This window comes from Leifsonia sp. GW821-FHT13C05 (assembly GCF_058806515.1).
The window spans coordinates 165083-278275 of the sequence record NZ_JBXAPT010000005.1; the positions used below are offsets into that span (position 1 = coordinate 165083).

Sequence of the window (113193 nt, forward strand, 5' to 3'; positions counted from 1 at the left end):
GAAGGTGACCGTGACCGCCTCCGGCGACCTCGACCCCCGGTCGGCGTTCTTCGCCGAAGACGACACCGAGAAGCTCGTCTACTGTCCGCGCGGTGCGGAGCGGCGCATCCGGCGGCGGCTGGGCGGCACGGCGACGGTGGTGCAGCTCGGGGACGACGTGCGGATGGCCGACCTGCTCTCCGACCTCGGCGACCGCGACGTGCGGCGGCTCATGGTGGAGGGCGGAGGGACGACGCTGACCCAGTTCCTCGCCGACGACATCGTGGACGAGTTGCAGCTGGCGGTCGCCCCGCTGTTCGTCGGGGACAGGAGGGCGCCGCGGTTCGTGGGCGACGCGCTGTTCCCGTGGACGGGCGAGCGGAGGGCGACGCTGGCCGAGGCGCGCACGATCGGGGATGTGGTGCTGCTGCGGTATGCGCTGTCCGGGCGGTTCGCAGAGGGTGTGGGCGCGGCGGGGACGGGAATGGCGGCGAGCGTGGCGGCGAGGCGGCTCTGATGGCGTCGCGCCCCCGCCCTTCTGGCCCCCGCCGCCCTCGCCGCCCCCGGCTCAGGGCCGCCACCGCGACCGTCCTCTCCGCGGTCACCCTGTTCGTCGCCTCCCTCGCGCCCGGCATCGTCGCATCCTGGTCGACGCTCGCCCTCCTGCGCGTCCCGCTCGACGCGGTCGTCGCGCTCGTGCTGCTCGTATTCCTGCCGTGGGCCGCCGCGCGCCGCGTCGTCGCGATCCTGTTCGCGGTGCTCATCGTGCTCGTCACCCTGGGCGCAGCGCTCGACCGCGCGTTCACCGAGACCGTCGGGCGCACCTTCGACGTGCTCACCGGCTGGCCGGAGCTCGCCGACGGCTATGGCGTGGTCAGCGACTCCACCGGCCCGGTGCTCGCCGTGCTCATCCTCGTGCTGCTCGCCGTGGCCGTGGTCGGCGCGACCGCCGCGGTCGCCGCCTCCCTGCTGCATCTGGCCGCCGTCCTCGGCCACCGCCGGGCGCCCACCATGATCGGCGCATCGGCGGTCACGGCGGGCTGGCTCGCTCTCGCCATCGTCGGGGTGCAGCTCGTGCCCGGCGAGCCGGTTGCCGCGGCGGACGCCGTCACCGTCACCGCAGCGAAGGCCGACCAGGCCGTCGCGGTCGCCCGCGATCAGGCCGCATTCGACCGAGCAGGAGCCGAAGACCCGTATGCGCAGCTGCCCCCGACCGACCTCCTCACCGGGCTGAAGGGCAAAGACGTCATCGTCGCGTTCGTCGAGAGCTACGGCCAGACCGCCGTGCAGGGCTCCTCGTTCTCCCCCGGCGTGGATGCCGTGCTCCGCGACGGGGATGCGCAACTCGCGGCCCACGGATACTCCGAGCGCAGTGCCTTCCTCACCTCTCCGACCTTCGGTGGCGTCAGCTGGCTCGCGCACTCGACCCTGCAGACCGGCCTCTGGATCGACTCGCAGCAGAAGTACGACCAGGTCACCTCCGGTCAGCGGCTCACCCTCAGCGACGCCTTCCGGCGTGTGGGCTGGCGGACCATCAGCGACGTGCCGTCCGACACCAAACCGTGGCCGGTGGGGCGCTCGTTCTACCATTTCGACAGCCAGCTCAACGCGAAGAACGTCGGCTACCGAGGCCCGAAATTCAGTTATGCCAGAGTGCCGGATCAGTACACGCTCTCCTCCTTCCAACAGCACGAGCTCGCGAAGCCGCACGCACCGCTGATGGCCGAGATCGACTTCGTCTCGTCGCACACCCCGTGGACGCCCCTGCCGCATCCCGTGCCCTGGCCGGCGGTCGGAGACGGCTCGATCTTCGACGGGCAGCCGGAGCAGGGTCTGCCTCCGAGCGTCGTCTGGCAGGACCCGGCGCACGTCCAGCAGCTCTACGGGCAGTCGATCCAGTACACGATGGGCTCCCTGTTCTCGTTCCTCACCACGTTCGACGACCCGAACCTGGTGCTCGTCGTGCTCGGCGACCACCAGCCTGCGCGCGTGGTCAGCGGCGCGGACGCGACCCACGATGTCCCGATCAGCATCATCGCCAAAGACCCGGCGGTGATGCAGCGCATCTCCTCCTGGGGCTGGCAGCCCGGGATGCTCCCATCACCCACGGCGCCGGTGTGGCGGATGGATACGTTCCGCGACCGCTTCCTCTCGGCATACGGAGGCTGACGGGGCCGACGCCCGTCGCCCGTCCAGGGTCGGAGCGCTGCCGCGATCCGAGAAGCCCTGCTCATTTCTCGCTCTCCGCAAGCAAGAGTCCGAGCGGGTCTCGGCTGCACGCGTCCAGTGCCTTCTCCCCGATGCTCGCGCTGACGAAAGGGAATGATTTCATGGGGGCGTCGCGAGTGTAGTCGTGCGCCGAATACCCCTGCGGAACAACTCTCCTTTCCACAAGGCACGCGGCGATGATCGTCGCATCGTCGAGGTTCTGGGGATTGCGATGTTGAGCGAAGAAGAGCTGACCGATGGTATCCAGACCGGATCGGGCCGAGCATTCGTCCGCGACACGATTGGCGTCTTCGCTGGTCATGCCCGCTCCTGGGCGGAACTCGTAGCCGCCTCCCGGATTGAACCCCGTGAACTCGACACCCTTGTCGTGCATACAGGTGGAGAACCGGTCCTCCATCTCGGCGAATTCTGCCTCCGTGACGACGCCATCGCTCAACGCGCTTCGCTCGAAGTCCGTCGTGGCTCGTCGGTACGCCGATGCGAAGTCGGACGCCCACGCGCCCGTGAACTCGGGAATCTCGGCAGCTGTCGCGTTCGCTGGTCGGGTAGGCTCGGGCGGCGACTGCGAGCATCCAGCGAGCGCGAGGGTCGTCGCGACAATAGCCAGCGCACGTCCGAAAACAGAGTTCTTCATCGGGAGCCTTCGAGAAGGAGAGCGGGGTGGCCTGCGCCACCCCACCGCCCTCAGTAGTTGTAGTAGTACCAGGTGTTTCCTGTCACGGTCCACGAGACCGACGCGCGCGACCACGATCCCCTGGCGGTGTCGGCTGAGCGGAGACAGGTGACGGAGTTGCACGCGGTCGACCGGTGCAACTTCGAGGGGTGATGGTAGTCCGACCACGTGCGCCCCGAGTTGCCGTAGTCCCAGGTCCCGCCTTCGGGATAGCTCACATAGGCGTTTGCCGGCCCCGCACCGAGCAACGCTCCGGCAGTCAGCGCACCCGCAGCCAGAACGCCGGTCAAAGCCTTATATCGTGCCTTCATTTCTCTATCCAATCCGACCTCATCATCCATGAAATACGTCGTATTTCGATAGATTGATGATTACGTTTCAGTGAAATCGATTCAAGTCGGCCTTAATGAGGACCGGCTGCGCCGAATGAGCTTCACGCCTCAGCCGTGAACCTCCCGCGCATCCATCTCGTGTTCTCCCTGTGGTCCCCATCCGCCCGATCTCCCCGGAAGCAGGTACACCCATGAACGACAGCGGCTCGGCCCTCAGGGTCCTTCGCATCATCAGCGCGATCGCGCTCCTCGTGATCGCCGGAATCCACATCTTCCTTCTCTTCGACGGCGTCGGCGGCCTGCTCGGCGTGCTCTTCGTGCTCAACGGCATCGCGGGCATCGTACTGGCCATCGGGATGCTCGCCCTCCGCGGCCGGTTCCTCGCCATCGCGACGGTGCTGAGCCTGCTGTTCGTCATCGCGAGCCTGGCCTCCCTGCTTCTGGCGCTCACCGTCGGCCTGTTCGGCATCACCGAGTCCTGGAACTTCACCTTGGTGCCGGAGACCGTGATCGTGGAGGCGATCGGCGTGGTGGTGCTCGCGATCACGACCGCCGTCGCCCTGCGAAGTCCGCGGGGCGTGCGGGCGGCGTGACCGCGAGCACCGGCTCCTGCTGCGTGGCGGCTACTTGGGCGTCGTCACCGGCCCGAACATCGCATCCACCTCTGCCAGTTCGAGGTCGGCCGTCGCCTGGATGAGCTTCAGCAGTTCCGGGTCGAGTCCGGGGGCGAACTCCTCGAACCGCTCGGGCGCGATGACGGAGGGGATTCCCGCCGGCGCCTGCTCGCTGGCGTCGAGGTTCGTGCCGTCGTTCGACGGGGACAGCCCCTGGAAGATCCGGCCGGCTTCGGACTGACCGGCGAGGTCGAACGTGTACTGCTTGCTCTGCAGGCCGAGGTCGACGAGCTTCTTCACCTCGGGGAAGCTCTCGGCGTTGGTCTTCGGAATCGGCAGGAGCTTGTTCCAGTCGACCCCGAGCGTCTCCAGCGCCTTGGCGTACGCGTTCTCGTGCGCCTGGTCGCGCACGATCAGGTACGAGATGGTGGACCGCGCCGTCTTGTTGTCCGTCATCTCGTAGATGCGGCACTTCTGCAGCCGCCCGGTGGATTCGAGCATGAGATTGTAGATCAGGTCGAGCACGAGGTTGCCCGAGTTGTAGACGTAGCTCCCGAGCCACGGGTTGCCCGCCGCATCCACCGGCATCGCGCCCTGTGCGCCGACGAGGTAGTGGTGGATGTTGCCTTCGGACAGCGCGATGTTGAGCGGGATCGCTCCCCCGGATCCCGGCTTGTCCACCGTATCGGTCGGCTTGCCCTGGTAGCGCGGCGAACCGTCGAGCAGCCGCGAGATGGTCGTGCCGATCAGTTCGACATGACTGATCTCCTCGGTGCCGATGCCCTGGATGAGGTCGCGGTACGGCTTCGCCGCCGGACCGCGGAAGTTCATCGCCTGGAACAGGTACTGCATCATCGTGCGCATCTCGCCGAACTGGCCGCCGAGCCCCTCCTGCAGGGCGTTGGCCGCCGCCGGATCCGGCTCGTCCTGCGCGATGTCGTTGATCAGATTCTGCACGTGAAAGAACATGAGACCTCCATTGGCCGTCCTGGTGTGGGTGTTTCCCCCGCCGGCGAGCGCCGACGTCTCTCACGCTCCGCGCTGCACGGGGATGCACCACCCCCTTGACGAACTTCCCGTTGTGGAGGTCTGCAGGGACATCCGCCGCCCGGGATGCGGTCCGCTAGGACGTCACCGCGCCATCCAGGTACGCCGTCAGGATGCGGCGGAGGCGCGGTTCGAGGTCGATCAGCGCATGTCCGAGGCGTGGGTCGGAGCGGTAGAGCTCCGCGATCGGCGGGGGCGGCGTGGAGATCTGCCAGAACGTTCCGGCGAGCGACGTGGCGGTGGCGACGAGGTCGATGGCGGCCGGGCGGGTGAGGCCGGGAAGCGTCGCGGTCGCCGCGTCGACGAGCTGGTCGAGGGAGGCGCCTGTCGTGAGCTTGAACGCGCGGACGGCATCGACGGACACGTTGCGTTCCAGGTTCATGGGGGCCTGGGCGAGCAGGTCGCAGAAGGTGCCGCGCTCGGCGAGGGTCGCGGCGAAGGCAGCGGCGACGCCGGACGTCGACGATGCGGCCAGGATGCGCTCACAGACCGCCGGGGTCCACTCGCGCCAGCCGTCGGCGGTGAGGCGCAGGAAGATCTCCTCGCGGGTCTCGAAGTAGCGCAGCATGGCCGATTTGTGCATCCCGACCTCGTCGGCGATGTCGGTGAGGGTGACCTCGCGGATGCCGCGGCGCGTGGCGAGCGCGCGTGCCGCATCCAGGATCGCCTGCTCTCTGGCGGCCTTCGCCTCGGGGGAACGGGCGCGCTGGAACGCGGTGTCTGCTTGCTCGGTCGGCGTCACGGGACGAGTTTAGCGCAACGAGGTTGCATTAGTTAAAGAAACAGTGTTTTATTAACTGCATGACACAGACATGGTTCATCACCGGCTCATCCCGCGGCTTCGGCCGCGCACTCACCGTCGCCGCCCTCGAGGCGGGCGACAGCGTCGCGGCCACGGCCCGCCGCCCCGAACAGCTCGACGACCTCGTCGCCTCGTACGGCGACCGCATCCTCCCGCTGCAGCTCGACGTCACAGACCCCGCCCAGGCCGGGGATGCGCTCGGCGCCGCCCGCGACAGGTTCGGCTCGGTCGACGTCATCGTCAACAACGCCGGCTACGCGAACGTGTCGCCGATCGAGTCGACGGACGACGACGACTTCCGCACCCAGTTCGAGACCAATTTCTGGGGCGTGTACAACGTCTCCAAGGCGGCGATCCCGCTGCTGCGGGCGCAGGGCGGCGGTCTGGTCATCCAGTTCTCGTCCGTCGGCGGCCGCGTCGGCGGCTCCCCCGGCATCGCGTCGTACCAGGCGGCGAAGTTCGCCATCGACGGGTTCAGCCGCGTGCTCCGCGTGGAGACGGCGCCCTTCGGCGTGAAGGTACTCGTCGTGGAGCCGAGCGGCTTCGCAACGGACTGGGCCGGCTCGTCGATGGAGGTCCGCGATGTACCAGAGCAGTACGAGCAGACGGTCGGCGCGATGAACAGGCGGATGCGCCAGAACACGGACGGCCCGGCAGGAGACCCGGCACGCGCCGCAGGGATCCTCGTGGCTGTGGCCAAGCGCAGCAGCATCCCCGAGCACCTCCCGCTCGGCGTGAACGCCACCGAGATGAGCGTCGCCCAGGACCGCCGCCTGCTCGCCGACGACCTCGCCTGGGCGCCGGTCAGCCGCTCGGCCGACTTCGCGGAGCCCTACCCGGCGGAGTTCCCGCCGGACGCCGCCTGAGGCAGGATCTCCGCGAGGAGGCTCTGCACCCGCTGCTTGATCTCGTCCCTGATCGGGCGCACCTCCTCGACGGGGCGCCCGGCGGGGTCGGTGAGCTCCCAGTCCTCGTAGCGCTTGCCGGGGAAGATCGGGCAGGTGTCTCCGCAGCCCATCGTGATCACCACGTCGGAGTCCGCCACCGCATCCGTGGTGAGGATCTTCGGCACCTGGTTCGCGATGTCGATCCCCTCCTCCGCCATCACCTGCACGGCCACGGGGTTCAGGTCGGCTTTGGGCTCCGAGCCTGCGGAGAGCACGTCGACCGCCCCGCCGGACAGTTCCCGCATGAAGCCGGCGGCCATCTGGGAGCGGCCCGCGTTGTGGACGCAGACGAAGAGCACGGTGGGCTTGTCGGACATGGGGTTCCTTTCGGTCGGGAGCGGAGTCTACGCGGCGGCGGTGAACGGCGGCGTCAGCCGACCACGGGATGCAGCGAAACCGCCCGCCCACAACCCGGTTGACTGCATCCGGGGTTGGGGTCACGGTCGGAGCATGACTGCACCGATTACCCCGCGCGGACCCATCAGCGCGCAGCTGCTCGCCGCGCTCTCCGAGCTGGCGGACCGCGACTCCGCCGCGATGACGCGCGCACTCGACCTCGCCACCGAAGCACTCGCGGGCGAGCCGGACCTCCTCACCGACGACGACCTCCAGCTCACCCTGCTGCTCAGCTACGGACTCTCCTATGGCGGCGTCGTCGACACCGACGACCGCTGGGAGTGGCACCCCACCCAGGTGACCATGCGCACCTCCATCGAGGACCTGTTCGAGCGGCAGCTGCGCGAGCGCATCGACCTCGGCGAGCTTCCCGCCGCAGACGCGGAGGCCGTCGCGTCGTACCTGTTCGCCGTCACCGGCGAGGACTCCGGACCCAGCCTGTCCCGCTACCTGGCGAAGAAGGCCACGAAGGAGCAGGCGATCGAGTTCGTCATGCAGCGCTCCATCTACACGCTCAAGGAGGCGGACCCGCACTCCTGGGCGATCCCCCGCCTCACCGGACGGGCGAAGGCCGCACTGGTCGAGGTGCAGTCCGACGAGTACGGCGGAGGCGACCCCGACCGGATGCACTACGCCATCTTCGCGAAGACGGTCCGCGGCGTCGGCCTGGACGACACGTACGGCGCATACATCGACAGCGTGCCGGCCGTGACGCTCGCCTCGTTCACCATGATGTCGATGTTCGGCATCAACCGTCGCCTCCGCGGCGCCATCGCCGGGCACCTGGCCGCGTTCGAGATGACGTCCTCCATTCCCAACAGGATGTACGGCAACGGCTTCCGCCGCCTGGGCTTCGGCGAGGACGTCACCGACTACTTCGACGAGCACGTCGAGGCGGACGCCGTGCACGAGCAGATCGCGGGGCGCGACCTCGCCGGCGGGCTCGCGGAGGAGCATCCGGAGCTGCTGCCGGACATCGTCTTCGGCGCACGCGCGTGCCTCTATGTCGACGGCCTGGTCGGCGCGCACATGATCGAGTGCTGGCAGGCGGGTCGCAGCTCGCTGCGCGACAGGGAGCCGGTGCTCGCGTGACCGCCGCAGAGCGTCAGCCGACCATCGTCGCCTGCACGGACGGCCCGCTGCTCGTGCGCGGCGAGGTGACGATCCTCGGCTCCGACGGCGAGCCCATCCCGCAGCATCGGCGCACGGTGGCGCTGTGCCGCTGCGGGGTGTCGACCATCAAGCCGTACTGCGACGGGACGCACAAGCTGGTCGGCTTCAAGACCGACCCGCAGCTGGAGGGGTGACGCCGGATGCGGGGGTGGCCTGTTCGGCGACCCCCGCATCCCTCACGTCAGCGACCTCAGCGCTTCCGTGGGCGCAGCTTCCTGCTCAGCCGTCCTGCGGTCAACAGCAGTGACCCTCCGGTCAGTGCGAGCAGCGCCAGCCACAGCGGAGCCAGCAGGTCGGAACCGGTGGCCGCGAGGCCGGATCCGGTGCCCGAGCCGGTCGATGCCGCTGGAGGGTCGGTCACCGTCGCACAGGCCACCCCCACGGCGCCACAGGTGCCGGATGCACTGGACGGGTCCCACGGGCCAGTCGGCGTCTCGACGCTGGCGCGGTTCGTGGTGGTCACCGGCGCGATCAGCTTCGCGGTCACCGTGACCGTCGCGGACGCGCCGCGAGCGATCGCGGGGATCGTCCAGCCGAGCACGCCGTCCTTCGCCGTCGCCGCCGGGGAGGTCGAAACCACGCTCAGGCCCTTCGGCATGGTGTCGGTCACGGCGACGTCCTTCGCGTCGAGCTGGCCGTCGTTGGTGACGACGATCGTGTAGACGATGGTGTCGCCGACCGTGGCCGTCGGCCGGTTCGCGCTCTTCTGGATGCTCAGGTGACCGACGTCGAAGCGGTTGGTGACCGTCACGGTCACCGCAGCGCCGTCGGCGATGGTCACGATGCCATCCGCCGGATCGAGCGTCGTGGACGTGGCGAGCCCGGCGTCCGTCTCCTCGATGGAGCAGGATGCCCCGGCGATGAGGTCGTCGATGGTCGCCGTGTATCCATTGGCCGCGTCGAGCACCACTTTCGAGCGCGCGCCGAGGTCGATCGGCGTGGTGACCCCGTCGACCCGGTACGTGCAGGTCACCTCGACGGTGAACGGTCCGTCGCCGAACTGCTTGACGCCGTCACCGATCCGCTTCTTGTCGATGACGAGGGATCCCGTGTCGAAGGTGTTGGTGATGGTCACCTCCGCAGGTGTGCCCGCCGGAACGGTGACGCCCGCTGCCGGTGCGACGGTGACGGCGGACGCGCCGCCCGTCGCCGACTCCACGGTGTCGCAGTGCGCACCCTGGATCAGCCCGCTGACGGTGGCCGTGTATCCGTTGGCCTTGTCGAGCACGACCTTCCCTCCGGCGGGAAGCGGGATGGTGGAGGTCACGCCGTCCTTCACCCAGGTGCAGGTGAGCTGAGCGGTGAACGGACCATCGCCGTAGGTCGCCGCCCCGTCGCCTGTCCGCTTCTTGGTGATGGTGACAGCACCGGCGGAGAACGTGTTGGTCACATTGACGGTGACGACCGGCACCGTGCCGTCCGCCGCGCCGGGGATCACGACGGTCGGGGTATCGACCGTGCTCGCCGTCGCGCCACCGTCCACGGTCTCGACCACGGAGCACTCCGTGCCCGCGGGGAACACGCCCGGCACGGGCAGCGTCTGCCCGCCGAGGATGGAGAGGTCCCCGTCGAAGAGCGTCTGCGCACCGTCGTAGACGCACTGCACGTGGATGGTGAACGGTCCGTCGCCGTAGCCGGCCGCCGCATCCCCGTCGACCGTCTTGGTGACGGCCAGCGTTCCCGCAGCGTAGTGGTTGGTCACCAGCACGGTGTCGCCGCCCACGGCTCCCGCCAGGGTGACGGTCGCGGTGTCGCCCGCCGTCTCCGCGGCGCCGTCGAACGCGATGCCGACGTGGTTGGGGCTCGTCGCCGCGCCGTCGCTGTCGGTCTCCGTGATAGCGCACTTCGCGCCGATCGGGAGGTCGGCGATGGTGCGGGATGCGCCGTCGGCGAGGGTGAACGCCTCGTCTCCGGCGGCCAGCGGGATCGCCGCGCCGAGCGCGCTCGTGCAGGTCAGTGCGAAGGCGAACGGCCCGAACGAGGCGCCCGTCGCCGCGGTGTCGACCTTCTTGGTGACGGTCAGCTGCGTGGTCGCGTAGTCGTTGACGATCGCCACCGACTGCCCGGCCGGCACCGGCTGGCTCGCGTCCGCTGCCGCCGCGATGGTCACGGCCGACGGTGTCACCGTGCGGGTCGACTCCCCGTACGATCCGGGAGCGCCATGCTCGGTCACCGCACAGGATGCGCCGACCGGGATGCCGTCGATGCGCGCGGTGTACGCGTTCGCGTCGCTGAGCGTCACCGTCTTCGCCGCGCCGAGGTCCACGTTCGCGCCGGCGACCGTGCAGGCCACGTCGGCGTCGAAGCTCGTCGGGGCGTACGCCGCGGCTACCCCGGTGACCGACTTCGTGATCTGCAGGGGGCCGCCGGTCAGGATGACGCCCGCCTTGATCGGCTCCTGCGGTCCGGCCGGCTGCGTTCCCGTCGCGTACGTCGGGTAGAAGCCGAACGAGTTCCAGGCCCGCACACCGGTGACAGGGGCATTCACCGGGGCCCGGTGGTCACCGGATGCGGTGGTCGGGATGTTGGTCGTCGAGTACGTGACCTTCACGCCCGCCCCCGCAGGAAGCACCGCGCCAGGGGCGCCGCTGAAGTCGAACACCATCTTGATGCCGGTCACATCCGCCGCGTCGACGGACGAACCGACCGCCGAGGACGGCAGCCACGCGCCCGCCGGGCAGGCGCCGGCACCCGGCGAGATCTCCGTGGCGCACGGCTGGGCCGCTGTGGTGACGAACCAGTCCATCCTGGCTCCCGCGGTGCCGCCGGTCGCCTGGAACGCGACGTCGCCGTTGAACCGCGGAGTGAACACGGAGCCGCGCGGGGACGGGTCGACGACGCCGACGTCACCGGGGTACGGGAACACATCCACCGCCGTCAGGTTCTTCGCAGCGACGTTGCCGCCGTTGACCATCTCGAGTTTCCAGTGGTCGGTGTCGCCGATGGCGCTGACCGCCGCGCACGGGTAGCGATAGAAGCCGTCCGTGTCCGCCGTGCACGGGATCGCCGCGTTGTTGACGTTCTGAGCGATGCCGCTGTCGGAGGCGACGCCCTTGGATGCGGTGAACGAGCCCTGCGAGAGAGTGGTCACGACGTTCGTGGTCGAGCAGGTGTTGGCCGCGAACGACGCACCACGACCGTTTCCGGGGTTGAGCGCCGTGCACGCGGGTGCGGTGAGCGTACGCCCGGTGCTGACGCCGAAGGTGTTGACGGCGGAGCTGGCCGGGGCGAGCCCCGGCTTGATCTGCAGCGCGATGGTGATGCTGTACGTCTCCCCCGGAGCGAGCTGCGAACCGGCCGGCCAGGTGAACCGGATGGTTCCCGTTGCCGGGTCGAAGGCGCGCGTCACCGTGGCGGGGTCGGTCGGCAGCTTTCCGCCGGTCGACGTCGAGTAGATCGGCACGTTGGTCGGGACGAACAGCAACGAGCCGTCCGCGGGAAGCGTGTCGACGACGACGGGATCGGGGAGGAGGCCGGTGCCGGTGTTCTTGAACCGCAGCGTCCAGTTGACCTCCTTGCCCGCAGCCGCCTGGCCGGGGCTGGTCTTCTCCACGGCGATGGCTGCGGTACCCGGGCTCACCGTGAAGGTGGCCGTCGCCTGCGCCCTGGTGGCGTGGACGTCGTTGTACGCGGCGTCGGCGAACACGGTGTTAGACACGGTGCCCGCCACGGTCTCGCCGGGCATGGGGGTCGGCGAGACCGTGGAGGTGACCGGCCCGGACCCGTCGCGCAGCGCGGAGCGCAGGCTGACGTTCACCCGGAGGTTGTCGACGTTGTTGCTGGCGGCGAAGCTGGCGCCGTCCGCCCTGGTGAAGGTGACGCGCACGCCTGTCACGTCCGCCGCTAACACCCCGGACGGGAGTGCGGCGCTGCCGACAGTGGATGCGGTGCCCGCGTGCCAGGTGGCCGTCGAACCCTGGCCGGTCTGCGCATCCACTGTCACCCGGTCGGCGCCGGTGGGAACGGCCAGGATGCTGAAGCTGCTGAATGTGAACGCGTTCCAGAAGGTCGGAGCAGAGTCCTCGATCGTGACCGACTTCGGCGAGAGGGTCCCCGTCGACCGAGCGCGCAGGTTGACCTGGATCGGGTTGACCGGGCTGGCCTGCAGGGTGCTCGCCGGGTTGAAGGTCTTCGCCGTCGTGACCTGGAGGTTGCCGTTGGCGAGCGTCACTCCGGCCGACTGCGTGTCAGCGGCCACGACCGCCGGGTAGACGTCGTCGTGCAGCGTGCCGAACACGGTGTTGTTGAACATCCCGGCGGCAGGGGCGGTGCCGGCCGCGCGGCTGGCCGGGAGCAGCTGACCGGTCAGGGTGACAGTGGCCTTCTGTCCCGGGGCGATGGTGGCGCCGCTGCCGTCCGTGCCCTGCGCGTTCGTGCCGCGCAGCAGCACACTCACGCCCACCACATCGGCGAGCTGTGCGGCGGTGAGCGCGGTGGCCTGCGCGATGGTCTTCGTGTCGGTGCTGAGCGTGCCGTCGGAGGCGCGGTGCAGCAGCGATACGACGCTCTGCGACGTCTGCACGCCGGCGGCGGCGCTCAGGTCGACGGCGATCTTGGTCAGGGCCAGCTTGTCGAACGGGTTCGCCGCTGGATCGTACGGTCCGAAGACGCACGGAGCGGTGGTGGCGGCGTTCGTGCAGTCGACCGGGTCGCTGATCCTGAGCTGCCAGGTGTTGCTCGTCGAGGAGTTCGCGATGGTGGTCGTGTACGTGGTCGACGGGTACGACGCGGCGGGCACATCCAGCTGCGGGATCACGAGCGTGGTCGGGTTGGCCGTCTTGGTCACCTTGGTGGTGAAGGTCGGGTCGATGATCGTCACGTGGTCGTCCGCGGTCCGCTGGAACGGCGCCCCGGTGAACGGGATGCCACCGACGAGCACGCTGTTGTCGACCGCGCCCGGCGAACCGGCCATGTTGTACTCACGGGTGCCGGTGACCCAGTCGGTCGCCGCCCCTCCGCGCACCGTGTTCCGGATGCGGAGGTCCAGGTGCATCGTGCGCGCCGAGGTGCTGGCACCCGGGAATGCACCGGCCGACGCGCTGGCGACGCCGCTTCCGACGCTCGGTGCTGTCGGGTCGCCGGCGGACGCGATGGCCGCTGCGCGGTTCGGGCTCTCGATCACGGTCAGCCGCACACCCTGGGTGCTCGCGCGCTCGGCCGTGCTCAGGGTGTATCCGGGGAAGGTGCCGTCGCAGCTGCTCGCCGACGGGCAGGCCTTGGCCGTGATGTCGTTCCAGTCCGTGCCGTCGAACAGTTCGACCTTCGAGACCTTGTCGTAGCGGATCAGCGGGTCGAACGTCGCGCCGCCGGTCGACGTGGGGGTGATGGCGTCGATCCTCACCAGGTCGAACGCCTGGAAGACGCTGCCGGACACCGGGGAGGGCGTCGCGGAGTCCTGGATCGTCATCGACTGGACGCCCGTCGTCTGGGTGCCCCAGCCGAGGGTGACGCCGGTGGTGGTGCCGGACTGGGCCTGCAGGACCTTGGTGCCGTCCCACGACTTGCTCGCGATCAGCGGGCCCGGGCCGCCGGCGGTCGCCTGCACGTTCGCGGTGGCGCAGTCGACGGCGGGACGGCTGGTGATGGCGGTGCCGCCGTTGACGGTGCCGCTCGCCGTGCTCAGCGCACAGTTCTCGTACGGCGTGGTCGCCGGGTATGCACCGGGGTTCGTCGGCCCGGAGTTGTCGCGCAGCGTTCCGCGGGCGACGAAGACGATGGTGGGGCGCACGTTGGTGGCCTGGCCGAAGCCGTCGGCGTCGGCGAAGGTGAACCGGAGGCCGCGCACGTCGGTGTGCGTGGTCCCGTTCGGGAGCTCGGTGTCGAGCACGGCGGAGTACGTCTTCGCGCTGGAGGTGGCGTCGACGGTGTCGAGGGTCTTCCAGGTCGTTCCGTCGGTCGTGTACTCGACCGTCAGCGTCGAGCCTTCCGGCACGGAGGTCGGGGCGATGGCCGTGGCGTCGAACGCGTTCCAGTACGGAGCGGACGCGGTGTCCTGCGGTTCGGTGACGACGATCGAGGTCGGGCGCACCGAACTCGTGCCGGCAGGAGTCTGCGCGGAGAGCTGCACCAGGCTGGCGCCGCCGGGGATGACCGTCGCGGGGGTGATGGTCTTGTCGAGCGCGAGGTCGACCTCGGGGAAGTACACGTCGAGGTTGGCGGAGGCCGTGTCGCTCGCGCTGCCCGCCGCGTTGCTTCCTGTCACGGTCGCAGCGTTCGGGTATGTCGTGAATCCGGAACCGGCCGGCCCGGCCGCCGTCGTGGTGTTCACCGTGACGGGGAGCTTCGCGGTCGCGCCGGTCGCGATGGAGCCGGTGTATGTCACCGTGAACGCGGAGATGTACTGCCCACCGGACAGCGTCGGTGGCGCCGGCAGGCCGGACGCTTCCGTGAACGACGAGTCGGCAGGGGCCGTGCCGGTGTTGACCGACCACTTCACGACCGCTGCCGTCGCGCCCTCCGGCCACGCAGCGCCGGAGCCGAAGCCGCCGAACACGATCGTGTTCGAGAAGAACGTCCCGCTTCCCGGCTCCTGAATCGACAGCGAGCTCAGACGTCCCGTCGAGGTGTTCTTGGCTGTCAGCGTGGCGGTGGTGGACTGACCGGCTGGCAGCTGCTGGATGCTGAAGCTCTTGTCGGCGGAGACGCTGACGGTCAGCGGCGCCACCACCTGGGAGGCCGTGGCGACCGAGGAGGTCGCGTCGCCTCCCCCGGTGCTGACACTCGCGGTGACCCCGTTGACGCGCGTGCCGCCCGTCACGAGCGGGGAGGCGTCCCTGCGGTTCGCTGCGCGCTGCGCGAACGTGACGTCGACGGAGCCGGAGGCGGCCGGCGTGATCGCCGAGCCGCTGCTCGAACTGAACACGAGCTTCAGGCCGATCACGTCTCCCGCGTTCACGGACGAGGGAAGGACGGCGGTCGTGCCGACAGGACCTGGCACCGTTCCGCCGGCCGTGATCGCCACGACCTGCACCCGGTCGGCGCCGTCGGGGAAGTCCACTGCTCCGAATCCGGCGACGTCGTAGAAGTCGAAGACGCCGCCGACGGCCGTCGGGTCGGCCGGCTCGGCGATGGTCATGGTGGTCGCGCCGATGTTGGAGGCGTTGACAGCGGTGATGGTCGCGGTCGACTGCTCGCCGGGCGTGTACTGGGTGGACGACGGTGTCCAGGTCTTCGACGCGGTCGCTCCGATGACGTCGGGCACGTGCAGGGTGACAGGCGTAGATGCGTTCACCGTCGTCGCGTTGGACGCGGTGAAGCCGGCGGTGTTGGTCAGGACCTGTCCGTCGAACGATTTGGCCAGCGCATCCGGCACCTTCACCTGGATCTGCACGGTGCCCGTCGCGCCCGCCGCCAGTCCGGGGCTCGCCGGGGTGGTGTTGGGGACGGGGTCGTTGAAGACGGCCTTCACCGTGCCGCCCGTGACGGTGACGACCGCGCCTCCGCCGACGACGGTGGGGGTGCCGACGACGGTCAGCGGGGCGGGGACCGGGTCGGTGATCGTGGCGTCCACGCATCCGGTCGTAGTCGACGAGCAGCCGAAGTTGAGCGTGTAGATGAACTGCGTGCCCTGGTCGGCGTCGGCCACCGTGGACGTCTTCGACAGGTTGAGGACGCCCGATCCGAGGTCGTCGGCGTTGGCCGCCGGCGCGCCGATGGCAACGGCCCCGACGAGGGCGATGACGACACCGACCGCGACGGACGCCGGAGCGCGAAGTGTACGACGTGCGGCGTGCCGTCCTGCCGCGCGAGCGGACAGACGGGTGGACAGAATGGAGCGAAGGCGCGTGAGCAAGCGTGTCCCCCAAGAACACAGAAGGGATGGGCACGGCGCCGACGATGTCGGGCGAGATCGTCGGCAACGGAGGCCGAGCCAACCTCAGGAATATCAACCGCCGCGACCGCGCGGGACGGTTTTCACCCCGCGATCACCTTCCGCGAGCGCACAGCGCCCGAACATCCCGCCCGTCCACCCCCGAAGGAGGTGCGAACGCGCGTCAGGCCGAGATGCCGGCGCGCGCGAGCCGCGCGGCCAGCACGCGCGAGAGCAGCGACGCGGCCAGCTGCCCGGCGACCCTCGCCACCAGCGTGACGACGAGGATCGACGGGATCAGGTCGCCCGGCGAGAAGACCGGGAGCGACACGAGGAACAGCACGACACCGGATGCGGCCGCCGCGACCGCCCACCGCCACTCGCCCGGTCGCCGGTCACGCCGGATCCGGTTCAGAAGGCTGACGACGAGGTCGAAGGTCAGGCTTCCTGCCACCAGAGGGACGAGCACGAGGAAGCCGATGGAGCTGAAGGCACCGGTGAGAAGCCCGGCGAAGAACGACACGAACGTCGCAGCGAACGGGAAGCCGAGCATCCGCCTGGCCAGGAACGGCAGCACGCTGTTGACGGCGACCACCAGGGCGTAGAGCGGCGGCGAGAACGCGGCGAGCGGTCCCCCGACCGGGATGAGGGCCAGCAGCACGAGGGCGGTGAGTGCACCCAGCGAAGCCAGCACCAGCAGGATGCGCGTCGACGGCGTCAATCCTCCTCCCTGGGCACGACGAGGTGGCGCTCCAGCGCGATGGCGATCGCCTCGTCGCGGCTGGAGACCCCGAGCTTGCGGTAGATGCTGCGGAGTTGCGTCTTGACGGTGTTCGTCGAGACGACGAGCTGCGCGGCGATGACGGAGATCGTCGGTGTATCGACCAGCGCGCGCAGGACGGCCAGCTCACGTTCGCTCAGCACGCTCTCCCTGTCGATCTCGGGCAGCAGGGAGCGGAACGGCATCCCGTCGAACAGGTGCCCGAAGCCGGCCTCGCCGAAAGCGGAGACGAGGCGCTCGACGTCGCGCGGGGGCAGCAGGGCGACCACGAGTCGCTGACCCGTCCTGTCGAGCAGTGCACCGAGCTGCTCGACGACCGCGCGTGCGCGCATCCTCTCGGAGAACCGCAGCAGTGCTGCCGCTTCGAGCGTGGTGGCGGCGGCAGAGAGGCGCGGGGTGGGCGTCGCGCCCGCCACGTGGCGAAGCTCCTGGAGCGCTGCTCCGTGACGACCGAGCGCGAGCTCCACCCGCGCACGGCCGATGTGGCGTTCGACGCCGGCGCTCAGATCGCGGCGGAGGATCACATCCGCCGCATCCGGGTTGCCGAGGGCGAGCTGGAGGAGGGCGCGCGTCGGCGCGAGTGCGGCCCTGGCGGACGACGAACGACCTTCCGCTGCGCGCATCGCAGCGAAGCCGTCGAGCTCCGCGAGGGCAACGGCGGCGCGGCCGGCGACGAGTTCGGCCATCGCCTCCGTGGTGGCGATGGCGAGCCAGTGTTCGATCGTGCGCCGGTCGTGCACCATCGCGCCCAGCTGCTCGCGCGCCTCAGCTGCATCGAACCGTTCGAGGGCGACGGTCGCCTCGGCGATCCGGTAGAAGGTCCCCGGATACCAGGACCGCTGCATCTCGGTCCATTCGCCGGTCCTCGCGAGTTCGATGTACGCCTCCGACTCGAGCAGGTCGCCCTGCAGAGCACGGATACCGGCCAGCATCGCGAGGTTCCCGAACCCGGGCGAGTACCCCGTCTCGGGCGACTCGGCGAGACCCTTCTCGAAGGTCTCCAGCGCCTCGTCCACCTGACCGGCGTAGTACTGCGTCGTCCCGACGTGGGCGTACACCCTGCTGAGAGCCTGCACCGACCGGCGCTCCGGTTCCGGGAGGCCGTCGAGTGCCGCCACGGCCGCCCGCGCGGGACCGATGCCCATGCCCGGCCGGCCGATCAAGCGGTACGCGGCGCTCTCGCTGGCGAGGATCAGCGCCCGGTCCACCTGGTCGACGTCGCGACGGGATGCGCGGGCCGCCCTGGCGGCGGCGGCGAAGTACCGAAGACCCCTCACCCTGCGGTGCGGGACCACGTTGTAGATGATCCCGGCCAGCATCATCAGCAGGGGCCACTCCCTCAGCGCCGACGCCGGAATACGGTCGATGATGCCGCCGAGCTCCTCGTCGACGCTCATCAGCAGATCGAACCAGTTCTCGCGGACCAGTTCGGACGCCGCCGGGTATGCCCCCGCGGCGATGAGCGCGATCAGTTTCGGCCGCATCGTCCGGTCGACGTGCAGCCGGATGTCGTCGGGGTCCGACGTCTCTTCCGGCGATGGGTCGCGCCCGTCCTGGAACGAGCGCCGCGGATCGGGCGCGCTGAAGGTCACGTGTCAACTCTCGGAGGTTGGTGTTTCCCAGACGAGGCAGGGGCTGGCGTTCCGGCGAGCGGGTAAGGCCGGAATCGCTGCGGTGCCTCATCGGCAACCTAGCACGGGTCGTGGAGGCGCATCCAGCATCCGGAGTCGCGCATGCGGTGTCCGGCATCCGATATCCCGGTGGACACCGTCCCCTACACCGCATCCCCCGCGCAGCGGAACCCGATGTGCGTCGTCGCCGAGTCCTCCGACTCCGGCGAGCGCGCCGCCGGGCGGTAGCGGAGGCAGTAGTCCGGCGAACACAGGTGGGAGCCGCCCTTGAGCACCCGGCGCGGGATGCGGGAGCCGGGTTCCGCGCTGCCGGGGGCGAGGAGGCTGGGGCGGGAGCCTGCGTCGATGGGGGTGGCAGCATCCGGGGGCACATGGCGGGGCGCGTAGTAGTCGGTGGTCCATTCCCAGACGTTGCCCGTCACGTCGTAGAGGCCGTAGCCGTTGGCGGGGAACGTCTGCACCGGGGTGGTTCCTTCGTAGCCGGCCGCGCCCGTGTTGCGGTACGGGAAGCTGCCCTGCCAGCGGTTGACCATCAGCGTGCCGTCCGGGCGCTCGTCGTCGCCCCAGGCGAAGCGGGCGCCGTCGAGGCCGCCGCGGGCGGCGTACTCGAACTCGACCTCGGTCGGCAGGCGGCGGCCGGCCCAGGATGCGTAGGCGGACGCGTCCTCGAAACTCACCTGGACCACCGGATGCGTCGGGCGCTCCGCGAGGGCGTCGAACGATTCGGGACCGAACGGGAACCGCCAGTATGCGCCGGCTCCCCAGCGCCACCACTGCCGCCAGTCGCGCAGGTCCACGGGCCCTGCGGTGGGCGTGAACACCATCCCGCCAGGCACGAGGTCCGCTGGGTCCGCGCCAGGGAAGTCGGCAGGGTCGAGCGGACGCTCCGCCACCGTGACGTACCCGGTGGCGGAGACGAACGCGGCGAACTGCTCGTTCGTCACCGGATGCGCGTCGATGAGGAACGCATCCACCGTCCGGACGTGCACGGGCTGCTCGTCCGGGTAGAACTCGGCGGAGCCCATGCTGAACGAACCGGCGGGGACCGGAACCTGGCTGGTCAGGGGTGCACTCACCCTTGAAGGGTACTCAGTCGCGGGCCATCGCCGCCGCGAAGTGCGCCTCCACATCCACGTATGCGTCGTCGGCGATGTCGAACACCACCTTGTCGATGGTGCCTCCCTCGAACTCGAACCGGGAGCCGGTGTACTGGCTGGACACCGCGTCCCCGCTGTCGTAGCCGATGCAGAGGCCCTCTCCGCAGAGCGAGAAGTGCCCGAGGACCGTGCGGATCTCTTTCTCGCCGACCTTCTGGTCGTCGATGTAGAGCGCCAGCGGGCCGATGCCCTCCCGGTATTCGCCCATCCTCTCCTTGGTGAACTCCACGCCGATGATGTGCTTGCCCGGGCCGGGGACGGGTGCTGAGATGACGTCTTCCGGCGGGATGCCGAGGAAGTTGTACACGTAGTTCACCTGCCCGTCCTTGATGAACAGGGCGTGACCGCCGAAGCGGGAGCCGTGCGCAAAGACGACGCCCTGGCTGTCGGCCGTCAGGTCGAGCTCGGCGAGCACCTTGTACGAGACGCCGTGGGTGTTCGCCGCCGACCGTTCGGGGACCTCGGACGTGCCCGGGTAGTAGGTGTACTGGCCGCTCGGCGGCACAGGCACCTTGAACTCCATGCCGAGGAACGTCTCGTAGTCTTTCGGGTTGCCGATAATCTGCAGATCGTTCAGCGGCAGCACGAGGTTGCGCTTCGCCTCCTCCATCCAGAGCGCCTTCAGCTCCTCCAGCCTGGCCGGGTCGTCTGCGGCGAGGTCGTGCGCCTCCGACCGGTCGACATCGGTGTGGAAGAGCTGCCAGGTGTCGTTCGCGAAACCGCTCATGCCGCTCACCGGCCCGTGCTCGGCGACGGCCTTCCAGCCGTTGTGCCAGATGCCCCGGCTGCCGAGCATCTCGTAGTACTGCGTCTCCTTCGTGGTCGGCCCGTCCGGGTCGGCGTCGAAGGTGTACGTCATCGGCACGCCGTCCAGCGGGCGCTGCTCCACGCCGGCATACGTGTCCGGCATCTCCACGCCGCAGACATCCAGGATGGTCGCGACGATGTCGGTGGAGTGGTGGTACTGATTGCGCACCTCCCCCGCACTCCGGATGCCCGCCGGCCAGTGGATCACCAGCGGGTCGCAGACGCCGCCCTGGTACGTGTACCGCTTGAACATCCGGTACGGGGTGGAGAACGCGACCGCCCATCCCGTCGGGTAGTGGTTGTACGTGTTCGGCGAGCCGAGCTCGTCCACCATCGTCAGATTCTGCTTCTCGTCGTCCGGGTACCCTCCGAAGACCTTGCCTTCGTTCACGGAGCCGTTGGGGCTGCCCTCACCGGATGCGCCGTTGTCCGCGCAGTAGATGATGAGCGTGTTGTCGAGCTGGCCCGACTCCTCCAGGTAGTCGACGATGCGGCCGACCTGGGCGTCCGTGTACTCGGAGAACCCGGCGAAGACCTCGGCCATCCGGGAGAACATCGCCTTCTCCTCGTCGGTGAGCTCCGCCCACGGACGCACCTCGTCCGTCTGGGAGAACGTTCCTGGCGGCATCGGGTTGATGGCGGTCAGCTCCGTGCCCTCCGGCAGCAGCCCGCGCTCGATCATCCGGGGCAGCACCCACTCACGGTATGCCTCGTAGCCGTCGTCGAACGCGCCCTTGTACTTGTCGATGTACTCCTGAGGGGCGTGGTGCGGCGCGTGGTTGGCTCCCGGGCAGAACCACAGATACCAGGGCTTGTCCGGCTCGGTCTGCTTCACATCCCGCAGCATCCTCAGCGCCTGGTCCGCCAGGTCCTTGGACAGGTGATATCCCTGCTCGGGGAGGTACGGCTGGTCGATGTAGTGGTTGTCCTCCGCCAGCGACGGGAACCAGTTGTTCGTCTCGCCGCCGACGAAACCGTAGAAACGGTCGAAGCCTTGCGCGAGCGGCCAGTTCTTCTTCGACGCCCCCGCCGTCCACTCGTCGATCGGCACGTTGTGGTTCTTGCCGACCCAGAACGTGGCCCAGCCGGCGTCCCGCAGCACGTTCGCCATCGTGGCATTGCTCGGCGGGATGTGCGAGTTGTACCCGGGGAACCCCGTGCTCGACTCCGAGATGGTCGCGAACCCGTTGGCGTGGTGGTTGCGGCCGGTCAGCAGCGTCGACCGCGTGGGAGAGCACAGGGCGGTCGTGTGCCACTGGCTGTACGTGAGCCCCCCGGCCGCCAGCCTGTCCATCGTCGGCATCTGGATGCGCCCGCCGTACGGCGACCACGCCGCCTGGCCCGTGTCGTCGAACAGCACGAGGAGGACGTTCGGCGCCCCCTTCGGGGCTTTCGACGGGAGGAAGGCGTCCCAGTCCGCCTCCGAGTCCCGCACATCGAGTTCGATCTTGCCTTGGAATTCTCGCGTCACAGCCGGTTCCCCACGTCTCTGCGTACCCCATCACCACACAGGCGGCGCACCACCGTGTGCGCCCTCGGCGTCGGGAAATGCGCATCCGACGCTGTCGTTCAGACGATTCCGACTTGAACGTAACCCGCGACGCTCCGTCTCGTCTAGGGCCCACGCGTCCCCCTAGACGCGGGCCCCGGCACTGACTAGCCTTCCCTCACAGTCGCGGTGCCGAGACAATCGGAGGGGATCGACATGTCACCACGCCCGCTCGCCGGCCTCACCGGCCGGAACGCGGTGCGCGAGATCGTGTCGGGCGTCACCCTGCTGGCCATCGCCGTCCCGTTGAACATCGGATACGCGCAGATCGCCGGCCTGCCGCCGACGGCCGGCCTGTACGCGCTGGTGCTTCCAGGGATCGTGTGGGCGCTGCTTGTCTCGTCCCGCCAGCTGGTGGCGTCCCCGGATGCGGCTGCCGCTGCCCTCGTCGCCTCGTCGCTCGGCGGCCTCGCCGTCGCGGGCAGCGCCGACTACATCACGCTCGCGCTCGCCCAGGCGCTGATCTGCGGCGTCCTCTTCCTGCTCTGCTCGTTCTTCAAGCTCGGGTTCCTCGCCAACTTCCTGTCCAAGCCCATCCTGATCGGCTTCGTCGGCGGCCTGGCGCTCGACATCCTGGTGTCCCAGGTCGCCAAGATGCTCGGGGTCAAGATCGACTCCGGCGGCGAGTTCACCGACAAACTGGCCGGGCTGGTCACCGGCCTCGGCCACCTCAACGTGTGGTCGCTGCTCATCTCCGTGGGCGCGCTGATCATCCTGCTGGTCGGCCGGGTGCTGGCGCGCGCGGTGCCGTGGGCGCTCGTGGTGCTCGTGGTGGCGACCATCGTGGTGGTCCTGAGCGGTGCGGAGAAGGCGGGCGTCTCCGTGCTCGGCGCCGTCGAGGCCGGGCCGCCGAAACTGACCTGGCCGGTGATCGACTGGTCGCTGTGGCTCGCGCTCATCCCGTCCGCCATCGCGCTGACGATCGTGTCGATGGGCGAGGGGCTGCTCGTCTCCCGCTCATACGGGGAGAAACGCGGCTACCCGACGAAGCCCAACAGGGAGCTGCTCGCCTTCGGCGCAGCCAACCTCGCGGCCGGGGTGTCCGGCGGCTTCTCGGTCGGGTCGTCCACCTCCCGCACGGCCGCGATGGACCAGGCGGGATCGCGGACGCAGCTGCCGACCATCGTCACCGCCATCGGCACGCTCGCGCTGCTGATCTTCGGCACGGCGCTGCTCGAGCACATCCCGTCGCCCGCCATCGGCGCGATCGTCGCCGTCGCCGTGGTGCCGCTGCTCGGGATCGCCGACTTCGCCGCCCTGTGGCGCCAGGACAGGTTCGAGTTCGCCATCGGCGCCGTGTGCTTCCTGGTGACGCTGTTCGTCGGATCCATCGCCGGAATCGTCGTGGCCTTCGTGCTCGCCGTCGTCAACGTGACGCGGCGGGCGGCGAACCCGGCGATCGACACGCTCGCAGCCGACGGGGACCCGCAGAGCTCCCTCCTCGACACCGCGCAGCCCGGCGAGCCGACAGCGCCGGGCGTCGTGGTCGTGCGGCTCGCAGCCCCGCTGTTCTTCGCGAACAGCGTCACCTTCGGGCAGGCGGTGCAGCGCGCGGTGACCTCCGCGGACGGCGTCCGGCACGTCGTGCTCGACCTGGAGGCGGTCACGGACGTGGACGTGACCGGCGCAGAGGGCTTTCGCAGCGTGCACGAGTGGCTGACCGACCGGCACGTCGACCTCGGACTGAGCAGGATGCGCCCCGGCCTCCGCGACCGGATGCAGCGCCTCGGCCTGCTCGACGGCGTCACCGTCTACGACACGAACCGGGATGCGCTCGCCCGGCTGACCGACCCCCGACCGCCGGGGAGCACCAGCCGTGCCGGAGCCTGAGAGACGAAGGAGACCACCATGCCTCAAGTGATCGGAGCGATCCTCCCGCTGGCGATCGGTGTCGCCATCAGCCCCATCCCGATCATCGCGGCGATCCTCATGCTGCTGTCGCCGCGGGCGAGGAGCACGGGCGTCGGCTTCCTCCTCGGCTGGCTCGTCGGCGTGATCGTCGCCGTCACCGTCTTCACCCTGCTCGCCGCCGTGCTGCCGGAGAACGACCCGGATGCGTCGAAGCCGATCGCCGGGACCATCCAGCTCATCCTCGGCATCCTGCTGCTCCTGCTGGCGGTGCGGCAGTGGCGGTCGCGGCCGAAGCACGGAGAGGAGCCTGCCCTGCCGAAGTGGATGAGCGCCATCGACTCGATGACCACCGGCCGCGGTCTCCTGCTCGGCTTCGTCCTCGCCGCCGTCAACCCCAAGAACCTGCTGCTCGCGGCGAGCGCGGGCATCGTCATTGGTTCCGCCGGTCTGTCCGTGGGATCGGAGATCCTCGCCATCGCGGTCTTCACGGTGATCGCCGTCATCTCGGTCGCCGCTCCCGTCATCGCCTACCTCGTGGCCGCCGACCGGATGCGCGGCCCGCTCGACGCACTGCGCGGCTGGCTGGTCCACAACAACGCGACCGTGATGGCCGTCCTGCTGCTCGTCATCGGCGTCTCGGTGATCGGCAAAGGCATCGGAAGCTTCTAGCCGGACCCCATGACGACGCAGAACGGCACGCAGAGACCCCCGCGGAATCCCTGGCTGCTGCCGACCCTGTCCGGCTACCACCGGTCGTGGATCGGCCGCGACGTGCTCGCGGGCCTCTCGGCGGGAGCGGTGGTCGTGCCGCAGGCGATGGCGTACGCCACCATCGCGAACCTCCCCGTGCAGGCCGGGCTGTACACCTGCATCGTTCCGATGATCGTCTACGCGTTGCTCGGCGGCTCCCGGGCGATGAGCGTGTCGACCACCTCCACGATCGCCACGCTCACCGCCACCACGTTCGTGTCGGCCGGGGTCGTCTCCGGCTCGGACGACATCCCGCGCGACCTGGTCACGCTGACGCTGCTGGTCGGCGCGATCCTCGCCGTCGCCCGGCTGCTCCGGCTGGGCTCGCTCGTGGAGATCATCAACAAGCCGACGCTGCTCGGCATCCAGGTGGGCGTCGGTGCGACGGTGGCGCTCGGCCAGCTGCCCAAGCTGCTCGGGGTCTCCCAGACGACGACGGGCAGCGGCTTCATCCGCTCGTTCGTCGCCGTGGTGGAGGCCGTGCCGCACGCCAACCTCGCCACGGTGCTGCTGTCCGTCGGCTCCGTCGCCGTGCTGTTCCTGCTCAAGCGCTTCGCCCCGCGCGTGCCCGGCCCGCTGATCGTGGTGGCGGCGGGCATCCTGCTCAGCGCGTTCGCGGGGCTGCCGGAGGCCGGCGTCGACCGCATCGCCCCGGTGCCCGGCGGTTTCCCGCTGCCGGCCCTCCCCTCGTTCGAGCACATCGTCGCCCTCCTGCCCGGCGCGTTCGCCATCGCGGTGATGGCCTTCCTCGAGACGACGGCGGTCGCCCGCGGCCTCCGCGGCACCGGCGACGGGACGATCGACAACAACCAGGAACTCCTCGCGGACGCGGCGGCCAACCTGGTCGGCGGCATCTTCCAGACCCTCCCGGCGGCGGGCGGCTTCTCGCAGAGCGCGGTCAACCGGGATGCGGGCGCCCGCTCCCAGCTGAGCGCCCTGGTCACGGCGGGCCTGGCCGTGCTGGTCGGGCTGTGGCTCGGACCGGTGGTGAGCCTCCTCCCCCAGGCCACGCTCGCCGCCCTGGTCTTCGTCGCGGTGTTCGGGCTGATCGACATCTCCTCCCTCCGCCGCCTCTGGCGGATCAGCCGCCGCGACTTCGCCGTCGCGATCGTGACGATGGCGGTCGGACTGACCGCCGGGCTCCTGCAGGCAGTGCTGGTGGGAGTGGTGCTGACCCTGATCCTGCTGCTGTCCGCGCTGAACAAGCCGCGCATCCGGGTGGTGGGTGGCGGCGACGCTGGCGGCGAGCTTGTCGTGACCCTGCTCGCGCCGCTGTACACGGCGAGCATGCTGGCGACGGAGCAGGCGGTGCTCGAGGCCGTCGACGCCGCCCCGGGCACCCGCCGCGTCACCGTCGACTGCTCGGTGATGCAAGACGTGTCCGTGACGGTGATCGAAGGCCTCCGCGACCTCGACCGCGAACTCACCGGCCGCGGCATCACCCTCGTCCTGACGGGGTTCGCGCCAGCGGTGCTCGCGATGCTGGAGCGCACAGACTGGTTCCGGATGCTGCGCGAGGCCGGGCGGGCGGGTTAGGCCACGACCTAGGCCACCGCCACCCCCGCGATCTGCGTGTTGAACGGCAGCAGCGGCGTGTGCACCCGGTACCGCTGCACCTCCACGCTTCCGAAGCCGGCCGCGCGCACCGCGTGTTCGAGGTCGCGCTCGCACGAGCATCCTTCGAACGTCCACGCCCACGGCCGACGGAACAGCCGCTGGGCAGCTCGGGTGGGTGTGCCGTCGTCCGCCGCCACGTGCTCCACGAAACGGAAGGTGCCGCCCGGTCGCAGGATGCGCCTGACCTCCGCGAGCACGGCCGCCGGGTCGTGAACGGTGCAGAGCACGAGGGAGGAGATGACGGTGTCCGCGCTGTCGTCGGGGAGGCCGGTCTGTTCCGCCGTGCGTTCGCGCAGGTCGAGGCGCACGTCGTAGCGACCGGCCGCATCCCGCAGCGCCGGGTGCATGTAGCGGTTGGGTTCGATGGCGATGAGGGTCGCGCCGGGCGGGAGGTAGCCGAGGTTGGCGCCGACGCCGGTGCCGAGTTCGACCACCTCGGCAGGAAGGTCGGCGAAGACGCGCTGCTTCTGGTGCCGGAGGCTGCGTTCCAGGGTCGGGCCCATCGCGTGGAAGAACGCGGCGTTGAACCGGCCGCGTCCCGGGTGCAGGTCGAAGTCGGCCGGTGCAGAGGCCGGTGCCGGGGTCGGTGCCGGTGCTGTCGTGTCGCTGTCTGTCATGGCTCCAGCGTGCGCCGCCGCCGCCCCGCGGTCAGGCGTGGAACTACCTCAGTTCGCCGGGCCCTGCCTGCTCGTGGCGGGCGGCGTACCACGCGGCGATCTGGGCACGCGACCGGAAGCCGAGGCGCACCCGGATGCGCTCGACGTGGCCTTCCGCCGAGCGTTCGTCGATGCCGAGGCTGGCTGCGATCTCGCGGTTGGTGCGTCCGGCGCTGACCAGCGCCGCCACCTCGTCCTGCCTGGCCGTCAGCCGTCCTGCCGCCGTGCGGGATGCGCGTAGGCCGATGAATCGGCGGATCGTCGCCACGAGCGCGTGCGTGTCCCCCGCCCACGGCAGGTGCGACCTGCCGGGAAGTACCACGAGCTGCGCGCCCGGGATGCCGTCGGCGAGCGCCACCGCCTGCGCGACGGGCGCCGCCCTGTCGTGCTCCCTGTGCACCACCAGGGTGGGCGCCTGCACCCGCCCGATCACGTCGCCGATGTCGAGTGCGTAGCTCAGTTCGAGCAACGACCGGGCCGTGGATGCGGTCGACGCCGCCCGCTGGTAGCGCGCGAACGCCGCACGGGAACCGGCAGGCGCATCCGGAGCGAAGATGTCGGTGAGCACGTCGGAGCCGAGCCCCCAGTGCGACTCGACCAGCGCGAGCACGCTGTCACGCACCTCCGGCGTCGAGATGGCGGCACCCGTCACCCAGCCGCCGTAGAGCACGAGCCGCCGCACGGACTCCGGATGCGCGGCCGCCCACGCCGCGGCGACGGGCGCGCCCATCGAGGCGCCCATCAGGTCGAACGGCTGCGGTCCGAGGGTGGCGGCGAGCGCATCCAGCTGGGCGAGCTCCTGCTGCAGCGAGGGCGGACGTCCGGACGGCGCAGACAGCCCGGTGCCCGGCCGGTCGTAGCGGACGAGCGTGCAGCCATCGGCCAGTCCTTCGTAGAAGGCGCGCTCCTCCGGCAGCTCCCAGCCGCGTTCGAGGTGGCTGAGCCAGCCGGAGACGTACAGCAGCGGGCGCCCGTCGCCGACCGTGGCGAACGCCATCCGGGCGCCGTCGTCGGTGGTCAGCCAGCCGATGCGTTGCTGCATGCCCCCATTGTGGTCCCGCCGGGCCGTCAGCGGGGCCCGAGCTCGACCGCCCGCTCCACCAGCGTGCCGAGCAGATCCGGGTAGCTCAGCCCCGCCTCCGCACAGAGCCGCGGGAAGTGCGAGCGCGCGGTGAGCCCCGGCATCGTGTTGACCTCGTTGAGCAGCACCGCGCCGTCCTGCTGCACGAAGAAGTCGACGCGGGCGAGGCCGTCTGCGCCGATCGCCTGGAACGCCTCCACGGCGAGCTGCTGCAGTCGCGGGATGAGCGCCGGATCGACGCGGCCGGGAACCTCGATGGCCGGGCCGCGTCCGCTGTACTTGCCGTCGTAGTCGAAGAACGCGCCGTCGTCGGCGACCGTCACCCGCGACGGGCCGGTGGTGCGGGTCGCGCCGCCCGGCGTCCGGTAGACGCCGATGCTCACCTCGTCCGCGCGCACGGCGGGCTGCACCAGCGCGAGCGTGTCGTGGGCGAGCGCTGCCCGCACGGCAGGGGCGAGAGCATCCAGCTCGGAGACGAGGGATGCGCCGACGCTCGACCCTGCCCTGTTCGGCTTCACGAACAGCGGCAACGTCAGGCCGCGCACCGCATCCGGTAGCGACCGCACCGCGTCGACCACGCGCGTCTCGACCATCGGCACCCCGGCGGCGGACGCGACCCGCCAGGTCATCGCCTTGTCCATAGCGAGCGCGCTGGCCAGCACGCCGGACCCGACGTACGGCAGCCCGGCGAGCTCGATCGCGCCCTGCACGGTCCCGTCCTCTCCGTAGCGGCCGTGCAGCAGGGGGAAGACGAGGTCGACACCGCGCCACAGCTCAGGGCGGACGCCGCGCTGCTGCCGCGGCTGCCCGGGCTGTCGCCCCTGCCCCGGCGCGGCCACCGCGCCCAGCGCATCCACCTCCGCGGCGTGCCACACCCCGGCCCGGTCGATGCCGACCGGGCGCACCACGAACCCCAGCCTGCGCAGCGCCGCCACCGCATCCCTGGCCGATCGCACAGACACCTCGTGCTCGGAGTTGGCGCCGCCGTACAGCACCGCGATCGTCGTGTGCGCCCTAAGCAACGCGCGCCGCCCCACGGTGCACGCGGTGGATGCGCCCACCGAAGCCGGTCATGACCTCCTGCGGGATGGTGCCGGCCCACTGCCCCCACTCGGCCAGCCCGGGCTCCCCCGCCTCCGGCTCGCCGAGCACCACCACCTCGTCGCCCTCGCGCACCTCGGCGCCCACCGGGGACGCATCCACGATCAGCTGGTCCATCGAGACCCGGCCGACCACCCGGCAGCGGCGACCCAGGATGCTCACCTCCGCGCGGTCACCCGCCGCGCGCGGGATGCCGTCGGCGTACCCGAGCGGCACGAGCGCCAGCACCGTCTCCGCCGGGGTGCGGTATTCACCGCCGTAGGAGACGGGCGTGCCGGGCGGCACCCTCCGCAGCTGCACGATGCGGGAGGTCAGCCGGACGACCGGCCGCAGGTCGTACACGCGCCCGTCCACCGGCTGCACGCCGAACAGCGCCTGCCCGCAGCGCACCAGCGAGAACCGGGTCGCGGGATGCGCGAGCGCCGCCCCCGAGCTGGCCAGGTGCAGCACGTCGGGGGTGAGACCGGCGGCGACGGCCACCTCCACGGCCTCGCGGAATGCGTCGACGGCGACAGCCGTGGCCGATGGATGCGGCTCGTTCGCCCTGGCGAGGTGGGACCACACCCCCACCACCCGCACCGTGCCGAACCGTTCCAGCTCGGCCGCCGCACCGCACAGGCCAGCCCAGTCCGTCGGCTCCGCACCGCCGCGCGACAGCCCGGTGTCGACTTCGAGGTGCACGCGCGCCGTGACGCCGATGGCCCTCGCCTGCGCGGCGACGGCGTCGAGCATCCGCTCGCTCGGCACCCCCAGCTCGACCCCGAGCCGGATCGCGGAGGCGAGGTCGGTGAGCGGGTCGGCGAGCCAGGCGAGCAGGCGCGCGGAGATCCCGGCCGAGCGCAGCTGCAGCGCCTCGTCGACCGTCGCGACGCCGAGCGCGGACGCTCCCGCGCGCAACGCGGTGCGCGCGACGGTCGCCATCCCGAGCCCGAAGCCGTCCGCCTTCACGACGGCGAGCACGGGCACCCCGGCGACCGCGCGCAGCACGCCGACGTTGTGGGCGATGGCGTCGTGGTCGACGGTGAGGGTGGCGAACGGGACGGCCGCGGCGACGGCGCCGGACGGTGAAGCTGTCGTGACGGAGAGCATGCTCCGACGCTACGGACGCGCTGTGTGCCGCCGCGTCATCCGGTGGTCGCCGCAGCATCCGTCGCTCGATGTATTGCGGGATCGGTGGTCACATTCCGCACGCCCCGGCGGTCTTAAGGGTATGAACATCTCCGCGTTCCTCCCCCGCCCCCTGCACCACCGCGCCGTCCGCGAGCTGCGGCTGGCGGCCGTGTCCGGCGACGCCGACCGGCTGGAGTCGATGCTCGCCCCGGATGTGGCCGTCGTGGTCGATTCCGGCGACGACGAGCATCCAGCGCTGCGGATGGTGAACGGCACCTTCGACGCCGTCTCGCTGCTGCTGCACAGCATGGCGAGGAAGCCGGAGCTGGAGGTGGTGGAGCGGCCGGTGAACGGTCAGGCCGGGCTGCTGCTCAGCGCCGGCGGTGAGACGACGGCCGCCATGACCGTCGACTTCGCCGGGGCGCTGATCAGCGTGATCTGGGTGCGCCTGCACCCGCAGGCTCTGCGGCGCGGTCACCACGTGTGACCGGCTGCGGAGGCTCGACGCTCCGAGCGACCGGGCTGACCCTGTCTTCGAAGAAGGACCGGGAGATGCCCGCCCGCACCCTGCTGACCATCCCGAGATGCCCGCGCGCGTCCGGCCGTGCCTGATACGGTTCGCCGTCGCTGGTGTTCGCGAGCCTCCAGCGTTCGTGCTCGTCGAGCTGCTGGTGCACCTCGACGTACTCGCCGCCCGGAAGGCGCACGATCCGTCCAGTCTCGAAGCCGTGCAGCAGCAGTTCGCCGTCCTTCTTCTGCAGCGCGAGGCAGACCCGGCGGGTGACGGCGAACGCGACGAGCGGGCCGACGACGACCGCCGCCTGGTAGACGTGCACCACCGTCTCGATGCCGAGCTGGAAGTGCGTCGCGACCAGGTCGGCGCTGCCAGCGCCCCACAGCGCGCCGTAGAAGACGATCCCGGCCACCCCGATCCCGGTGCGTGCCGGGGTATTGCGCGGACGATCCAGGATGTGGTGCTCGCGGGCGTCGCCGGTGGTCCACTCCTCCACGAACGGGTAGAGCAGCACAGCGGCGAGGTACACCCCGACGACGGCCAGCGGCACGAGGATCGCGAGCGTCCAGGTGCGGCCGAGCCAGACGAACTCCCAGCCGGGAGGCACGAGCCGCAGCGCCCCGTCGAGGAACCCGGTGTACCAGTCGGGCTGGCTGCCCGCCGATGCGTCGCCGCCCGACGACGGGCCGTACAGCCAGATCGGGCTGACGGTCACGGTCGCAGCGACCAGGAACAGGAGCCCGGTCACGATCGCGAACAGCCCTCCGGTGCGCACGGCCGCGTTCGGCAGCACGGGGACGCCGACGACGGCGCGTTCCGTCGCACCCTCCCTGGCGAACTGCGGCGGCCGCTCCACGTACGCGATCCGGATGCGCCAGACCAGCAGCCCGACGAGTGCAGCCGGGACGACGAGCACGTGGACGGGGTACAGATGCTCGATGATCTGCCCGGGGAACTCGCCGCCGAACAGCAGAGCGGACGCCCACGTCCCGACCACCGGGATCCCGAGCACGATGCCCTCGACGATGCGCAGTCCGGTGCCGGAGAGCATGTCGTCCGGCAGCGCGTACCCGCTCCACCCTCCGGCCAGCGCCAGGATCAGGAGAAGGAACAGCAGCACCCAGCTGAGACGTCGCGGCCGGCGGAACGCTCCGGTGAAGAACGTGGCCAGCAGCTGCAGGATGAGCGCGGCGGGCAGCAGCAGCGCCGCCCAGTGGTGCACCTGCCGCATCAGCAGCCCGCCCGGCACCTCGAACGAGATGGCGAGCGTCGACCGCATCGCCTTCGACATGGTCGCCCCACCGAGCGGGGCGTACGCGCCGCCGTAGACGACCTGCGTGCTGGACGGCGCGTAGAAGAACATCAGGAAGACGCCGCTGACGAACACGACCACCACGCACGCCAGCGAGACGACGCCGAACACGTTCGTCCAGTGCAGCGTGATGTGCCGCTGCCGGAGCTCGGCGGCGAGCGCGGTGAGCCGTCGCCCGAGCGCCGTCCGCGTGGCGATGCCGGTCGCGGCCCTGTCGGTGAGGGAGCGCCTGCGCGGGCGCCTGCGCGGGCGCCGGTCAGAGCGGGACATGATCGCTACCCACCACAAGAATCCTCTGCACGGTGTCCTCCTGTCTCTGTAGATAAGACAGTCGGGATGCCGCGAATGTGACAGGTTGCTGTGCGCGATGTCTTGACGTCGTCAGGTTCTGAATATTAGATTCAGAACATGACATGCATGCACCCTTTGGCGCATGCAGACGAGAAGAACGGAACCATGCCAATGAAGTCTCTCCGTAATCGAAATGCGGCCCGTTTCCTCATCGGAACGGCGGCCGTCGCTCTCTGCTCACTCGGCGGAGTTCCGGCAGCCAATGCCGAGACGCCGGTCGCCAGCGACACTGCGTTCGAGGCACTCGTCTCGGGCATGAAGGTCGACGACACCACTCACGACGCGCTAATTGAGAGATTCGACGATCTGACGGCGTCCGAGCAGGCACGCTTTCTCCACGCGGCAGCTACAGACCCGCTCTCCGTCCTCGAATTCGACGAAGGCGCCGAGCCGTCGATCGCCTCCGACACCGAGGGAGGACGCAGCCGCGCCGCATCGAGCCGTTACACCGCCACGTATCCCGTCAACGCAAGCATGTTCGGGATCACGACGGGCACGTTCAACCTTCGCTACGTGTTTGAAGCCACCCCCACGACGGTCACCCGGAACCTCGAGTGCACAGGATGGTTCTCCGGCGCGGGCGGTGTGTGGAGCGTCAACTCAACCGCGAACCACTACGTGTCCGGCGGTAGCGGGACCTGCTCGGTCATGCATCGAATGTCGTTCCTCTACCAAGGTTCGGCCTGGTCTGCGAACAAGCAGCACCAGGTGACCTACAGGGGCATCAACCTTGTGAGCGGTTGGCTGAAGAACGTCTAGATGCGCGCCATCGCCGTGTCTCTCAAGGGTCTCCAGGAGCGGTGGCTGCTCGCCGCCGCCGTGGTCACGAGCGCGGCAATGCTGGTCGCGCCGGCGGCGATACCGATCGGGATCGCCCTCATCGTGTGGACAGCGATTGTGCTCGGGAGAAAGCGGGCTGCACGCCCGGCTCTGCTGATAACGGCCACCGTGGTACTCAGCATGACGATTGGCGGGATCGCCTTGGTCGGTATTGCAGCATCTCTGGCCACATCGACAGATGGGGGATCCGTGACTCTGATCGAGGGGTGATGCGGTGCCCCCGCCCGCCAAGACGCGGGCGGGGGCACCGCCGTCCACGACGCTCAGTTCCCCCCTGCAGCGCCCAGCCACTCCTCGAAGCGGGTCGGCCCGATCCGCAGCGCGGTGATGGCCGGGTCGTTCCCCGGCACCAGGGACGTGTCGCTGACCACGCCGCCGTAGTACCCCGCATCCGGGTCGGCCACCACGGTGCGGGTGTCGCCGCGCGCTTCGAGCACGCGGCGGCCGAGGTCGGCGAGGCGGAGCTGTTCCGGTCCGGCGAGTTCGGCGATGCCGTTGGTCGGCGGCTGGGTGGCGATGTCGGCGAGCGCCGCGGACACGTCGGCGGCGGCGATGGGCTGCATCATCACGGGCGAGAGCCGGATGGTGTCCCCGTCCGCCGCGCCTTCCGCGAGCCGCGGGATGAACTCGAAGAACTGGGTGGCGCGCACGATGCTGTACGGCACACCGCTGGCCGTGACGATGTTCTCCTGCGCGACCTTGGCTCGCATGTAGCCGATGTCGTGCATCCGGTCGGCGCCGACGATGGACAGCACGATGTGGTGCCCGACCCCCGCCGCCTTCTGCGCTTCGACCAGGTTGGTGGTGGACCGCTGGAAGAAGTCGAGCACGTCGTCGTCGGCGAACGACGGCGAGTTGGGGATGTCGAGGACGACGTCCGCTCCGGCGAGCGCGTCGGAGAGCCCCTCGCCGGTGACACTGTTCACTCCCGTCGACGGCGACGCGGCGACCACGTCGTGCCCCGCCTGCCGCAGCAGGTCGACGAGCGGCCCTCCGATGAGTCCTGTACCGCCGATGACCACGATCTTCATGGCATTCCTTTCGCTGGATGGTTTCACCAGCTCTGACCGGGCAGCGGGAACCGTTGTGACAGTTCCGCGCGATCGGGAGCACAATGGATGCATGTCGGCCCACGCGGCCCCCACCCCCGATGGCGCGGAGGAGATCCCCCCAGCGGTGCGAGCGCAACTGCTCGCCACCGAGCACTGGAGTCTGCTCGCCTCCCGCAGCACCACGCAGGCGGAAGTGCTCACCCGCATCAGCATCTTCCTCACGCTCACCTCGGCGGGGCTGGTGAGTCTCGCCCTCGCCGGGCAGGCGATGCACTTCGACGGGATGTTCCCCCTCCTGGCCATGATCGTCCTCGCCATCGTGCTCGCCATCGGCGTCCTCACCCAGATCCGGGTGTTCAACGTCGGCTTCGAGGACCTCGGCCACGTGCTCGCGATGAACCGGCTGCGGGCGGCGTACGCGGAGCTCGACCCCGGTATCCGGCCGTACCTGATGACGTCGGCGTTCGACGACCGCGCGGGGAGCCAGCACACCTACGTGATCTTCGGGCGGCGCTCTGGACCCGGCCATTTCGCCGGGAGCAGCATGATGCTGATCTCGGTGGTGAACGCCGTGCTGGTCGGCATCCTCGTCGCCGGGATCGCGGCGGCCCTGTCCGTCGCGCCGACGATCGCGCTCGTGCTGGGGCTGGTCGGCGGGGCGCTCTATCTGGCCGTGATCCTGGTGATCTCGGACAGGCGCTACCTGCGCAACTGGGACGAATACCAGCCGCGGTTCCCTTCGCCGGATGCGCCGCAGCCGTAGCGGACGCAACGCGCCGCGTCAGGCGGGCGGCTCCTCCGCATCCGGGACGCCCCCTGCGCGCTTGGCGTCCTTCCTGTCCTTCGCCTCCGCGCGCATGATCGCGCGGGTCTCGCTCAGGTCGCCGATGGCCGCGCGCCAGACGCGGGCGCGCGGGTCGGCGTCGACGAGCACCGCGCGGACCAGCAGCGTCAGGGGGACTGCCAGGATCGCGCCGATCGCTCCGAGCACCAACGCCCAGAACAGCACGGAGAAGAAGGTGAGCGTCTGGCTCAGCGCCACAGCGTTGCCGACCACCTTCGGCTGCACGACCGACTGCACGACGGCGTTGATGAGCCCGTAGATCACGATGATCGCGATCACCGTCTCCCACCCGCCGGTGAGGTAGCCGAACACCAGCGGAGGCACGATGGCGATGAAGTAGCCGACGTTCGGGATGAAGCTGCACAGGAACGCGAGGATCGCCCAGAGCAGCGCGGCGGGCACGCCGAGCAGCCACAGCGCCAGACCGTTGATGACGCCCTGCACGATGCCGAGCCCCGTGGTGACGACCATGTACCGCCGCACGTTCGTGGCGAACGCCGACATCGCGTACACGAGGTTCGGCTTTGTCGGTTTCAGCTGCCGCAACAGCGTCGGCGTGTACGCGGCGTCCGCCGGCATCAGGATGAGCATGGTCAGCACGATCACGCCGAACGACAGCAACCCGAACGCGCCGCCGAGCAGACTGGTGAAGAAGTTGAGGAACTTCGACGGGTCGAAGCCGCCGGTGACCGCTTTCACGTCCTCGGGCCCGATCCCGATGCTGTTCAGCCACGCCCCGACCTGCGCGCCGAACGCCTGCAGCTCCGCCTGATACTGGGGCAGCATCCCGACGAAGTCCGCCATCGCGAAGATCAGCAGCCCGGCGAACGCTGCCAGCAGCGCGAAGGTGGTCAGCGCGACCGCACCCGTCGCGATGCCGGCCGGGGTGCCGTGCCTGGTCAGCCACACCCGCACCGGCTGCGCGCAGATCGTGAGCACGAGCGCGAGCAGGGCGGGGGCGAGGATGCTGCCGATCGCGTGCATCCCGAACGCGGCGACCACGGCGCTGGCGAAACCGAGCAGGATGCGCACCCCGCGGCCACCGGCCTGACCGGTCGCGCCTGCCCCGGCGTCTGCGTCCGCATCGGCGGGCGGTGGCGTCTGCTGCCGCGCGGCTCGGCGGCGGAACGGCCACCACCGCCGCCGCTTGCCGTCCGCCTGCTGGGAATGATCCGTCACGCGGCGCCTCCCTGCTGCCCGCTCGCGCTGTTTCAGCGCTTGCTGCGAGGGTATTGCGATCGCCGCCCGGCGTCTAGCGGGAGTTCTGCTCCCCGCTACCCGGCGAGCGTCGGGTCCGCGACGCCGACCCGGGATGCGGTGAGCCGTTCCACCAGGTGCGCGTCCAGCTGCCGGTCGGTGCCGAGTACGACGCGCACGTGCGCGCCCGGCTGGTCGACGGGGCCGAGGCGCTGTCCGCGGAGGTCGCAGATGGTCTGGCCGCGGCCTGGACCGCTGGTCGCATCCACCACCACGTCCACCAGAGGAGCGTTGGTGGCGACGATGCCGCCGACCGCGATGGCGGCGGCGAGCGGATCGTGCAGGGCGCTGCTGCGGCGGCCGTAGAGCTCGACGTAGAACTCGAAATAGAAGTCGAGCATCTCGCCGATCGCGCGGGCGAGCGGCACGCCGGAGGCGAGGAGCTGCTGGCGGTGCGACTCCTCCAGCGTGTTCTCGACGGTGACGTCGAGCGGCACGAGCACCACCGGCCACGGAGCGGCGAGCAGTTCGGCCGCCGCCTCCGGGTCGTTCCAGATGTTGGCCTCCGCCACCGGGGTGACGTTCCCGGAGGCGTACGCTGCGCCTCCCATCGCCGTCACCTCGGCGATCCGCGACGGCAGGCTGGGGTCGATGCGCAGGGCGAGCGCGATGTTGGTGGTCGGTCCGACCGTGATCACCTCGAGGGCGCCGGCGTACTCGTGCGAGAGGCGGAGGAGCAGCTGGGCGGCGTTCTCGTCGATCGCCGTGAGGCCGGACTCCGGCAACTCGACATCGCCGATGCCGTTCGCGCCGTGCACGTGCGGCGCGCCGCCGTTGAACGCCCGGTTCAGGGCGTCGTGCGCTCCGACGGCCACCGGGATGTCGTGCCGGCCGGCGAGCGCCAGGATGCGCAGCGTGTTCTCCGCCGCCTGCGCTGCGCTCACGTTGCCGCTGACCGTGCCGATGCCGACGAGGTCGATCTCGGGCGACGCGAGCAGGTATGCGAGGGCGAGCGAGTCGTCGATGCCGGTGTCGCAGTCGAAGTAGACGGGGCGGCGCCCGGCGTCGGAGGAGGGGGAAGGGGCGGTGGATGTCATGCGTGGTGCTCCGTGTTTCTGGTCGTGATGCGGGGCATCCGGTGGCCGGATGCCCCGCCGGGGTGGTGCGTCAGATCTGCTGGCCTGCTCGCGGCGCGATGAACAGGCTAGCGATGAGGGCGAGGACGGTGATGCCGACCGAGATCCAGAGCGCGATGCCGTAGCCGGCGAGCGTGCCCTGGGCGACGAACGGCGCGACGATCCCGATGCCGAGGCTGGCGCCGATGCCGAACCCCGCACCGTTCAGACCGGGCAGTGCCGCCGGCGCGTCCGGCGGCGAGAGCAGCACGCCCAGGCCGTTCATCGTGGTGAGCACCAGACCGTTGTATGTGAGGCCGAGCAGCGCGATCATCGCGATGACGACGCCCTGGTTCTGCGGAAGGAGACTGATGACGACGAGCGCGGCGATGCAGAGCACCATCCCGATCCTCAGGATGCGGATCCAGCCCAGCCGACCGGCCAGCCAGCCGGACAGCGGCGCGGCGAACACGCCGATCAGCGCCGGCGGCGCGAGGAAGAGCAGGGCGGAGGTCGCCGCGTCGAGCCCGAAGCCCACCTTCGAGTCCTGGCTGAGCAGCACCACCGTGAAGTTGATCACCGCGAACACGCCGGACAGGGTCAGGATGGTCGTGGCGATCACGGGCCAGACCTGCCGCGAGCGCAGGTGCTCGACGGCGATCAGCGGGGTGCTTCGGGTCTTCTCGACGAACCAGAAGGCGACAAGCGACGCGATCGTCCCGGCCAGGTAGACCAGGGTGATCGGTGCGGTCCAGCCGGCGGACGACCCCTGCGAGACGAAGAACGTGACGCAGATCAGTGCGATCGAGAGCACGGCGGCGCCCCACCAGTCCATCCGGCCGGCGGAGACCGGCTTGGATGTCTTCGGGACGACGATGAGCACGCAGACGAGGGCGACGAGGCCGACCAGGAAGATCACCACGAAGATCGAGCGGAAGCTGAAGGTGTCCGCCAGCAGACCGCCGAAGTAGCCGTCCACCCCGCCGACGCCGCCGTTGACCGCCGTGATGATCCCGAGCGTCGTGCCGAACACCTTCGCGCTCATCCGTTCGCTCAGGATCACGTACGACAGCTGGAACGCCGCGCTCGACGCCCCCTGCAGAGCACGCCCGATGAGCAGCACGGGCAGGCTCGGCGCGAACATGCAGAGCAGCGTCCCGGCCGCCAGCACCACCAGCACGAGCAGCAGGGCCTGCTTGCGGCCGATGAAGTCGCTCCACCGCGACAGCACGACGCCCCCGATCGCACCGGCGAGGAAGAACAGCGAAGACACCTGCGAGACGGCGCCGACGTCCTCGTGCAGGTCGCGGGCGATGTCGGGCAGCGCCGGGGTGATCATGCTGGCGTTGAGCTGGAACGAGAGCACGCCGAGGATCAGGGTGGCGACGAGCGCGACCGCCTTGCCGCCGCGCAACGGCGGCGACGTGGGGTGGGCAGCTGCCGTAGCGGCGCTGTCGAGCGTGGGGGAACTCACGGGCGACTCCTTTGTCTGGGTTCTGGGTTGGGGTTCATGACCGCACGGGATGCGGTGGGTACGATGTTATACCTCTCTGGTACGACATGTGCACACAATTCTTTTTCGTGGTTGAATTGGGGCACCCCGAGCGAAGGAGCGCACGCGATGACCATGACCGTTGACCAGTTCCTGGAACGCGATCTCACCGCCACGGTCGGTCAACCGCTGCGCGTCGCCGTGTACTCGCGCATCGCGGAGGGCATCCGCGGTCACGTCTTCCCGCTCGGGTCCGCCCTCCCCCGCGAGACCGAGCTCGGCGCATCCCTCGGCGTCAGTCGCACCGTCGTGCGCGAGGCGCTGATGCTCTTGGAAGAGGACGGGCTGATCGTCACGAAGCGCGGCGTCGGCCGCTTCGTCGCCACGAGCATCCCGAGGGTCGGCCTGGAGGAGCTGCGGCCGTTCGAGCAGGCGCTCTCCGACGGCGACCGCGCCCTCACGGTGCGGCCGGTGGAGTTCACCATGCAGCCCACCACCGACTTCATCTCCAACAAGCTGGCACTCGACCTCGCGGCGAACACCTGGTTCCGCGAGAGCGTGATCGAGCAGGATGGCGAGCCGATCGCCATCGTGCAGGAGCACTTCCCCGCCGGACGGTATCTGAGCGATGTCAGCCCAGCCATCGCCGAGCACCTGGAAGCCGCGGCCGAGGCGAAGGCGACCCTCCTCGCCGGGCTGATCGAGCGCGTCGGGCCGGTGTTCGGCTCCGGCGTCTGCCAGATCGCGGTCAACGTGGCCGGCGCATCCCGTGCCAAGCTCCTCGACCTGGGCGCCAACGATCCCGTGCTCATCCTCACGCAGACCGCCGAGCTCGACGGAACACCGATCTACCTCGCCAAGTGCATCGTGTCGACGCGCGTCGGCCACCTCTCCATCGTGCAGGCGTCCCAGTCCTGACCGGCGGATCCGCACACCGGCTCCGTCGTTTCCTCCCCCGCCCGTCCTCGTAGCAGAGAGAACCTTCAGCGTGCAGAAACTCACCGTCGTCGGCAGCGTCAACGTCGACCTCACGGCCATCGTCGACCGCCTTCCCGAGCCGGGCGAGACCATCGGAGGCGGCCGCCTGCGCCGCGACGCCGGAGGCAAAGGCGCCAACCAGGCGGCAGCGGCCGCACGCCTCGGCGCCCAGGTGCGCATGGTCGGTGCGGTGGGCGACGACGCCGACGGCCAGTGGATGCGCTCAGCGCTCACCGACGCGGGCGTCGACACCGCGCACGTCGCCGCCGTGAGCGAGGCGACGGGCACGGCGCTGATCGTGGTGGACGCCGACGGCGAGAACCAGATAGCGGTGTGCGAGGGCGCCAACGCGCTCGTCGACATCGACGGCGTCGAATTCGGGGCGGACGAGACGGTGCTCGCCCAGCTGGAGATCTCGATGGAACTGGTGACGCGCCTGGCCGAGACGGTCCCCGGCTACCTGGCTCTCAACGCCGCACCGGCGCAGCCGCTCCCCCGCACTGTGCTCGACCGCGTCGACCTGTTCATCGTCAACGAGACCGAGTACGCCCTGATGCCCGAGCTCCGCGACGCCCCGCTCGTCGCCGTGACGTACGGCGCGAAGGGCGCGGCCCTGCTGGAACGCGGCGAGACGGTCGCCTCCGTTCCCGCCGTCGCGACGACGCCGGTGAACACGGTCGGAGCGGGCGACGCGTTCTGCGCGGCACTGACCATCGCCCTGCGCGAGGGCTTCAGCCCCGCCGACGCCCTCAGCACGGCGTGTGCCGTGGGAGCGGCCGCGGTCGCGGATCCCGCGTCGCAGCCCGCTCTGCAGGCGCTGGCGGCGTACGTCCCCTGAAGCTCGGTCCCGCATCCGGAGCGGTCGGCGTCAGATCTCGACGTCACTGCCCATCGTCACCGTGCGCAACGCCGGGAGCCCGAACCGCGCGGCGGGGTCGGCGGCGTTGTGCGCGAGCGCGACGAACAGCGACCGGCGCCAGCGCACCATGCTGCTCTTCTTGGTGGTGCGGATCGCCCCGCGGGAGATGAAGTACGAGGCTTCCTTGAAGTCTCTGGCGTCGAGCGGGAGCACGCCTGCGTAACAGGCGGCACGGAGCGCGCGCGGGATGTCCGGCTTGTCCGAGAAGCCGAACCGGATCGTCAGGTGCTCGATGCCGTCGTCCGTGTATCCGAGCTCGTCGTAGGTGAACGCCTCCAGCGGCGGGACGTGCGGCACGGACGCCGTGCTCATCGAGACGATGATGACGGACTCGTGCAGCACGTGGTTGTGTTCGACGTTCGCGCGGAGGGCGAGCGGCGTGCTGTCCTTGTTCGGGTGCGGGAAGACCGCGATGCCGGGGACGCGCGGGAGGTTCTTCGCGCGGATGTCCTCGATGAACTGCTGGAGCGACCCCTCCTTCTTCTTCCTGTCCTCCTGCACCAGCAGCCGGCCGCGGCGCCAGGTCGTCATCACCAGGATGACCGCGCCGGCGATGAGGAGCGGCACCCAGCCGCCGTTGACGATCTTCGAAAGGTTGCCGGCGAGGAACGCCAGTTCGAGCCCGCCGAACACGATGGCGGCCGCCGCCATCTTCCACGGCCCCCAGCCCCACAGCGGCCGGGCGACCAGCACGAGCAGCAGCGTGTCGACGACGAGGGCGCCGGTGACCGAGATCCCGTATGCGGTGGACAGCCGGTCGGACGACCCGAACGCGAGCATCACCGCCAGCACCCCGATCAGCAGCAGGGCGTTGATGGCGGGCAGGTAGACCTGGCCGCCCTCGCGCCGGGAGGTCTGCCGCACAGTGAGCGGCGGAAGCAGCCCGAGCTGCACGGCCTGCCGGGACAGCGAGAACGCCCCGGAGATGACGGCCTGGCTGGCGATCACGGTCGCGGCGGTCGCGAGGATGACCACCGGCAGCCTCCCCCAATCCGGGATCAGCAGGAAGAACGGGTTGGCCTTCGCCGCCGGATCGTGCAGCACCAGCGCGGCCTGCCCGAGGTAATTGATGGTGAGCGCGGGGAAGACCAGGAAGAACCAGGCCCTCCGGATCGGCGAGCGCCCGAAGTGGCCCATGTCGGCGTAGAGCGCCTCGGCGCCGGTGATCACGAGGACCACGGCACCGAGCGCGATGAACGAGATCGCAGGGTGGGAGAAGATGAAGACCACCGCGTAGCTGGGCGACAGGCCGAGCAGCACCGACGGGAACTGGATCACCATGCCGAGGCCGGCCGCGGCGAGCACCACGAACCACAGCACCATGATCGGGCCGAACAGCACGCCGACCCTTCCGGTGCCGTAGCGCTGCACGAGGAACAGCCCGACCAGGATCACCGCGGCGATCGGGATGACCAGATGCGAGATCGCCGGCACCGTGACGTGCAGACCTTCGACGGCGGAGAGGACGCTGATCGCGGGGGTGATGATCGAGTCTCCGTAGAACAGCGAGACCCCCACGATGCCGATCACGAGCAGGATGCCCGCCTTGCCTGCGCGCTTCGCATACAGTCGCTGCGCCAGCGCGGCCAGGGCCATCACTCCGCCCTCGCCGTCGTTGTCTGCGCGCATCAGGATGCCGAGATACTTGATCGACACGATGATGGTGATGCTCCAGAACATCAGCGAGATGACGCCGAACACGTCGCCCTCGTTGGCGCGCACGGCCCCGTCGTCGAGCAGGAAGACCGTCTTCAGGGCGTAGAGCGGGCTCGTCCCGATATCACCGAACACGACCCCCAGCGCTGCCACCGCGACGACCATCAGCGACCCGCGGCGGCCACCAGGATGACGGTGAGGCTGCATTGTCGCCACGTTACCCCTCCGCAGGCGCGTGCGGAGGAATCGGCCATGCTCAGTTCCAGTGCCGCAGCTTGTCCGGGTTGAGCACGACCCAGATCCGGTGCACGACCCGCCGGTGGACGGCGACGCTGACGATCCCGATCACCCGGTCGCCTGCGTCGCGCAGGGCGAGCCCGGCCGAGCCGTTGATGGAGTGGACGGTCGTGGTCGCCACTCCGCGCGCATCCAGGATCAGCGCGAGGGCGTGCAGAGCGTGGGTGCGCCCGCAGGCCGACTCCGGCGCGGCGACCCTGCCGCCCGTGTCGACGATCAGGTGGGCGTCCTCGTGCAGCAGCGGGGCCAGCCCGGCGACCTCGCCGGACGTGCACGCATCCTGGATCGCCAGGATCGCGCCGATCGACCGGGCGTACACTCGCGCCGCCGACCGGGTGGGGACGTGCTGCCAGGATCCGGACGGGCCGCCCGTCATGCCCCCACCGGAGCGACGTGGCGCAGCTTGTCCGGGCTCATCACCCAGAGCAGCTGCAGGATGCCATCGCGCGACGCCGTCAGGGTGAGCACGGTGGTGATCGCGCCGTCCTCGGAGACGGTCACCGCCGGCTGGCCGTTGAGCGTTGTCCAGCCGATGCGCTTGCCCGTCCAGAAGTGGCTGGAGAACGCGGAGACGAACTTCGCCACCCGCGAGCGCCCCACCACCGGGATGCGGGCGGCCTGCTTCACGCCGTTGCCGTCGGTGTAGCTGACGATGTCGGAGGCGAACAGCTGCTCGAGCTGCTCGACGTCCCCGGTGCGCGCGGCACTGAGGAACGCCTCCAGCAGTCGCCGCGACTCGCTGGCGGGAACCGTCTCGCCGCGACCGGACGCCAGATGCTTGCGGGCGCGGCTCACCAGCTGCCTGGCGTTCGCGGGCGACGAGTCGATGACCTCGGCGATGCGCTCGTACGGGTAGTCGAGCGCCTCCCGCAGCACGTATGCCGCCCGCTCGGTCGGCGACAGCGCCTCCAGGAGCAGGAGGCAGGCGAACTCGAGCGCTTCCGCGTTCTCGGCCCCGAGCGACGGGTCGGCCTCGGTGTTCACCGGCTCCGGCAGCCACGGCCCGATGTACGTCTCCCGCCGCGAGCGGGCGGACTGCAGCACGTTGATCGACAGCCGGGTGGCGATGGTGGTCAGGAACGCCCCGGGCTGGTCGACCTCGGCGGGGTCGACGGCCTGCCAGCGCAGCCAGGTGTCCTGCACGATGTCCTCGGCGTCGGACACCGACCCGAGCATCCGGTATGCGGTGCCGAAGACCCGCCGCCGCTCGCGGCTGAAGATCTCCAGCGACTCGTCGGCCGCGCGCGTTCTCCCGTTCATCCGTTCCCCGTCCCGTCTTCCGATTCTGGCCCGTCGAGCGCTCGGCGGGAACGCCAGGCACAGAACTCCTTCACCAGGGAGACCGGGGAGGGTGCCGGTCTGTGACACCGACGCGACGACATCCCCATTGATGAGTTTTTGTCAGTAGACTGTGCCGCGGACATCACGATGAGAGTCGTCAGCGCGCTGATCAAGACCGCGGCCGTCCTCGCAGTCGGGGGCGCGGGACTCGCGCTCGGCCTGGTGGCCCTCCGTTCACCGTCTGTCGACCTTGCGCGCGGCGACTACGAAGGCATCGTGGTCTGGACGAACGTTCGCGATGCGCCCGTGAAACTCAGAATCACCCTGCAGGAAGACGGACGCCTCGATCTCTACGTCGTCTCGTCGTTCCCTGAGGTGCCGAGCATCGAGGATGGCCGCTGGACCGTCACCCGACCGGAGCAACAGGCGACCATGGACGGGCCACCCGTCTCCGCCATCGCGGACGTGGTGTACCTCCAGTTCACCTGCAGTTCGCAGCTCGACCCGTCCACCGTCCGGCTCGGGTTCACGCCCAAGGCCACGGTCACATTCACCGGCGGCGGTCGTTCGTGCACGAAACCCACGCAGTCCCAGACCGCGAAGGTGGAGCTCCAGGCCGACGGGCCGCCACAGATCAACGCGGCCGGCGAGGAGTCGCGGACCTTCCTGAGCGGAGACAACCTCGCCTCCTTCTCGGCCGAACCGGTCGGTCGATGGACGGACGCGACGATCGACCAACGTGTCGCCCGCACGCCCCCGCTCCAATACGGCCAGTTCATCGACGGCTACGCACCACCCCCCGGAGCAGCCGTGCCCGGCCCGTTCTCCACCCTCGAAGCCTCCCTGGAGGGACGGACCTCCGACCTCGTCGACAAGACCATGCCGGACGAAGGCGTGGGAAACGCCCTCACTCAGTCCGTGACCTGGTCGCGGAGCTGGGCATCCACCGACCCGAAAGGCGCAGACCCCGCAACGCGCACCAGGCTCGACGCGACGATGGTGCGCTGGACCACCTCATCCGGAACCGCGTGGGTCCAGGGGCTCCTCCTCGCAGCGGGTGTCCTTCTCGGTGTCGCGACCTCACTGGCGATCGAGTTCATCCTGCCGAGCAGAACCGCAGCAAAGGCGGACCGTTCGCTCGACCAGGCGAGCGGCATCCTGGGAGACGCGAACGGAGTGATGAGGGAGGCGCGGAGCGTTCTGCGCAAGGCGCGGCGCACGCCGAAGCCGCCGGGGTGACGTCATCCCTCAGCTACCGCTCGGCTGGCGCGGCCGCGGACAGGTGCGTCGGAGGCCACGTCGCGTTGCCCAGTGTCGCGTCGGGCAAGTCAGCCGGGTACGTCCAGGGCAATGCAGCCAGCCCGTACCTGCGACCCACTTTGGGTCGCGCGATTTTCACGGACACATCCCCTGTGGTGATGTCGTACTCGACGTCGAGCCGCTTGAGGATCGACGATGCATCCTTGGACGGATCACTGACCTTTGCTTGGAACTGTGTCTTCGGCGGCGTGAACGCGCCCATGCGAAGCCTCAGGACCAGCTCGTTGAGAATCGTCTCGCGAACGGTCTTACTGATCCAGTGGGCGGAGTCATCTGACACATCTATGAACTCGGTTTGAATGACGATTTCTGCGAGGTCGCCCCTCATCAGCGGCTGGCCGAGGTGGACGTAGTACCGTTGCCACCCGTCGATCCCCGGGATCTCGACAGGCAACAACGAGTGCCCGTCGCTGAGAATCGATTGCCGCGGCTTGATGGCGCCCGTCCACTGGATGAGGTCCTGGAAGATCTCGACGTTGTCCCGCCGCGCTTGGATCGTTATGTGCGAAACCATCCGCTGACGTCGAGGATTCACTTGGTCGAATTCGCGGGTCCGTTCAAGCCGAAGCCACCGGTAGCCCAGAGGAGCGTCTCGCTTGCGGAGGATCAAGAGGGCTATGAGAGCACCGCTGAGGGCTCCGAGAACGAAAACCAGGGCGATGAGCAGCGTCTGGAGAACCCAGGTCGGCAGCCCTCGTCCCCACACCAGGAGCAGCGGAATCGCCGCAGCGCCGGTGACGATCAATGCAAGGAGGTTCCGCACCAGCGAGAGCCACGCGACCACCGACTGGAATGCCTTGCCCTCTGTCATCCGGACCTCCCCGGACATCCTTGCAGTCAAGGTGAGCATTTATCAATAAAATGCCGCAGGAGATCTGGGACGCTCGGACTCACCGCGTGGCGACATGGCCGAATCGCGGAATGGATGCGAACTATTTAGTGCGAGCAGTTCGGTTGATTCCGGATAAGGCGCCAGTCCGCCGATCTACGAGGGGCCTTTCCATCACGATTCCATGACGACAGCCCAAAAGTTCCACCTGCCATACGCATCCTGGACCGAGCATCTGGACGACTCACAGAATCGAGCCTGGGACTGCGAAAGGATGCGTGATGGAGTTGCCAACATCAGCACGCCAACCGGCAAGCTCGCGGCCGCCTGCCGACCTCCGAGCCATGCTGCCCTCGCCGGTTAGCAGTTCTATGCCGAAGAATTTGCTACCGCGACCGGCGCACCTTCGTCCGCGAACACCATCGCGACGGTGGAGAACCGCCTCGTTGACTCCCTCTGACGCCGACCCCGCCTACGCCGCCTGACGTTTGCGTCCATTGTCGTAGGCGGTAGCTATGCTTCGGTCATGGCACAGTGCACGGCTCCGATTCGAGGACACACCCGCGGCGGCGGCGCAGACTGCCCCGTCCACGGAGGGCGCTACGGCCGCTACGGCGGTGGATACCGGGACCCGTACAACCAACGTCCCTCGTACACGCCACCACCGGCTCCTGTGACCCCACCTCTGCCCAAGCGATACCCCAGCTTCAGCCGGTCGTCCAGCGGCAGCCGCGCAGGCGGAGGTCGTCGCACTAGCACGGCGAGTCGTGCGCGTCGGTCTGAGGTCACGTACTCCGTCCGCGAGTATCAGACTCTCAATCCCGTCCGTGCACAGGTCGCGCGGATAGCTGAGATCGCGACTGCACAGCGCGACCTATTCCTTTGCCATGCATGGGACGACCGCAAGGGGGCGGCGCTGGAACTGCACAACCTCCTGACCGGGCTCGATGTCTCGGTTTGGTTCAGCGAAATGGACGTGCCTTTGGGCACCTCGCTCATTCGCAAGATCGATAAGGGGTTGGCGGCGTCTCGCGCTGGAATCGTGCTGGTGACACCCGCCCTGTTCGCCAGCCTCAACAGCGACGGGATCGCCTCTCAGGAGCTGTCCGCGCTCCTCGCGACCGACCGCGTTATCCCGATCGTGCACGGCACGACCTTCGAGGAGCTTCGGAGGGTGAGCCCGCTTCTTGCAGCCCGTTCCGGCCTGACCACGTCGGACTACGCCTCGTTGGATGAGGTGGCGACGAAGATCGCGGACACGGTTCTGCTGGACGACGAATAGGGGCGCTCCAATCGATGACTGCCGCCGATTGGATCACCTCGGTTATAGCGGGCGTGGCGCTGTTTGCATCGCTTTACTCGATCTACCGGCAGCGCGCATCCGCACAGCCGAATTGGGATTTCGAGTTCAGCCGTCAGGCAGGGCAGTATCCAGGTTCAGAGTTCTGGCGTGCCGAAGTTCGTCAACTCGGCCCGGGTGACGCCGAACGCGTTTCGATTTACTCGCGCGTCAAGGATCAGGCGGGGAGCGTCTGGGAAGGCTGGGTGCCGTACCAGCCTCAGAACGGAGCCGAGCCCTTGCCCGGCCCGAAGCCGATCACGCACCCGGACGGCTTCTCGGACTGGGACTTCGGGCGCGTCATGCGCCGCGGTGAGTATGCATGGAAGGAAGACAAGATCACCAACAACGGTCACCCATATGCGGTGCAGGTGCGAGTCGATTGGGTGCAATCGCCGAATACGCACCGACAGCGGTCACTCGTGGAGACGCACGGGTTCGAGGAGTCAGGCTAGCGCGCGTAAGGCGTCGAGCTAAGGGCCTGCACGCACGCACCGGCAAGGTAGATGGCAATGCGTTCTTGCGGTGATCTCGGGCGTCGAGCCGCTGCGTCGGTCTAGCCTTCAGCGCCTGTTTCGCCGCAACTGATTCCGAAAGTAGCCATCTGGCTCTATCGGATTGGCGTCCTCGATCGGGTAATCGGTACTCCCGAGTAGCCGGCGGCATCGAGGAGATCACGCAGTCGCTCCTCGTCGCCTTCCGGGTTCCGTGGGGCCAGCTGCACCGAAAGAATAGGCAATCGGGCAATCCTGTCGACGGTGTAGCGTTCGGGATCCGGTTCATCGACCGCCGCCAAAAACACCTTATGAGATGGACCATAGTGCGAATCGCGGTCGGCTGTAAATCCGTCGATTGGGGGTCGAACGACGATAAGTCGCTTCTCTCGCTCGTCGGCAAACCCCTCGTGCTTGTAGGCGTATACAAGAGCAACGTATTGCCGGTCGAGCAGGTCGCGCATGAAGCCCTCGTTGGCGATCTGGCCCCTCTCCAACGAGCCGAAGGCGTCGAGCGCACCCTCAAGCATTCGGCGAGTCGGGTCCCACTGCTCCCAACCCCATTCGGGATCTTTGTCCCCGTAGGTAACCGAGCGCCAGAAGATCGCGGGCACATCGTCCGGCTGGAACAACGCGGGCTGCCCCTCGGATGCGAACACCTTGTACTCCACGGTCGGAGACAACTCGATCGCGTACCCGTCATTGATCCGCGCGTACGTTTGCCAGTGAAGGAGGCTGTCACCGTTCTCGCTGGCACAGACCACTAGAACCTCGCGAGCGGCCGCTCGCCGCTCGATGTCAGCTAACCACTCTTCGACCGCAGCCACCGGTGCCTCATCGATGAGAGCGGGCTTGACCAGCTCCCACAGACGGCGGAATGCCCCGATCCCGAACTGAACTTCCTGGCTATCGTTCAACCCGTCCGTCGAACACGCCCACAGTAAGCCGGTCGAAACGATGCCGTTGATACCCACGGCATTCGTGTAGTGCCACGCCGATGGATCGTGCTTACTTGGACCGATCGCCTCGGGCGCAAGCGGAGCAGTTAGCCAGACAGTGGGGTCGATGTCGCTCGGCACGGTCACACTATAGATTGCGCGTGCCGGTTGGGTCGTCCGTTGAGGTCTGATGGCAAGACTAGTTGCGTTCAGGCCACCCGGTCTGGGGCTGTTAGCGACCTTTCCCGTCTCGGTAGCCTCGTCGGGCAACCCGAGGAGCGAGTCGATGAGCGCAGCAGCTGACTGGTACGAGAACCCCGACGATCCAACCGTCCTCCGCTATTGGGATGGGTCCACCTGGACCGATCAGACTCGACCGAAGCCTTCTGCAGTGCCAGCCGGTTGGTACCCCGATACGGAACGGCCCGGGGGAAAGCGTTGGTGGGATGGTGCCATCTGGACGGACCAGCGAATGCCGGCTGACGCTGTTTCCACTCGCCGGGCTGCGAAGCCGATCGAACGACTCAGCAAGGCGGACGCCCGTGAACTAGCGAGTCAGCTGACGGCCAAGGTCGCCGAGCTTCAGGCGATTATCGAGAAACACGGGCTCCGATCCTTCGCGGACATAGACGCCTACCGGGCCGAGCAGGAGGCGGAGCTCGCGGCCGAACGAGACCGCGCCCAGGCAGCGGCCATGTCGGCCCAGTCCGCGGCGGCCTCATCGTTGGCCTCGATCAACAAGCAACTCACGGACGCCCAGCAGCAACTCGCGTGGTCACGGCAGCAGTTGGATGAGATCAACAAGGAACGTGTCGACGTCGCCGACATCGTCGCGCTGCAGGAAGTCGGACTCTTCGACTACGAGCACCCCGCGCAGTCGTCCGCCGCCCTCGCGACCGAACTCGAGAGCGTCCGGTCGCGAATCAAGAACATGGTTCGTGACAAGCGTGCCGTGACGACCACCAGCGGGTTCACGTTCAATAACTCGGCTGCGCAGGGCAAGAAGTTCATCAACGACATGACGAAGGTGTTGCTGCGGGCGTATAACGCGGAGGCAGAAAACGCGATCAAAGCGACGAAGGCCGGCAATCTCTACTCGGCCCAGACGCGGCTGACGAAGGCGGCCGAGCAGATCGCCAACGGTGGCAAGATGATCCAGCTGCGGATCACCGACGAATATCACCGGCTTCGGCTCAAGGAACTTGAACTCGCCAACTCGCACCTCATGGCGCTCCAACGGGAACGGGAACTTGACCGTGAACGTCGTGCCGAACTCCGCGAGCAGCAGAAGGCAGAGGCAGAACTTCGTCGCGAGAAGGAACGACTCGAGAAGGAGCGCGCCCACTACCTCTCAACTCTTGCCGCACTCGAAGCCAACGGCGACATCGAAGGCGCCGACCGAATCAGGATGCAACTGTCTGACGTCGACCGTGCCATCAACGACGTCGACTACCGCGCGGCCAACATCCGCGCCGGGCATGTTTACGTCATTTCAAACATTGGCGCTTTCGGCGAAAACATGGTCAAGATCGGCATGACTCGACGCCTCGAGCCGATGGACCGTGTCCACGAACTCGGAGACGCGTCCGTGCCATTCCGGTTCGATGTTCATGCCCTTTTCTTCGCAGCCGATGCCGTCGGCGTCGAGAACTTCCTTCACAAGCGCTTCGCCGAGCAACGTGTCAACAGAATCAACCTTCGCCGAGAGTTCTTCCGCGTTACCCCGGCAGACGTGCTCGAAGCGCTCAAGGAAGAGGCCGTCGAAGTTGTGGAGTTCACGACGGAACCCGCAGCACCGGAGTACCGCGCCAGCACCGGCATCGCCGCCGCGCATTCGGCGTGAGCGAGCCAAGTGGAGGCGCGCTAGTGTGGCTCGCGGTTGCGGCCACAGCGGCCCTCGTTGGCGCTACTTGGCAATGTATCCTGGCCGCGATCTCCGGCGTGGAATCTATGGAAGCCTTTCTCGGCGATCACAATCGGCTCATCCGCGAGGAGCAACAGCGCGCGCTCGCGTCGATTCCGAGATGGCGTCTGGCGCGCCGACGTCGCGAAGCGGGACGGATTGTTGCTGAATCACAGGTTGTCCTCGCGGAGAATGAGAGGCGCCTCGGCCGCGCATATGATCGCCAAGCTGGCGCTTGGGGTTGTGTGCTCGTCGGCGCACTTGTCGCGGCAGTTGTCGCTTGGATCCAGGTCTTTGGCGGGTGAATCCTTACCGAGCACCACTAACCGCGAACCTAGGTGGAAACAGTCCACTAGGGCGCCCTCGCGATTCACGTCGTCGCATCGACGGCAGGGCGGCCAGGTCCAAGGCAGTCCCGAGGACGCACGCAGTACCACCGGTCAAAGCGATTGCCTGCGTGAAAGACCGGTTACTAACAGGGATCAAAATGCGGAGACGGTGGGATTTGAACCCACGGTGCCCTGTAAAGGGCACTCCACCTTAGCAGGGTGGTGCACTAGGCCGAACTATGCGACGTCTCCTGAGCGACCGTGAACGGACGCACGACAGCCATCATAACGGACGATTCAGGCGGGGTCGGACACCGACCTCTCAGGACGCGGGGCGCATCCGGGGTCAGGCGCCGAGGTTCCGCATCGGCAGGTCGTGGACCATCGTGGAGACGAAGGAGACGGTCCAGGCGATGGTGACGATGAGGGACAGGACGTAGAGGCCGATGGTGACCCAGATCGGGGCGAGGCCTCGGCCGGGGGCGACGCGGCGGACGATGACGCTGCGGCCGATCACGTAGACGAGGGCGCTGAGGAACGTCCAGGCCCAGTGGAACGGGCGGACGACGCCGATGCGTTCGAGTTCCCGGTAGTCGAGCCAGGAGAAGACGACGCTGAGGGCGTATGCGAGGAATCCGATGCCGACGATCGCGAAGTACATCGGGCCGAACATCCCGAACGGGTTGCCGTAGCTGGTGTAGCCGTGCTCGGTGGCGACGACGTCGAAATGGGGCTGGTAGAACGGCAGGAGGACGAGGCTCACGAACGGGAGCGCGACGACCAGCCAGATGTAGACGTTGTAGATGCGCGCGCCGTCGGCCAGGCGTGGGCGGACCGGGGCGTACGTCTGACCGTATGCGGGCTGCTGGGCGTAGCCGGGCTGCTGCGTGTATGCAGGCTGCTGGGCGTAGACCGGCTGCGGCTGCACCGGCTGCTGCTGCTGTGCCTGCGCCGCGCCCGCCAGCGGCGCGAAGTGCGCCGTCCACTGCGTTCCGTCCCACCAGCGCAGCTGCTGGGCGCCGCTCGGGTCCGGGTACCATCCCGCCGGGACGTGTGCGTCGGTGTTCGTCATGCTCGCGGCTCCGCTCTGCGGCCCGTCGGCCGCCCGGCTCGTATGCTACCGCCGCGTCCTATGGATGCGCCGCACGGCACCCATGCAACCGCTCAGCCGATCCGCGCCTCCACCGCCGTCTCCGGCCGCACGCGCTCCGACTCCGGGATGCCACCGCGGAACGCCAGCCACTGGGCGAAGCGGTCGCCGCGGGCGACGAGTTCCCGGTAGAGGCGGAGGCGCAGGTCGCGGACCGTGGCCGCGTGCCGGGGCACGTCGATCGCGTTGTGAAGCTCGTGGGGGTCGGCGTCGAGGTCGTAGAACTCGTCGATGCCTTCGGGGTTGACGACCAGTTTGTGGTGGTCGGTGCGGAGCATCCGCTGGGCGTACGAGAAATGGTGGCCGTGGAATTCGGCGATCAGCTCGTCCCGCCATCCGTCCGCAGGCTTGCCACTCAGCAGCGGGAGCAGCGACCGGCCCCGGCAGCCTGCCGTCGGCGCCCCTGCCAGGTCGAGGATCGTCGCGGTGAAGTCGAGCAGGTTGACGAACTCCGCACGCCGCCCCGGTTCTCCGCCCGGGATGCTGACGATGCCCGGGATGCGGTAGATGTCCTCGTACATCGCCGGGCCTTTGTCGTTCAGGCGGTGCGCCCCGGTGAACTCCCCGTGGTCGGCTGTGGCGAACACGGCGGTCGTGTCGGTGAGGCCGAGACGGTCGAGCTCGTCGAGGACGCGGCCGTACTGGTGGTCGATCATCGCCACGTATCCCCAGTACACCGCCGTCAGCTTGCGCCACTGCGCATCGTCGAAACTGTCAGCTCCCCAGTACGCGCTGTACGTGCGCTGCACCTCCGGCTTCCCCGCGAAGGTCTCCGACATGGATGCGGGGAGCACCACCTCCGACGGGTCGTAGCGGTCGTACCATTCGTCCGGGAGCAGGTACGGCAGGTGCGGGCCGAAGTAGTGCAGTGACAGCGAGAACGGGCGGCCGTCGTCGGCGAAGCGCCGGAGCATCTCGATGGCCCGGTCGGCGAGGTACGCCTCGAACGTGGCCTCCGTCGGCTGCGCGAGCCTCGCAGCGATCAGGTGGCCCCTGCTGCCGTCGGCCGCGCTGGTGTACACCGGCTCGTGCGCGGCGAAGGGCGGGTATCCGTGTTCGTCGAGCCAGGCCGTGTAGTCCTCGTCGTCGTACGGGTTCAGTGCGCCGGGCAGGTGTCTGCCCTCGAAGCCGTACGCGTCAGGCCCGCGGTGGCGCCCGACGTGCCACTTCCCGACGTGGCCGATCGCGTAGCCTTCGTCGCGCAGCGCTGCCGAGAACGTCGGCAGGCCGTCCGGCAGCTCTTCGCGGTGGCCGGAGTTCCATTCGTAGTTGCTGAGCAGCCCGTGCTCGAACGGGTGCAGGCCGGTGAGGAGGCTGGCGCGCGCCGGGGTGCAGATCGCGCTCGGCGTGTAGCAGCGCTCGAAGACCGTGCCCCTGGCGGCGATGCGGTCGATGGCGGGCGTCTGCACCGTGGGGTTCCCGTAGGCGGGCAGGGTGTCGACGCGGTGCTGGTCCGTCATCAGGAACAGGATGTTCGGACGCGCCCCGCTCACGACGCCGCCCCCATCAGGATGCTGACGGCCCCGAGGATCGCCAGCGCGAGTGCCAGCGCCGCCGTCCCTGCAAGCACGGCGCCCCCGCCCGCGCGCGCCCCGGTGAGCTGCCGGTAATGCTGCAGATACCGCCGGTGCACAACAGCGAGCAGGGCCGCAGACAGCACGACCGCGAGCGCCGACGCGACATACCCCGCGACCCCCAGCTGCCCGGGGAGCACCCGGATGGAGGCGCCGGACAGCACCAGGAACGCGAGGCACGTCCTCCGCCACGCCAGAGCCGTCCGCTCCGGCTGCAGGCCGGCGTCGTAGAGGACGCCGTCGCCCACGGCGGTCACCGCAGCACCACGCCGAGCAGCACGAGCACGCCGACCGCCGCGACCACGAGCGCCAGCGGCAGGGCGGAGACCGGGGCGGGCAGCGGCGTGCCGAGGCGGAGGGCACGCTCTGCGCGCATCCAGCCCAGCCACGCCTGGATCGGGACCACGAGCGCTGCGGCGATGAGGACGATGGATGCGGCCGTCCGCATCCCCTGCTGGAGGCCGAGTCCGAACGCTTCGAGCGCGACGCCTCCGGCGAGCAGGGCGAGCCCGGTGCGCACCCACGCGAGGAAGGTGCGCTCGTTGGCCAGGCTGAACCGCGCATCCGGCTCGCTGCCGTGCGCGAAGACCGCGGACGGGAAGCGGCTCACCGGCTCGCCTCTGCCGCGACCAGGCCCTCCCGGAGCAGCCGGGGTTCCGGCTGGCTCGGGTGCGGTTCGTCGCCGAGGTCGTGCTGCAGCCGCCACAGCTCGGCGGTCAGCTCGTCCCGGATCGTGGCGTATGCCGGGTCGCCCCACACGTTGCGGAGCTCCTCCGGGTCGGCGGCGAGGTCGTAGAGCTCCCACTCCGGCGGGTAGCTGAACCCGGACGAGCCGGGGTGGCCCATCCCGTCGTTGTAGAAGTAGATGAGCTTGTAGCGGTCGGTGCGGATGCCGTAGTGCGCGAGCGCGTGGTGGAACTGGTCGTCGTTCTCGTAGTAGCGGTAGTAGACGGCATCGCGGGTGGGACGGTCCGGCTCTTCGGTCAGCTGCGGGAGGAAGCTGACGCCCTGCATCTCCGGCAGCGCAGGGGTGCCCGCCGCGTCGAGGATGGTCTGGGCGAAGTCGACGTTCGTCACGAGCTGCGTGAGCGGGGCGCCGGGGGCGATCCTGGCCGGGTAGCTCATCAGCAGCGGCATCCTGATGGACTCGTCGTACATGAAGCGTTTGTCGAACCAGCCGTGGTCGCCGAGGAAGAAGCCCTGGTCGGAGGTGTACATCAGGAGGGTGTCGTCGAACTCGCCCCGCTCCCGCAGACGGTCGATGACCCTGCCGACGTTGTCGTCGACCGACGCGACGCAGCGCAGATAGTCCTCCATGTATCGCTGGTACTTCCACAGCGCGGACTCCTCGTATGTGAGCCCTTCCGGCGGGCTGATCTTGAGGTCGTCTGTGGTGAGGTAGTCCGCGATCCGCATGGTGGCGTGGTGCGCGGCCATCGAGCGGGTGCTGTAGTCGTCGGTGAAGGTGCCGGGCACCGGGATGGGGTCGCTGTAGAGATCGGCGTGCTTCTCGTCGGGTTCCCAGGCGCGGTGCGGCGCCTTGTGGTGGATGAGCAGGCAGTACGGGCGGCCGTCGTCGGGGAGCGAGTCGACCCAGTCCAGCGCCAGATCCGTGATGATGTCGGTGGCGTAGCCCTGCACGATCTCGACGCCGTCCTCCGTGAGCACCTGCGGGTCGAAGTACTCTCCCTGGCCGCGCAGCACCGCCCAGTAGTCGAAGCCCTGCGGGTCGTGCCCCTCTCCCTCGCCGAGGTGCCACTTGCCGACGATCCCGGTGTGGTAGCCGGACTCCTTCAGCTGCGAGACGAAGGTGGGGAGGGACGCATCCATCGGGGTGTCGAGGGTGGTGACGCCGTTGACGTGGCTGTACGTGCCGGTGAGGATGGTCGCCCTGCTCGGCGTGCACAGCGCGTTGGTGCAGAAACAGTTGTCGATGCGTCGTCCCGCCGCCGCGATCTCGTCGATGCGCGGCGTCTCGTTGACGACAGAGCCGTACGCCCCGACCGCGTGGGAGGCGTGGTCGTCGGTGAGGATGAGCACGATGTTGGGACGGCGAACGGATGGGCGCATGGGCGGAGGAACTCCCCTTCGATGGGTGCGGCGGGCGCGGAGACAGTGGATGCGCGGGAGGGGCACACGCCGCGCCCCTCCCGCCCGGCGGCTACTCGCCGGCCGTTGTGTAGAGGTCGGCGTCGTAGTAGGAGGAGACCTTCTCGGCTTTCTGCAGCTTGCCCGCCTTGACGAAGTAGTCGCTCATGCCGGTGAACCAGCTGTCGACGGTGCCGTCCTTGGTGAGCTTGTCGAGCTCGGCCGCGGTGAACACCTGGACGTTGGTGGCGTCGGCTTTCACGGTCGACTCGTCCACTTTGAGCTGGGCGGCGACGAGCTTGATCGTCTCGCTGCCGTTCTTCGCCCGGTAGTCCATCGCGTCGCGCAGCACGGCGTTGACCTTCTTGGCGGTCTCCGGGTGCTTGGTGACGAAGTCGACGCCGCCGACGATCGCGTTGGGGAAGCTGACCTCCTTGGCGAAGTCGGCGTCCTTGGCGAGCTCCTTCAGGTCGGGGACCTGCTTCTTGATGGTGTCGATCAGCGGGTACCAGAGCCCGGCAGCATCCACCTGCTTGGAGGAGAACGCGGAGACGATGGTGGACGGGTCCATGGTGACGATGTCGACGTCGGACTTGGACATGCCCGCCTTCTCGAGGGCGAGGGTGAGGATCATGTCGCCCGATGTACCTTCGGCGACGGCGACCTTCTTGCCCTTGAGCTGCTTCATGCTGGTGATGCCCGGCTGGGCGATCACGCGGTCCGCCTTGCCGACGCCGTCGACCGTCAGGATCTTGGCCTGGCCGGAGAACGGCATCCACAGGGCGCCGGGGCCGACGTATCCCACGTCGAGGTCGCCCGTCTTGAGTGCCTGCACCTGCAGGGGTCCGTTGGTGAACGTGCTCAGCTCGGCCTTGAGGCCGTGCTTGGCCCACAGGTCTTCCTTGTCGGCGATGGCGACGAGGCTGGTGCCTGTGTAGTCGCCGATGTAACCGACCTTGACGGTCTCGACCGGGCCTGCGGCCGCTGTGCCGGAGCTCTCACCGGCGGAGGTCGGAGCCGAACAGCCGGCGAGGACGAGCGCCAGGGCGCCGGCGGCAATGCCGGCGAGGGTGCGTGAAATGCGCATAGTGGTACTCCTTCGGGTGGTGGGGAATGTGAGAAGTGGTGCGTCGTGCGTCTGGTGCTGCCGCTCAGTGAGCGACGGGCGTCGGCCTGTCCTGGTGATAGACCGAACGCCAGACCCGGTTGCGCAGGTCTTGGAACTCCGGGCTCAGCCGGACCTCCTCGGTGCGCGGATACGGGAGATCAATATCGACGATGTCGAAGATGCGGCCCGGTCGTGCGGCCATCACCACCACGCGGTTGCCGAGGAACACGGCCTCGTCCACATCGTGGGTGATGAAGACGACGGTCCTCTTCTCCTTCGACCAGGTGTCGAGGAGCTGCTCCTGAAGGTTCACCCTGGTCAGCGCGTCGAGGGCGCCGAACGGTTCGTCCATCAACAGGATGCTCGGGTCGACCGCGTACGCCCTGGCGATGGCGCAGCGCTGCCGCATCCCTCCGGAGAGCATCTTGGGCAGGGCGTCGGCGAACTGGGTGAGGCCGACGAGGTCGATGAAGTGCTGCGCCTTCTCACGCCGCTGGGCGGCCGGCATCCCGGCCGTGCGGAGGCCGAACTCGACGTTCTTCCGCACGGTCAGCCAGGGGAACAGCGCGTACTGCTGGAAGATCACGCCGCGGTCGGGGCTGGGGCCACGCACCTCGGCGCCGTTGACCAGCGCCCGTCCTCCTGTCGGCTGTTCGAGCCCGGCCAGGATGTTCATGAGCGTGCTCTTGCCGCAACCGGACGGTCCGACGATGGTGATGAACTCGTTGTCGGCGATGTCGATGGACACGTCGCCCAGGGCGACGAACTCCTCGCCCTTGAGGTCGAACGTCTTGCGGACGTGCTCGATGCGGATGGTGGGGTTGTCGCTCATCGTCGCTCCTGCCAGCTGGTCAACTTCTTCTCGACGGCCAGGAGGATGCGATCCATCGCCAGGCCGAGCACACCGATCACGATGAGGCCGACGAAGATCGTCGGGAGGTCGTAGTACAACTGCGCCTGCTGCATCCGGTGGCCGATGCCGTTCTGCGCGGCGATCAGCTCGGCGGCCACCAGGGTCGCCCAGGAGGCGCCGAGGCCGATGCGCATCCCGACCAGGATGAACGGGAACGACGCGGGCACGACGATGCGGGCGAAGATCGTCCCGTCGCCGGCGCCGAGCACGCGGGCCGCGTTGATGAGGGTCTTGTCCACATTCACCACGCCCTGGAACGTGGAGACCACGCAGGAGAGGAACGCGGCGAGGAAGATCACCAGGATCTTCGGCTGCTCGCCGATGCCGAGGAGCACGATGGCCAGCGGGATGATCGCCAGCGGCGGGATCATCCGGAAGAACTGCACCCACGGCTCGATCAGCGAGCGCACGGTGGCGTACCAGCCCATCAGGAAGCCGACGGGGATGGCGAGCGCCGTGCCGAGCACGAAGCCGCTGAGCACGCGCAGCAGGCTGGCGCCGACATCCTGGAACAGGCTGCCGTCCGCCGCGAGCTGCCAGCCGCGGATGGCCACGGCGGGCGGGGTGGGCAGCTGGGGCGCGACGAGGGAGATCAGCCACCAGATCGCGATGCCGCCGACGAGCGAGACCACGGTGAGCACCAGGTTGCGATTCGAGCGCTTGCGGCCGGCACGTGCGGCGCTGCGGCTGGCGATGGCGCCGGTGTTCTGCGTCATGGCGGTCACGTCGCCTCACCTCTCCGCCGGGGGGAACGGGGTGGATGGTTCATCGGATCTGTGCTCCTTTGCGGGATCGCGTACGAAGGGATGGTGCAGGTGCCGCCGTGGGAAGCAGCTGCGAGTTGTGGAAGGCGGCGACCAGGGCGCCGAGCGCTCCGGAGTCGTCGCCGAGGCGTGCCCGCCTCACCGAGGGGACGTGGCCGGGCAGACTGAGCGACTCGTGGTGGAACGCCTCTGTCGCGCGCTCCAGGAAGACCGGATGCAGGCCGACGACCTGGCCGCCGAGCACGACCTCGCTCGGGGAGAGCGCCGTGCCCAGGATCGCCAGCGTCCGTCCGACGACCGCGCCGACCGTGGCGAGCAGCCCGACCACGTCCGGATCGCCGCTCCGTGCACGCTGGGCGAGCTCGGCCGCCGAGGCCACCCCGAAGGGATGCGCGGCCGCCGTCAGCGCGCGGAGGGACGCGACCGTCTCGAGGCAGCCGCGCTTTCCGCACGAGCACGGCTCACCGTCCGGCTCGACCGTGACGTGCCCGATCTCGCCCGCGAAACCGGAGCGCCCGGACACGAGGGCTCCGTCGACGACGAGGCCGCCGCCGCAGCCGTCTGCCAGGCGCAGGTAGATGAGGTCTCTGGTGGGCTGGCCGAGCATCCACTCCGCCTCGGCCAGTGCGGCCAGCCTGGTGTTGTTGTCGATCAGGATGGGCGCGTCGAAGCGGGAGGTGAACGCGTCTTCGATCGTCGCCGTGATGAGCGGACCCCCGGCGAGCGTGCGGTGCTCTCCCGATCCCTCCTCCGGCCGCGAGACCGGGCTGGACACGCCGATGCCGATGCCCTGCAGCGCGTCGTAATGGACACCGGTGCTGCGTTCGAGGTCGTCGAGCAGGGCGAGCGCCACCTCGACCCGCACCCGCCACTCCGCGCCGTGCGGGTACTCCATCGACCCGGAGGCGATGATCTCGTGCGACGCGTCGGCGACCGCCACATGCACGGCACGGTGGGTGAAGTCGGCGCCGAGGTGCTGCCCGGCCCGCGGGTCGAGCGCGAGCAGTTCGGCCGGCCGGCCCCTGCCCTCGCGCGAGACGGCATCGGTCTTGGTGACGACGATGGCCCGCGTGTCCAGCAGGCTTCCTGTGATCTCGGAGAGGGTCGTGCGGGAGAGCCCGACGAGCGGCGCGATCTGTGCGCGGCTCATCGCGCCCCTGTCGCGCAGCACGGCCAGCACCCTGTCTTCGTGGGTGCGTCGGATGAGTGCTTGCACTCCGACGGGCGATGTCATAGGTCGACCGTACGAAGCCGGATTTTTTCCGTCAACACTCCGACATAATTCGGCGACAGAAAGTTTCGCCGGTTCGCCTCCCCGACCCAGGGCATCCGGAGTCGGGGCGGCGCACCAGTGCGGCGTCATTGCAGCGTCAGTGCAGCACGCGCGTGACGACCTGATCGGAGCCTGCCCGGTGCACGACGATGGCCACATACCCCGAGCCGCTCGTCGCGTAACTGTGCGTGACCGTGGCGGTGAACGCCGAGTTCAGCGTCATCGCCGCGATATCGGACGTGCGCGCCGCCGTCAGGGTGACCGGCGAACTGGTGCCGTCTCCCCAGTCGACGGTCGCGGTCAGGTCGGCCGCCGCCGCGCCGGGCGCGAGAACGGACACGTCGATGCTCGCGCTGCCTCCCGCAGTCGGCGAGAGCGCGGTCACGCGGGCACCGATCTGCGTCTGCCAGGACACGTCGGCCGTCGGGAAGAAGTTGACGCCCTCGAGCGTCATCCGTCCGCCGAGCATCGAGACCCGGGCGAGGAAGTCGGCCTGGTCGCGGGCCGTCTGCGGTGTCCAGCCCACCTCCGCCGTGGCGAGCATTCGCGGGAAGGAGTAGTACTCGGCCTGGTCGGCTCCGCGGATGAACTCGCCCCAGAATGCGCCCTCGACGCCGAGCACGCTCGCCTCTCCGATGCCGGACACGAACGTCGCAGGGTTCCACGAGTACGCGTTCTGCAGGGTGCACGGTCCGCCGCAGGCCCAGGTCGCCCCGAGCGGCTGCCGGGAGTCCTGCTTCTGCGGGTAGTACGTCTTCGACGCCGGGGACATGATCACCTTCGCTCCCCGCTGGGCGACAGCCGTGCTCGCGGTCGCGCCGTTCCCCGTCCAGAGCTGGATGATCGAGCCGGTCGGCAGGTTCGTCGCGCTGGCCTCGTTCCAGACGATCGGCGTCTTGCCGAGCGACGTCGCCGTCGAGGTCTCCGTGTCGACGAGATCGACGTATGCGGCCGCCGGCGTCGGCGCCTCGTCTCCGCCGACGTGGAGGTACGGGCCGGGGGTCATCGCCGCCAGCTGGGAGAGCACCTGCCCGATGAACTCATCGGTGGCGGGGTTCGCGTTGCCGAGCGAGGTGTTGCCGGTGTTCACGGGCAGCACGGTCTGGCCCGCTGTGAGCGCGGGCATCGACCCTCCGCCGTTCAGCTGCGGGATGGCGTGCAGCGCCGCCCCGGTGTGGCCGGGCATGTCCAGCTCGGGAACCACGACCATCCCGTTCTGCCCCGCGTACGCGACGATGCTCTGGTAGTCGGCTGCGGTGTAGTAGCCGGGAGTGCCGGGATTGCTGCCGGTCGCCGCCGTGCCGTCGAACTGCACGGCGGTGGCGCCGCTGACCCTGGTGAGCGCGGTGTAGTCGATGCCGGACGGGTTGCTCGCGGGATTGGTCATCGCGATGCGCCATCCCTGATCGTCGGACAGGTGCAGGTGCAGCCTGTTGATCTTGAACTGAGAGGCGTGGTCGATGAGCCTCTTCACCTCGGCGACCGTGTAGAAGCTGCGGGCCACATCCACTTCGAGGCCGCGGTAGGCGAATCGCGGGTAGTCGCTGATGGTGACGGGGGGCACGGTCCAGGTCGCGGTGCGGACACTCGGCGCCTCGATCTCCGGCGGCAGCAGCTGCCGGAGCGTCTGGACGCCGTTGAGCGCCCCGGCGGCGGTGTCGGCGCCGATGGTCACCCCGGCCGATGTCGCGGCCAGCGTGTATCCCTCTGCGGGCTGGCCGGCCGGGGCGTTGCCTGCGGCGACCACGACGGTGATCTTCGACGACGCGGTCGACGACGCGACCACCGGGAGCGCGAACCCGGTGGACCGTCGCAGCACCGTCGCGAGCTGGGTCGCAGGCGCGGTCCCCGAACCGGAAGCGACGATCACCGTACCCGCGGTGACGGCGAACGGCGCACCGCTCCCCCTGCTGACGCTCACCGGCTGCGGCACCAGCGCGAGCGCAGAGCGGCCCGGAACCCCATAGACCTCGAACTCGGAGATCGAGTACCCGTAGACGGATTTGCGGGTGATCCCCTGCATCCGGATGTACGACACGGCGCCTGCGGTGTTCAGCTGCACGGTGTCGGTGCGGGCGCAGGTGTCCTGCCCGGTGTAGCTGGCGGCGTTCGTCCAGGTGGCGCCGTCGGTCGAGACCTGCAGACGGTATGCCTTCGCGCACGCGTTCGGCCACGCGATGACGACATGGTCGACCACCGACGGCGTCTGCAGCCGCACTTGGAACCAGGCGTTGTCCTGATACCCGGAGGAGAAGCGTGTGTTCGGATTCCCGTCGATCGCCATCGACGGCTGGAAGTCGGCGCGGTCGAGCTCGACGCTCGATGCGGTGGCGGTGGCTGTCAACGCCAGATTGGTCGGTTCGCTCGGTATGGCATTGGCAGCCGGCGCCTGGGAGACCATCAGGGCCCCCAGCAGCACCAGCGCACCCGCCGCGGCGGTCGTGCGTTTCATGCGTCCTCTTTCGTCGGTGAAAGCCCGGGTCCTCAGCGGGACTCCGGATGCTTCGCGACGATAGGCACGCCGAAAACTTCCGGCAATCGGGCGGCAGAATACGGGTGCGAAATCGGTTCCGTCAGTGCGCCGTGCGATCGGTCAGACGAGCTCCCGCACTGCCACGACCGCCTGCTGAACCACCGCATCCACCGGCGCAGACACGTCGATCGTCACCCCGCGCTCGTCCGCCTCGAGCGGTTGCAGCGTCGCCAGCTGCGAGTCGAGCAGCGTGGTCGGCATGAAGTGGTCCGTGCGGCCTTCCATGCGCGCGGCCAGGACCTCGCGCGTGCCCGCCAGGTGAACGAAGACCGCGCCGGGGGCCTCAGAGGCGATGAGGTCGCGGTATGCGCGCTTCAACGCTGAGCAGGCGATCACCAGGCCGCCGGGGGCGTCCGCCAAGGCACGGCCGACCGCGCGCAGCCAGGGGGCCCGGTCGGCGTCGTTGAGAGGGGTGCCTCCCGCCATCTTGCGTACGTTCTCGATCGGGTGCAGCGCGTCGCCGTCGAGGAAGGGGAGGCCGAGGTCGGCGGCGATGAGGGCGCCGATCGTGCTCTTGCCGGAGCCGGACACCCCCATCACGACGACGCGCGGGTGCTCCCCCAGTGCGCCGCTCACCAGTCGTGCATCGAACCGTCGAGGAGACGGTTGACCGGGAGGTATGCGGCCTCGTACGGGAACGACTGCGCGACGATCTCGTCGTAGTCGACACCGATGCCGGGGGCGTCGCTGGGCTTCAGCATCCCGTCTTCGAAGCTGTACGTGGTGCGGAAGACCTCGTGGGTGGTCGGACTGTGCTGCATGTACTCCTGGATCCCGAAGTTGGGGATGGCGATGCCGAGGTGGATGGCGGCCGCGAGCCCGACGGGTGAGACGTCGGTGGGTCCGTGCACGCCGGACTTGATCTGGTACACCGAAGCGTAATCGAAGATGCGCCGCAGGCCCGTGATGCCGCCGGCGTGCGTGACAGGAGAGCGCACGTAGTCGATCAGCTGCTCCTCGAACAGCTCGCGGTAGTCCCAGATCGTGTTGAACACCTCGCCGATCGCCAGCGGCGTCGTGGTGTGCTCGCGCACCCGGCGGAGCGCCGCCTGGTTCTCGGCGGGGGTCACGTCTTCGAGCCAGAACAGGTCGTACGGTTCGAGGGATTTGCCGAGCTTGGCCGCCTGGATCGGCGTGAGCCGATGGTGCGCGTCGTGCAGCAGCGGCAGCTCGGCGCCGAACTCGTTACGCACCGCCTCGAACACCGTCGGAGCGTGGCGCAGGTATGCGCGGGTGTCCCACGACTCCTCTACGGGCACGGCGCTGCGGCGGGCCGGCTCGTAGTCGTAGCGCGCGTCCGAACCGGAGCCGGCACCTGCCGCCGCATTCTTGCTCGACGCCACCCCGTACACCGACGGCAGGCCCGGGATGCCCGTCTGCACGCGGACAGCACGGTAGCCCTCCTCCAGGTGCTCGGTGATCGAGTCGAACAGTTCGGGCAACTCGGCACCGGATGCGTGACCGTAGACGAGCAGACCCTCGCGGCTGCGCCCGCCGAGCAGCTGATACAGCGGCATCCCGGCGACCTTGGCCTTGATGTCCCAGAGCGCGGTGTCCACGGCGGCGATGGACGCCATCGTCACCGGACCCCTGCGCCAGTACGCGCCGCGGTAGAGGTACTGCCAGGTGTCCTCGATCTGCTGCGCGTCCCGCCCGATCAGCAGCGGCACGACGTGCTCGCTCAGGTAGGCGGCGACTGCAAGCTCGCGGCCGTTCAGGGTCGCGTCGCCGAGGCCGGTGACGCCGTCCTCCGTCGTGATCCTGAGGGTGACGAAGTTGCGGCCGGGGCTCGAGACGAGGACCTCGGCGGAGGTGATTCGCATGTCAGTGTGCTCCTGTCGGTAGCGGTGGTTCGGTGATGGCTCCGGCGCGCAGCTGTGCGATCCGGTTCTGGATGAGGTCGGTCACGGCGCTCTCGCGCGCCAGGTCGGGTGCGAGTGCGGCGAGGACGCCGGCGGCGAGCGCCGCATCGTCGTCCGGAGTAGCGCGCAGGGTCTCCGCGAGGGCGGCAGCTCCCGGGTCGCGCACGTCGGGGCCGAGCAGGTGCAGTGCCCAGGCGGCGAGTGCAGTGGCCTGCGCCTCGCCCGGCGCGCGTCCCGCCGCCAGCCTCGACCGCAGCGGATCCAGGATGCGCGGGCCGAGCTTCTGCGAGCCGTCCGACGCGATCTGCGCGAGCGTGTGCTCGATGCGCGCGTTGCCGAAACGGTCGCGGAGGGCGGCGGTCGCCGCATCCAGCGTCTCGTCCTCGAACGGCAGCTCGGTGCGCGCTTCCGCCCAGAGCCGTTCGAGGTCGGCGGCGATGTCGTCGTCGGCCATCGCCTCCGCGATGGTCTGGTGGCCGCGGAGCAGGCCGCGGTATGCGAGCAGCGAGTGCCCGGCGTTGAGCAGCCAGAGCTTGCGGCGCTCGTACGGCTCGATGTCGTCGACGAACTGCGCGCCGACGGCCTCCCAGTCCGGACGTCCGGCGGGGAACGCGCCGCTCAGCACCCACTCGCTGAACGGCTCGGTGACCACGGGGGCCGCGTCGTCGTAACCGGTGAGGGCAGCCGCGGCCGTGCGATCGGCGTCGGTGGTCGCCGGGGTGATCCTGTCCACCATCGACGAGACGAACGAGACCTCGGACGTGATCCAGTCGGCAAGGCCGGGGTCGACCTGTCCGGCGAGGCCGAGCACGGCCTCCCGCGCCACCTCCCCGTTGCCCGGCAGGTTGTCGCAGCTGACCACGGCGAGCCCGGCGACGCCAGCCGCTCGGCGCGCCCGCAAGCCGTCGACCAGGCGGCCGGGGGCAGTGGATGCGCCCTCCCCCGCCACCAGCGACGCCCGGTCGGCGTCGAGTACCTCCACCGACGGACGGTAGCCGGCCTCGGTGACCGTCAGGGTGATCACCGCGACGGCCGGGTCGGCGACGGCTGCACGCCAACGCTCGGTGTCACCGCCGTCCGCGACGGTGCTCAGCGCATCCACGATGGTCGCAGTGTCGGAGGCGGGGCCGCGCTCGATCAGTGTGTAGACCGCATCCTGGGTCGCGAGCACGCGCGCCGCCTCCGGGCTGCGGCCGGTGAAGGCCGCGATCCCCCAGCCGTCGCCCTGCCCGCCGCGCTCGTTCGCACGCTGGGTGTACCAGGCCTGGTGCGCCCGGTGGAACGCCCCGAGGCCGAGGTGCACGATGCGGACGGGGTGACGCGCTGAGCGCGGCGGCGGCGTCATGCGGTCGCCGACGCCAGGGAGCGGGTGCGGGATTCGACCTCGCGCAGGTAGGCGAGGTTGTCGCGCGTGCGCTCCGCGAGGGGCAGCTCCGTGGAGAAGTCCTCCACGGTGACCCAGCCGTCATAGCCGTAGGTGTGCAGCGCGGTGAAGTACGCCTCCACGTCGCCGGTGCCGGTGCGCAGCGGCGCCCACGCGTGGTGCCAGCGCACGGTGCCGTCCGCCTCCGGCTCGCCCGGCAGCCACGCCGCGTTCTTGACGTGCACGTGCGCGAGGTACGGGCCGAGCAGCTGGAAGGCGGACAGCGTCGCCTCCTGGCCCTCGATGATGAGGTTGCCGAGGTCGTGGATCACACCGACGGTCTCCGGGTCGATGCCGTCGATCAGCCGGAACGCGGCCGACGCCGACGCGGTGATGGTCTCGTGGTGCAGCTCGACCAGCGCCTTCACGCCCAGCTCTCCCGCCCGGGCTGCCGCCCGCTCGACGTCGCGACGGGCGGAGGCGAACAGTTCCCGGTAGTCTCCGGCGTCCGTGCGCGGCATGGTGACGCGCACCTGCCGGGCGCCGAGCGCTGCGGTGGCTGCGAGCATCCTGTCGACGTTCGCGTGGTCGTCGCAGCGCGCGTAGCCGCCGATGCCGGAGAACTCGAGTCCGGCCTCCGCCGTGAGCCGCGCGATCTCCGGCACGGACTCCTCCAGGCCGGTGAGCGGCCAGGTGGAGCGGTTGCCCGCCCAGAAGCCGGCGGGGGTCGCGTCGTCCTGGTCGATGACGCGCCACTCGATCCCGTCCCAGCCCTGGGCGGCGAGCGTCTCAACCGCCTCGGCGAGCGTCCAGTCCGGGGTGGATGCGGTGAAAACCGAGAACTTCATGGCTCAGGCTCCTGTCGTGACGGTGATGTCGTCGAGCGCCCCGGAGAGCACCTCGTCGAACGCGATGGGACGGCCGAGGGTGGCCGACAGGTAGATGGCACGCACGACAGCGAGCGACACGAACGCGTCCTCGACGGTGACGCCCGGCGCGCGGTGCTGCTCGATCGCATCCACCACGTCCTCGTACTGGCGCAGGTGGCCGACGATGAAACGGTCTGCGCCGCGTTCTCCGCCGCGCACCTCGCTCGCGTCGACGAGCTCCGCCGCCCTGTTCACGACGCTCGCCCCTGTCGGGTCGAACGCCGCGGGGTCCGCGGTGCCGAAATACTCCAGCTGGTCGTCCTCGATGATCGCCGACCCGCGGTCGCCGAGCACCTGAAGACGCACGGAACCGCCCGGATACGCGGCGGTGGTCGCGTGCACGACGGCGAGCGCGCCGGACTCGAACCGCACCGTCGCGACGGCGATGTCCTCCACCTCGACGCGCTCGTGGGCGAGCAGCGCCGTCTGGGCGACGATCTCGACAGGACGGCCCAGGAACCAGACCAGCAGGTCGACGGTGTGGACGCCCTGATTCATCACCGCACCTCCGCCGTCGAGCTCCCAGGTGCCCCGCCACTGGCCGGAGTCGTAGTAGTCCTGACTGCGCCACCAGGCCACGGATGCGATACCGCTGGTCACGCGGCCGAACGCGCCGCTGTGGGCGGCGTCGGCGACCACCACGGAGGCCGGATCGAAGCGGTGCTGGCTGATCACCGAGACCACCAGTCCGTTCCGCTCCGCCTCGCGCGACAGCTCCAGGATGCGCCTGGCCCGCGCCATCGACACGTCCAGCGGCTTCTCGATCACCACGTGCTTGCCCGCGGCGAGCGCCTCCTCGGCGAGCTGCACGTGCAGTCCGCTGGGGGTGCAGATCACGACGATGTCGACCGGTGCTCCCGCCACGGCGGCGGGCAGGGTCTCGAACTCGGCAGGCCGCTGCACGCCGAACTCGGACACGATCTGGTCGGCGAGCGCACTCGCGGCGGCGGGGACCGCATCCACCAGGGCGGTGATCGCGAGGTCGGGGTGCCGGGCGATGGCCCTGGCGTGGTTGAGTCCGATGATGCCGCAGCCGACGATGGCCACGTTCAGGCGAGCGCTCATACGAGCTGCACTCCAATCTGGTCGGTGAGGCGGCGGAACGCGCGGCCCGCGCGGCCGAACGCCTCCGGTCCGGAGAAGCCGCCCATGTTATTCACGTCGGCGAGGTGGGGTTCGAGCGAGGCGAAGCCGGTGTACCCGTCGTCGCGCAGGGCGGTGAGGGTGGCGAGGAGCTGGCCATCGCCCTCCCCGGCGGGGGTGACGTCTCCGGTGGCGCTGAGAGCGTCCTTCACCTGCAGGTACTCGAGGTGCGGCCGGAGCATGGCGTATCCGTCGTCGAACGGATGCGCGACGCCGACCTGCACGAAGTTCGCGCTGTCCCAGGCGAGCCGGAGGTTCGGCGATGCGACCGTCTCGACGATGTCGAGGCAGCGCTCCGGGGTGTCTCCGTAGATGTCCTTCTCGTTCTCGTGCAGCAGCACGACGTCCGCGGCCTCCGCCGCGTCCGCGAGGGCGCGCATCCGGAGCATCACGTCGTCGCGGATGCTCTCGACCGCGACGCCGTCCCCGTAATAGAAGGAGAACAGGCGGATGTAGCGCGTGCCGAGGCGATGCGCTGCTGCGATGGCACGGCCGAGACGTTCGACCTCGTGCTCGACGGGGAGGGACACATCCACTTTGCCGATCGGGGATGCGATGGCCGAGACGCCCATCCCCCGCTCGGCGAAGACGCCGGCGAGCCGATCGAGCTGCTCGGCGTCGAGGTCCACGATGTTCACGCCCCAGGCGCTGCGCACCTCGATGTGGTTCGCGCCGAGTGCCTGCAGCACCGCGACCTGCACGACAGGGTCCTGATCGATCTCGTCGCCGAAGCCCGACAGGGCCCAGCTCACTGAATTCTGAGCGTTCTGGCTCACTTCACTCCTCCAGAGGTCAGGCCACCGACGAGGTAGCGCTGGAACACGAGGTACAGCACGACCACCGGCACGGCACAGATGAGGGACGCCGCCATCATCTGCCCGTAGAGCGGGACCGCGCCACCCTCTTGCGTCGCCCCGAAGACCTGCAGCGCCACGGCGGCGGTGCGGGTCTCCGGGTTGGTCAGCACGGATGCGAACAGCACGTCGTTCCAGCCGAGCAGGAACGCGAAGATGCCGGAGACGACGATGCCCGGCCAGCTGAGCGGCACCACGATGCGGGTCAGGATGCGCCACGACGACGCACCGTCGATGCGCGCCGCCTCCTCCAGCGCCTTGGGCAGGCCGCGCAGGTAGGTGACCATGACCCAGGTGGAGAACGGGAGCGCGAACGTCAGGTAGGTGATGAACACCGCCCAGCGCGTCCCGATGATCTGCACGCCGAGCAGGCTGGCGGTCGACGAGAACAGCACGAACACCGGGAGCAGCATCAGCGTTCCGGGGATCGACTGCAGGCCGAGGAGCCCGCGCAGGAAGGTCAGGCGCCCGCGGAAGTCGTAGCGGACCAGCACGTACGCCGTCGCGACGGCGAGGAACGCGCAGACGATGGCGACAGCCACGCAGACGATCACGCTGTTCATCAGGCCGGTGCCCAGATCCACCGTCGTCCACACCTTGAGGTAGTTGTCGAGGTGTAGCTCGGTCGGGAAGAACGCTCCCCCGGCGACGGAGACGTCGGAGTTGACTGACGCGAACAGCATGTAGAGCACGGGGCCGAGCACGATCACCAGCAGCACCGTGATCACCACGACGAGCAGCGGCCGAGGGAGCAGGCGGGTGATGTCGGCCGAGGACGGCTTGACGGCGGTCATCGTTGTTCCTCTTCCCCAGAGTCGAGTTTCACGGCCCGCAGGTAGATGAACAGCGGGATCGCGATGAGCACGAGCGAGCAGATCGCCATGGCGGCACTCAGGCCGAAGCGGAAGCTCTGGAAGCTGGTGACGTAGGTGAGCACCGGCAGAACGTCCACATCCTGAGGGGCGGGGACGCCGAACAGCACGAACGGCAGCGTGAACGCGTTGATGTTGTGCAGGAACGCGATGATCAGCGCCAGCAGGATCGGACCGCGCAGGTACGGCAGGATCACCGAGCGCAGCTTGATCCACCAGGTCGCGCCGTCGATCGCCGCCGCCTCGTGCACCTCGTGGTCCACGGACTGCAGACCGGCGAGCACGAGCAGGTAGAAGAACGGCCACGACGTCCAGATCTGCACGACGATCAGCGACCAGTAGCTGAGAGGGCCGTTGAGGAACAGCCCGGTGTGGATGCCCATCCCGCCGAGAACGGAGTCGACGACGCCGCCCGGCTGCAGCATGGTGCGCCAGAGCGTGCCGACCACGAACGCGGGCAGCACGTACGGGATGAGGAAGAGCGAGCGGACCAGCGCACGGCCGCGGAACTTGTTCTGCGTCGCCAGGGCGGCCGCGAGGCCGATCGGCATGGTGACGACGGCCGCGATCAGCGCGAACGAGACGCTGATGCCGATGGAGCGCAGCAGCGACGACGACGTGATCGCCTCGACGTAGTTCTGCAGGCCGATGAACGGCGCTTGCAGCCAGCTCTGCAGCGTGTACTGGTCGAGGTCGAGGGAGGACATCACCGCGGCCACGATCAGCGGCACCACGATGATGATGAGCATGAGGATGCCGCCGGGCAGCAGCATCCAGAGCGGCCGGTTGCGCTCGTACTTGCGCTTGCGGCGGGGGCTCTCGGTTCGGCCGGGGCGGCCGCCCGCGGGGGTGGACCCCGCGGGCGAACCGCTCTCGTGGCCGGTCGCGCCTTCCGGCGCGGCCAGGGTGGAGTTGGACATGATCGGTCCCGGCTACTTGGCCTTGTTCAGCGAGCTCTGCGCGGCGTCCTGCGCCGTCTTGAGCTTGGCGTCGAGGTCGGAGGACGAGACGGAACCGCTCGACAGCGACGGGATGGACTGCACCACCACGTTCGTCAGCGCGAGCTGGGTGTCGCCCCACGCCCCGCTGAACGGGGTGCCGTACGCCTTGGTGCCGGCCTCCAGGATGGGGGCGATCAGCGCGTTGCCGTCTTCGATCTGCTTGGCGGCGTCTGCGTTGGTCGGCAGGTCTCCGAACGTCTTGGTGTACTTCACCTGGTTGTCGGCGCTCGTGAGCATCTTGACCAGGGCAAAGGCGAGATCCTGGTTCTTCGAGTACTTCGCCACGACCATGTTGTCACCGGAGATGATCGTCGCGGCGGCCTTGCCGTCGCTCGGCAGCTTGGTGGCTCCCGGCGGGATGGTCGGCATCACTGCGTACGCGTACTTGCCTGCGACGCCGGACTTGTCGAGCGAGACCTGCGAGGACGACGACACCATCGGCAGGAATGCGGCCTTGCCATCGGCGAAGGCGGCGACGGCCTGGGCGTTCTTCCACCCGATCGAGGCGGGGTCGACCACCTTGTCCTTGGTGAGCCAGCCGAAGTACGTCTCGTACGCCTTCTTCACGGCGTCGTCGTCGATCGTCGCCTTCTTGCTCTTCAGATCCAGGATGGTGTTTCCCTGCTGCATCGACATCGCCCAGACGAACTTCCACGGGTCGAAGCTGTCCGCGTATGCAATCGCCATGCCGTGCACGTCACCCGTGGTCAGCTTCTTGGCCTGCTCGGCCAGTCCGTCCCAGGTGTCGGCCGGCTTGTCGATGCCCGCGGCCTTCAGCAGATCCTTGTTGTACGCCAGGACGAACGGGCGGCTGAGGAACGGGATGCCGACCTCGTTCTTCTCATCCGGTCCGGAGATGCCGAGGGTCGCGGGGACGAAGCGGTCCCGGCCACCGACCTTCTTCCAGTCGTCGTCGGTGAGCTTCACGAACGCACCGGTGGAGTACGCGGTGGGAGTGAAGGTGGTGCCGAGGTCGTAGATGTCCGGACCCTGGCCGCTCAGCACCGAGGTCTGGATCTTGGTCAGCTCGTCGTTCGCGGAGGCGAAGGTCTCGAACTTGACCGTGGCTCCCGTCTCCTTCTCGAACTGAGCCGAGACATCCTTGAACCACTGCTGCTGTTCGGTCGGATAGAGCGAGTTGGCGGCGATCATGACGTCGAGGGTCTTGCCCTTGCCGTCGACAGGGCCGGAGGTGGAGGAGTTGGTGCTCCCCGACGAGGAGCAGCCGCTCAGGGCCAGGCCGATGACGGCCAGCCCGGCGACCGCGCCGAGCGCGATGCGAGATCTCATTCGTGACTCTCCTTTGAGACAGGGACGTGAGTTGTCAGCACCCTCTGCTGGTGCACGGAGGATGGTTGCTGAGGACTCTAGGCACCACGGCAATGTTGCTGCAACCGATTGCCAAAAATTGCCATCGTGTGCTGAGATGGCGTCATGCAACCTCTCGCCGGAGCGGGGTCGGATCGCCCAGCCACCCTCGCAGACGTGGCCGCCGTCAGTGGCGTGGCCACCTCGACGGTCTCCCGCGCGCTCTCCAATCCCGGCCGCGTGAACGCTGCGACGCGCGAGCGCATCGAGGAGGCGGCGCGCGCGCTCAACTACGTGCCGAACTCGCAGGCCAGAGCGCTGACCAGCGGCAAGACCAGAGCCATCGCCGTGCTCGTCTCCGATGTGACCAATCCGTTCTACTTCGGCATCATCCGCGGAACGCAGCAGCAGCTGAAGGCCGCCGGATACACGCAGATCCTGGTGGACACCGAGGAGTCGGACGAGCTCGAGGACGGGATGCTGCACAAGCTCCGCCGCTCGTTCGACGGCGCCATCCTCGCCGCCTCCCGTCTCACCGACCGCCGGCTCACGGTGCTGGCCAACGACATCCCGCTGGTCGCGATCAACCGGCAGACGCGGGGCGTCCCGCACATCTTCATCGACACTCCGAGCGGCATCGAGCAGGCCGTCGGCCACCTCGTCTCCCTCGGGCACACGCAGCTCTGCTACGCGTCCGGACCGGAGACCTCTTGGTCGAACGAGGGCCGCTGGCGGGCGATGGTGCGCGCCGCAGAACGCTACGGCGTCACGGCCACCCGGCTCGGACCGTTCTCGCCCCGGCAGTACGCGGGAGCAGCGGCGGCAGACGCCGTGCTGCACGCCGGCGTCACCGCGTGCATCGCCTTCAACGACCTCCTCGCCATCGGGATGCTCGCCCGGTTCCGCGAGCGCGGCATCGACGTCCCCGGCGACGTCAGCATCGTCGGCTGCGACGACATCTTCGGCGCCGACTTCTGCAACCCACCGCTCACCACCCTCACCGCACCCATCGAGCAGGCCGGCCGCACGGCCGTGTCGATGCTGCTCGCCCGTCTCGACGACCAGAGCACGATCGGGATGCGCCAGGGAGCGACGCTGCCCACCCACCTCACCGTGCGGTCGTCCACCGGACCCGCACGGGAACCGAAAGGACGCCGATGACGACGCTCGCCCCCCATCCAGACCGCCTGTTCCCGGCCGATCCGGCCGAGCGCGACCTGGCACGACGCCTGCACGCCGCCGTCGCGGACGCGCCCATCGTCTCCCCGCACGGTCACGTCCCCGCCGCGATGCTCGCCGACGACACCCCGTTCGGCGACCCGTCGGCGCTGCTGATCACGCCCGACCACTACGTGACCAGGATGCTGCACGCCGTCGGCGTCCCCCTCGACGACCTCGGGCTCTCCCGCAACGGAGCGGCCCCCACCGCATCCGGCCGGGAGATCTGGCGGAGGCTCTGCGAGAACTGGGATGCGTTCCTCGGCACGCCCGTGCGGTTCTGGTTCGAGTCGGAGTTCAGCGACGTGTTCGGCCTCACCGAGCATCCATCGGCCGCCACCGCCGACGCACTCTACGACCAGCTCGCCGAGACCCTGACGCGCCCGGAGTTCCGCCCACGCGCGCTGTTCGACCGGTTCCGCATCTCGGTGCTGGCGACCACGGACGACCCGGCGGACGACCTGGCAGCGCACCAGCGCCTCCGCGACGACCCGACCTTCACCGGCCGCGTGGTCCCCACCTTCCGCGCCGACCGCTACACGCACCCGGACGAGCCGACCTGGCGCGGCCGCCTGGATGCGCTGGCCGCCCGCGCAGACATCGACACCTCCACGTACCCCGGCCTCCTCGCCGCGCTGCGCGCCCGCCGCCAGGCGTTCATCGCCGCCGGCGGCACCGCGACGGACACCGGCGTGATCGACGCGGGCAGCGAGCCGCTCTCCGAGGCGGAGGCGTCGCGCATCCACCTGGCGGCGCTCGACGGCAGCCTGACCGCCGCGGAGGCCGTCGCCTACCGCAGGAACATGCTCTACCGCCTGGCCGAGATGGCCGCGGAGGACGGCCTGGTGATGCAGCTGCACCCCGGCGTGATCCGCAACCACCACCGCCCGACGTTCGACGCGTACGGGCCGGACACCGGCCACGACCTGCCGGCCGTCGGCGGCTTCACCGCTCCGCTCACACCGATCCTGCGCGACTTCGGCACCAGCTCGACCTTCCGGATCGTGCTGTTCACGGTGGACGAGACGACGTTCTCCCGCGAGATCGCGCCGCTCGCCGGGTTCTACCCGACGGTCTACGCCGGCGCTCCGTGGTGGTTCCTCGACACCCCCGCCGCCATCCTCCGCTATCGCCAGGCCATCACGGACAGCGCTGGCTTCACCAAGACCAGCGGCTTCATCGACGACACCCGCGCGTTCTGCTCCATCCCGGCCAGGCACGACATGTCCCGCCGAGTGGATGCGTCGTTCCTGTCCTCCCTCGTGGTCACGCATCAGCTCAGCGAGGAGGACGCGTTCGCCATCGCGCACCGGCTGGTGGACGACATCCCGCGGGCCACGTTCCGGCTGGGCTGACCGGGTCGGCGCGCGCCCGCTCCGGCAATCTCCTCTCGCCATCGGGGAGTTATCTAGCTAAGCTAGTTAAAAGCCGATCTAGCGAGGCGATCATGTCGAAGAAGCATACGGAAGCGCTGGTCGTGGAGTACGACCGCAACGGCGACGCGAGCGAGCTGCAGTTGCGGAGGCGCCCCCTCTCGCCGCCCGGAGCCGGGGAGGTGATGGTCGAAGTCATCGCATCCGGCATCAGCCACATCGACGGCTTCATCCGGAGCGGCACGGAGACCGAGTGGGACGAGCCGTTCCCGCGGAAATCGGGGAGCGACTTCGCCGGGATCGTGGTGGAGGCCGGACCGGACACCGCCGGGTTCCCCGTCGGGTCCGAAGTGATCGGGCACGTGCGGACGGGAGCGCACGCCACCTACCTGGTCGTGCCGGTCGCAGCCCTGGTCCCCAAGCCCAAGGGCGTCGGCTGGGAGGCGGCCGGCGGGCTGTACCTGTCCGGCGCCACGGCGCTGGACACCTTGGACGAACTCCGCGTCGGGCGAGGGGACGTGATCGTCATCTCGGCGGCGGCCGGAGCGGTCGGGAGCGTGGAGGCCCAGCTCGCCAAACGTGCGGGCGCGCGCGTCATCGGGACCTGCGGTGACCGGAACTTCGACTACCTCCGTCAGCTCGGCATCACACCGGTGCGGTACGGACCAGACATCCAGGACCGCATCCACGAGGCGGCGCGCGGAGCGCAGGTCACCTGCTTCGTCGACAACTTCGGTCAGGACGGCCGCGACCTCGCGAACCTCCTCGGCGTCCCTGCCGCGCGCTACCGGTCGAGCGACGAGCGGCGCGACACCGAGCTGCGGCTGCTCGGCGACGACCAGGAGGCGGTCGAGCACGGCACCCGCCAGCTGCAGCGGCTCGCGCAGTACGCGGCCGACCGCGCCTTCACCCTCCTCATCTCCGGGTTCTATCCGCTGGAGGCCATCGCGGACGCATACGCGGACCTGCAGCACCTGCACGCGAGAGGAAAGGTGGTGCTGGGCACGCATCCGGTGACGCGGTACACCTCCCTCAAAGCGCGCGACGTGCAGGAGTCCCGTGCGTGAGGGGGTGGTCCTCGATCAGGATGGCGGGGCGTCCAGCAGCGTGAGGAGCCGGGTGGTGGTGCCCCAGGTGCGCACGGTCATCCGCTTGAACACCGGCATGGCCAGGAGCCGCTGGACGCGGGTCTTGGTCGCCTGCGCCTTGACGCGCGAGAAGTAGAGGACGCCGGAGCCGGGCGTCATGGTGTCGACGCCCTCCCGCAGTTCGGGAAGCTCCGCCATCACCTCGTCGGCGGTCAGTGGATGCTTGAGGAAGTAGACGTCGCTGCGCAGGTCGGCGGAGCCGTGCCCGGGAGGGGCATCGGCGACGATCGCCGCCAGCTCGTCCCTCGACCGGAGGATCACAGGGATCTCCGTGCCGAACCGCTCCTGCAGCATCGACTCCAGCGCCGCCTCGAGGGCAGGCCCACCAGACGCGGCGCTCACGTCGGTCGAGAACAACACGTTGCCGCTCTGGATGTGCGTGCGCACGTCCTCGTATCCGGCCTCGCGGAAGCTCGCGGCGAGCGCATCCATCGCGACCGGGTTCGTGCCGCCGACGTTGATCCCGCGGAGCAGTGCGACATATCCGGGCATGTGGTCATGATGGCACCGGCGCGGCCGTCGCGGCGAGCTCTTCCAGGTAATCGCGCCAGGTGCGCCCTCCGCGCAGCGCGCCGTCGCCCGCCAGGTTCTCGCCTGCCCGGTATGCGCGACCGACCGCCCCGGGGATGCGGATGGGCAGGCGCGCCCGGGTCTTCCGGCCGTTCGCCGCGGCGTACGCCTCCGCCAGCTGACGGATGTCGAGCACCTCCGGCCCAGCGATGTCGGCGACGCGTCCGGCCGGCTCTGCGAGCGCGAGTTCGGCGAGGCGGCCGGCGACCGCATCGACATCGACGGGCTCGAACCGCAGACCGCCGGGGGAAGGGAGCAGCGGCAGCTTCGCCATCCCCCGCACCACGGGGAGCACGAAGTCGTGCAGCTGCGCCGCGCGCAGCACCGTCCACGGCACGGCGGAGCCGGCGATGATCCGCTCGGCTTCCGCCTTGGCGCGGAAGTATCCGATCGGCATCCGGTCGGCGCCGACCACCGAGATGAGGAGCAGGTGCCGCACTCCCGCATCCCGGGCGGCGGTCGCCACGTTGCGCGCTGCGACGTCGTCGCCCTTCGCGCCTCCTGCGAGGTGCAACACCACCTCGACGCCGTCGAACGCCGCGGCGAGTCCGGCGCCGCCGACGGTGTCCGCTTCGACATGCTGGACTCCTGGCTCGTCGGTGCGCGGGTGGCGGGAGAGCACCCGCACCTCGTGACCGGCGGCGTTGAGCAGGGGGACGACGCGGCTGCCGATGGTGCCGGTGCCGCCCGTCACGAGCAGGGGAGCATTCATGGATGTCTGCCTTTCATGTCACATCCGAGGGCGATCCCTCGTCGACATACCGACGATCACGACCGAGGAGATGTGACATGACCGACCAGAAATTCCTGGCGAGGCGATTCGAGACGCAGCGGCGGCGGCTGAAAGCCATCGCGATCCGCCTGCTCGGCTCCGACGCAGACGCCGACGATGCCGTGCAGGAGACCTGGCTCAGACTCGCACGCACGGACGTCGCAGGCATCGACAATCTGGAGGCCTGGCTGACCACAGTGGTCTCCCGGGTGAGCCTCGACATGCTGCGCGCCCCGCGCCGCCTGCGCGAACGCTCCTGGCAGGTCGAACCGTGGCGGGACGAGCCCGTCGCCGTCGAGCTCGACCCCGCGGAGCTGGCGGAGGAGAGCGACCGCATCAGCACCGCGCTGCTGGTCCTGCTGGAAACGCTGTCGCCCGCCGAGCGCATCGCCCTGGTGCTGCACGACGTCTTCGGCCAGTCGTTCGATGAGATCGCGACGGTGCTCGACAAGACGCCCGCCGCCGCGAGACAGCTCGCCTCCCGGGCACGGCGCCGCGTGCGCGGTGCGGAGGAGCCTGCGCATCCGGAACGCGGGCGTACGCGGCAGGTGGTGGATGCGTGGCTCACGGCCGCCAGCACCGGCGACCTCACCGCGCTGCTCTCCCTGCTCGACACGGGAGCGGTGCTCCGCGCCGACTACGGAACCAGCACGCAGCTCGTCGAGGGCGCGCAGTCCATCGCGGAGCAGGCCGTGCTCTCCGGCCGCCTCGCCGCGCACTCCACGCCGATCGTGATCGGCGGCCGACCGGGCGTCGCCGCCGTGCTGAACGGCGTGGTCGCCTCGATCATGGCGTTCGACATCGTCGGGGACCACATCGTCGGCCTCGACGTGCTGGCCGACCCGGCCCGCCTGGCGGAACTGGATGTGCTGGGCGCGCTCGGCGGCTGAGCGGGACGGCGGACCGGGCGAGACCGCTGACACACGGTCTCGCCCGGTCTACAGTTGCCTCATGAAACGCAGTTGGCCGTTCGTCGTGCCTGGCGCGATCCTGGGCATCGTCGGACTGGTGTGGACACTGCAGGGGCTCAACGTGCTGCGCGGTTCGGCGATGAGCGGGTCGCCGCTCTGGGGAACCGTCGGCCCGATCCTGCTGGTCGTGGGGCTGGCCCTGATCGTGTTCGGCCTCGTCCGTCGCCGCCGGGCGCGGTGACCGATCCTGGCCCGTCAGCGGAAACGTGTGACCGGTCGCGGGATGCGGCCGATAGTTCCCGGTATGCGCACAGCGATCGGGATCCTCCTCGGAGCCGTCGTCGCTGCGGCCGCGCTGGCGACGACACTCGCGACACCGTCGGCGCCCCGCGCGGCCACGGCGTCGACGGCATCGGCCTCTCCGTCGCCGACCGCTGCACCGACGCCGTCTCCCTCCCCGTCCGCCGCAACCGCTGCGTTCGGGAAGCGGCTCTACCTCGACCCGTACAGCGACGCCCGCCGGGTGGCCGATCGGTTGACGGCCTCCGGCGATACCGCCACCGCCGCCATGATCGAGCAGATCGCGAGCCAGCCGACGGCCGTCTGGCTGGGTGAGTGGTACAGCCCGGCCATGCTGGACACCGTGATCCAGCGGCATCTGAAGGCCGCGGCCGCGCAGGGGGCGACCCCGGTGTTCGTCACATACGCCGTGCCCGATCGCGACTGCGGAGGCTACTCCGCGGGTGGCCTCACGCCGGCGACCTATCTCGACTGGAACCGCCGGGTTGCGGCAGCGCTCAGCGGAAGCAGGGCGGTCGTCCTGATCGAGCCGGACTCACTCTCCATGCTGCCGAGCGCGAAATGCGCCGGGGTCGCCGACGTGAGGCTGCCCCTCATCCGTTCGGCTGTCGGGATTCTGGCCGCCGCCGGGCTGAGCACCTACCTGGACGGCGGAAACGCCCGCTGGCTGACCCCGGATGTGCAGGCGGGATACCTCACCTCGGCCGGCATCGCGCAGGCGACCGGCTTCTTCACGAACGTCTCCAATTTCGACACGACGCAGTCCGAGCGCACGTATGCGGGCAAACTGTCGTCGAGGGTCGGCTGGAAGCACTTCGTCATCGACGTCTCCCGGAACGGCAACGGCTGGACGGGCGGCTGGTGCAACCCTCCGGGCGCAGCCCTCGGCCAGAACCCGCAGATCACGCAATCCCCGACGTCCAAACTCGACGCCCTGCTCTGGGTGAAACATCCGGGCACGAGCGACGGCCAGTGCAACGGCGGCCCGGCGGCGGGCGCCTGGTTCGAGAGCGGCGCGGAGGCGCTGGTGCGCGGCCGCGGTCAGTGACCGGTCGAAGCGGCGGACGACAGTAGGGACGCGAGCCGCTTCTTCTTCCGGTTCTCCGCCGCGATCCACGCGATGTCCGGCTGTGCGGTGTCCAGGGCGATGAAAGCGGGGATGCCCGCTCCGGGGTCGGCGGCGACCGCGACGCTCCAGCAGTAGCCGAGCGCCTGCCGCAGGGTCCGCGCATCCGGTTGCTTGCGACGGTCGTCCGGCAGGGCGGCGAGGCGGGCCGTCGCGGTGCGGCAGGCGTCGACGGCGGCGGCCGCCGCCTCCGGTGCGCGCAGCAGTCTCGGTTCGCACAGCGCGGCGACCGCTGCGCGCTGCACCAGCGGGTCACCGTCCTCCACCCACCGCCGCACGATCGCGATCAGCTCCGGCAGCGCCCGGTCGCCCAGGTGCTGCAGGCCGATCGCGACCCCCTCGCGCACCCGCCACCGCTCGTCCGCCGCCAGCTCGCGCGCCGCCTTCTCGTCGGCCGGGTCGTCTGCCCGCGCTCCCAGCGCGGCGGCCGCGCACATCACCGGATACTCGCCGCCGGACGCGAGGAGCACCTCCACCGCCTCCCGGTCGGCGACCTTCGCCACCGCATCCGCCAGCGGAAGGTTGGCGCGGGGACCGGGAAGACCCGAATGCTCCTCGAGGTATCGGGGCCATTCCGGCTTCCCGAGTTCCTGCAGCTCCCCCACCCAATCCTCAGCGCGCATGGCCAGAGCATAGCGGTGGGGGTCTCTCAGCCGAGCGCCGCCCGTAGTTCAGCGGCGGTCGCCTGCGCGCCCGTCCCTCCGCGCCCGCGCACGGACAGCGATCCGGCGGCAGCGGCCCAGCGCAGTCGCTCCTCCTCGGTCGCGATTCCTCCGAGCATGGCCGCGAGGTAGCCGGCGTCGAAGCTGTCGCCCGCCCCCGTCGTGTCGGAGACCTCCACCACGAGTCCGGGAGCGGTCGCGGACTCCTCGCCGTCGTCGAACGCGATCCCGCCGTCCGCTCCGGCCTTCACCACCACCCGGCAGCCGAGCGCGGACAGCCCGGAGGCCGCGACGCCCAGGTCGGTAACCGGATGCCCCAGCACGGCCGAGCCGATCGCGAGTGCTTCCTCGCGGTTGGGCAGGAAGACCGCGACGCGGCTGAGCACGTCCGCGAGTCCGTGCCAGTTCTCCGCCGGGTCCCAGTTCGTGTCGATGCTGGCCGTGATGCCCTGCGCCGCGAGGTCGTCGAGCAGGGCGGGCAGCTGGGCGGCGAGGCCCGGCTGCAGGAAGTACGACGCGACGTGCACGTGGCGTGGGCGCAGCGCGGCGACCGCGGCAAGGACCGCCTCCGGAGTGAGCGACGGGATGGTGCCCGGAAGCGTCAGGATCGCCCGGTCGCCCGGCTCGGAGAGCACGACGGACAGCCCGGTCGGCACGGCGGGATCCGTCGCGACGGCCGTGTCGCCCACGCCGGCCTCGCGCAGCCGATCGCGCACGAACGCGCCGAACTGGTCGTCGCCGACCACCGCGGCGAGTGCCGTGCGCATCCCGAGTCTCGCCAGCCCGCAGGCCACGATCGCCGCGCTGCCGCCGAGCAGCAGGTCGGCGGAGTCGAGCAGCTGCTCCGCCTGGCCGAAGCGGGGAACCGTGTCGCCGGTGAGCAGCAGGTCGGGGTTGGCGTCCCCCACCACGAGCACATCGACCGGTGGATGCCCGGCGCTCACCCTTTCAGCCCGGAGAACGTCATGGTCGCGATGAACTGGCGCTGCGCGAACAGGAAGAACAGGATCAGCGGCAGCGTGGCGATCACGTTGCCCGCCATGATCAGGCTCCAGTCCGTCTGGTGCGCTCCCTGGAAGTTCGCGATGCCCAGCTGCAGGGTGAACGACGACTGGCTGTTGATCGCGATGAGCGGCCAGACCAGGTCGTTCCAAGCGCCGAGCAGGGTGAAGATCGCGAGCGTGGCGAGCGCTGGACGGGCGAGCGGCAGCACGATCCTGAAGAAGATCTGCCAGCGGTTGCAGCCGTCGATGGCTCCCGCCTCCTCCAGCTCGGCGGGCAGGCTGAGGAAGAACTGCCGCATCAGGAAGATCCCGAACGCGGTCGCCAGCCACGGCACGATCGCCGCGCCGAGCCCGTTCAGGAGTCCGAGCTTGGCGAACAGGATGTAGGTGGGGATCATCAGCAGCTGCGTCGGGATCATGATGGTCGCGAGGATCATCAGGAAGCCGAAGTTGCGCCCGGCGAACTTCAGCCGGGCGAAGCCGTATCCGGCCAGCGAGCAGAGCACGATGTTGGAGACGATCGCGGTCGCGGACACGATCACCGTGTTGCCGAGCCAGAGCAGGATGTCCGTCTGGCCGAACAGCTTCACGTAGCCGTCGATGGTGAAGTGCGACGGCACGAACGGCGGAGGGAACGCCACCAGCTCTTTGGCCGGGGAGAACGACGCTAGCGCCATCTGCAGGAACGGCACCAGGAACAGGATCGCGATCGGGAACAGCACGAAGTGCCACCCGCTCATCTTCGTGCGCTTGCCTGCGCCGCGCGTGGTATCCCTCGCCACCTGGTCGGAGGCCTGGGAGACCTCGTCGAGAATCGTCGCCATCAGAACGCCTCCGAACCGCGGCGCCGCTGGAAGATCACGACACCGATCGTGATGAGCAGGGTGGCCGCGAACAGCACGTACGCGGCGGCCGAGCCGTAGCCGAACTGCAGGGCGTGGAACGCCTTGTCGTACAGGAAGTAGACGATCGTCCTCGTCGCATCCAGCGGCCCGCCGCGCGTGGTGGTGTACACCAGGTCGAACAGCTGGATGGCCTGGATGGTCTGCCAGATGCAGACGAACACCGTCACGGGGGCCAGCTGCGGCCAGACGATGCGCCAGAACGTCTGCCACGGGTTCGCGCCGTCGATGCGCGCCGCCTCGATGAGGTCGGCAGGCACATCCTGCAGCGCGGCCAGGTAGATCACGGTGGTGAACGCCGCGGAACCCCAGAGCGACATGATCGCGATCACGAGCATGGCCTGGTGCGGGTCGTCGAGCCAGCCCTGCTGCGGCAGGTGCAGCACCCTCAGGATGTTGTTGACCAGTCCGAACTGCGGGCTGAACAGGTAGGTGGAGAGGATGCCGGTGGACGCCGCCGATGCGACGAACGGGACGAAGATCGCGGTGCGGTAGAACCCCATCCACCGGATTCGGCGGTTGAGCGCGACGGCGAGGAACAGGCCGAGCAGCACCGAGGCCGGCACGAACAGCAGCGTGAATCCGAGCGTGTTGAGGACGGAGTTGCCGAAGTCGGCGTCCGTCACCAGGTTCGCGTAGTTCTCGCCGCCGACCCAGGTGGCCTCGCTGAAGCCGTCCCAGCTCTGGAAGGACAGGACGAACGCCCACAGCGCGGGGAAGATGGAGAGGCCGAGGATGATGATCGTCGCGGGGGCGACGAACCCCCAGCCGGTGAGCGAGGCGGCGAATCCAGGGCGCTTGGCCCGGCGCGGCCGGGTCGCGTCGGAGGACGCGCCCGGCCGGCCGAGCGTTCGTGCGGTGCTGTCTGTCATGAACGAGACCCCGCTACTTCTTGTTCAGCGCCTGGTCGGCGGTCTTCGCAGCCTGTTCGAGGGCGCTCTTGGGTTCGCCGTCGCCCTGCAGCACGCTGGAGATCGACTTGCCGATGGCCACGGAGAGCGCCGCGTAGCCCGTGGAGGTGGGGCGCGTGTTCTTCACGTTCGCCGAGTTGGCGACGAAGACCTCGTAGCCGGGGAAGGCGGCCGCTTCCTTCTTCACGGCATCCGAGTCGGCCTCGGAGGAGCGGAGCGGCAGGTTGCCGAGGGCCACGTTGAAGCGCTCGTCCTGCTCGGCGGAGGTGAGCCACTGCGCGAACTGGGTCGCCCAGTATGCGCGGTTCTTGTCCTTGTGGTCGAACAGGGCCCAGATGTCCGGGCCGGACACGGTCTGGTGGTCGCCGTCCGTGCCGGGCAGCTGCACCACGCCGTACTTGGTGCCGCCGGTCTTCAGGTCGGAGAGCTGCCACGGGCCGGAGGTGATCATCCCGATGCGGTCGCTCGTGAAGAGCTGCCCGAACTTGGTGTCCGTCTGGTCGAGGTAGACGCTCTTGTCGTCGACGGCCATCGACTGCAGGAAGGTGAGCGCGTCGACACCGGCGGATGACGCGAACTCCGATTTCGTGCCCGCGTCGTTCAGGATGCTGCCGCCGTTCTGCCACAGGTGCGGCCAGAACTGCCAGGTCGTCTCCTCGCTGCCGGAGACGGAGTATCCGTAGCCGTAGACGTGGTTCGCGGGGTCGGTGAGCTTCTTCGCCGCGGCGCGGAAGTCGTCCCAGGTCCAGTCCTTGGTCGGATAGGCCATCCCCGCCTTGTCGAACAGGGTCTTGTTGTAGAGCAGCCCGATGTTGTCGACGACCGCGGGGAACCCGATGACCTTCTTGCCGCTGGGCTGCGCCGTGCCGCGAGCGGCCTCGGTGAACTCGTCCCACTTCACGTCCGGCTTCTTCACCTCGGCGGAGATGTCGAGCGTGCGCCCGGACGATTCGAGCTGGCCGGCCCACGAGCCGAACGCGTAAGACATGTCCGGATACTGGTCGCCCGCGAATCCGGCGGACAGCTTCTGCAGCAGCTGGTCGGTCGACGACGCGCCGGGCGAGAGGTCCACGTTGACGTTCGGGTGGAGCTTCTCGAACTCCTTCGCCAGCGACTCGACGATCTTCTCCGCGGCGTCGGACTGACCGGACCACACCTGGATGGTCACCTTGGCCTTGGTGTCGAGAGTGGTCGCTCCCTGCGAGCCACTGCATCCGGCCAGAGCGGTCACCACTGCTGCCGCCGCCAGGATGCCGGTGGTGCGGAGTATCCGCTTCGTGAGTGGAGCAATCATCGTCGGTTCCTCTTCTCGAGTTCTGCTGTTCGGGATGTTCGGGTCTGGGGACGCTCTGTCAGCCCAGCACGATGGAGCGCGTCAGGAGGCGCGGGTTGTCCGGGTCGAGTCCGCGCTGCTCGGCGATCGCGACGGCGAGGCGCTGTGCGTCTGCGAGCTCGACGAGCGGGTCGCCCGTGGACGTGCGGACCAGGGCGCCGGTGCGCTCGATGTCGGCCACCAGGCTCGGCTCCGCATCCCCGAGGATCCAGACGATCGAGCGCTCGTCGGCCACCGCGAGCGGTCCGTGCCGGTAGTCGAGCGCCGGGTACGACTCCGACCAGGCCTGCGCGGCCTCCCTGATCTTCAGAGCTGCCTCCTGGGCGAGCCCGTACGTCCAGCCGCTGCCGAGGTAGACGAAGTGGGAGAGGGCGCCGGTCTCGATGCCGAGCGGGGCGGCGAGGCGCGCATCCACCTCGTCCGGCAGGCCGGAGACGTCCTCGCCGAGCGCGTGCCGCGCGAGCAGGAGGAAGGTGGTGGGGAAGCGCGTCTGCACGACCGACTTCTCGTCGGCGAAGTCGAGCAGCAACACATCGTCGACCCTGGCCGCGAGGGGTGAGTCCGCCACGCCGGTCACGGCGATGGTGCGCACGCCCTCGGGGATGATGTCCAGCGCCTCGATCACCTCGGTGGTCGTGCCCGAGCGGCTGAGCAGCACGACCGCGTCGTAGTCGCGCCACGGCCACGGCTCCGACGCGTACGCGGCGTCCGTCACACCGAGCCCGGCGCGCTCACGCAGCGCGGCGTACGACTCCGCGAGGAAGGCGCTGGTGCCGCAGCCGAGCACGAGGACCCGCGAGCCCGGCAGGGCGAGCAGCTCGTCCGCGACGGCGGACCTGCTCTCGATGGCCTCCCGCCAGATGGCCGGCTGGCTGGCGATTTCGACGGACGTCAGTGACACGAGTTGCTCCTGTGGGTCATGGGTGGTGCTGCGCGACGGTGCGCGCTGGCTTCATCCTTGATGGCAAGTGAGCGATTGACAATCACAATGCGCATATCGCTCACTCGTTGTGATTGTTTGTTACAGGGAGGTTTCCAATGTGCCGCCGAGAGCGACAGGGAGGAAGGATGCGTGGCGCGCGGTGAGCTCGTCGCAGAGCTCCCAGATCTGCTCGGGGGTCAGCGACGACGACGCGTTCGGGTCGGTCAGCACGGCACGGCGGACCAGTTCGGGGTCGCCCGTCTTCGCCGCCTCGATCGCCAGCTCGGCGACGGAGAGGTATGTACGGTTGAGCGCTGCGCCCTGCACCGGGATGGCGCCGAACGGCAGGGGATGCACGCCGTCGGCATCCACGCGGCTCGGCACCTCGACCACCGCGCCTTCCGGCAGGTTGTCGATGAGACCGCGGTTCACGACGTTCGCATGGATGATGCGCTCGGTGCCCGTGAGGATCGAGTGGATGACCTGCGGCGCGTACTCCGCAGCACCCTCCTCGAGCTCCAGGTCGTCTCCGACGGCCAGCGCCGCCTTCGCGTGCTCGAACTCCGCGACGTTCTCCTCGGAGATGCCGATGTACTCGAGCGGGCGCAGCCGGAAGCGCTCGATCTGCTCCGGCGACCGCAGGAACCAGTCGAGGTACTCGGACGAGTGCTCGCTCGTCTCCGTCGGATAGAAGCCGATGCGGCGGAAGATCTCGACGCGCACGCGGCGCAGCAGCTCCGGGTCCTTCTCGATCGCCGCGCGCAGCAGCGGGTAGAGGTCTTCCCCGTCGCGCGACCACTCGACGAGCCAGGCCTGGTGGTTCACGCCGGCCGCGCGGTAGTGGGTGCCCTCCATCGGCACGCCGATCAGCTCGCAGAGGTCGTGGACCGTCCAGTAGACGCTGTGGCAGAGGCCGACGGTCTTAATGCCGGGGGCGACCACGGACATCCACCAGACGTTCATGGCCATCGGGTTGGTGTAGTTGAGGAACCAGGCGTCCGGGCACAGTTCCGTCATGTCGGCGGCGATGCCGGAGAGCACGGGGAACGTGCGCAGGCCACGGAAGACCCCGCCGACGCCGGTGGTGTCGCCGATCGTCTGCAGGAGTCCGGCCGCCGCGGGGACTTCGAGGTCGACGCGGGTGGCTGCGATGCCGCCCACCTGGATCATGTTGATCACGAAGTCCGCGCCGGCCAGCGCCGCACGGCGGTCCAGCGTGGCGACGATCTCCGTCTCGCGGCCGAAGCGGGCCGCGACCTGCTCTGCTGTGCCGCGGGCGACTTCGAGGCGTTCCTCGTCGATGTCGTGGAGCACGATGCGCAGGGTCGGAAGGTCGTCGAACCGGTAGAGGTCGGCGAGCAGCTGGCGGGTGAAGACGACGCTACCTGCGCCGAGGAAGACAATCTGTGGCATGGAGCGATCCTGCGGTACTGTGTCAACTCTGCGCAACAGAATGAGCGAATCGCGAATAAAGTGCTCAGAACGAGTGATCGTTTCACCGCCGACGCTGAAAGGGGCGACCATGCTCCCTCCGACCACCGAGTCACTGATCGCCCGCGTCACCACGGGACGGCGCGCCGAACGGCTGGTGGCCATCCTGGATCTGGTCACCGAGCACGGCACCATCGGCCTGACCGAACTCTCCGACACGCTCGGGATCTCCGCAGCCACCGCCCGCAGGGACCTCTCCGACCTCGCCGACCAGAACCTCCTGCTGCGCACCCACGGAGGAGCGTCAGCGCTGGAGCGCCGCAGGGAACTCCCTGTCGTGCTGCGGGACACCCGGTTCCAGGAGGCGAAGCGTGCCATCGCCCGGGCAATGCTGCGGCGCCTCCCGTCCGAGCGTCACGTGGTCGCGCTGGGCGGCGGCACCACGACCGCGAGCGTCGCCAGGGCCCTCGCCAACCACCGGGACATCACCGTGGTGACCAACTCGCTCACCATCGCGAACCTGCTCTCCGGCTACGCGGGCGTGCGGCTCGCCATGACCGGCGGGTTCCTGCGCCCCGAGTCCCTCGAACTCGTCGGAGCCCTCGCCGAGAGCACCTTCAACGCCGTCAACGTCGGCACCGCCATCCTCGGGGCGGACGGCGTCAGCGCCTCCGCCGGCGTCACGACGCACGACGAGACGGAGGCACGGACCAACCGGGCGATGGTCGCGAAGGCGCAGCGCACGGTCGTCGTCGCCGACGGGTCGAAGATCGGCACCGTCGCGCTCGCCCAGATCGCCGACGCCGCCGAGATGGAGCTGCTCATCACCGACAGCTCGGCCGACCCCGCCGAGCTGGAACGCCTGCGCGCCGCCGGCGTGCAGATCGTCATCGCGGACGAGGAGTGACCGGGATGCGCGTCGGACTCCTCGGCACCGGCCCGATGACCAGAGCCATCGGCGCCCGCCTCGTTGAGGCAGGGCACACCGCCGTGATCGGCAGCAGGGACGCGCAGCGCGCCGCCGCCGTCGCGCGCGACGTCGGCGGGGATGCGCACGGCACCGGATACCGGGACGCTGCCGCCTGCGAGGTGGTCATCGTGGCCGTGCACGATCCCGTGGCGGTCGACGTGGTCGCCGGGCTCGGCGAGGTGCTCGACGGCGCGGTGCTGATCGACCTCGGCAACCCGCTCGATCCCCCGCACTGGGAGAGCCGCCACGCCGGCGGCCCGTCCCTCGCCGAGCGGATCGCCGATGCCGCTCCCGGTGCGCGCGTGGTCAAGGCGTTCAACACCGTGTACGCCGAACTCCTCGCCCTCCCGTCCCCCGCTGGCGCAGAGCCGCCGCAGACGTTCATCGCGTCCGACGACGCAGAGGCCGCCGCCCTCGTCATCGCGCTCGCCCGCGAGCTCGGCACCGCCCCCGTGGATGCCGGTCCGCTGCGCATGGCCAGGCACCTGGAGGCCGTGGCTGGCTTCGAGGTGGCGATGGTCGCATCCGGGTTCGCTGCCGCTGTCGCGACACGGTTGTCGGCGGTGCCCCCGGCCTGACGGGGCCGTGCCTGACGGGGGCCGTGCTGGCCGGGGCTTCGGCTACCAGGGAACGCGGGTGCCGTCCCAGGACCAGAGCGCTCCCGTCGGGCCGTCGTCCGGGAGAAGTGCGAGCCGCACGGCTCCCGCGGCAGCCTCCGCCGGGTCTCCGCCGACCGACATCCCGGCGACGAGATTGGTGCGGCGCAGCCCGGGCGCCAGGGCGTTCACCTTCACCCTCTCGCCGAGCGCCTGCGCCATGAGCAGCGTGACGGCGTTGACGGCCGTCTTCGAGCTCCGGTACGCGATCCCGCCGCCCTTGACCCGTTCCCAGTCGAACTGGGGGTTCTGGCCGCTGTTCCAGGTGAGCGATCCCGTTCCGCTGGACACGTTGACGATGCGCGGGTGCTCCGACCTACGCAATGCGGGGAGGAACGCCTGCGTGACGCCGATGAGGCCGAACACGTTGGTCTCGTACGCGACGCGGAACTGCTCGATGCTGGCGTCGTCGACGTCCTCTCCGCCGGGGTTCACGCCCGCGTTGTTGACCAGGATGTCCACTGACCCGACCTGGCGCACAGCCGCCTCGACCGATGACGGGTCTGTCACATCCAGCTGCACGGCGTGCGCCGACGGGCCCAGTTCGGCGGCGGCCGTCTGCCCTTTGCCGAGGTCGCGTGCTCCGACCCAGACGGTCACGCCGAGACCGATCAGGTGTCGCGCGGTTTCTCGTCCGATGCCGCTGTTCGCTCCCGTGACCAGCGCGATCAGCCCGGGGTCCGGCGGCCTGATCGCGTCGGGGAGACGGTCGATGTCTGTCATGATGCTTCCTTTCCAACTCCAACGGTGTGGTTGGATCCTAACCCCATTCGGCTCATCTCCAACCCATGAGTTGGTATTCTGTGAGGATGGCATGGGACACCGACGGCACGCAGCGCCGACTCCGCGACGCCGCTCTCGTCGAGTTCGCCGAACACGGTTTCGAGGGCACGACCGTCGCCGCCATCGCCTCCCGGTCCGGTGTCAACAAGGAGAGGCTCTACCGCTACTTCGGCGACAAGGAGGCCCTCTGGAACCTGGTGCTGACCACCGAGCTGGAGCGCCTGTCCGCTGCCGTCACCCTCACCGGGGCCGGGCTGGACGACATCGGTGAGTTCGCCGGTGCGACCTACGACTACCACTCGGCGCATCCGGAACTGGGCCGTCTGCTGCAGTGGGAGGGCCTGCAGGCCGGTCCGCCCGCCCACGCCGAGGTGCGCACGGAGCACTACCGCGAGAAGGTGGCCCGCTTCGCCGCCGCCCAGCGTGACGGCTTGATCAACCAGGCGATCGACCCCGCGCACCTCGTCTTCTCCCTGATCGCACTGGCGGCGTGGTGGCAGACGGTGCCTCAGCTGGCCGAGATGATCACCGGCGCTGGGCCGGACGACCAGGATGAGCGTGCGGCACGCCGCCGCTTCGTGGTGGAGGCGGCGCGGCGGCTGGCGTCACCAGCCCGCCGCTGACCATCCGTTCTCCCGTCACTGCGGAACCACGACGACCTTCCCGCGAAGGTCCCCGGCCGCGACCTCCGGAAGCTCGCTCAGCGGAACGCGCTTGGCGACCTCGACGGTCAGCTCTCCGCTGTCGACGAGTGCCACCAGCTGCGCCAGCTGGTCCACCCTCGCTTCCACGAAGACTCCGGCCGTGCGGACACCCCGGCTGTCGTCGCCCGGCGTGGTCATCCACGCGGTCGTCGCGACGACGATGCCGCCGTCGCGCACCAGCGGAACGAGCGCCTCGAACTCCTCCTCGCCGATCGGCGCGAGGTTGAGAAGCACGTCGACGGGCTCGCCGACCGACTCGACGATCCCGGATGCGGTGTGATCGATCACCTCGTCCGCTCCGGCCGCCAGCACACTCGCCCTGCTGCGCGGGCTGGCCGTGGCGATCACGTGTGCTCCCGCCCGCTTCGCGAGCTGGATGGCGTATCCGCCGACCGCTCCCCCGGCTCCGACGATCAGCAAACGCTGACCGCCCTGGAGGTCGGCGAGGTCGAACAGGGCCTGCCAGGCCGTGAGCGCCACCGATGGCAGCGCTGCCGCATCCGGAAGCGGGATCCGCGAGGGAGCCGCAGCGAGCACGGCCGCCGGCGCCACGACATACTCGGCCGCGGAGCCGTCCTCCCCCATCGGGAGGAACCCGACGACCGCGTCGCCGACCCGGAAACCGCTGACTCCGCCGCCCAGCTCCTCGACCGTCCCTGAGACGTCGTAGCTGGGGACGTGCGGCAGCGTCACCGGGAAGGGCAGCGTGCCGCTCCGGATGCCGCTGTCCGCGGGGTTGACCGCGGAGCCGGCCACCCGGATGAGCACCTGGCCATCTCCGGCGACGGGCCGGTCCGCCTCTTCGTAGCGGAGCACATCCGGTCCGCCGAACTCGTGGAAACGCACTGCCTTCATGGTTATCGTCCTCTCGTTGATTGCTTCGAATCCGAAGCACATGAGGGACGATAGCACTGCTTCGAGTTCGTAGCAACTACTTTGACTTCGTAGCAACTGTTACAGTTGCCGCATGTCCGAATCGCCCCGCTCCCTCGACCAGACCGAGCTGGGTGCCTACTTCGCGCTCATCGAGGTCAGTAGCCTGCTCCGCCACGCGGTCGAACAGCAGCTGCGCGAAGCCGGCGACCTCAGCTACGTGCAGTTCCAGCTGCTCGCACGCCTCGGCGACTCCCCGACGGGCAGCCACCGGATGACCGACCTCGCCGACGGCGTCGTCTATAGCCGCAGCGGCCTCACCTACCAGGCACAGGTGCTCGACGAGCGCGGACTGGTGACTCGCGCACCATCGGCCGACGACGAACGCAGCACCACCGTCACGATCACCGACGCGGGCCGCGACGCCCTCTCCCGCGTCTTCCCCGGCCACATCGCCGTGCTCGACGAGCTGCTCTACGACCCCCTCTCCCGGGCAGACGTCGAAGCGCTCGCACGCATCCTGGGAGCGGTCCGCGACCACATGCGCTCGGCCCCTCCCCGCTCGGCCGCGCCGCGGCGCCGCGCGGCGCGCTGAGGTCCGCTCCGCGCGCCGGCGCCGCTCCCAGGCCAGAAGGTCGCCTGGACAACGGAGGCATAATGAGCGGATGCCGAAGATCTCCGCCCCCACCGTCGCCGAGCATCGCGTCGCGCAGCGCGCAGCCCTCCTGACGGCGACAGAACACCTCCTCGTCGAGGCCGGACTCGCCGGGGTCACCCCGCGGTCGATCGCCGAACGCGCCGGACTCGCGCGGTCGAGCTTCTACGAGTACTTCGGCTCCCGCGACGACATCCTGGCCGCCGTCGCCATCGCGGCATTCGATCGCTGGGCAGAGGAGATCGACGACGCGCTGGCCGGAGTGCCGGAATCCGACCGGATGCGCGCATACGTCGAGGCGACCATGCGCATGACCGCGGACGGCAAGCACTCCATCGCGTCCATCCTGCAGCAGGCGGACATCTCGCCAACCAAGTACGACGACATCATGGCTCTGCACACCACGCTGCTGCGACCCATCAACACCCTTCTCCGCGAGACGGGTGTGCCCGACCCGGATGCGCACGCGACCCTCATCCAGGGCCTCCTGAACGCCGGCGTGCAGCTCGTCACCCACGGCGTCGACCCGGATGCTGCGACCGCCATGATCGCCGGCCTCCTCGCGAAAGGACTGCCCGCAGACGCGCCGATTTGAGTTCAGCGAGGTTTAGTGACAGGCTGTCGGTATCTTTACCGACACACTGTCGGTACCCCTCGCCCTCTCCAAGGATGTGTCATGTTCCTCGCTCTGCGCGAACTGCGGTTCGCTCGAGGCCGCTTCACCCTGATGGGCATCGTGATCGCACTGATCGCCGTGCTCGTGGTGCTGCTCTCCGGCCTCTCCTCCGGTCTCGTCAACGACGGTGTCTCCGGCCTGAAATCCATGCCGGCCACCGCGTTCGCCTTCGACAAAGGCACCATCACCGACAACGCCTTCAGCCGGTCGCTCGTCGACAAGAAGCAGCTGAACTCCTGGCAGGATGCCGACGGCGTCGCTGAGGCGGAGCCGATGGGCGTCAGCATCGTCAACGGCGTCACAGGCTCCGACAAGCAGGTGGACCTCACTCTGTTCGGCGTCGAGCCTGGCGGCTTCCTCGACCCCGCCGTCTCCAGCGGAACCCGGCTCTCCGGCCCGGCGGGAATCGTCGTGTCCGAGACCGCGAAGGACGCCGGGCTGAAGCTCGGCAGCACGGTGAAGCTGGATCGCTCGAACGTGGAGTTGACCGTCGTCGGCTTCACCGAAGGCCAGGCGACCTTCGGCCACGTGGACGTCGCGTACCTCCCCATCGGCACCTGGCAGCTGATCGCCTCGAACACGGCCCCGGCCGGTGCGCCGACCCAGGCCGCGATCGACCAGGTCGCATACGACTACTCGAGCGTCGTCGCCATCAAGGCGAAAGACGGCGTCACCCCCGACTTCGCCGCGATCGACAAGACGGCGGGCACCATGACGATGACACGCACAGCCGCATTCAACGCCTCCCCCGGCTACGAGGCCGAGACGATGACGCTGACCATGATCCAGGTGTTCCTCTACGCCATCTGCGCCCTCGTGGTCGGAGCGTTCTTCACGGTGTGGACCATCCAGCGCACCCACGAGATCGCCGTGCTGCGGGCGGTCGGCGCATCCACCGGCTACCTCCTGCGTGACAGCCTCGCCCAGGGAACGATCCTGCTCGTCGGCTTCACCGCCCTCGGCGTCGCAGCGGGTGTCGGGATGGGCGCGCTCATGCCGGACGCCATGCCGTTCGACCTGGAGGCCGGCCCGATCGCCATCGCCTCCCTTCTCACCATCGTCCTCGGGATCATCGGAGCCGGGATCGCCGTCCTCCGCATCTCCCGAGTCGACCCCATCACCGCTCTCGGAGGACAACGATGACCGGAAACACCACCACCCCAGCACTCGAGATCGTCGGAGTCCCGCCTCGAACTCGGCGACGGAGACGCCCGCGTCACCGCCCTCGACGACGTGTCGCTCACCGTCCAGCCCGGCGAGTTCGTCGCCGTCGTCGGTCCATCCGGCTCCGGCAAGTCGTCCCTTCTCGCGATCGCGGGAGCGCTCGGCCGGCCGGACAGCGGAACGGTGCGCATCCACGGCACGGACATCACCGCGCTCAGCAAAGGCGCGGCGGCACGCTTCCGCCTGTCGACGATCGGCTTCGTCTTCCAGTCCGGGAACCTCCTGCCCGCCCTGACGGCCTCCGACCAGTTGCGACTCACCGCCCGCCTCGCAGGCAACCGCGACGCGGACCCCGCAGCCCTCCTCGACGCGGTCGGCATGAGCCACCGCGCGGGCAACCGTCCCGGCCAGCTCTCCGGCGGCGAACGCCAGCGCGTCGGCATCGCCCGCGCCCTGGTGAACAACCCGTCCCTCCTCCTCGTCGACGAGCCGACGGCAGCGCTCGACCGCGCGCGCAGCCACGAGGTGGTGAGCCTCCTGGCCGAGCGAGCCCACGCATCCGGAGTCGCCGTCGTCATGGTCACCCACGACCGCGACGTCCTCGACTACTGCGATCGGGTGCTGGAGATGACCGACGGCCGGTTGGCGGAGCTCAGCCCGGTGGTGTGAGCGGACGCGCCGTGCGGGTCGCGAGGAACGGCAGATACGACGCCGCGTGATCGTGCCCGCACGCGCACCGCTCCACGTCTCCGTGCAGCAGCTGCCGCGGCGTCAGACCGGTCAGCCGCAGGCACTCGCGGTTGAGGTGGGCCTGGTCGGCGTATCCGGCGTCGACCGCCAGCCCCGCGATGCCGTCGTCTCCGCGCCTGCCGCTCGGGGCGATCCCGGCCTGCGCCAGCGCGAGGAAGCCCTGGAACCGCAGCGTTCGCTGCAGCACCTTCGGGCTGAGGCCCACCACCTGCAGGGAGCGGCGGCGAAGCTGGCTCTCGGAGAGCGCGACGTGTTCGGCGACGTCCCCGATCCCGACGGGATGCCAGGGCATCAGCACCGCCACCGCCTCCCGCACCTGGCGGTCGCCGCCGCGCTCCGCCCTCCGGAACTCGTGGAGGAGCGTCTCTTCGAGCACGGCGACCGCTCGGCGCACATCCCCCGCCTCCGCCATCCGGTCGGAGAGCCGGTCGGCCAGGCCGCCCCAGGCGTCGCGCAGAACGATCCGCGTGTCCACCAGCTCGTCCAGTACCACGGGCAGCGGCGGCGGAGCACCGGGGAAGAACCGCACCCCCACGATGGTCGTGTGCGGCGGGATGCACTCGATGCTGTGCGCTGTGAGCGGCCCGATCATGGTCGGCGCGCCACCGATCGGGATGTGCAGCTCGACACCCCCGGTCGGCAGGTGCCGCTGCACGTACGGAGCGTCGCCGGTGCGGTGCACCCACACGGTCCGGATCACGTGCGCGAGCGCAGGGGATGGCCGCCGCTCGATGTACGACTCCGTCATCCGTGGCACCTCCCCACCCGCGAATACTAACGGTCGTTGCCTGCGCGCCAGGCGACGTAATCGGCCACCGCCGCCCGCAGGCCGAACCGCGGCGCGAACCCGGTGGCGGCCGTGAGCCGCCGGATGTCGAGGTACGGATCGTTGCCCGCGTCGGAGGAACGCCCGTCCAGCAGGTCGACCCTGGTGCCCGGCAGCGCGGCAGCGAGCGCTTCGGCCAGTTCCCGGTTGGTGTAGCGCGTGCCACTCGACACGTTGTACGCCGTGTGCCCGAGCGTGGCGGCGGTCACCAGCAGCGCGATCGCCCTTCCGCTGTCCGGCGCGTATCCCCAGTCGCCGCCGTCGTCGGCGTACAGCGGAGGCGGTTGCTCTCCCCTGCGGAGCGCTCCCACGTATGGCGGGATGATGTTGAACGGCGACTCCGGATCCATCAGCGGCCCCCAGGTGCCGCCGATGCGCAGCAGCACGGGCTGCACACCGGTCCCCGCGAGGGCTAACAGGGTGAGCGGCTCGACCGCCTTCTTGAACGCGACGATCGCGTGCGGCAGGTCAGCGAGCGGGAGCGCCAGTTCCTCGTCCCACGGGATCTCCGGGCGCCCGGTGTAGACCCCGATGCTGCTCGCGACCGCGAACCGGCGCACCGACCACGTCTGCGCCGCCTCCAGCATGGTGAGCAGCCCGGCCAGGTCGTGCCGGAAGAACGCGAGAGGGTCGCCGTCCGGGATGCTCCCGGCGAGGTGCACGATGTCCCGGATGTCGTACCGTTCCCCCAGAGCCAGAACCGCGTCCCTGTCTCTGACGTCGATCGTCTCCACCTGCACGCGCCCAGCGAGGAACGACGGGATGCGCGTGGAGCGGTGCGCGGTCACCACCACCTCCTCCCCGCTGTCGGCGAGGGCGGCGGCGGTGTGCGCCCCGATCATCCCGAGCCCTCCGGTGACCAGGATCATCGCTCGACCTCGAAGTGCAGGTGGGTGACGTCCGGCGCGGACACGACCTCCAGGATGCGCAGCCGGATGTGGCCGGGCAGTTCGTGGAAGAAGCGACGGCCGGCCCCGAGCAGGATGGGCACCTGGTGCAGGATCAGCTCGTCCACAACCCCCGCCGCGAGGGCCTCGGTCACGAGCACCCCGCCCATCAGGCCGACGTCCTTACCGCCGGCCGCGCGTTTGGCCGCAGCGACCGCATCCACGATCCCGGTGCTCACGATGGTCTGACGCTCGTTCTCCGGCGGGAACGCCGAATGGCTGAGCACCACGAGCGGGGCGGTGGGGTGCGGTGCCCCTCCCGCGAAGTCGTTGGAATCCGTGTACGTGGTGTGACCGGCGAGGGTTGCGCCCACCCGGGAGGCGAGCTCGTCGAAGACGCGAGCGCTCGGCTCTGTCAGCCGGAACCCGTCGAACACGCTGCTTTGCACGTCGCCGCTGCCGTACCAGTCGAAGAGCGCTCCGCCGTCTCCGAGCCCGCGGCCGGGACCGGGATCGCGCCCGGTGATGTACCCGTCGACGGAGACGGACAGGCCGCAGATGACTTTGCTCATGATCGAACCTCTTTCGTGTCGTGTTTCGTGGTGCCCGGATCGATCGCTTGCGGGAAGCGGAAGAAGCCGTGCGGGTCGTAGTGCCGCTTCACCTCCGCGAGACGCGCGGCGTTGCCCGCGTGGTACGCCGCGACGGGATCGGTCAGGGCGGCATCCGGGAAGTTCGGGTAGACCCGGCCGGACGCCTCCGGATGCGCTGTCGTCCACGACACGTCGACCCAGTCGTCTCCCGGCGCGGCGGCGTGCTCGAGGAGGAAGCGCTGGCCGCGGTGTGCGAAGGCCGTCTCGTGCTCGGCGACACGGTCGTATCCGCCGCCCATCGGGGTGAAGGTCAGCCGGCGCGTGCCGCTTCCCCGCTCCGCGGTGCTGGTGGCTGTGGCGGTGGCGGTGAGCGCCGTGACTAGCCGGACGAGCGTCCCCTCGCCCAGCTCCCCGTCGAAGAACTCCGACCGGATGCGCAGCGGCTGTCCGTCCGCTGCGCGCGCGTCGTCGGCGAGCGTGTCTTTGAGAGTAGAGAACGGCATCGACCCGCTCAGCCGCAGCTCGATCGGCACCGACACCGTGGCAGCGAACGCATCCAGCAGCTCGCGGGTGTGCGCCACCGGGAGAGTGGATGCGCCGGACACGCGCACCAGAACACCCGACCCACCGGATGCGCCCTCGACCGTGAGGCAGACGGTGAGCGCATCCGGAGCACCGGGAGCCCACCGCTGCCACGCCCCGATCATCCCGGCGGCCGCATCGAGATCGAGGACGTGCAGGCGTGCATCCACCCGCACGGTGTCGGGTTCGGCGATGGTGGCGAACCGGAACGAGGTCACCACCCCGAACTGCCCTCCTCCCGCGCCGCGCAGCGCCCAGAACAGGTCGGGTTCGCGTTCGGCGTCGCAGTCGACCACCGCGCCGTCGGCGAGCACGACGCGCGCGCCGACCAGCCGGTCGGAGGTGAGCCCGGCCGAGCGGCCGAGCAACCCGATCCCGCCGCCGAGGGTGAGACCGGCGATCCCGACACCGGCGCCGCAGCCGCCGGGAAGCGTGCGACCGTGCGCGCAGAGCGCCCGGTACACCTGCCCGAGACGGGCGCCGGCGCCGATCGACGCCGTCCCGTCGCTCCGTACGTCGATCCCCGACAGTGCGGAGAGGTCGAGCACCATGCCATCCGTGCTCGACCGCCCGGCGAAGCAATGTCCTCCGCCGCGCGGGGCCAGGCGAAGGCCCGAGCGGGCGGCGTACCGGACAGCGGCGACCGCATCCCGTTCGGAGCGGCACAGCACGATCGCGCGGGGCCGCACATCGGCGAAGGCGACGTTGCGCGGCCGCCGCACGTCGTCGTATCCGGCGACGCCCGGGGTCAGCAGTTCCCCGTCGAGCGTGGCACCGAGCACTCCGAGATCGGACATGGCTCGACCATAGAAGCGGGCGGGGGTGCCCCTCTTGAACAAATCGTGCACGGGAGCCGAGCCCTGACTGCGCACGCGCGTGGGCGGACGGCTCTCGTCCGGACCTACCCCTGCAAGATCTTCACCCGACGCTGGTGCCACACGATCGGCGTCGGGAGCTCGTCGCTCATCATGGCGAGGACGCGGAGCACGATGATGTCGTGGTCGCCCGCCGGATAGCTGTGCTCCACCACGCACTCCAGCCAGGTGGGCGAGCCCTCCAGGAAGACCGCGCCGGAGCCGACCTCGGCCTTGCGCACCCCGAGGAGCCTGTTCCTCTTGTCGCGAGAGGCGAGCTGGCTGGTCTTCTCGGCGTGACCCTCTCCGAGGATGGACACTCCGATCACCGGCGCCGCCGCGAGTTGCGGCCAGGTGGTCGAGCTGCGCTGCGCTGCGAACGACACCATCGGCGGTTCGTAGGACACTCCGACCGAGAAGGACGACGCGATCATCACCACCGCCTCCCCGTCGATCGACGCGGCGAGGGCGGCGACCCCGGAGGGGAAGCCGGAGAAGGCCGCGCGCATCTCTGCCGGGTCGGTGGTGAAGTCGTACATCATGGTCATGGCGATCACTTCTCTCGAACGAAACCGAGGATGGCGGGTGCCCACGCGGCGGCCCACGTGTCGAGCGAGCCCTCGTCCGCGTAGCGCGAATCGAGTTGGTAGAGGCCCTGGGCCGGGCAGATCGCCCCGAGCTCCACGAGTACCGGCTTGAGGCTGAGTTCCGGCGCGAGCGCGTGAGCGGGGCCGGCGCCGAGCATCACCGGCACCGCGACCTGACCGGCCAGGCCGGTTCCCGTCGCGAACTGGTCGAGGAAGAGCTTGAGCAGGCCGGTGTACGTGCCTTTGAACGTGGGCGACGCGGCGATGACGATGTCTGCGCGCTGCACGTGCGCCACCGCGTCGGCGACCAGCGGGTCGCCGAACCCGAGCAGGCCGGCCCCCAGTTCGGACACCTCCACGGTCGTCGACGTGGCACCGAGCGCTGCGGCGAGGCGCTCGGCGGCGTCACGGGTGCGGGAATGGGGTTTCGGGTTGCCAACGATGACTGCTGCTGTGACCATCAGACCTTCGTCCGTTCTACTCGGTGCTGGATTTCTGTCTCTCCGTGCCGGCTTTCGGCGAGGAGCGACCGGGCGCCGCGCTCGTCCTCGCGCATCGCGTCGATCAACTCGTCGGCGTTCGCGAACGTGCGCTGGGCGCGGATGAACCGGTCGGTGCTCACCTCTGCGCGCAGTCCGTACAGGTCGCCATCGAAGTCGAGGACGTGCACTTCGATCGTGTGCGCGCGACCGGGGAAGGTGTCGTTCGTCCCGATCGAGACGAGCGCAGGCAGTGGATCCGGCCACGAATCCGCACGGAACCCGCCGAAGTAGACCCCATCGGCAGGCGCGGCGACCGGATGCTCGACCGCCAGGTTCGCCGTCGGGTAACCGAGTCCGTGCCCAGCGCCCTCACCGGGCACCACGACGCCCACGAGGAGGCCGCTCACCTCGGGCTTCGGCGGCGTGAGCCGGAGCAGCGACGCTGCCACGACGCTCAGCACCCCCACGGCGGCGAGCACGCCGAGCGCGACGGCGTTGCCCGCGGCTGCGAGCACCACAGCGGTGACCGCGCTGCCGAGGACGGCGCCGAGCTGTTTCAGCGAGTTGAAGGTGCCGGAGGCCGCTCCGACCGACGACCGGTCGACCGAGGTCACCGTCGCGATCGAGAATGGCGACCAAATGAACGAGTTGGCGATCCCGAACAGCGCGAACGCGACCGAGATCGTCCAGAGCGGAGCCGCCACCGCGATGAGCGCAGCCGTGCCGCCGATCGAGACGACGAGCGCCACGGCTCCGATGATCGCGACCACGCGAGGCCCGACCGAGTTGTTCATCGCGGCCGAGATCGGCGCTGCGACGAGGCAGACGACACCCATCGGCACCAGCACGAGCGACGCGGTCAGCACAGCCAGCCCTCGGTCGTCCTGCAGGGCGAGCATGAGCGGGATGGGCGCCGAGCCGACGCAGAACGCGGCAGCCGCCGCTCCCCACGACGCGGTGACGAACCCCCGGCTGCGGAACAGCGAGAGGGGAAGGAGCGCGCGGTCGGCCGCTCGCCGCTGCAGCCAGATGACCGCAGCGACCACCAGAGCACCAGACACGGCAAGCGCCCAGCGCGGAACGCCCGCCACGGACGGCGACGACGCGACCGTACCCTGGATCCCGAGCACCAGCGCGAAGAGGCCCAGCGCGTTGCCGACCATCGCCCACAGCGGGATGCGCGCCGACCGGCGCTCGGAGACGGGCACCCAGAGCAGCACCGCGACCGCCGTGATCACCCCGATCGGAATGTTGACCGCGAAGATCGCCGGCCACCCGGCGGTCCCGACCAGCAGCCCGCCGACGAGGGGACCGGCGACGGTCGCCGCCCCGCCGACCGCTCCCCAGATCCCGAGCGCGACCGCGAGTCGCGGCGCGGTGAACAGCGACCGGATGATCGTGAGGCACTGCGGGGTCATCAGCGCCGCCCCGACACCCTGTGCGACGCGCCAGCCGATGAGCCAGCCGACCGTCGGCGCGACAGCGCACAGCAGGGATCCGACCGTGAACGCAGCGAGTCCCACGAGGTACACGCGCCGGTGCCCGAACCGGTCGCCCAGCCTGCCCGCGATCAGCAGCGGCACTGCGTATGCGATGAGGTATCCGCTGTTGACCCAGATCGCGAGGGTCTGCGTCGCGCCCAGCCCGGTCATCATCGCCGGCAGGGCCACCGACGTGATCGTGCTGTCGAGGAGCAGCATGAAGAACCCGAGGCACAGGCTGCCGAGCGCGAGCCAGTCGCGTGTCCCCTGTCGCACGACGCCGTTCACGTCACACCGCCAGGTTCTCGCGCAGCGTCGCACCCGGATAGCGCGGGGCGAGTGCGCCCCGACGCCGCAGCTCCGGCACCAGCGACTCGCTCAGCTCGGCGAGCCCGGACGGCATGGAGAGCGGGCTCGACAGCATGTACCCGCCGCGCGACCCGGTCAGCGCGAAGTTCTCCTCGAGCGCGTCCGCCACCGTCGCCGCGTCGCCGACGATCGTGTGGTCGAGGCCGGTCGCCGCCTCCCAGCCGTGCTCGAAGAACTCCGTCCTCGACATCGTGTGCTCGCCGCCGAACTCCGCGACCAGTGCACCGACGAATCCGGCCGGGCTGGCGTTGGCGGCGACGATCTCGTCCCGCAGCTCGCCGAGGCGGAACGATGCCGGCAGCGTGGAGAAGTCGTAGCCGGCGTTGTGCGACAACATGGTGCCGACCGCCTCGTCCGTCCAGAAGTCCACGACGGCGTCGCGGCGGGTCTGCGCCTCCTGCGCGGTGCGGCCGACGATCACCTGGGTCGCCCAGAGGATGCCGATGTGCGCGGGGTCGCGCCCTTCGGCCACGAGGGCTTCGTCGAGCATCCGGCGATGGCGCTGCTGCCCGGCGAGGTTGCCGCCGAAGCCGAAGATCAGGTCGGCGAACGACGCGGAGCCGGCGATCCCCCGCGGGGAGTTGCCCGCCTGCACGATCACCGGATGCACCTGCGGGCTCGGCACCGACGCCAACGGTCCCTTGACGGTGAAGAACTGCCCGTCGTGGTCGATCGCCCGCACCTTCGACGGGTCGGCGAACCGGCCCGTCGCCCTGTCGCGGATGATCGCATCCGGGGCCACCGAGTCCCACAGGGCACGGCAGACGCCGATGAACTCCTCCATGCGCTCGTAGCGCAGGTCGTGGTCGATCAGCTGCGCGTATCCGTAGTTGGCCGCATCCGCGCCGCGGCTCGACGCCACGACGTTGAACGCGATCCGGCCGCCGGTCACGTGATCGAGCGAGTTGAGCAGGCGCGCGACGTAGAACGGGTGCATGAACGTCGACGAGTACGTGAGCCCGAACCCGATGTTCTCCGTCACCGTCGACATGGCGGCGATGATCGGCGACATGTCCTGGCGCGGCCACTGGATGCCCCACTCCACGGCAGGGTCGATGCTGCCTCGCCACGTGCTGGGGATTCCAGAACCGTCGCCGAAGAAGAGCATGTCGACGCCCGCGCGCTCTGCGGTGCGGGCCACCTCCATGTACATGCGCACGTCGGGGAACTGCTGGCCGACCCACGACCCCGGTTGCGTCCAGCGGCCCTCGGTGTGGGTGAAGGAGAGGTCGTACGCGATGTGCATGCCGCTCACGATGTGGCCTTCTTCCAGAGGCCGACGACCTCGTCCACGTCCGAGATCACGGCGACGTTGAGTTCGAGCTGAGTCAGCGCGGCCTCGTGGACCGCCAGGTCGTACGCCGCTGTCGCGTCCCTCGGCACCACGACGGGCCAGTCGAGCTGCATCGCATCCTGTGCCGTTGCGTCGACGCAGCACTCGCTGGTGAGCCCGACGATGGTGAGCCAGTCGTAGCCGTTCGCCCGCAGCCGCTCGTCGAGGTCCGTGCCGAGGAAGCCGCTGTATCCGCGCTTGACCACCCGGAGCTCGTCGGCGGCGGGCTCCATCCGGTACCACTCGGCGCCGGCTGTCCCGACGATGCACGGCTCGGTCTCGCCCATCGGTGCGTCGTAGTCGCCTTCGCGCAACCAGTTGCTGGACTTCCACGGTCGGGCCGGATCGCTGCCGAGTTCCACCCAGACCACGGGCACCCCGATTTCTCTGGCGCTGTCGACCAGAGCCGCGATCCGGGAGACGGTGTCATCGAGCACGGCGACGACCTCGTCGGTCAGGCCGTACGCCCCGAGCGCAGCCGGGTCGCCGAAGTCGCGCTGCACGTCGACGACCACCAGGGCCGGCTTGCTGCCGGGGGCGGTGAGCCGGCCGAACTGGGCCTCACGGAGGGCGCTCATCGCGTGCCCGCCTCGTCGTGCGCGCGCAGGGCCGGGAGGACGGTCTCACCGAACAGCACCATGTCCTGGTCGTATTCGGGGAAGATCAGCATCAGCCCGTCGAGGTCCGCCTCGCCGACGATGTACTGGATGTGCTCCGTCACGGTCTGAGCGGACCCGGCGACGTACGCCGTCTGGAACGCGGCCTCACCGACAGCCCCGGATGCCCAGGCCCGCGCCTGGTCCTCCGGCACGCCCCAGGATGCGCGCATGTTGGCCAGCGCTTCGCGGTCGACCCCTGCTCCCCACTCCTTCACCTTCTTGTCGGCGAGCGCATCCGTCTCGTCCTGCACGACGGTGAGCATCGAGTACGTCTTGCAGGTCCGGCCGTTGGCGGCTGCACGGGCGTGAACGTCGGCGGAGAGTTCCGTCATCTCCTCCAGGCTGTCGCCCGCGAGGAACGCGCCGTCGGCGAAGCGGGCCTGGAACGCCCGCGCGGCCTCCGATTTCCCCGCGCTGATGATGGTGGGCTGCGACGAGGGGTGCGGCCGCGATTCGCAGTCGACCAGGTCGAAGTACGGGGTGTGCATGGTCACGGAGTCCTCGCTCCAGAGCCGGGTGACCGCTTCGGTCCACAGCTCCGTCATCGCGTACCGGTCGGCGTGACTGAGCGTCTCGTCCCAGATGCCGAACTGCTCGAACTCGCCCGCGTACGCGCCGTTCACGATGTTCATGCCTGCGCGACCGCCGGAGACGTCCTGCAGGGTGGCGTACATCTTCGCCGCGACGGCGGGGTTGTGAACGTTGGCGTGCATCGTCGCCCAGATCTTGACGCGATCGGTCGCCTCGGCGAGCGCCGACATCATCGTCATCGATTCGAGAGAGCGGCCCCAGTGGTCGGTGGTGCCACCGAATCCGCGCCACTTGGCCATCGACATGATGAAGTCGAGTCCGATGTTCTCGGCGTGCAGCGCGGCTCGCTTGTTCCAGGCGTATGAGGCTTCCGGATGCGGGGCGGTGGTCGAGAGCATCCACCCCCCGTTCCCGATGGGGAGGAAGATTCCATAGTCTTTCGCTGACATTCTGCGGGCCTTTCGGTGCGATTCCGTGCTGGTGCTGAGGCTGGTGGTACCCGGGGCGGGGAGGCGTTTCCCCGCCCCGGGGTCGGTGCTGTCCGGGCTACGGCGCGGGCCAGATGAGGGCGTCGCCCTTGTAGATGGCCTTGATGTACGAGTCGTCGAACCAGTCAGCTGCTTCCGTCCCGGTCACGCCGGCGGGCACGATCTCGAACTGGTGCAGCATGTCGACGAGCTTCGTGATGTTCTCCGCATCCATCCCTCCGAGCGGCTGACCGGGAGTGGGGTTGTCTGCGACGACCTGGGTCTCGGTCTTCCAGATGGTGGCGTTGAGCTTCTTGTCGTAGGTCGCTCCGCCGGACAGGTCGGCCGCGAAGCCGACGCATTTCTCGATGTTCGCGTCATTGGCCGTGCAGTACTCGTAGGCGTGCAGCGCGGCCCGGAGGACGTCCTGCACCGCGGTCGGATGCGCCTTGGCGAACGCCGGGTTCACCGCCATCGCACCGAGCGAGCTCGGGATGCCGTACTTCACCGGCTGCCAGACGGTGACCTTGTCTCCGGCCGCTTTGAGCTGGTTGGGCTCGTTCGAGATGAATCCGGTGAGGGCCGCGAGGCCGTCCTGCTTGCGGGGAAGCACCGACGGGTCGTAGCCCTCCTTGACCAGCTTCAGCGAGTTCCAGTCGACGCCGGCCTTCACCATCATCGCTTCGACGGAGGCGGGCACGTAGCCCTTGTGGCCGACCACCTGACCGTCGAGCTGCGTGAGGTCGGTGATGCCGGGGTTCGTCATCAAGATGTCGAGCCCAGCGTTCGAATAGGAGGAGATGCCCTCGATGTCGATGCCGTTCGCCCTGGCCTGGATGAGGTCCTGCTGGGAGATGGCGGACACGGTCGCCTGGCCGCTCGCGAGGAGCTTGGTGTTCTGGGCGGTGTCGCCGCTGCCCGGCTTGAGCTGCACATCCAGGCACAGGTCGGAGAAGTAGCCGAGCTTGCTAGCGGCGATGTATTCGAGGATCGACGCCGACGACTGGAACTGGTATCCGGAGAGGTAGTTGATCGTTCCGGCTGCCTTGTTCTTCGCGCAGCGGTCGGCGGAGATCGCGCTCCCGGCCGATGCGGAATCTGCCGGGGCGCCGGAGCTGCACGCGGCGACGCCGAGCGTCAGGACGACAGCGGCGACGGTCGCGAGACCGGTCTTGATGAAGCGGTGCTGCATGGGTCACTCCTTCGGGGATGGGTGGTGCAGGGGTGGTGCAGGGGGTGCTGTGGGTGGGTGGAGACACAGGACGACCGCCGTTGCCGCGGGAGCGGCAGCGTGAGGAGGTCGGTGAGCGGCGGTCGGCTAGTCCGTCGAGCTCTCGTGCCAGTGCAGGACGCGCCGCTCGATCAGCGTGATGAGTGCGAGCAGAAGGACGCCCATGACGGCGAGGACGAAGATCGAGGAGTAGACGACGGCGAGCTGGTTCATCGACGACGCGACGCTGATGACCGTGCCGAGTCCGCCGGTCGAACCGGATGCGGAGAGCTCGGCCACGACGGCGCCGATGATCGAGAGCGGGAAGACGATGCGCAGCGCGGCGAAGATGTACGGCAGCGCGTTGGGCACCCGCAGGTGCACGAGCATCTCCAGCCGGGAGGCGTTCATCGTCTTGTACACCTGCATCACCTGCTGCGGCACGGACCGGAGGCCCACCGCCGTGTTGATCAGGATCGGGAAGAAACAGATCAGGGCCGTGATGATCAGTTTCGGCAGCGGCCCGAAGCCGAACGCGACGACCAGCGCGGGAGCGATGGCGACCAGCGGCGTGACGTTGAGCACGACGGCGATCGGCATGATGGCTCTCCGCGCCACCGGCAGCTCGCTGATGAGCACGGCGACCACGAAGGCGGCGACGAAGCCGATGGCCAGCCCGGCGGTCGCCTCCCCCAGCGTGATCAGCGCGTTGCCGAGGTAGTAGCCGAGGTTGCCCGCCAGCGAGTCGCCGATGGCCTGCAGCGGCGGCAGCAGGTACGGCATGGATGCTGCGCCCCACTGCCAGAGGACGGCGAGGACGGCGAGCATCACCACCAGCGGCAGCCAGACGGCCGGCCGGATCCACGCGATCCGCGACCGGGGATGCTTCAGGCTGAACCGCGAGAGCTCGGCAGGCGGCTCGGCCTCGACGCGCTGCGACACGGGGACCCGATTCGTTGCGACAGTCATCTCGATCTCCCTCACGCCGCATCCGTCGATCGCCACGCGGTGTGCAGGCGATCTCTGATCAGGTCTTCGTATTCGTGGAACCGGCGCTCTTCGAACAGTTTCTGGTTGCGCGGGCGGGGCAGGTCGATGTCGATCACGTCGACGATGCGTCCCGGTCGCGGCGCCATGACGACGACGGTGTCCGACATGCGCACGGCTTCGGAGACGGAGTGGGTCACGAACACCACGGTCGTCTTCAGCTCGTCCCACAGGTCGAGCAGCTGGTCCTGCAGGCTCTCGCGCGTGAACTCGTCGAGCGCGGAGAACGGCTCGTCCATCAGCAGCACATCCGGTTGCAGCCCGAACGCCCGCACGATGGCGACCCGCTGCTGCATCCCGCCGGAGAGCTGGGCGGGGAGCTTGTCGGCGGCCTCGGCGAGTCCGGCGCGGTCGAGCAGTTCGAGCATGTCGGGGGCGCCGCTGCCCTCCTGGCGGGTGGCCAGGTCGCCGATGCGCTCCCGCCGCTTGGCAGCGCCAGGGTTGATCTTCCGCGGCAGCGTCACGTTCTTGAGCACGGACAACCACGGCAGGAGTGCCGGGGTCTGCGGAACCAGCCCGATCAGTTTCGCCGCTCCGGCCTCCGCGGGCGTCACGTCGTGCACCCGCACGTCTCCGCGATCGGCGGTCTCGAGGCCGGCCACGATCCGGAGGAGCGTCGACTTGCCGCATCCACTCGGCCCGATCAGGCTGACGAACTTCCCCGGTTCGATGGACAGCTGAACGTCGTTCAGCGCGATCATCGCCGACGGGCCGTATCCGTAGACCTTGCCGACGGAACCCAGCTCTACCGCTGGTGTAACCATTCGCACCCTCCATACCGTGTACGGACACACATGCCCGTTCCCAGATGGCGGAGAGCGTGCGTAGCGAGTTCGATGTCTGCCACGCGGAGTCCGCTTGTTATGACCCCAACCTATTCAGGCCGTGTTTCGTGCAGCAGCACCGCAAGATTGCGCGCACGTTAACTCTGGCGGGGCAGCGAGGCCACCTCACTGCCGTCGAACACGTAGACCTCGACGCCGAGGTCGGCGGCAGCGACGGCCACCCAGCCGTTCAGCGCCTGGGCGGTCAGCGCGGTGACCACGAGCACGGCGCGCTCCACCTCGGGAACGCTCGACCGCAGCCAGAGGAGCTTGAACATGTCGGCCATCACCTTGTTGCGATACGACGGCTTGTACGCGCCCTGGTTCGCCACGAGCTGCACCACGACGGTGCCGGCCGGATCCATCCCCTCGACTTCGACCCTCGTGCCGCCCGCCAGGGTGAGCGACCGCGGGCGCAAGGCCACACCGACGCGGTGGCTGAGTGCGACGAGCATCTCCCGCTCGATCGAACCGTCGGTGAATCGCCGCCACTCCCCAGACCCGCTCGTATTCGACGAGGACATGGCGCAAGCGTAGATGCACGACGTTTCACGGGTGTTTCCGCCCGATCGCGGCCGCCGCGCTATCGTCGTACCGTGTCAGAGTCCGCTCCCGTCATCGTCGAGTTCACTCACGCCGGTGCGACACTGATCGCCGAGGAACGCGGCGACGGGCGCCCGGTCTTCCTGCTCATCCACGGGATCGGGATGGGCCGCAAAGTCTTCGACGGACTCGTCGACATCCTCGCCACCCACGGCCGCGTCGTCGCCATCGACCAGCCCGGATACGGGGACGCCCCTGAGCCTCCGCGCACCCTGACGATGGAGCGGACGGCCGACCTCCTCGCCGCATACCTCCGCTCGCGCGACCACGGCCCCGTCGTGGCGATCGGCCATTCGATGGGCACGCAGATCGCCACGGAACTGACCGTGCGACATCCCGCACTCGTCGAGCGACTGGTGCTGGTCGCGCCGACGGTGGACCCGAGCGCGCGCCGGCTGGCGCCCCAGCTCTGGCGGCTGCTCCGCGACCTCGCCCCGGAGAAGCCGCTCGTCCTCTACCGCGGCGGCCGCGAATACCTGCGCGCCGGCCCGAACCTCCGGCGCAAGCTGCACGCCATGCTGGTGCACCGTCCGGAACTCGTCTACCCACGGGTCGCGGTGCCGACGCTGGTGCTGCGCGGCGCCGACGACCGGGTCTGCCCGCGGCCCTGGTGCACGGAGGTGGCGGAGACCATCCCGGGCGCCCAGTACCTGGAGGTTCCCGGCCACCGGCACGAGACGATGATCCGCGAGCCGCGCGAAGCCGCGGTGAGGATCCTGGCGTTCCTGGCGCGTGCGGCCGACGGTGCTGCGTGACTATCGGCGAACGCGCTCGGGCTCGGTGACGGCGACGCCTGCCTGGATGAGCTGACGACGGAGGCCGGCGACGCCCTCGAAGCGGTGGGTTCGTATAGAGAGAGCGTCGGCGCCCACCAGTTTCGAGGCGGAGTCGTCGGTGAAGAACACGTCCTCCGCCCCGACCCCGAGGGCGTCGAGGACGTGCCGGAAGGCGCGGACGTCGGGCTTCACGTACCCGATATCGGCCGAGTTGAAGACGGCATCGAACCTGTTGCCGATACCCATCGCGGCGATCTCGGCGTGGATGGTGTCCGTCCCGTTGGTGAGCACGGCGGTCCTCAGCCCCACGGTGCGGATCTCGTCGGAAAGCTCCAGAAGTTCCTCATCGACGACCGGCGATTGAGAACCCCATTCCTCCGCGGCCGCCGCGCTGCCGACCAGCACGCCGACCCGACGTATCCAGTCGGCTCTGCTGATTCGACCTGTGGTGACGTCGTCGATCAGTGGCTGCGCGAACGCGATGCCTTCGAGCGTTCCCGCCTCAAGCCCGTGTCTCTGTTCGATGTCTGCGGCGTGCGCCGGGTCGAAGTGCCGAATCACGCCGTCGAGGTCGAAGAGCACTACGCGGATCATCCAACGATCCTCTCGCAAACGCCCGGATCGGTGAAACGGCTACTGACGGTGGGCGCCGCGGCGACGGGACAGGACGAGCGTGAGGAGGGTGCCGAACACGACCAGGGCCGCACCGCCGATCCACCAGACACCGTCAGCGTTGGAGCCGGTGTTCGCGAGTTCGCCTGCGCCGGTTGTCGGGGTGGCAACATCCTGCGGGGTCACTGGGGTTGCCGGCGTTCCTGGCGTTCCCGGCGTTCCCGGGGTTCCCACGACGGCCGCAGGGGTGATCGTCGTCGTGTAGATGGCCGACACGTCGGGCGCGACCCCGTTCGTCGCCGTGATCGTGTACGTGCTGCTGCCCGCCCCTGTCGGGGTGCCGGAGATCTCACCCGTCGCCGTGTTCAGCTGAAGCCCGGCCGGGAGGGTGCCTGCAGTCACGGCGAAGGTGGCTGCCGGCGTTCCGGATGCGGTCACGTCGAACGTGTACGGCGTTCCCACGACCCCGTCCGTCGGTGTGCCCGAGGTGATCGCCGGGCTGCCGGTGACGACGGGCGCGGCGGGAGCCGCGCATCCACTGGGCAGCGTGACCGTGTTGTCGTCGAGCGTGACGGCCGCGGTCCGAGCGAGCAGGCGTCCGCTGACGGCGGCGCCGTTGGTCGCGGTGATCGACTGGTCGGCCATGATCGTTCCGACGAAGAGAGACGAGCTCCCGAGCGTGGCCGAGCTTCCCACCTTCCAGAACACGTTGCACGACGAGGCTCCGCCGGTGAGCGTGATCGTGCTCGCGGACCCGGTGATCAGGGTGCTCGCCGCCTGGAACACCCAGACCGAGTTCGCGCTCCCGGCGAGGGTGAGGTTGCCGGTGAGAGAGAGCGCGCCGCCCGAGTAGACGCCCGGTGTGAGCGACTTGCCCGTCAGATCGCCGAGCCCCGACGTGGTCGGCGTCAAACCGGCCGCCGAATTGAATGCTGTCGTCAGGTCTGCCTGCGCCTGACCCGCGAATGCGTCGGTCTGGTGCAGGGTGCCCGTGAAGCTGCCAGCGGGAGGCCCGGTGAAACCGGTGACCGATGTGCCGGGGCTGACGCCGACATCCGCGTTGATCACGGAGGGGCCGGTGTTGGTCACCGCGCTCCCGCCGAGAACGCCGAACGACGTGGCGTCTCCCAGGTCGATGGGGCCGCTGATTGTGGTCGCGGCCTGGGCCGCGCCTCCGGCGACGAGAGCCAGACAGCCACCGGCCGCGATCGAGAGCACGATCAAACCGGAACGAATACGACGAGAACGATGCATAGTCACACGCAATCCCTCAGTTGGGAAAGGGTTATGAACAGAATGCGATACCGCCCGGTCTGCCTCTACTAACTGATGTCTATCATGTAACGCTCTGGTCGCCTAGCAAAGGAGAGCAACTCTCAGGAACCGTCCGACGACCGCCCGCGAGGATCAGAAGTCGAAGAGGCCCCCGAACGGTTCTTCGTCGTCTCCGGTATCCCGCGGGTCGAACTGGACGGTCTCGATGGAGATCACGACCTGGCTCCGCGGGGTGATGAGCACGCTCACCGAAACCGGCCGCCGCGGTGAAGAAACGGGGCGGACATCCGTTATCTGATAGCGTGAGCGCGCTGTCGCTCCGCGTGATCACGTGCCGCATCGGTGCGTCGTGGTCGGCGAGACGCGGCACGCCATGGGGAGCGGTTTCATACCGCCGCGAAGGAGACGTCCCGGTATGAGTATGTTCCGAGCCCTGAAGATCGGCCGCGTTCTCCCGGGAGTGGCGATCGTCGCGACTCTCGCCGTGGCGGCGCAGTTCGCGCTGCCCAGCACGGCGTACGCGGCGGGAACGACGTACACCGTCACCACCACAGCGGACACCGCGGCATCCTCGGGTGCGTGCGGAAACACGGGCATCACGACCCCGCCCAGCCCGCTCAGCCTGCGGGAAGCCACCTGTCTCGCGAACAACGTCGGCGGCGCGGTCACCATCAACCTCCCGGCCGGGACATACAACCTGACGGCCGGCGAGCTCGCCCCCGGCATCGCATCCGGGAGCAACGTCGCTCTCGTCGGTGCCGGTCCGGCAAGCACCATCGTGAACGCGGGCGGCCTCAGCCGGGTCTTCAACCTGGACAAGAACATCGTCGGCGGCATTACCAACTCGTTCTCCGGAATCACCATCACCGGCGGGGCGGACTCCACCTTCGGCGGCGCCGGGATCATCGGCGGCTCGAACTACAGCGCCACGGGCGACTCCCTGACGCTGACGAACGTGGTCGTGACCGGCAACGTCGCCAACGGTGCGGCCCCGAACGTGACGAACAAGCCAGGCGGCGGCGTGCAGTTCTTCGGTGGACAGCTGACGATCACGAATTCCACCTTCAGCAACAACTCGTCCGGTTCGAGCTATGGCTCCGGGCTCGCGTACGGGGCGAACGGGTCCGCGTCGTCCGAGGGGCTGAGCATCACCAATGCGACGTTCAGCGGCAACAGCGTCACCAACTCGCACGGCGACACGGGAACCTCGACCGGTGGCGCCCTTGCGCTCTTCGGCACGACGGGCAGCAACTTCGTCGTGGCCGACAGCCGCTTCGTGAACAACACGGTCACCGCGACCTCCGGATCGGGCCCAGCGGTGGGCGCAGCGATCTGGCAGCAGAGCGGCAACCTGACCGTGACCGGCTCGACCTTCACCGGGAACAGCGTCAGCGGCGGTTCCTCCCTCGACGTCGGCGGGCGATCGAGGCCACCAGCGGCACCACGGCCCTGCACCACAACCGCTTCACCGGCAACAGTGCACCGTCAGGCAGCGCGCTGCACACGGGTGCCACGACCGACGCGGCCTACAACTGGTGGGGGTGCAACGCCGGACCCGGCAGCGCGGGATGCGACACGGTCAGCGGCGCAGCAGCTCTCAGCCCACGCCTGGTGCTGACGGCGACCGCAACACCCGCTACCGTGGTGGGGCCGAACGCCACCTCGACGATCAGCGCTTCCCTGCTCACGGACAGCGCCGGCGGAGCCGTGAGTGCTTCCAATCTGGGCGCCTTCGCCGGGCAACCCGTGACATTCTCCGACCCGCCGGGCGATGCGACCGTCACGACCGCGCCGGGTGCCCACTCCGCGGTGTTCAGCGCCGGAGTGGCGAGCATCGACTACCACTCGGGCGCGACGACCACCGGACCGGATCCGGTCACTGCGACCTTCGATAACGCCACGGTATCGACGACGGTGACGGTCAACCAGGCGCCCGCCATCACCAGCCCGAACAGTGTGAACTTCACGGTCGGCCAGGCAGTGTCCTTCACCGTGACGACCACCGGTTATCCGAAGCCGGCGACCACCGAGAGCGGGACGCTGCCTGCCGGTCTGACCTTCACCGACAACGGCGACGGGTCGGCGACGTTCGCGGGCACTCCGACCGGACCGGGCGGAACTTTCGCGGTCACTCTGACGGCGTCCAACGGCACCTCACCGAATGCGACGCAGGCGTTCACGATGACGGTCGGCCAGTCCCCAGTGTTCACGAGCTCGTCGACCGCGACCTTCCGGGCAGGCTCCGCGGGCAGCTTCACGGTCACGACGAGCGGGCTGCCGACGGTGACGACGATCACAGAGTCCGGATCCCTGCCGGCCGGACTCACCTTCACCGACAACGGGAATGGGACGGCCACCCTCGCGGGCACCCCTTCCGCCGGCACGGGCGGGACATACCCCGTCACACTCGGGGCCACCAACGGCGTCTCCCCGAACGGATCGCAAACCCTGACGATCCAGGTAAACCAGGCCCCGGCCATCACCGCCAATCCGGCCGACCAGACCGTGAACCCCGGCACATCGACGAGCTTCATCGCCGCCGCCAGCGGCGTGCCGGCTCCGACCGTTCAGTGGCAGCGTTCGACGAACGGCGGAGTGTCGTACGCGAACATCGCCGGAGCCACGAGCACCACATACACATTCACCGCTACCAGCACCGATGACGGCAACATGTACCGCGCCGTCTTCACCAACCTGGTCTCCTCCGCCACGACCACCGCCGCAACGCTGCTGGTCGGGACCGTCCCCGCCTTCACCAGCGCGAACACGACGACCTTCTCGGCCGGTGCCGCCGGAAACTTCGGGGTCACCACCAGCGGCAGCCCGACCGCCACGCTGTCGAGGTCGGGCGCGCAATTCCCCGCCTGGCTCACGCTGACCGACAACGGCGACGGGACCGGCTCACTCGCGGGCACTCCACCTGCCGGATCGGGCGGAACATACTCCTTCACGCTTCGAGCCGCGAACGGGTTCACCCCGAGCGCATCGCAGACCTTCACACTCACCGTGGACCAGTCTCCGACGATCACCAGCGCCGACCACGCGACGTTCTCGGTCGGCTCGGCAGGTGCGTTCACCGTGACCACGACCGGTGGCTTCCCGACGAGCACGGCACTCACCGAGACGGGCGCCCTGCCGTCAGGCGTCACGTTCGTCGACTCCGGGGACGGGACGGCCGCGCTGTCCGGCACACCCGCGGCCGGAACGGCCGGCACCTATGACGTGACGGTGCACGCGGCAGCGACGGGGGGAACGACCGCACCGGCGGTGCAGAGCTTCCGGCTGACCGTCACCGGGTCACCTCAGATCACCAGCACCGACCACGCGACATTCGCCACGGGTCAGGCCGGCTCGTTCACCATCACGACGTCCCCGGGCTTCCCCGTTGCGACGCAGCTGACGGAGCAGGGATCCCTGCCGGCCGGTCTGAACCTTGCCGATCAGGGCGACGGCACCGCGACCATTGCCGGCACCCCTGCCTTCAACACCGGCGGCGTCTACACACTGACGCTCACGGCGGCCAACGGGGCGGCGGCGGATGCCACACAGACCT

General features: G+C 69.4%; 105 protein-coding genes and 1 tRNA gene (2 of these 106 only partly in view). 35 read left to right on the forward strand and 71 right to left on the reverse strand.

Annotation, left to right across the window (positions count from 1 at the left end):
* Both AC1ROC_RS14825 and AC1ROC_RS14830 read left to right on the forward strand, forming a co-directional pair.
* A protein-coding gene (locus AC1ROC_RS14825; protein ID WP_493001082.1) for a RibD family protein crosses the window boundary here: on the forward strand, positions 1 to 496 show its 3' portion. 248 nt of this gene lie to the left of the window's left edge; 496 of the gene's 744 nt are visible here — the last part of the coding sequence; the start codon falls outside the window, past its left edge; the stop codon is at positions 494 to 496.
* Complete coding sequence (locus tag AC1ROC_RS14830) at positions 496 to 2148, forward strand: alkaline phosphatase family protein (RefSeq protein ID WP_493001084.1); 1653 nt, start codon at positions 496 to 498, stop codon at positions 2146 to 2148. Before AC1ROC_RS14825 ends, AC1ROC_RS14830 begins: the two co-directional genes overlap by 1 nt.
* A gap of 61 nt (positions 2149 to 2209) precedes the next feature.
* Here AC1ROC_RS14830 and AC1ROC_RS14835 read toward each other — a convergent pair whose 3' ends face one another.
* Complete coding sequence (locus AC1ROC_RS14835; protein ID WP_493001087.1) at positions 2210 to 2842, reverse strand: hypothetical protein; 633 nt, start codon at positions 2840 to 2842, stop codon at positions 2210 to 2212.
* Between the two features lie 50 nt (positions 2843 to 2892).
* Positions 2893 to 3222: a lactococcin 972 family bacteriocin gene (locus AC1ROC_RS14840; protein ID WP_493001089.1), complete on the reverse strand. Its 330-nt coding sequence runs from the start codon at positions 3220 to 3222 to the stop codon at positions 2893 to 2895.
* Between the two features lie 182 nt (positions 3223 to 3404).
* On the opposite strand from AC1ROC_RS14840, the gene AC1ROC_RS14845 reads away from it, so the two are divergent.
* The gene (locus tag AC1ROC_RS14845; protein WP_493001091.1) at positions 3405 to 3806 is read left to right on the forward strand and encodes a hypothetical protein; all 402 of its coding nucleotides are present in this window, start codon (positions 3405 to 3407) and stop codon (positions 3804 to 3806) included.
* A 30-nt stretch (positions 3807 to 3836) separates the two neighbouring features.
* Here AC1ROC_RS14845 and AC1ROC_RS14850 read toward each other — a convergent pair whose 3' ends face one another.
* Together AC1ROC_RS14850 and AC1ROC_RS14855 are read right to left on the reverse strand one after the other, a co-directional pair.
* Positions 3837 to 4796 carry a manganese catalase family protein gene (locus AC1ROC_RS14850; RefSeq protein ID WP_085371373.1) on the reverse strand — a complete coding sequence of 320 codons (960 nt, stop codon included), beginning with the start codon at positions 4794 to 4796 and terminating at the stop codon, positions 3837 to 3839.
* Positions 4797 to 4950: 154 nt separating this feature from the next.
* The gene (locus tag AC1ROC_RS14855) at positions 4951 to 5616 is read right to left on the reverse strand and encodes a TetR/AcrR family transcriptional regulator (RefSeq protein ID WP_493001093.1); all 666 of its coding nucleotides are present in this window, start codon (positions 5614 to 5616) and stop codon (positions 4951 to 4953) included.
* Between the two features lie 59 nt (positions 5617 to 5675).
* Here AC1ROC_RS14855 and AC1ROC_RS14860 point away from each other — a divergent pair, with 59 nt between their 5' ends.
* Entirely contained in the window at positions 5676 to 6542 is an 867-nt protein-coding gene (locus AC1ROC_RS14860) for an SDR family NAD(P)-dependent oxidoreductase (RefSeq protein ID WP_168688503.1), read from the forward strand.
* Here the strand turns inward: AC1ROC_RS14860 and AC1ROC_RS14865 are convergent.
* Complete coding sequence (locus tag AC1ROC_RS14865; protein WP_493001095.1) at positions 6509 to 6940, reverse strand: arsenate reductase ArsC; 432 nt, start codon at positions 6938 to 6940, stop codon at positions 6509 to 6511. The two genes, AC1ROC_RS14860 and AC1ROC_RS14865, sit on opposite strands and share 34 nt — an antisense overlap.
* Before the next feature lie 133 nt (positions 6941 to 7073).
* Between AC1ROC_RS14865 and AC1ROC_RS14870 the strand changes: the two genes are divergently transcribed.
* Both AC1ROC_RS14870 and AC1ROC_RS14875 read left to right on the forward strand, forming a co-directional pair.
* Positions 7074 to 8111, forward strand: a complete 1038-nt coding sequence (locus AC1ROC_RS14870) for an iron-containing redox enzyme family protein (protein WP_143466097.1) — start codon at positions 7074 to 7076, stop codon at positions 8109 to 8111.
* The gene (locus AC1ROC_RS14875; RefSeq protein WP_168688500.1) at positions 8108 to 8326 is read left to right on the forward strand and encodes a CDGSH iron-sulfur domain-containing protein; all 219 of its coding nucleotides are present in this window, start codon (positions 8108 to 8110) and stop codon (positions 8324 to 8326) included. The genes AC1ROC_RS14870 and AC1ROC_RS14875 overlap by 4 nt, the downstream gene beginning before the upstream one ends.
* Positions 8327 to 8382: 56 nt before the next feature.
* On the opposite strand, the gene AC1ROC_RS14880 is transcribed toward AC1ROC_RS14875, so the two are convergent.
* The 5 genes from AC1ROC_RS14880 to AC1ROC_RS14900 form a co-directional block, all read right to left on the reverse strand.
* Positions 8383 to 15984, reverse strand: a complete 7602-nt coding sequence (locus AC1ROC_RS14880; RefSeq protein WP_493001098.1) for a DUF5979 domain-containing protein — start codon at positions 15982 to 15984, stop codon at positions 8383 to 8385.
* A gap of 202 nt (positions 15985 to 16186) precedes the next feature.
* Complete coding sequence (locus AC1ROC_RS14885; protein WP_168688499.1) at positions 16187 to 16723, reverse strand: hypothetical protein; 537 nt, start codon at positions 16721 to 16723, stop codon at positions 16187 to 16189.
* Entirely contained in the window at positions 16720 to 18375 is a 1656-nt protein-coding gene (locus AC1ROC_RS14890; protein WP_493001100.1) for a helix-turn-helix transcriptional regulator, read from the reverse strand. The genes AC1ROC_RS14885 and AC1ROC_RS14890 overlap by 4 nt, the downstream gene beginning before the upstream one ends.
* 182 nt (positions 18376 to 18557) lie before the next feature.
* Positions 18558 to 19490 carry a formylglycine-generating enzyme family protein gene (locus AC1ROC_RS14895; protein WP_281727829.1) on the reverse strand — a complete coding sequence of 311 codons (933 nt, stop codon included), beginning with the start codon at positions 19488 to 19490 and terminating at the stop codon, positions 18558 to 18560.
* A 13-nt stretch (positions 19491 to 19503) separates the two neighbouring features.
* A complete protein-coding gene (locus tag AC1ROC_RS14900; RefSeq protein ID WP_493001103.1) occupies positions 19504 to 21849 on the reverse strand; it encodes an arylsulfatase in 2346 nt (781 codons plus the stop codon).
* Positions 21850 to 22083: 234 nt separating this feature from the next.
* On the opposite strand from AC1ROC_RS14900, the gene AC1ROC_RS14905 reads away from it, so the two are divergent.
* The 3 genes from AC1ROC_RS14905 to AC1ROC_RS14915 are packed head-to-tail and all read left to right on the forward strand — an operon-like array spanning position 22084 to position 26064.
* Positions 22084 to 23757 (forward strand): SulP family inorganic anion transporter, encoded by a 1674-nt coding sequence (locus tag AC1ROC_RS14905; RefSeq protein ID WP_493001105.1) that lies wholly within the window; start codon positions 22084 to 22086, stop codon positions 23755 to 23757.
* 18 nt (positions 23758 to 23775) lie between these two features.
* Complete coding sequence (locus tag AC1ROC_RS14910; protein ID WP_168688495.1) at positions 23776 to 24447, forward strand: GAP family protein; 672 nt, start codon at positions 23776 to 23778, stop codon at positions 24445 to 24447.
* A 9-nt stretch (positions 24448 to 24456) separates the two neighbouring features.
* On the forward strand, positions 24457 to 26064 hold the full coding sequence (locus tag AC1ROC_RS14915; RefSeq protein WP_493001107.1) for a SulP family inorganic anion transporter: 1608 nt from the start codon (positions 24457 to 24459) through the stop codon (positions 26062 to 26064).
* Between the two features lie 8 nt (positions 26065 to 26072).
* Here AC1ROC_RS14915 and AC1ROC_RS14920 read toward each other — a convergent pair whose 3' ends face one another.
* From AC1ROC_RS14920 to alr, 4 genes are read right to left on the reverse strand one after another with little or no spacing between them, the layout of a single operon-like run.
* Positions 26073 to 26762, reverse strand: coding sequence for a class I SAM-dependent methyltransferase (locus AC1ROC_RS14920; RefSeq protein ID WP_493001109.1), 690 nt, complete (start codon positions 26760 to 26762; stop codon positions 26073 to 26075).
* A gap of 43 nt (positions 26763 to 26805) precedes the next feature.
* Positions 26806 to 27843 (reverse strand): alpha/beta fold hydrolase, encoded by a 1038-nt coding sequence (locus AC1ROC_RS14925; protein ID WP_493001111.1) that lies wholly within the window; start codon positions 27841 to 27843, stop codon positions 26806 to 26808.
* 26 nt (positions 27844 to 27869) lie between these two features.
* The gene (locus AC1ROC_RS14930) at positions 27870 to 28904 is read right to left on the reverse strand and encodes a D-alanine--D-alanine ligase family protein (RefSeq protein ID WP_493001113.1); all 1035 of its coding nucleotides are present in this window, start codon (positions 28902 to 28904) and stop codon (positions 27870 to 27872) included.
* The gene (gene alr, locus AC1ROC_RS14935) at positions 28897 to 30072 is read right to left on the reverse strand and encodes an alanine racemase (RefSeq protein ID WP_493001115.1); all 1176 of its coding nucleotides are present in this window, start codon (positions 30070 to 30072) and stop codon (positions 28897 to 28899) included. The genes AC1ROC_RS14930 and alr overlap by 8 nt, the downstream gene beginning before the upstream one ends.
* 121 nt (positions 30073 to 30193) lie before the next feature.
* On the opposite strand from alr, the gene AC1ROC_RS14940 reads away from it, so the two are divergent.
* The gene (locus AC1ROC_RS14940) at positions 30194 to 30580 is read left to right on the forward strand and encodes a sigma-70 family RNA polymerase sigma factor family protein (RefSeq protein WP_434951232.1); all 387 of its coding nucleotides are present in this window, start codon (positions 30194 to 30196) and stop codon (positions 30578 to 30580) included.
* Here the strand turns inward: AC1ROC_RS14940 and qcrB are convergent.
* The gene (gene qcrB, locus AC1ROC_RS14945; RefSeq protein WP_493001117.1) at positions 30522 to 32189 is read right to left on the reverse strand and encodes a cytochrome bc1 complex cytochrome b subunit; all 1668 of its coding nucleotides are present in this window, start codon (positions 32187 to 32189) and stop codon (positions 30522 to 30524) included. The two genes, AC1ROC_RS14940 and qcrB, sit on opposite strands and share 59 nt — an antisense overlap.
* A gap of 138 nt (positions 32190 to 32327) precedes the next feature.
* On the opposite strand from qcrB, the gene AC1ROC_RS14950 reads away from it, so the two are divergent.
* A complete protein-coding gene (locus AC1ROC_RS14950; protein ID WP_143465857.1) occupies positions 32328 to 33029 on the forward strand; it encodes a hypothetical protein in 702 nt (233 codons plus the stop codon).
* Positions 33030 to 33320, forward strand: a complete 291-nt coding sequence (locus AC1ROC_RS14955; RefSeq protein ID WP_085369844.1) for a hypothetical protein — start codon at positions 33030 to 33032, stop codon at positions 33318 to 33320.
* A 53-nt stretch (positions 33321 to 33373) separates the two neighbouring features.
* Here AC1ROC_RS14955 and AC1ROC_RS14960 read toward each other — a convergent pair whose 3' ends face one another.
* A complete protein-coding gene (locus tag AC1ROC_RS14960) occupies positions 33374 to 34141 on the reverse strand; it encodes an SDR family oxidoreductase (protein WP_085369845.1) in 768 nt (255 codons plus the stop codon).
* Positions 34142 to 34232: 91 nt separating this feature from the next.
* On the opposite strand from AC1ROC_RS14960, the gene AC1ROC_RS14965 reads away from it, so the two are divergent.
* On the forward strand, positions 34233 to 34925 hold the full coding sequence (locus tag AC1ROC_RS14965; protein WP_085369846.1) for a hypothetical protein: 693 nt from the start codon (positions 34233 to 34235) through the stop codon (positions 34923 to 34925).
* Between the two features lie 18 nt (positions 34926 to 34943).
* Here AC1ROC_RS14965 and AC1ROC_RS14970 read toward each other — a convergent pair whose 3' ends face one another.
* The 3 genes from AC1ROC_RS14970 to AC1ROC_RS14980 form a co-directional block, all read right to left on the reverse strand.
* Positions 34944 to 36185 (reverse strand): AI-2E family transporter, encoded by a 1242-nt coding sequence (locus tag AC1ROC_RS14970; RefSeq protein ID WP_085369847.1) that lies wholly within the window; start codon positions 36183 to 36185, stop codon positions 34944 to 34946.
* 95 nt (positions 36186 to 36280) lie between these two features.
* Entirely contained in the window at positions 36281 to 37300 is a 1020-nt protein-coding gene (locus AC1ROC_RS14975; protein ID WP_085369848.1) for a nucleoside hydrolase, read from the reverse strand.
* A 70-nt stretch (positions 37301 to 37370) separates the two neighbouring features.
* Positions 37371 to 38792, reverse strand: a complete 1422-nt coding sequence (locus AC1ROC_RS14980; protein ID WP_085369849.1) for an MFS transporter — start codon at positions 38790 to 38792, stop codon at positions 37371 to 37373.
* A gap of 147 nt (positions 38793 to 38939) precedes the next feature.
* Between AC1ROC_RS14980 and AC1ROC_RS14985 the strand changes: the two genes are divergently transcribed.
* Positions 38940 to 39728, forward strand: a complete 789-nt coding sequence (locus AC1ROC_RS14985) for a GntR family transcriptional regulator (RefSeq protein ID WP_256922002.1) — start codon at positions 38940 to 38942, stop codon at positions 39726 to 39728.
* Between the two features lie 70 nt (positions 39729 to 39798).
* Positions 39799 to 40626 carry a PfkB family carbohydrate kinase gene (locus AC1ROC_RS14990; RefSeq protein WP_085369850.1) on the forward strand — a complete coding sequence of 276 codons (828 nt, stop codon included), beginning with the start codon at positions 39799 to 39801 and terminating at the stop codon, positions 40624 to 40626.
* A gap of 30 nt (positions 40627 to 40656) precedes the next feature.
* Here the strand turns inward: AC1ROC_RS14990 and AC1ROC_RS14995 are convergent, their stop codons facing one another.
* Genes AC1ROC_RS14995 through AC1ROC_RS15005 form a run of 3 tightly spaced genes read right to left on the reverse strand, consistent with a single transcriptional unit; the run spans position 40657 to position 43920 of the window.
* Positions 40657 to 42570 (reverse strand): potassium transporter Kup, encoded by a 1914-nt coding sequence (locus tag AC1ROC_RS14995; RefSeq protein WP_085369851.1) that lies wholly within the window; start codon positions 42568 to 42570, stop codon positions 40657 to 40659.
* A 49-nt stretch (positions 42571 to 42619) separates the two neighbouring features.
* Positions 42620 to 43036 carry a sigma-70 family RNA polymerase sigma factor family protein gene (locus tag AC1ROC_RS15000; protein ID WP_085369852.1) on the reverse strand — a complete coding sequence of 139 codons (417 nt, stop codon included), beginning with the start codon at positions 43034 to 43036 and terminating at the stop codon, positions 42620 to 42622.
* Positions 43033 to 43920, reverse strand: a complete 888-nt coding sequence (locus AC1ROC_RS15005; protein ID WP_085369853.1) for an RNA polymerase sigma-70 factor — start codon at positions 43918 to 43920, stop codon at positions 43033 to 43035. The genes AC1ROC_RS15000 and AC1ROC_RS15005 overlap by 4 nt, the downstream gene beginning before the upstream one ends.
* A gap of 168 nt (positions 43921 to 44088) precedes the next feature.
* Here AC1ROC_RS15005 and AC1ROC_RS15010 point away from each other — a divergent pair, with 168 nt between their 5' ends.
* Positions 44089 to 45180, forward strand: coding sequence for a hypothetical protein (locus AC1ROC_RS15010; protein WP_085369854.1), 1092 nt, complete (start codon positions 44089 to 44091; stop codon positions 45178 to 45180).
* A gap of 13 nt (positions 45181 to 45193) precedes the next feature.
* Here the strand turns inward: AC1ROC_RS15010 and AC1ROC_RS15015 are convergent, their stop codons facing one another.
* Positions 45194 to 46090 (reverse strand): hypothetical protein, encoded by an 897-nt coding sequence (locus AC1ROC_RS15015; RefSeq protein WP_179150802.1) that lies wholly within the window; start codon positions 46088 to 46090, stop codon positions 45194 to 45196.
* Between the two features lie 526 nt (positions 46091 to 46616).
* Between AC1ROC_RS15015 and AC1ROC_RS15020 the strand changes: the two genes are divergently transcribed.
* Positions 46617 to 47372, forward strand: a complete 756-nt coding sequence (locus AC1ROC_RS15020) for a toll/interleukin-1 receptor domain-containing protein (protein WP_085369856.1) — start codon at positions 46617 to 46619, stop codon at positions 47370 to 47372.
* Positions 47373 to 47386: 14 nt separating this feature from the next.
* A complete protein-coding gene (locus AC1ROC_RS15025; RefSeq protein WP_143465861.1) occupies positions 47387 to 47884 on the forward strand; it encodes a hypothetical protein in 498 nt (165 codons plus the stop codon).
* A 155-nt stretch (positions 47885 to 48039) separates the two neighbouring features.
* Here AC1ROC_RS15025 and AC1ROC_RS15030 read toward each other — a convergent pair whose 3' ends face one another.
* The gene (locus tag AC1ROC_RS15030) at positions 48040 to 49002 is read right to left on the reverse strand and encodes a hypothetical protein (RefSeq protein WP_143465863.1); all 963 of its coding nucleotides are present in this window, start codon (positions 49000 to 49002) and stop codon (positions 48040 to 48042) included.
* A gap of 145 nt (positions 49003 to 49147) precedes the next feature.
* On the opposite strand from AC1ROC_RS15030, the gene AC1ROC_RS15035 reads away from it, so the two are divergent.
* Entirely contained in the window at positions 49148 to 50704 is a 1557-nt protein-coding gene (locus AC1ROC_RS15035; protein ID WP_493001125.1) for an SNIPE associated domain-containing protein, read from the forward strand.
* Positions 50705 to 51254: 550 nt separating this feature from the next.
* Here AC1ROC_RS15035 and AC1ROC_RS15040 read toward each other — a convergent pair.
* The 20 genes from AC1ROC_RS15040 to AC1ROC_RS15135 all read right to left on the reverse strand — a co-directional run bounded on the left by AC1ROC_RS15040 (position 51255) and on the right by AC1ROC_RS15135 (position 71810).
* A tRNA-Ser gene (locus tag AC1ROC_RS15040) sits at positions 51255 to 51345 on the reverse strand.
* Positions 51346 to 51439: 94 nt separating this feature from the next.
* Positions 51440 to 52165 carry a DUF2510 domain-containing protein gene (locus AC1ROC_RS15045; RefSeq protein ID WP_085369888.1) on the reverse strand — a complete coding sequence of 242 codons (726 nt, stop codon included), beginning with the start codon at positions 52163 to 52165 and terminating at the stop codon, positions 51440 to 51442.
* Positions 52166 to 52257: 92 nt separating this feature from the next.
* A complete protein-coding gene (locus tag AC1ROC_RS15050) occupies positions 52258 to 53736 on the reverse strand; it encodes a sulfatase family protein (RefSeq protein WP_256922006.1) in 1479 nt (492 codons plus the stop codon).
* Positions 53733 to 54074: a DUF202 domain-containing protein gene (locus AC1ROC_RS15055; protein ID WP_085369889.1), complete on the reverse strand. Its 342-nt coding sequence runs from the start codon at positions 54072 to 54074 to the stop codon at positions 53733 to 53735. Before AC1ROC_RS15055 ends, AC1ROC_RS15050 begins: the two co-directional genes overlap by 4 nt.
* Positions 54071 to 54427 carry a YidH family protein gene (locus AC1ROC_RS15060; protein WP_085369890.1) on the reverse strand — a complete coding sequence of 119 codons (357 nt, stop codon included), beginning with the start codon at positions 54425 to 54427 and terminating at the stop codon, positions 54071 to 54073. Before AC1ROC_RS15060 ends, AC1ROC_RS15055 begins: the two co-directional genes overlap by 4 nt.
* A complete protein-coding gene (locus AC1ROC_RS15065) occupies positions 54424 to 55887 on the reverse strand; it encodes a sulfatase family protein (protein ID WP_085369891.1) in 1464 nt (487 codons plus the stop codon). Before AC1ROC_RS15065 ends, AC1ROC_RS15060 begins: the two co-directional genes overlap by 4 nt.
* 91 nt (positions 55888 to 55978) lie before the next feature.
* Positions 55979 to 56992 (reverse strand): aliphatic sulfonate ABC transporter substrate-binding protein, encoded by a 1014-nt coding sequence (locus AC1ROC_RS15070; protein WP_493001129.1) that lies wholly within the window; start codon positions 56990 to 56992, stop codon positions 55979 to 55981.
* A 64-nt stretch (positions 56993 to 57056) separates the two neighbouring features.
* The gene (locus AC1ROC_RS15075) at positions 57057 to 57845 is read right to left on the reverse strand and encodes an ABC transporter ATP-binding protein (protein ID WP_085369893.1); all 789 of its coding nucleotides are present in this window, start codon (positions 57843 to 57845) and stop codon (positions 57057 to 57059) included.
* On the reverse strand, positions 57842 to 58642 hold the full coding sequence (locus tag AC1ROC_RS15080; protein WP_085369937.1) for an ABC transporter permease: 801 nt from the start codon (positions 58640 to 58642) through the stop codon (positions 57842 to 57844). The genes AC1ROC_RS15075 and AC1ROC_RS15080 overlap by 4 nt, the downstream gene beginning before the upstream one ends.
* Before the next feature lie 49 nt (positions 58643 to 58691).
* Positions 58692 to 59924 (reverse strand): ROK family protein, encoded by a 1233-nt coding sequence (locus AC1ROC_RS15085; protein WP_085369894.1) that lies wholly within the window; start codon positions 59922 to 59924, stop codon positions 58692 to 58694.
* Between the two features lie 136 nt (positions 59925 to 60060).
* A complete protein-coding gene (locus tag AC1ROC_RS15090) occupies positions 60061 to 62415 on the reverse strand; it encodes a family 20 glycosylhydrolase (RefSeq protein ID WP_085369895.1) in 2355 nt (784 codons plus the stop codon).
* A 141-nt stretch (positions 62416 to 62556) separates the two neighbouring features.
* Positions 62557 to 63072: a gluconokinase gene (locus AC1ROC_RS15095; RefSeq protein ID WP_256922007.1), complete on the reverse strand. Its 516-nt coding sequence runs from the start codon at positions 63070 to 63072 to the stop codon at positions 62557 to 62559.
* Positions 63069 to 64319 (reverse strand): D-mannonate dehydratase ManD, encoded by a 1251-nt coding sequence (gene manD, locus AC1ROC_RS15100; RefSeq protein ID WP_085369896.1) that lies wholly within the window; start codon positions 64317 to 64319, stop codon positions 63069 to 63071. Before manD ends, AC1ROC_RS15095 begins: the two co-directional genes overlap by 4 nt.
* Before the next feature lies 1 nt (position 64320).
* Entirely contained in the window at positions 64321 to 65703 is a 1383-nt protein-coding gene (locus tag AC1ROC_RS15105; protein WP_085369897.1) for a mannitol dehydrogenase family protein, read from the reverse strand.
* Positions 65700 to 66569 carry a sugar phosphate isomerase/epimerase family protein gene (locus AC1ROC_RS15110; protein ID WP_085369898.1) on the reverse strand — a complete coding sequence of 290 codons (870 nt, stop codon included), beginning with the start codon at positions 66567 to 66569 and terminating at the stop codon, positions 65700 to 65702. Before AC1ROC_RS15110 ends, AC1ROC_RS15105 begins: the two co-directional genes overlap by 4 nt.
* A 3-nt stretch (positions 66570 to 66572) precedes the next feature.
* Entirely contained in the window at positions 66573 to 67715 is a 1143-nt protein-coding gene (locus tag AC1ROC_RS15115; protein ID WP_085369899.1) for a Gfo/Idh/MocA family protein, read from the reverse strand.
* Positions 67712 to 68545: a sugar phosphate isomerase/epimerase family protein gene (locus tag AC1ROC_RS15120; RefSeq protein WP_085369900.1), complete on the reverse strand. Its 834-nt coding sequence runs from the start codon at positions 68543 to 68545 to the stop codon at positions 67712 to 67714. Before AC1ROC_RS15120 ends, AC1ROC_RS15115 begins: the two co-directional genes overlap by 4 nt.
* A 20-nt stretch (positions 68546 to 68565) precedes the next feature.
* Positions 68566 to 69441, reverse strand: coding sequence for a carbohydrate ABC transporter permease (locus AC1ROC_RS15125; RefSeq protein ID WP_085369901.1), 876 nt, complete (start codon positions 69439 to 69441; stop codon positions 68566 to 68568).
* A complete protein-coding gene (locus AC1ROC_RS15130) occupies positions 69438 to 70439 on the reverse strand; it encodes a carbohydrate ABC transporter permease (RefSeq protein WP_085369902.1) in 1002 nt (333 codons plus the stop codon). The genes AC1ROC_RS15125 and AC1ROC_RS15130 overlap by 4 nt, the downstream gene beginning before the upstream one ends.
* A 12-nt stretch (positions 70440 to 70451) precedes the next feature.
* Positions 70452 to 71810: an ABC transporter substrate-binding protein gene (locus tag AC1ROC_RS15135; protein WP_493001134.1), complete on the reverse strand. Its 1359-nt coding sequence runs from the start codon at positions 71808 to 71810 to the stop codon at positions 70452 to 70454.
* A gap of 144 nt (positions 71811 to 71954) precedes the next feature.
* Here AC1ROC_RS15135 and AC1ROC_RS15140 point away from each other — a divergent pair, with 144 nt between their 5' ends.
* From AC1ROC_RS15140 to AC1ROC_RS15150, 3 genes are all read left to right on the forward strand, one after another.
* Positions 71955 to 72989, forward strand: coding sequence for a LacI family DNA-binding transcriptional regulator (locus AC1ROC_RS15140; protein WP_493001136.1), 1035 nt, complete (start codon positions 71955 to 71957; stop codon positions 72987 to 72989).
* Entirely contained in the window at positions 72986 to 74401 is a 1416-nt protein-coding gene (uxaC, locus tag AC1ROC_RS15145) for a glucuronate isomerase (protein ID WP_493001138.1), read from the forward strand. Before AC1ROC_RS15140 ends, uxaC begins: the two co-directional genes overlap by 4 nt.
* Positions 74402 to 74493: 92 nt before the next feature.
* A complete protein-coding gene (locus AC1ROC_RS15150; RefSeq protein WP_493001140.1) occupies positions 74494 to 75486 on the forward strand; it encodes an NADP-dependent oxidoreductase in 993 nt (330 codons plus the stop codon).
* Positions 75487 to 75501: 15 nt separating this feature from the next.
* Here AC1ROC_RS15150 and AC1ROC_RS15155 read toward each other — a convergent pair whose 3' ends face one another.
* Both AC1ROC_RS15155 and AC1ROC_RS15160 read right to left on the reverse strand, forming a co-directional pair.
* The gene (locus tag AC1ROC_RS15155; RefSeq protein WP_493001142.1) at positions 75502 to 76059 is read right to left on the reverse strand and encodes a DUF1697 domain-containing protein; all 558 of its coding nucleotides are present in this window, start codon (positions 76057 to 76059) and stop codon (positions 75502 to 75504) included.
* Positions 76060 to 76063: 4 nt separating this feature from the next.
* Positions 76064 to 76849: an SDR family oxidoreductase gene (locus tag AC1ROC_RS15160; RefSeq protein ID WP_493001144.1), complete on the reverse strand. Its 786-nt coding sequence runs from the start codon at positions 76847 to 76849 to the stop codon at positions 76064 to 76066.
* Positions 76850 to 76926: 77 nt separating this feature from the next.
* Between AC1ROC_RS15160 and AC1ROC_RS15165 the strand changes: the two genes are divergently transcribed.
* From AC1ROC_RS15165 to AC1ROC_RS15175, 3 genes are all read left to right on the forward strand, one after another.
* A complete protein-coding gene (locus tag AC1ROC_RS15165; protein WP_493001146.1) occupies positions 76927 to 77799 on the forward strand; it encodes a sigma-70 family RNA polymerase sigma factor in 873 nt (290 codons plus the stop codon).
* A 61-nt stretch (positions 77800 to 77860) separates the two neighbouring features.
* Positions 77861 to 78061 (forward strand): hypothetical protein, encoded by a 201-nt coding sequence (locus AC1ROC_RS15170; protein ID WP_085369910.1) that lies wholly within the window; start codon positions 77861 to 77863, stop codon positions 78059 to 78061.
* A gap of 63 nt (positions 78062 to 78124) precedes the next feature.
* Entirely contained in the window at positions 78125 to 79168 is a 1044-nt protein-coding gene (locus tag AC1ROC_RS15175) for a glycoside hydrolase family 6 protein (protein ID WP_493001148.1), read from the forward strand.
* On the opposite strand, the gene AC1ROC_RS15180 is transcribed toward AC1ROC_RS15175, so the two are convergent.
* From AC1ROC_RS15180 to melA, 7 genes are all read right to left on the reverse strand, one after another.
* Positions 79162 to 79869 carry a HEAT repeat domain-containing protein gene (locus AC1ROC_RS15180; protein ID WP_493001150.1) on the reverse strand — a complete coding sequence of 236 codons (708 nt, stop codon included), beginning with the start codon at positions 79867 to 79869 and terminating at the stop codon, positions 79162 to 79164. The two genes, AC1ROC_RS15175 and AC1ROC_RS15180, sit on opposite strands and share 7 nt — an antisense overlap.
* A gap of 26 nt (positions 79870 to 79895) precedes the next feature.
* Positions 79896 to 80852, reverse strand: a complete 957-nt coding sequence (locus AC1ROC_RS15185; protein ID WP_493001152.1) for a carbohydrate kinase family protein — start codon at positions 80850 to 80852, stop codon at positions 79896 to 79898.
* The gene (locus AC1ROC_RS15190; protein ID WP_493001154.1) at positions 80849 to 81736 is read right to left on the reverse strand and encodes a carbohydrate ABC transporter permease; all 888 of its coding nucleotides are present in this window, start codon (positions 81734 to 81736) and stop codon (positions 80849 to 80851) included. Before AC1ROC_RS15190 ends, AC1ROC_RS15185 begins: the two co-directional genes overlap by 4 nt.
* On the reverse strand, positions 81736 to 82686 hold the full coding sequence (locus AC1ROC_RS15195) for a carbohydrate ABC transporter permease (protein WP_168688462.1): 951 nt from the start codon (positions 82684 to 82686) through the stop codon (positions 81736 to 81738). The genes AC1ROC_RS15190 and AC1ROC_RS15195 overlap by 1 nt, the downstream gene beginning before the upstream one ends.
* 13 nt (positions 82687 to 82699) lie before the next feature.
* Positions 82700 to 84019 (reverse strand): ABC transporter substrate-binding protein, encoded by a 1320-nt coding sequence (locus AC1ROC_RS15200; protein WP_168688461.1) that lies wholly within the window; start codon positions 84017 to 84019, stop codon positions 82700 to 82702.
* 58 nt (positions 84020 to 84077) lie between these two features.
* The gene (locus tag AC1ROC_RS15205; protein WP_085369917.1) at positions 84078 to 84959 is read right to left on the reverse strand and encodes an SIS domain-containing protein; all 882 of its coding nucleotides are present in this window, start codon (positions 84957 to 84959) and stop codon (positions 84078 to 84080) included.
* A 120-nt stretch (positions 84960 to 85079) separates the two neighbouring features.
* Positions 85080 to 86393, reverse strand: a complete 1314-nt coding sequence (melA, locus tag AC1ROC_RS15210) for an alpha-galactosidase (protein WP_434951150.1) — start codon at positions 86391 to 86393, stop codon at positions 85080 to 85082.
* A gap of 109 nt (positions 86394 to 86502) precedes the next feature.
* On the opposite strand from melA, the gene AC1ROC_RS15215 reads away from it, so the two are divergent.
* Both AC1ROC_RS15215 and AC1ROC_RS15220 read left to right on the forward strand, forming a co-directional pair.
* Positions 86503 to 87318, forward strand: coding sequence for a DeoR/GlpR family DNA-binding transcription regulator (locus AC1ROC_RS15215; RefSeq protein ID WP_085369939.1), 816 nt, complete (start codon positions 86503 to 86505; stop codon positions 87316 to 87318).
* 5 nt (positions 87319 to 87323) lie between these two features.
* Complete coding sequence (locus AC1ROC_RS15220) at positions 87324 to 87959, forward strand: NADPH-dependent F420 reductase (protein ID WP_493001158.1); 636 nt, start codon at positions 87324 to 87326, stop codon at positions 87957 to 87959.
* Between the two features lie 42 nt (positions 87960 to 88001).
* Here the strand turns inward: AC1ROC_RS15220 and AC1ROC_RS15225 are convergent, their stop codons facing one another.
* Entirely contained in the window at positions 88002 to 88760 is a 759-nt protein-coding gene (locus AC1ROC_RS15225) for an SDR family NAD(P)-dependent oxidoreductase (RefSeq protein WP_493001160.1), read from the reverse strand.
* Positions 88761 to 88846: 86 nt separating this feature from the next.
* Between AC1ROC_RS15225 and AC1ROC_RS15230 the strand changes: the two genes are divergently transcribed.
* The gene (locus AC1ROC_RS15230) at positions 88847 to 89443 is read left to right on the forward strand and encodes a TetR/AcrR family transcriptional regulator (RefSeq protein WP_493001162.1); all 597 of its coding nucleotides are present in this window, start codon (positions 88847 to 88849) and stop codon (positions 89441 to 89443) included.
* 15 nt (positions 89444 to 89458) lie between these two features.
* Here AC1ROC_RS15230 and AC1ROC_RS15235 read toward each other — a convergent pair whose 3' ends face one another.
* Complete coding sequence (locus AC1ROC_RS15235; protein WP_493001164.1) at positions 89459 to 90379, reverse strand: NADP-dependent oxidoreductase; 921 nt, start codon at positions 90377 to 90379, stop codon at positions 89459 to 89461.
* Between the two features lie 112 nt (positions 90380 to 90491).
* Between AC1ROC_RS15235 and AC1ROC_RS15240 the strand changes: the two genes are divergently transcribed.
* The 4 genes from AC1ROC_RS15240 to AC1ROC_RS15255 all read left to right on the forward strand — a co-directional run bounded on the left by AC1ROC_RS15240 (position 90492) and on the right by AC1ROC_RS15255 (position 93561).
* Positions 90492 to 90992 (forward strand): MarR family winged helix-turn-helix transcriptional regulator, encoded by a 501-nt coding sequence (locus AC1ROC_RS15240; RefSeq protein ID WP_493001166.1) that lies wholly within the window; start codon positions 90492 to 90494, stop codon positions 90990 to 90992.
* Positions 90993 to 91062: 70 nt separating this feature from the next.
* Positions 91063 to 91647, forward strand: coding sequence for a TetR/AcrR family transcriptional regulator (locus AC1ROC_RS15245; RefSeq protein WP_085369923.1), 585 nt, complete (start codon positions 91063 to 91065; stop codon positions 91645 to 91647).
* An 81-nt stretch (positions 91648 to 91728) separates the two neighbouring features.
* Positions 91729 to 92871: an ABC transporter permease gene (locus AC1ROC_RS15250; RefSeq protein ID WP_493001169.1), complete on the forward strand. Its 1143-nt coding sequence runs from the start codon at positions 91729 to 91731 to the stop codon at positions 92869 to 92871.
* A gap of 90 nt (positions 92872 to 92961) precedes the next feature.
* Positions 92962 to 93561 (forward strand): ABC transporter ATP-binding protein, encoded by a 600-nt coding sequence (locus AC1ROC_RS15255; protein ID WP_493001171.1) that lies wholly within the window; start codon positions 92962 to 92964, stop codon positions 93559 to 93561.
* Here AC1ROC_RS15255 and AC1ROC_RS15260 read toward each other — a convergent pair.
* The 14 genes from AC1ROC_RS15260 to AC1ROC_RS15325 form a co-directional block, all read right to left on the reverse strand.
* Entirely contained in the window at positions 93545 to 94390 is an 846-nt protein-coding gene (locus AC1ROC_RS15260; RefSeq protein ID WP_085369926.1) for a helix-turn-helix transcriptional regulator, read from the reverse strand. The genes AC1ROC_RS15255 and AC1ROC_RS15260 overlap by 17 nt on opposite strands.
* Before the next feature lie 26 nt (positions 94391 to 94416).
* Complete coding sequence (locus tag AC1ROC_RS15265; protein ID WP_493001173.1) at positions 94417 to 95337, reverse strand: NAD-dependent epimerase/dehydratase family protein; 921 nt, start codon at positions 95335 to 95337, stop codon at positions 94417 to 94419.
* Positions 95334 to 95927 (reverse strand): dihydrofolate reductase family protein, encoded by a 594-nt coding sequence (locus AC1ROC_RS15270; protein WP_493001175.1) that lies wholly within the window; start codon positions 95925 to 95927, stop codon positions 95334 to 95336. Before AC1ROC_RS15270 ends, AC1ROC_RS15265 begins: the two co-directional genes overlap by 4 nt.
* Entirely contained in the window at positions 95924 to 97327 is a 1404-nt protein-coding gene (locus tag AC1ROC_RS15275; protein ID WP_493001177.1) for an FAD-binding oxidoreductase, read from the reverse strand. The genes AC1ROC_RS15270 and AC1ROC_RS15275 overlap by 4 nt, the downstream gene beginning before the upstream one ends.
* A 104-nt stretch (positions 97328 to 97431) precedes the next feature.
* Positions 97432 to 97932 (reverse strand): flavin reductase family protein, encoded by a 501-nt coding sequence (locus AC1ROC_RS15280; protein ID WP_493001179.1) that lies wholly within the window; start codon positions 97930 to 97932, stop codon positions 97432 to 97434.
* A gap of 5 nt (positions 97933 to 97937) precedes the next feature.
* Positions 97938 to 98432, reverse strand: a complete 495-nt coding sequence (locus tag AC1ROC_RS15285) for an NADPH-dependent FMN reductase (protein ID WP_493001181.1) — start codon at positions 98430 to 98432, stop codon at positions 97938 to 97940.
* Positions 98432 to 100222, reverse strand: coding sequence for an MDR family MFS transporter (locus AC1ROC_RS15290; protein WP_493001183.1), 1791 nt, complete (start codon positions 100220 to 100222; stop codon positions 98432 to 98434). The genes AC1ROC_RS15285 and AC1ROC_RS15290 overlap by 1 nt, the downstream gene beginning before the upstream one ends.
* A gap of 1 nt (position 100223) precedes the next feature.
* Positions 100224 to 101549, reverse strand: a complete 1326-nt coding sequence (locus AC1ROC_RS15295) for an NtaA/DmoA family FMN-dependent monooxygenase (RefSeq protein ID WP_247597397.1) — start codon at positions 101547 to 101549, stop codon at positions 100224 to 100226.
* Between the two features lie 5 nt (positions 101550 to 101554).
* Positions 101555 to 102214, reverse strand: coding sequence for a cysteine hydrolase family protein (locus AC1ROC_RS15300; RefSeq protein ID WP_493001185.1), 660 nt, complete (start codon positions 102212 to 102214; stop codon positions 101555 to 101557).
* The gene (locus AC1ROC_RS15305) at positions 102211 to 103275 is read right to left on the reverse strand and encodes an LLM class flavin-dependent oxidoreductase (protein ID WP_168688445.1); all 1065 of its coding nucleotides are present in this window, start codon (positions 103273 to 103275) and stop codon (positions 102211 to 102213) included. Before AC1ROC_RS15305 ends, AC1ROC_RS15300 begins: the two co-directional genes overlap by 4 nt.
* 97 nt (positions 103276 to 103372) lie before the next feature.
* Positions 103373 to 104485, reverse strand: a complete 1113-nt coding sequence (locus AC1ROC_RS15310; protein ID WP_434951121.1) for an ABC transporter substrate-binding protein — start codon at positions 104483 to 104485, stop codon at positions 103373 to 103375.
* A 126-nt stretch (positions 104486 to 104611) separates the two neighbouring features.
* The gene (locus AC1ROC_RS15315; RefSeq protein ID WP_493001186.1) at positions 104612 to 105472 is read right to left on the reverse strand and encodes an ABC transporter permease; all 861 of its coding nucleotides are present in this window, start codon (positions 105470 to 105472) and stop codon (positions 104612 to 104614) included.
* An 11-nt stretch (positions 105473 to 105483) separates the two neighbouring features.
* A complete protein-coding gene (locus AC1ROC_RS15320; protein WP_493001187.1) occupies positions 105484 to 106314 on the reverse strand; it encodes an ABC transporter ATP-binding protein in 831 nt (276 codons plus the stop codon).
* 158 nt (positions 106315 to 106472) lie between these two features.
* On the reverse strand, positions 106473 to 106898 hold the full coding sequence (locus tag AC1ROC_RS15325) for a hypothetical protein (RefSeq protein WP_085369547.1): 426 nt from the start codon (positions 106896 to 106898) through the stop codon (positions 106473 to 106475).
* A gap of 72 nt (positions 106899 to 106970) precedes the next feature.
* Between AC1ROC_RS15325 and AC1ROC_RS15330 the strand changes: the two genes are divergently transcribed.
* Complete coding sequence (locus AC1ROC_RS15330; RefSeq protein ID WP_493001188.1) at positions 106971 to 107732, forward strand: alpha/beta fold hydrolase; 762 nt, start codon at positions 106971 to 106973, stop codon at positions 107730 to 107732.
* Here the strand turns inward: AC1ROC_RS15330 and AC1ROC_RS15335 are convergent, their stop codons facing one another.
* Together AC1ROC_RS15335 and AC1ROC_RS15340 are read right to left on the reverse strand one after the other, a co-directional pair.
* Positions 107733 to 108347, reverse strand: coding sequence for an HAD family hydrolase (locus tag AC1ROC_RS15335; RefSeq protein ID WP_493001189.1), 615 nt, complete (start codon positions 108345 to 108347; stop codon positions 107733 to 107735).
* Between the two features lie 39 nt (positions 108348 to 108386).
* The gene (locus tag AC1ROC_RS15340) at positions 108387 to 109583 is read right to left on the reverse strand and encodes an ice-binding family protein (protein WP_493001190.1); all 1197 of its coding nucleotides are present in this window, start codon (positions 109581 to 109583) and stop codon (positions 108387 to 108389) included.
* 472 nt (positions 109584 to 110055) lie between these two features.
* Between AC1ROC_RS15340 and AC1ROC_RS15345 the strand changes: the two genes are divergently transcribed.
* Positions 110056 to 111258 carry a hypothetical protein gene (locus tag AC1ROC_RS15345; RefSeq protein ID WP_493001191.1) on the forward strand — a complete coding sequence of 401 codons (1203 nt, stop codon included), beginning with the start codon at positions 110056 to 110058 and terminating at the stop codon, positions 111256 to 111258.
* Positions 111252 to 113193, forward strand: the 5' portion of a protein-coding gene (locus AC1ROC_RS15350) for a beta strand repeat-containing protein (RefSeq protein WP_493001192.1). The gene runs 1895 nt beyond the window's last position; the window shows 1942 of its 3837 coding nt (coding positions 1–1942); the start codon lies at positions 111252 to 111254; the stop codon falls past the right edge of the window. Before AC1ROC_RS15345 ends, AC1ROC_RS15350 begins: the two co-directional genes overlap by 7 nt.

Coding starts and splice junctions, on each gene's coding strand:
- AC1ROC_RS14830 (WP_493001084.1), top strand. CDS start 496: ATGGCGTCGCGCCCCCGCCCTTCTGGCCCCCGCCGCCCTCGCCGCCCC.
- AC1ROC_RS14835 (WP_493001087.1), bottom strand. CDS start 2,842: ATGAAGAACTCTGTTTTCGGACGTGCGCTGGCTATTGTCGCGACGACC.
- AC1ROC_RS14840 (WP_493001089.1), bottom strand. CDS start 3,222: ATGGATGATGAGGTCGGATTGGATAGAGAAATGAAGGCACGATATAAG.
- AC1ROC_RS14845 (WP_493001091.1), top strand. CDS start 3,405: ATGAACGACAGCGGCTCGGCCCTCAGGGTCCTTCGCATCATCAGCGCG.
- AC1ROC_RS14850 (WP_085371373.1), bottom strand. CDS start 4,796: ATGTTCTTTCACGTGCAGAATCTGATCAACGACATCGCGCAGGACGAG.
- AC1ROC_RS14860 (WP_168688503.1), top strand. CDS start 5,676: ATGACACAGACATGGTTCATCACCGGCTCATCCCGCGGCTTCGGCCGC.
- AC1ROC_RS14865 (WP_493001095.1), bottom strand. CDS start 6,940: ATGTCCGACAAGCCCACCGTGCTCTTCGTCTGCGTCCACAACGCGGGC.
- AC1ROC_RS14870 (WP_143466097.1), top strand. CDS start 7,074: ATGACTGCACCGATTACCCCGCGCGGACCCATCAGCGCGCAGCTGCTC.
- AC1ROC_RS14905 (WP_493001105.1), top strand. CDS start 22,084: ATGTCACCACGCCCGCTCGCCGGCCTCACCGGCCGGAACGCGGTGCGC.
- AC1ROC_RS14910 (WP_168688495.1), top strand. CDS start 23,776: ATGCCTCAAGTGATCGGAGCGATCCTCCCGCTGGCGATCGGTGTCGCC.
- AC1ROC_RS14915 (WP_493001107.1), top strand. CDS start 24,457: ATGACGACGCAGAACGGCACGCAGAGACCCCCGCGGAATCCCTGGCTG.
- AC1ROC_RS14920 (WP_493001109.1), bottom strand. CDS start 26,762: ATGACAGACAGCGACACGACAGCACCGGCACCGACCCCGGCACCGGCC.
- AC1ROC_RS14925 (WP_493001111.1), bottom strand. CDS start 27,843: ATGCAGCAACGCATCGGCTGGCTGACCACCGACGACGGCGCCCGGATG.
- alr (WP_493001115.1), bottom strand. CDS start 30,072: ATGCTCTCCGTCACGACAGCTTCACCGTCCGGCGCCGTCGCCGCGGCC.
- AC1ROC_RS14940 (WP_434951232.1), top strand. CDS start 30,194: ATGAACATCTCCGCGTTCCTCCCCCGCCCCCTGCACCACCGCGCCGTC.
- qcrB (WP_493001117.1), bottom strand. CDS start 32,189: ATGTCCCGCTCTGACCGGCGCCCGCGCAGGCGCCCGCGCAGGCGCTCC.
- AC1ROC_RS14950 (WP_143465857.1), top strand. CDS start 32,328: ATGACATGCATGCACCCTTTGGCGCATGCAGACGAGAAGAACGGAACC.
- AC1ROC_RS14955 (WP_085369844.1), top strand. CDS start 33,030: ATGCGCGCCATCGCCGTGTCTCTCAAGGGTCTCCAGGAGCGGTGGCTG.
- AC1ROC_RS14960 (WP_085369845.1), bottom strand. CDS start 34,141: ATGAAGATCGTGGTCATCGGCGGTACAGGACTCATCGGAGGGCCGCTC.
- AC1ROC_RS14965 (WP_085369846.1), top strand. CDS start 34,233: ATGTCGGCCCACGCGGCCCCCACCCCCGATGGCGCGGAGGAGATCCCC.
- AC1ROC_RS14975 (WP_085369848.1), bottom strand. CDS start 37,300: ATGACATCCACCGCCCCTTCCCCCTCCTCCGACGCCGGGCGCCGCCCC.
- AC1ROC_RS14985 (WP_256922002.1), top strand. CDS start 38,940: ATGACCATGACCGTTGACCAGTTCCTGGAACGCGATCTCACCGCCACG.
- AC1ROC_RS14995 (WP_085369851.1), bottom strand. CDS start 42,570: ATGCAGCCTCACCGTCATCCTGGTGGCCGCCGCGGGTCGCTGATGGTC.
- AC1ROC_RS15000 (WP_085369852.1), bottom strand. CDS start 43,036: ATGACGGGCGGCCCGTCCGGATCCTGGCAGCACGTCCCCACCCGGTCG.
- AC1ROC_RS15005 (WP_085369853.1), bottom strand. CDS start 43,920: ATGAACGGGAGAACGCGCGCGGCCGACGAGTCGCTGGAGATCTTCAGC.
- AC1ROC_RS15010 (WP_085369854.1), top strand. CDS start 44,089: ATGAGAGTCGTCAGCGCGCTGATCAAGACCGCGGCCGTCCTCGCAGTC.
- AC1ROC_RS15015 (WP_179150802.1), bottom strand. CDS start 46,090: ATGTCCGGGGAGGTCCGGATGACAGAGGGCAAGGCATTCCAGTCGGTG.
- AC1ROC_RS15020 (WP_085369856.1), top strand. CDS start 46,617: ATGGCACAGTGCACGGCTCCGATTCGAGGACACACCCGCGGCGGCGGC.
- AC1ROC_RS15025 (WP_143465861.1), top strand. CDS start 47,387: ATGACTGCCGCCGATTGGATCACCTCGGTTATAGCGGGCGTGGCGCTG.
- AC1ROC_RS15035 (WP_493001125.1), top strand. CDS start 49,148: ATGAGCGCAGCAGCTGACTGGTACGAGAACCCCGACGATCCAACCGTC.
- AC1ROC_RS15045 (WP_085369888.1), bottom strand. CDS start 52,165: ATGACGAACACCGACGCACACGTCCCGGCGGGATGGTACCCGGACCCG.
- AC1ROC_RS15065 (WP_085369891.1), bottom strand. CDS start 55,887: ATGCGCCCATCCGTTCGCCGTCCCAACATCGTGCTCATCCTCACCGAC.
- AC1ROC_RS15070 (WP_493001129.1), bottom strand. CDS start 56,992: ATGCGCATTTCACGCACCCTCGCCGGCATTGCCGCCGGCGCCCTGGCG.
- AC1ROC_RS15075 (WP_085369893.1), bottom strand. CDS start 57,845: ATGAGCGACAACCCCACCATCCGCATCGAGCACGTCCGCAAGACGTTC.
- AC1ROC_RS15080 (WP_085369937.1), bottom strand. CDS start 58,642: ATGACGCAGAACACCGGCGCCATCGCCAGCCGCAGCGCCGCACGTGCC.
- AC1ROC_RS15085 (WP_085369894.1), bottom strand. CDS start 59,924: ATGACATCGCCCGTCGGAGTGCAAGCACTCATCCGACGCACCCACGAA.
- AC1ROC_RS15090 (WP_085369895.1), bottom strand. CDS start 62,415: ATGAAACGCACGACCGCCGCGGCGGGTGCGCTGGTGCTGCTGGGGGCC.
- manD (WP_085369896.1), bottom strand. CDS start 64,319: ATGCGAATCACCTCCGCCGAGGTCCTCGTCTCGAGCCCCGGCCGCAAC.
- AC1ROC_RS15105 (WP_085369897.1), bottom strand. CDS start 65,703: ATGACGCCGCCGCCGCGCTCAGCGCGTCACCCCGTCCGCATCGTGCAC.
- AC1ROC_RS15110 (WP_085369898.1), bottom strand. CDS start 66,569: ATGAAGTTCTCGGTTTTCACCGCATCCACCCCGGACTGGACGCTCGCC.
- AC1ROC_RS15115 (WP_085369899.1), bottom strand. CDS start 67,715: ATGAGCGCTCGCCTGAACGTGGCCATCGTCGGCTGCGGCATCATCGGA.
- AC1ROC_RS15125 (WP_085369901.1), bottom strand. CDS start 69,441: ATGACCGCCGTCAAGCCGTCCTCGGCCGACATCACCCGCCTGCTCCCT.
- AC1ROC_RS15130 (WP_085369902.1), bottom strand. CDS start 70,439: ATGTCCAACTCCACCCTGGCCGCGCCGGAAGGCGCGACCGGCCACGAG.
- AC1ROC_RS15135 (WP_493001134.1), bottom strand. CDS start 71,810: ATGAGATCTCGCATCGCGCTCGGCGCGGTCGCCGGGCTGGCCGTCATC.
- AC1ROC_RS15140 (WP_493001136.1), top strand. CDS start 71,955: ATGCAACCTCTCGCCGGAGCGGGGTCGGATCGCCCAGCCACCCTCGCA.
- uxaC (WP_493001138.1), top strand. CDS start 72,986: ATGACGACGCTCGCCCCCCATCCAGACCGCCTGTTCCCGGCCGATCCG.
- AC1ROC_RS15150 (WP_493001140.1), top strand. CDS start 74,494: ATGTCGAAGAAGCATACGGAAGCGCTGGTCGTGGAGTACGACCGCAAC.
- AC1ROC_RS15155 (WP_493001142.1), bottom strand. CDS start 76,059: ATGCCCGGATATGTCGCACTGCTCCGCGGGATCAACGTCGGCGGCACG.
- AC1ROC_RS15160 (WP_493001144.1), bottom strand. CDS start 76,849: ATGAATGCTCCCCTGCTCGTGACGGGCGGCACCGGCACCATCGGCAGC.
- AC1ROC_RS15165 (WP_493001146.1), top strand. CDS start 76,927: ATGACCGACCAGAAATTCCTGGCGAGGCGATTCGAGACGCAGCGGCGG.
- AC1ROC_RS15170 (WP_085369910.1), top strand. CDS start 77,861: ATGAAACGCAGTTGGCCGTTCGTCGTGCCTGGCGCGATCCTGGGCATC.
- AC1ROC_RS15175 (WP_493001148.1), top strand. CDS start 78,125: ATGCGCACAGCGATCGGGATCCTCCTCGGAGCCGTCGTCGCTGCGGCC.
- AC1ROC_RS15180 (WP_493001150.1), bottom strand. CDS start 79,869: ATGCGCGCTGAGGATTGGGTGGGGGAGCTGCAGGAACTCGGGAAGCCG.
- AC1ROC_RS15190 (WP_493001154.1), bottom strand. CDS start 81,736: ATGGCGACGATTCTCGACGAGGTCTCCCAGGCCTCCGACCAGGTGGCG.
- AC1ROC_RS15195 (WP_168688462.1), bottom strand. CDS start 82,686: ATGACAGACAGCACCGCACGAACGCTCGGCCGGCCGGGCGCGTCCTCC.
- AC1ROC_RS15200 (WP_168688461.1), bottom strand. CDS start 84,019: ATGATTGCTCCACTCACGAAGCGGATACTCCGCACCACCGGCATCCTG.
- melA (WP_434951150.1), bottom strand. CDS start 86,393: ATGCCACAGATTGTCTTCCTCGGCGCAGGTAGCGTCGTCTTCACCCGC.
- AC1ROC_RS15215 (WP_085369939.1), top strand. CDS start 86,503: ATGCTCCCTCCGACCACCGAGTCACTGATCGCCCGCGTCACCACGGGA.
- AC1ROC_RS15220 (WP_493001158.1), top strand. CDS start 87,324: ATGCGCGTCGGACTCCTCGGCACCGGCCCGATGACCAGAGCCATCGGC.
- AC1ROC_RS15225 (WP_493001160.1), bottom strand. CDS start 88,760: ATGACAGACATCGACCGTCTCCCCGACGCGATCAGGCCGCCGGACCCC.
- AC1ROC_RS15230 (WP_493001162.1), top strand. CDS start 88,847: ATGGCATGGGACACCGACGGCACGCAGCGCCGACTCCGCGACGCCGCT.
- AC1ROC_RS15235 (WP_493001164.1), bottom strand. CDS start 90,379: ATGAAGGCAGTGCGTTTCCACGAGTTCGGCGGACCGGATGTGCTCCGC.
- AC1ROC_RS15240 (WP_493001166.1), top strand. CDS start 90,492: ATGTCCGAATCGCCCCGCTCCCTCGACCAGACCGAGCTGGGTGCCTAC.
- AC1ROC_RS15245 (WP_085369923.1), top strand. CDS start 91,063: ATGCCGAAGATCTCCGCCCCCACCGTCGCCGAGCATCGCGTCGCGCAG.
- AC1ROC_RS15250 (WP_493001169.1), top strand. CDS start 91,729: ATGTTCCTCGCTCTGCGCGAACTGCGGTTCGCTCGAGGCCGCTTCACC.
- AC1ROC_RS15260 (WP_085369926.1), bottom strand. CDS start 94,390: ATGACGGAGTCGTACATCGAGCGGCGGCCATCCCCTGCGCTCGCGCAC.
- AC1ROC_RS15265 (WP_493001173.1), bottom strand. CDS start 95,337: ATGATCCTGGTCACCGGAGGGCTCGGGATGATCGGGGCGCACACCGCC.
- AC1ROC_RS15270 (WP_493001175.1), bottom strand. CDS start 95,927: ATGAGCAAAGTCATCTGCGGCCTGTCCGTCTCCGTCGACGGGTACATC.
- AC1ROC_RS15275 (WP_493001177.1), bottom strand. CDS start 97,327: ATGTCCGATCTCGGAGTGCTCGGTGCCACGCTCGACGGGGAACTGCTG.
- AC1ROC_RS15280 (WP_493001179.1), bottom strand. CDS start 97,932: ATGACCATGATGTACGACTTCACCACCGACCCGGCAGAGATGCGCGCG.
- AC1ROC_RS15285 (WP_493001181.1), bottom strand. CDS start 98,432: ATGGTCACAGCAGCAGTCATCGTTGGCAACCCGAAACCCCATTCCCGC.
- AC1ROC_RS15295 (WP_247597397.1), bottom strand. CDS start 101,549: ATGCACATCGCGTACGACCTCTCCTTCACCCACACCGAGGGCCGCTGG.
- AC1ROC_RS15300 (WP_493001185.1), bottom strand. CDS start 102,214: ATGAGCGCCCTCCGTGAGGCCCAGTTCGGCCGGCTCACCGCCCCCGGC.
- AC1ROC_RS15305 (WP_168688445.1), bottom strand. CDS start 103,275: ATGTCAGCGAAAGACTATGGAATCTTCCTCCCCATCGGGAACGGGGGG.
- AC1ROC_RS15310 (WP_434951121.1), bottom strand. CDS start 104,485: ATGCAGCACCGCTTCATCAAGACCGGTCTCGCGACCGTCGCCGCTGTC.
- AC1ROC_RS15315 (WP_493001186.1), bottom strand. CDS start 105,472: ATGACTGTCGCAACGAATCGGGTCCCCGTGTCGCAGCGCGTCGAGGCC.
- AC1ROC_RS15320 (WP_493001187.1), bottom strand. CDS start 106,314: ATGGTTACACCAGCGGTAGAGCTGGGTTCCGTCGGCAAGGTCTACGGA.
- AC1ROC_RS15325 (WP_085369547.1), bottom strand. CDS start 106,898: ATGTCCTCGTCGAATACGAGCGGGTCTGGGGAGTGGCGGCGATTCACC.
- AC1ROC_RS15335 (WP_493001189.1), bottom strand. CDS start 108,347: ATGATCCGCGTAGTGCTCTTCGACCTCGACGGCGTGATTCGGCACTTC.
- AC1ROC_RS15345 (WP_493001191.1), top strand. CDS start 110,056: ATGAGTATGTTCCGAGCCCTGAAGATCGGCCGCGTTCTCCCGGGAGTG.